This is a genomic window from Aliirhizobium smilacinae (assembly GCF_006335145.1).
Classification (GTDB): domain Bacteria; phylum Pseudomonadota; class Alphaproteobacteria; order Rhizobiales; family Rhizobiaceae; genus Neorhizobium; species Neorhizobium smilacinae.
On sequence record NZ_VDMN01000001.1, the window covers coordinates 1,134,775 to 1,244,458 of the forward strand.

Sequence of the window (109,684 nt, forward strand, 5' to 3'; positions counted from 1 at the left end):
CCATCAGCGCATTGCCGGCCAGCGCCGCACCGGTGAAAAAGACGGCGCGCGGATTGCCGGCCGCGAGCGCCGCATAGATTTCCTCCTTGGCGAGGAAACCGGCAAAAAGCGGCAGGCCGGCCATGGAGCAGGCGGCAAGAAGCGCTGCTGCGAAGGTGACCGGCATGGCGTGACGAAGACCGCCGAGCAGGGGCAATTCTCGCGTGCCGGTCTCGTGGTCGACAGCGCCTGCGACCATGAACAGCGCACCCTTGAACAGCGAATGGGCGACGAGATAGAGCACCGCCGCCTCGATGGCATGGGGGGAGCCGAAGCCGGTCAGCATCACCAGAAGGCCGAGCGAGGCCATGGTCGTATAGGCGAGCATCAGCTTGAGATCGGTCTGGCGGATACCTATCAGCGCGCCTGTGATCAGCGTCACTCCGCCGAAAAAGGGAAGCAGGATTTCCCAGGCGGGTGTGCCGCCGAGAACCGGGTTGAGCCGCATAAGAAGATAGACGCCGGCCTTCACCATTGTCGCAGAATGAAGATAGGCCGAGACGGGAGTGGGTGCCTCCATCGCATTCGGCAGCCAGAAATGAAACGGAAATTGCGCCGATTTGGTGAAGGCACCGCCAAGCACCAGAAACAGGGCCGGCAGGTAGAACGGGCTCATCTTCAGTGCATCACCGAGATGGACGAGCAGCGACAGCTGGGTGACACCGGTGACGTTCCAGAGGAAAACCAGACCGGCCAGCAGCGACAGTCCCCCTGCCCCCGTCACGACCAGCGCCTGCAGCGCGGCCCGGCGTGCGGCCTCCCGCTCATGGTCGAAGCCGATCAGCAGGAAGGAGGCGATCGAGGTGAGTTCCCAATAAACGAACAGCATCAGAAAGCTGTCGGACACGACGAGGCCGAGCATGGCGCCCATGAACAGCAGGATGAAGGACAGGAACCGCCCGAGATGGCGGTGGCCCTTCATATAACCGCCGGAATAGATGACGATCAGGGTGCCGATGCCGGTAATCAGCAGCGCGAAAGTGAGCGACAGGCCGTCGATGAACCAGGAGAAGGACAGGTTGAGGCTGGGCGCCCAGGCATATCCGCCGGTGACCACTTCGCCGGCCGAAATCTCGCCCAGGAACCGGCAGAAATGAAGGAAGGACAGTGCCGGTGCGAGCGCGATGATCCAGGCAGCCTTGTCGCCAAGGCGCGAGACAAGGAAGGGAGCCAGCAAGGCGGCCACAAACGGCAGGAAGAGCGCAATAAACGTCCATGCCGGCGCGCTGGCGGCCATAGTCTCTCCTCACCCCTCGCACGGCCGATCATCGAACGCGTATGGTTCTCTTAAGTGAAACGGACGGGTGCCTCAAGCACAACCGGACGGGACGATGCGACAGGCATCTTTATTCACAGCGTTGCGATGCCTATCTATGGTGCAAACGAAAGGAACCGTCATGTCCTCGACTGCGACACCCAAGATTTCCAAAACCGATGCCGAATGGCGCGAAGAACTGACGCCCGAGCAATTTTACATCCTGCGCCAGGCAGGTACGGAGCGCGCCTTTAGCGGCCCTTACTGGAACGCCAAGGAAAAAGGCATCTACAGCTGCGCCGGATGTGGCGAAGACCTGTTCGTCTCCGACACCAAGTTCGATTCCGGCTGCGGCTGGCCGAGCTATTTCGAGGCGGTGAAACCGGATGTGATCACCGAAATCCGTGACACGTCGCATGGAATGGTGCGCACAGAAGTGCGCTGCGCCAATTGCGGCGGCCATCTCGGCCACGTTTTCCCCGACGGCCCGCCGCCGACCGGCCTTCGCTACTGCATCAACGGCCATTCGATGAATTTCACCCCGGTGGAATGAAACACGATCCTATCACCGGCAGGCCACGGTGAACTCAGTCAATAGAGAGTTCAGGTCTGCCGGCTGTTCAAGCGGCACATAGTGGCCGCTCCCTTTTATCACATGCAACTTTCCATTCGACGCCATTTCGGCCTGGGCAGCGCTGGTTTTCAAACCTGGCGCGGGATCCTGGTCGCCGCTTACGATTGCAACCGGACAGGACAGTCGGCTGAGGAGATCGGCCCGACCGGGACGCGTATGGAAAACATCGGTGCCTCTGGCGAGATCTTCGCGAGATTGCCGCATCATCATCCCGTAGGCTGAAGCAAGCACAGTTTCGGGGGTATCTGGATGGAAAAATGGCCGCCAGTAGCGTTTCCATGCCGCATCCCGCCCCTCCTCGCGGATCACGCGAAGAGCTTGCGCGTGGAACAGTGGATCTGCGCGACGGTCAGCCTTGGTACCGATAAGCACCATGCCGGCAACACGTTCGGGCGCCAGGTTTGCGATTTCCAGAGCACAGGATCCGCCCACGGAGCAGCCGACGAGAACAAGCCTGCTACTCTGCGTCAGCGATAGTGCCGCCTCGGCCCATTCCGTCACGGTCTCACCAGATCTGTAAAGCGTGGGCGCAATGCTTTTGGCACCGAGTGCTTCTCGTTGCCCATCCCACATGTAGCCGTCGAGCGGCAGCGCGTGGAGAAAAAGAATTTCAGGTTCATCCACGGCGCAGCTTCCCGAAACGCGCTAGCCGATCACTTCGACCGAAAACGCGAACCTCGCCTTTTCACCGGCTGGCAGGATTTTGGTGTAGGGGCGCTTTGCCATTTCCGCCGAACCTCCCGCCTCAGCCGCCGTGCCGTGCCAAGGCTCGACGCAAAGGAAAGGTGCGCCGAGTTTCTGCCAGAGCGCCAGAGTGGGCAGGTTGTCAAAGGCGAATTTCAGGCTCGGGCCGCCTTCGGCTGCATAGGTCAGCCCCTCGCCGGCACCTTCGGCGAAGATCATCGCATCGGCCTCGAACAGTTCGTGTGCGAGCGTCAACTCGCCCTTCGAGAAAGGCGATGGCAGCTTGTCCCGGGTGACGAGCCCATCCTCCAGCCGGGTCAGCAGCGGTTCAGCGCCGTTATCGAGCGCTATCGTATGCGGCTTGCCTTCGGCGCCCGGCAGCGGCCAGAGGAAGGCCGGGTGAAAGCCGAGGCCGAAGGGCATCGGGCAACTGTCGGGGTTTTCCACTTCGGCCGTCACCACCAGTTTTCCGCCATCCAGCGAGTGCGTGAGCGAGAGGAGAAAATCGAAAGGATAGATTTTTCGGGTTGCGTCGGTGCTTTCGAGCTCGAAACGGCAGGCGGTGGTGCTGGCATCGGCCAGCACCCACTCGGCCCTGCGGGCAAAACCGTGTTGGCCCATCTCGTAGGAGGCGCCATCGACGGCGATATGATTGTCCGGCGCCTTGCCGACGATCGGGAACAGGATCGGCGAACGGCCGGTCCAGAAGGCCGCATCGCCGTTCCACAGCCAGTCCCGGCCATCGGTCGTCTGCAGCGACTGCATCTCGGCGCCGAGCGAGGAAACTTCGACGACAAGTTCATCGCTGGTGATGCGGACGATATCGGGCATGCGGCGTTCCTCCAGATGGAATCAATGCGACATATTTGCCCGACATGCGTTGAGGTTCAATGACGACCGGAACGTCTCAAGCGGATCAGTCGTCGAAATCCATGGCAAGCGTGGTTGCCTTATGCGCCTCCAGTTCCGCCAGACGGCCTTCAAGTGCCGCCTTGATCGACGGATAGGTGGAGCCCCCAAGCGCCAGACGCAGAGGCGGATTATCCCGGTCGGCATATTCGATCATCGCATCCGCCATTTTGTCCGGGTCTCCCTTGATGTCGAAGCCGCCGCTGAAGATCGCGTCACGGACCTGGCCTGCGGGTGTATCGGCGTAGATATCCATCGGCTCTGCAATGGAGAGACCCTTGCCGAAATCCGTGCGTGTCGGGCCGGGTTCGACGATGGTGAACCTGATGCCGAAAGGCGCTACTTCCTTGGCGACGGCATCGACGAAACCTTCGATACCCCATTTGGTGGCGTGATAGAGCGAGAAGCTGGGATAGGTGATCTGGCCGCCTTCCGACGCCACCTGCTGGATCAGACCGCCGCCCTGGGCCCGCAGATGCGGCAGCGCCGCGCGGATGATCTGGATAGAGCCGATCAGGTTGGTATCGACCTGCCGGCGGATTTCCTCGTCGCTTAACTCTTCCGCCGCGCCGAACAGGCCGTAACCGGCGTTGTTGACGACGACATCGATGCGGCCGAGTTCGGCGAAGGCGCGGTCGACCGTGGCGCGGATCGCGTCCTGATCGGTGAGGTCGAACCCGGCGATCCACAACCGGTTGCCATAGGTCTCGCGAAGATCGTCCAGCGCATCCATGCGTCGCAGGGTGGCGGCGACGCGGTCGCCACGGGCCAGAAGCTTTTCGGTCAAAAGGCGGCCGAAACCGGAAGATGTGCCGGTAATGAACCAGGTCTTGGACATGGGTATTCTCCTTTGCTGCGCGGTCGGGAATTCGGTTTTGGCCACGCTTTCTGCAACAGAAGATAAACTCTGCTCACTCATGCTATAAGTCGTTCAATTACGCATAACCCGGTGAATTTTTTCCATGAATGAAAAACCGACGCTCAGCGATCTTTCTGCCTTCACCACGATCATCGCGCATCGCAGCTTTCGAAAGGCGGCCGAGGAACTCGGGCTTTCACCCTCTACGCTCAGCCATATGATGCGCGGGCTGGAAACGCGGATGGGCGTCAGGCTTCTGAACCGCACGACCCGCAGCGTTTCCCCCACAGAGGCCGGCGAGCGATTGGCGGCAAAGCTCGGACCGGCCCTGCGCGAGCTTGATGCGGCGCTGGAAGCGGTCGACGATTTTCGCGGCGGGCCGAGCGGGACGATCAGGATCAACACCAGCAGCATCGTTATCCGCAGGCTGCTTGAAAACGCGGTTCCGACGTTTCTTGCCCGCTACCCGGATGTGGCGCTGGATCTGGTCAGCGACGGGCGGCTGATCGACATCGTCGCCGACGGGTTCGATGCCGGGATCCGGCTGCGCGAATCCGTGCCGCAGGACATGATCGCCATCGCTTTCGGTGGCCCTGCCCGTTTCGTCACCGTCGCTTCGCCGGATTATATCGCATCCCGCGGAGAACCCTCGACACCACAGGAGCTTTCGCAGCACGCCTGCATAAGGTTAAGAATGCCAAGCGGAAAGCTTTACCGCTGGGAATTCGAGCGGCGCGGAGAAGAGACGGTGGTGGATGTCTCCGGCCCGCTGACGCTCGACGATACCGAGCTGATGGTCGAGGCTGCGGCCTCCGACCTCGGCATTGCCTATGTGCCGCAGCATCTGGCGCAAGACTATCTGCGGCAGGGAAGACTGGTAGCTGTGCTTTCCGACTGGTGCCCCGAGATCGACGGCCTGTGCCTCTATTATCCGGGGCACCGGCACGTACCTGCCGGATTGCGCGCCTTCATCGACATATTGAAGGAGATCGACGGGAAGCTCAGTTCTTCTCTGCCGGCACCGAATATTGCGCATCCGTCACCGGCTCCAGCCAGTCGGCGGTGACGCCGCCCTCGGCTTCCTGAATGGCAATATGGGTCATGGCCGTCTGCGGACCCGCGCCGTGCCAGTGTTTTTCACCCGGCGCGAACCAGACGACATCGCCCGAGCGCAACTCGCGCACCGGCCCGCCTTCGGTCTGGGCACGGCCGAAACCGGCGGTGACGATCAGCGTCTGGCCGAGCGGATGGGTGTGCCAGTTGGTGCGGGCACCGGGTTCGAAGGTGACGCTTGCTGCGCGCACCCGTGCCGGTTCGGGTGCTTCCATCAGCGGATCAAGCCGCACCGTGCCGGTAAAATAGTCCGCCGGCTGCTGTTTCGAAGCTTGCGAGCCGTTGCGCCTGATATCCATGTCGGGTGTCCCTCTGTGCCAAGTGTCGAAGGGGATATAGGGCGAACCCGCGGAAGCACAGCGCGAAAATACGCAGATTTCCAGCTCGGCTAAGGATCCTTGGGAAACAAGACTTTCTCGTGATCCTGGGCGGCGTTGAGGATATGCAGGATATAAACCGTGTCTTCGATGACGTGATAAAAGATGGCGTAGTTTTTAAACGACAGACGGCGAATTCTAGAATCTTCATGTCCCGGAATAAGCTGATAGCGGAAGGGCATATCCTTGAGGCGCAGGCAGCGTTGGCCAATCTCGCGGACGAAAGTTATAGCACGCGTCGGGTTGTCCTGCTCGATATAGGACCAGATCCTATCGAGCTCCCGGTAAGCCTGCGGCGTGAAAACCACCTCCACGCTTGCTGCCCTCTATGCAGACCGCTTTTTCATGCGTTCAGCATAACGCGCCTCGAATTCGGCCATGACCTCTTCGATCGGCGTGCCCAGGCCGGCTTCGGACTCGGCGAGGCCACGAGCCAGCGCCGCGTTGAGTTCGGCAAGCCGCTGCTCCTTGAATGCCAGAAGCCGGACAGCTTCCTTCAGCGCGGCGTCGCGGTTTTCATAACGGCCGGACTTCACCAGCTCTTCGATATAGTCTTCCGGGTCTTTTCCGAGATTTGTAGCGTCGCTCATGTCGGTTGCTCCAGCTAACAGAAAGATATCAGCGGGCACGCGGGTTATCAATGTGGCGTATCAGACCTTGGAAAGCTTCAGTTCCATGCAGGTCAGGTCCAGCCAGCGGCCGAACTTGGTGCCGACTTCGGAGAATTTTCCGGCGATGCGGAAGCCCAGCGCGTTATGAAGCGCGATCGACGCCTCGTTCTCCGCTTCGATCGCGGCGATCATCACATGCACGCCGTTCGATGCGGCGCGGGCGATCAGTTCTTCCATGAGCTTGCGGCCGAGCCCATGGCCGCGGAAGGACTTGTGGACATAGACCGAGTGTTCGACGGTAAAACGATAGCCGTCAAAGGCACGCCATTCGCCATAGGATGCATAACCGGCAACCTCGCCATTCAACTGCGCCACAAGCACGGGAAAGCCCTTCGCCTTGCGGGCATCGAACCAGGCGCGACGGTTTTCGATATCGACCAGCGTCTCGTTCCAGATCGCCGTCGTATTGGCGACGGCGTCGTTGTAGATCTCCATGATACCGTGCAGATCGGCCTGGGCGGCATCGCGGATAATAGGCGTGTTGCTCATTATATCGTCCATTATAGTAGCTTTCTGTCCACTTTATCAGACGACGGAATTCTGTCGAGGGTAATCGCTGAGGCGTTGCGGACGGTAGGTCAAGGAATTCAGAGGCTGCCAGTCAGGCTGAAACAGGTCATTACAGCGCCATAGTGAACGGCAGCGGCTGCGACGACAAAACCATGCCAGATGGCATTCTGAAAACGCAGCTTTTCCCAGATGTGAAAGATGACGCCGAGCGAATAGATCAGCCCGCCGATGACGATCAGCGCAACGGTCACGGGCGGAAGATATTGCGACACCTCGTCCATCACCACGACACCGCTCCATCCCATGCCGAGATAAAGAAGGATGGCCAGCTTGTCGTAACGACCGGGGAAGAGGCATTTCAGCGACACGCCGACGATGGCGGTGATCCAGATGGCGGCCAGCATTGCGGCGATCCAGGGATCATGCGCCGCGCCGCGCTGCAGAAAGGGCGTGTAGGTGGCAGCGATCAGGATGAAGATCGCCGAATGATCGAGCCGGCGCAGCAGCCATTTGGTGCGGGAATGCGGCCAGATATTGTAGGTGAAGGAGACCGACAGGCAGAGGATCAGCCCGAGCCCGTAAATCCAGGCAGCGGCGATCTCGCCATAGCTCGACCAGACGGTGGCGTAGAAGATCAGCGCGGTGGCACCGACCAGGGCAAAAACGATGCCTATCCCGTGGACGATACCGTCCGCGATGATCTCATGCAGATCGTAACACCGTCCGAAATTGAAGAAATCGCTCATGCCAAAGGTCGTCTCCGTCTATCGACAGAATGCTTGGCACCGTTCAGGAACGCAAGACGTGCGCATCCCAAACGGCGTCACATTCGGTTTCGGCATGTAAATCCGAAGTGTTCGCTTTTCAGAAGAACGGAAGTGCCTCAGCGGTCGATCAGCACCGAGCACTTGGCGTGGCGCACGATGCGGTCGGCGGTGGCGCCGATGATGTAGTTCGTCAGATCCGGAACGTGCGAGGCGATGATGATGAGGTCGGCCTTGGATTCTTCGGCGGCGGCCAAAATTTCCCGCGCCGGTGCGCCCTGGCGGATCTCGATATCGGCCTTGATGCCGACCTTGTCGCGAAGCTCGGTCAACTCGGTCTCGGCCGTCTTGCGCGCATCGACGAGCATGTCCACCGAAAGATCCGAGACGACATAGGCCGGCAGTTCCTCGACGATGTTGACCATCAGGATACGGCCACCGGCGGCAGACAATTGCTTGGCCTGATTCAAAATCCGTTCGGCTTTTTCCGCCTGTGCAATATCGACCGCGACTAGGATTGTCTTATACATCTGTATCTCCCTTCAACAGTTAAGCATTTTTGCCCAGCTTACACCCGGCGCCTTGATTCGCATCAAGCTTCACTGTCCACATTTTCTGAACGAAGCTTCTCCTATTTTTCGACTTTCGTGAACGATAAGGATCGGCGATATTTCGTCATCGCGGCTTTGCCGCCGCAGACGATTGCGGCCTCCAAACCCGCCCGGAGATTATCTATGAGCAACTCTTCTGAAGCAGCATTCGCCCTGACACGTCCGGCCCATGTCGGCCGCGCGCATCTCGTTGTCACCGATCTCGATACAGCCTCGAAATTCTATCAGGAGATCATCGGTCTTTCGGTGATGGAAAAAAGCGCCAGCGGCGTGCTGCTCGGCGCCCACGGGCGCCCGCTTTTGCAGCTCACCACCGGCAACGGCGTTACCCGCGCATCACGGCAGGCGGCCGGATTGTTTCATACCGCCTTCCTGATGCCGAACCGCTCGGAACTGGCCCATTGGCTGGCCAATGCCGCCCACAAGGGTGTGCAGCTCGACGGCGCGTCGGATCATCTGGTCTCGGAAGCGCTCTACCTGTCCGACCCGGAAGGCAACGGCATCGAAATCTACCGGGACCGCACGCCGGATGAATGGACCTATTTCCCGGATGGCACGGTGCAGATGTCCACCGACCGGCTGAACCTGCAGGCGCTTTACGATTCGGCACCACAGACGGCGTGGAACGGCATGGCGCCGGGCACATCGGTCGGCCATATCCATCTGCAGGTCGGCGATATTCCGCAGGCGGACGCCTTTTATCGCGACGTGCTGGGACTGAAGATCATGGCGCGTTATCCCGGTGCAAGCTTCTTTGCCAGCGGCGGTTACCACCACCATATCGCGGCCAATATCTGGAATAGCCGCGGAGCCCAGGCCCGCCAGGACAACATGACCGGTCTTTCCGATTACACAGTGCGCTTCAATGACGGTGAGGCGCTGACCAAGGCCCTTGCAGCGCTGGAAACGCAGGAGATCGCCACCACCAAGACGGGTGAAGGTTATGCGCTGAAAGATCCCTGGGGCATCGGCCTGACGCTCGCGGCCTGACCTGACATTTCAGGTCTGCCCGGCAGAATTAGCAAAAAGCTAATAAACACTCGGCGTTCCGGAACCGGAGCGCCGTTTTTGCGTTCTGTGGCAGGTTCGGGGCTATCAGGGAAAAACATGACAACGATCAGCGCGCGCGGCAGTGCCAAGCCGAAGAAGCATTTCGTGGACTTCTCATCTCGCCGGCGCGAGGCATTCGCGCTCGTCGAGGAAGAGGATGCGGATGCGGTAGACACTGCGACGCTCGGCCGCGACGCTCTCGAAGTGGCCATGGCCTGGGCCGTGATCGGCATTTTCGCGATCGTCTTTTTCGCCATCCTTCACTACATGGCATTGATCCTCATTCCGGTGACTTTGGCGGTCGTCGTGGGCCTGATCCTTGGGCTTTTAGCAGACAAGCTGGGGCGTGCCGGCGTGCCGCGCTTCGGTATCGCCGTGATCCTCTCGTCGGCTGTTTTCCTCGTGCTGTTTCTGATCGCCAATGCTCTTGCGGAGCCGGTTGCGACGCTTCTGCGGGAAGGCCCCAATTTCGCCGAGCGCTCCTATGACCGTCTGATGCCTTTCCTCCAAAGCCAGCATTGGCTGAACATCTCGCCGGCCACGTTCCAGACCGGTACGATGTCGATGGACAAACTGCTCGAAAACTCCACCAATATCCTGGGTGTCGTCACCTCAAGTCTGACCCCCGCGATTATTCAGGGCATGATCTTCTTCGCCGCACTGCTGCTGTTTCTTTATGGACGGCTGAGGCTGCGCAAGACGATCATCATGGCGTTTCCGCGTCGCCGCCAACGGCTGATCGCAATCCGCCTGCTGAACTCGGTCGACCAGGTGCTCGGTTATTATTTCGCGACCGCCAGCGTGGTCTATTTCTGCCTCGGCATCGTGATGACGCTGATCGCATATCTCTGCGGGCTCAGCATGCCGGTGCTGTGGGGCATGTTTGCGTTTCTGTCGAGCTTCATTCCCTTCCTCGGCATTACGCTGATGACCATCTCGGTGGCGATCGCAGGCATCCTCACCCATGACGCGATCCTGCTGGCGCTGCTGCCCGCCTTCCTGTTCTTCACGGTGCATCTGGCCATGGAGAACCTGATCTTCCCGGCGATCATGGGCCGGCAGTGGGAGATTAACCCGTTCGTCGTTTTTCTCGCTATCCTGTTCTGGACCTGGATGTGGGGAGCCGTCGGCGCGATGCTGGCCCTGCCGCTGTCGCTGATATTGATGACGGTGCTGACGGAACTGTTTCCCGAGCGAAAGGCGACGCCTAACCTGCCGGGCTGAAACTCCCCCAATTGCCCGTCCTCCAGACACTCGAAAGAAGCCGTATTGAGCTCTTCAGACCTGAGTTTTCACGACACCGATCATGACGACCTGACGACCGGGAGAGCGCCATGGGGTTATCGTCAGGTGCCGCCGGACCGTCAGGCGCTGACAGAAAGCATCAAGACCGATGTCGCCATCATCGGCGGCGGCATTACCGGATCGCTGATGGCGGAGCATCTGTCGCGCCTTGGCCGCCGGGTGGTCGTCATCGACCGCGAACAGCCGGGCTTCGGCAGCACGCGGGCCAGCACCGCCATGCTACAATGGGAAACGGATTCTTCGCTCACGGAGCTTACCAATCTCTACGGCTTCGAGACGGCGGCGAATGTCTATCGCCGGAGCTATGCAGCGGTTGCCGGGCTGATGGAACTTGTGGCGGCGCACCGTATATCCTGCGCATTCCAGCCGCGCCCGACGCTCTATATCGCCGCCGGGGATATCGGCGAAAAGGAACTGCGCGAGGAGCTGGCCTTGCGCCACCACGCGGAGCTTCCGGGCGAGCTGTTGTCCTATACGTCGCTTCGCCGGGAGTTCGGTTTCGATCGCGAGGCGGCAATCCTGTCTCCCGGCTCGGCCGAGGCCGATCCACTGTTGCTGAGTTGGGCGCTACTGCAGGCCGCCAGAGGTTTTGGCGCGCAGATTATCGATGCAGATGCCGTCAAGTTCCATGACGAAGGCGGGCGTGTTCTGGTCGAGACGTCCGGTCCGCATGTCATCGACGCAGCCCATGTCGTGCTTGCGACCGGGTATATAATGCCGCATTTCGTCATGCCGGCGTGCCACAGGATCTCGTCCAGCTTCGCGATATCGACGCTACCGCAACAGCCGGATCATCTATGGCCGCGGCGCGCACTCGTCTGGGAAGCGAGCGAGCCTTATCTCTACATGCGAACGACGGCGGACAACCGCATCGTCATCGGCGGTGAGGATGAGGAGATCGCCGATCCGCAGGTTCGCGATGCGATGCTTGCGGACAAGGTGCTGCGCCTGCGGGAAAAACTCACCCGGATATGGCCTGAGGCGAATGCGGAGATTTCGCATGCATGGTGCGGGGCCTTCGGCGAGACGTCGGACGGCCTGCCATTGATCGGGCCGGTTTCCGGCGCTTCGAACATCTATGCCGCCTACGGATATGGCGGCAATGGCATCACCTTTTCCTATCTCGCCTCCCGCATGATCGCGGCGATGATATCGGGCGAGAAGCAAGCCTGGTTCGAGAGCTTCGCGCTCGACCGGAATGTCAGCGCTCAGTCGTAGAGATAATACTTGTCCCACAGATCGCGCGTGACCTTCGAGCCGATCGTGTAGTCGAATGACATCACCGTCAGGCCGGCCTCTCCGGTTTCGCACTTGAACTTGAGACGGTACCAGTCCCCGGCACTGCGGAACACGGCGCCCGGCGCCTTCAGCTTGTTTCCATCCTCGACCGGATCGGAGAACGTGTAGGCGATCACCTTGTCGGGGCGGAATTCGCCGGTCTTGCGGATCTGGTCCATCGCCTCCATGTCGCAACGCTGTTCGCGCCGCTCATCCGGGTCCAGGGCGTTCAATTGCCTGGTGACGCGCGCATCCAGCGCGTGGGCCGCAGACGCGGAAAACAGGGCGAGAGCCATCACCGACAGCTGTTTCTTCATGTGATCCCTACTCATATCGACTTGGATGCGCGGAAACTAGGAGACGTGCATCCGATTGACCACCAACCAAAAGGCGAAATACCATGATGTGAACAGACGAGGTGGCGAGCGGGACGGCAGATGGAAGAGCAGGCGCTTTCGGATGCGAAGAAGGAACAGATCAAGCTTCGCGCGACGTTTTTGAACAATATCGGGGTCGGTATCATGTTGATCGGGGTGTTCACGCCGATCATCCGCGTCGCCTATGGTGACATAAACCCGCAGATCGGTGCGCTCTGGCTTGCCGCAGCGCCTACCGGTTGTTTTCTATTAGGCACTGCATTACATTTATCTGGAGGTTGGATCCTCAGAGGGCTCCGCAAATGACGACCGCACAGATCATCGCACTTGTAATGCCCGTTGTCGGCGTCGGCATGGCGATCAGCGTAGTTTATTGGCAAAGCTGGCGCGACGGCGTGTTGCCCAACCAGAAGCCACGCGACAAGAAATAACACTTCCTTCCAGGCTCGAAGGCCCGTACCGGCTTGCCTCATTGCGCACCGCAACCTATCTCTGGCACTCCTTCCTTTCATACCGGAGTGCTTCCTTGGCCCCCTCCCCCAAATCGCCTTTCGCCAATCTTCCCGCAGCTCCCGTCGCGCCCAAGAAGCCGGTCAGCGACACGCGCCACGGCATTACCCGCTCGGACGATTACGCCTGGCTGCGCGCCGACAACTGGCAGGCGATGTTCAAGGATCCGTCGATCCTCGACCCGGAAATCCGCAAACATCTGGAAGCCGAAAACGCCTATATGGAAGCCGCACTTGGCGACACGGCCGAGCTGCAGAAGGTGCTGTTTGCCGAGATGCGCGGCCGCATCAAGGAAGACGATTCATCCGTTCCGGTACAAGATGGACCGTTTGCTTACGGTTCGCTGTTCGTGACCGGCGGCGAGCAGCCGCATTATTTCCGCACGCCGCGCGATGGCGGAGAAAAACAGACGCTGCTGAACGGCGACCGGGAGGCGGCAGGCAAGGATTATTTCCGCCTCGCCGGCATCGACCATTCGACCGACCATTCGCGCGGCATCTGGGGTTATGACGACAAGGGGTCGGAATATTTCACCCTGCGCATCCGCAATCTCGCCACCGGCGAAGACCTGGAAGATGTGATCGAAAATACCGCCGGCGACGGCGTCTGGGCGCCCGACGGCAAGAGCTTTTTCTATACGCTGCAGGACGAAAACCATCGGCCTTCCAAGGTATTTCATCACATCGTCGGCCAGCCGCAGTCGAAAGACCGATTGGTGTTCGAGGAGCAGGATCCCGGCTTCTTCATGGGCGTCGGCGGGTCCTTGCTGGACGACTTCATCTATATCGACATCCACGATCACGAGACCTCGGAATACCGGCTACTGTCCACCTCGGACCTGACGGCCGAGCCGAAGCTGGTGGCAGAGCGCGAAGAGGGTATCGAGTATTCGATGACCGAAGGCGGGGACGTCTTCTACATCCTAACGAACGATGGCGACGCCAAGGATTTCAAGATCGTCGAGGCCCCGGCTTCGGCCCCTGGCAAGGAGAACTGGAAGGAAGTCGTGCCGCATGAGCCCGGCCGGCTGATCATTTCCCACATGGCCTATGCGCGGCACCTGATCTGGCTGCAGCGCAAGGACGGGTTGCCACAGATCGTTATCCGCGACCGCCAATCCGGCGAGGAACATGCGATCGCCTTCGACGAGGAAGCTTATTCGCTCGGCCTTTCCGGCTCGGCCGAATACGGCACGGACATGATCCGCTTCTCCTATTCATCGATGACGACGCCGACACAGCTTTATGACTACGACATGGTGACGCGCGAGCGCGTGCTGCTGAAGACCCAGGAAGTGCCGTCCGGCCACAACCCGGAGGACTATGTGACCCGCCGCGTCATGGCGACGGCGCATGATGGCGAACTGGTGCCGGTCACCCTTCTCTACAGGAAGGACACGCCGCTCGACGGTTCGTCGCCCTGCCTGCTCTACGGGTATGGCGCCTATGGCATCACCATTCCGGCCTCGTTCTCGACCAATGCGCTGTCGCTGGCCGACCGCGGCATCGTCTATGCCATCGCCCACATCCGCGGCGGCAAGGACAAGGGTTTTGCCTGGTACGAAAACGGCAAGATGGAGAACAAGCAGAACACCTTTAAAGACTTCATCGCCGCGGCCGATCATCTGGTTTCGGCCGGCTTCACCTCCTATGACCGGATCATTGCCGAGGGCGGCTCCGCGGGCGGCATGCTGATGGGGGCGGTTGCCAACATGGCGCCGGAAAAGTTTGCCGGCCTTATCGCCGCCGTGCCCTTCGTCGACGTGTTGAACACAATGCTCGACGACACGCTGCCTCTCACCCCACCGGAATGGCCGGAATGGGGTAACCCGATCGAGTCGGAAGAGGAATACCGCTGGATCGCGGCCTATTCGCCTTACGACAACGTCACCGGCCGCGCCTATCCGCCGATCCTTGCGATTTCCGGCCTCACTGATCCGCGGGTCACCTATTGGGAACCGACCAAGTGGGTGGCGAAGCTTCGCGAGCATACGACCGGGACCGCGCCGATCCTGCTTAAGACCAATATGGCAGCCGGCCATGGCGGCAAGTCGGGCCGCTTCCAGAGACTGGAAGAGATCGCCTTCGAATATGCATTTGCGATCAAGGTTGCGGGCAAGATGTAGGCTCGCGCCAGCACCAGCCTTATATCTATAGAGGTGATAGACGGGCCAGCGTCTCGGCTGGCCCGCACCAGGCGGGAGATTTCTCCTCTGCGCGATTCTCCTGAACATGCCGTTTCCGGCTGATCGAGACGAGGAAGCGCAGCCGGAAACGTGATGTTTCCGCGCCGCGCATCCGGTTCCAGATATGATTTCGGGTTCATTCAACACCGGCAAAGCCTGCCTGTGGCAGCGCAAGCTTGCGCTTTCACAGGCTTTTTCGCAACTTCGAATAAGCGCTTTGCCGACTGTCAAGCCCTCCAGCGCGCCCACGCAACGGCGACGCAAGCTTCGCGCAAGGTTCCAGCATTAACCAATCGTTAACCAACCTGTACGTGGACCAAAGCGATGAAGATCGATAGCGGCCTGAGTGGCTATCAATATCCGAACCGGACCGTTGAAGTGGAGCGCACCTCCGAGGAAGCGCCTCAGGTCGCGGCGACGTCGACAGCGCGTTTTGCGGATGCGCTGACAGGCAGCAGCACGCAGCTTTCGAACTCACTGGCGAGCGCCTTGTGGGTCATGGGGGCAGAAGATGCGGCGCCCGGCATGGGCGCAACAGCTGCGCAGCAGCGCTGGGTCCAGAACCTCTATCAAGAATTCGCCTGATCGGCATTGCATCGCTATCAACAAGAAGGCCCGAGACCGCATCCGGTTTCGGGCCTTCTTCATTGAGACAAAGCCAGTTCCTGGAAACGGTCAGCCGAGCGAGATCACCTCGACCGTCACATGCGACAGACCGGGAATGGCTTTGAGCTTTTCCTTGTAGGAGGCAGGCGCCTTCGGAGCCGTGGTCGCAACAGAAACGATCGCCGCATTATGCCCCGGCCCAAGCTGCCAGACGTGCAGATCCATGACGGTATCGTCAGACGTTTCCATCACCTTGCGGATCTTGCCGGCCAGATTGCCATCGTCCGGCTGCGCATCAAGCAGCACGCGCGAGGTGGAACGGACCAGCCCGAAGGACCAGCGCGCGATAACGACACCACCAACGATGCCCATGATCGGATCGAGCGCATTCCAGCCGTAAAGCCGACCAAGGATCAGCGCGGCGATCGCAAGCACGGAGGTGAGTGCGTCTGCGAGAACGTGAAGATAGGCGGCGCGGAGGTTATGGTCTTCGGCACCGCCATGGGCGTGGTCGCCGGAATGGGCGTGATCGCCGTGATGGCCGGCGTGGGCGTGGCTTCCATGATGGCCGTGATGACCGCCATGATGATGATCGTGATCATCGCGAAGCAGCCAGGCGCTGATGAGGTTCACGGCCAGACCGATGACAGCAACGAAGATCGCCTGATCGAAATCGATCGCGACCGGATTTGCCAGGCGCAGAAAACTTTCCCAGGCGATGAAGAGTGCCACGAGCGCCAGAACCACGGCGCTGGCGAAACCGGCAAGATCGCCCAGCTTGCCGGTACCGAACGTATAAAGCGGATTCTTCGCATTGCGCCTTGCATACATGTAGGCAAGCGCCGAGATCAGCATTGCACCGGCATGGGTGGACATGTGCCAGCCGTCCGCCGTCAACGCCATGGAACCGAAGATCGAGCCGGCAACGATTTCCGCCACCATCATCGACGCGGTGAGCGCGATGACCAGCCACACTCTTCTCTCGTTGCGATCGTGATCCCGGCCGAGGAACACGTGGTCATGCTTCAGACTATCGATACCGCTTGCCATGCCAGGCTCCATTTCCAACCATCAACCGGCCGAAGCCGTTTTCGAATAATAAGCGACCGTTCTCAGCGGATGTAGGTCCGCAGAACGTCGGCGAGCTCTGCCGCCGCCTTTTCGCGCTCGGCATCGCCCTCAGCATGGACGACATGCTCGTGCAGATGCCCCTCGATGACCTCGCCGGTCAGCCCGGCCAGCGCACCTCGAATGGATGCAAGCAATTGAAGAACGTCACCGCAGGCTGCCTCTGCCTCCAGCGAGCGCTCGACCGCCTCCATCTGACCTTTCATGCGACGCACCCGCGCCAGAAGTTTCGCCTTGTCCCGAACGGTATGCGACACATCTTGCTCCAATATAATATAGGGGGGTATACTATCTTAAAATCGAACCGGCGCAATCCCTGCACTGCCTTTCCATCCCGCGTCCCTCTAGCTCCGAGCAAGTTCCGTTTTCTAATTGTGTATCGGAAAAAATGGAGAGGCCGCCATGATCGTCACTTCGAGCTCAAGTTCTAATTCCTATACAGGCCTGACGCAAAGATTTGCGAACCGTAGCGCAGACATGTTCGTGCTGGATGAAAATCAGCAGCAGGAACGCGACAGCAGCGAACAGGGAAACGCGCTTGCAGGTGGAGAAACCTCATTCAGCGCCAAGCTGGCAAGTATGTTCCTGGTTCCGGAGCGCCCTGACGCAGACAGCAGCGAAAGCACTCTGGATGCGAGCCTCGAGAACGACGCGTACAGCCAGTACGAAAAAGAGTTCATGGATCTTGCCGACAAAACTCTCGCCGAACGTATTCGTGATCAGTACCTGAAAGATCACGACCTGACCGAGGACGAGGTCGATGCGATGTCGCCCGAAGACCGGCAGGCGGTGGAAGACGAAATCCGCAATGCCATTCTCGAAGCCATGGGCGTCAACGAGGAAAAGCAGAATATCGCGCTCAATATCAATATCCCGACTGCCGCGGACATGGTCGCCACCCGTGCGGATGACGAGACGGCCCTGCTCTAATCACGAGCCAATGGCCTTGAACGACAAAGACTCGCCGATTAGATATCTCCAGAGACTATAGATTTGGAGCACATCTCATGCTGTCGATCGGCGATCTTTCGAAGCGGACGGGCGTCAAGGTCCCGACCATACGCTATTACGAACAGATGGGCCTACTGGCTGCCGCTGAACGCTCGGAGGGAAACCAGCGGCGTTACGAGCGGCATGATCTGGAGCGGCTTGCCTTCATCCGTCACGCGCGCGACCTGGGGCTCGACATTTCCGCCATCCGCGAACTGATCGCGCTCAGCGAGCATCCGCACCAGCCCTGCGGCAATGCAGACCGGATCGCTGCCGATCATTTGAGAAGCGTGCGCGACAAGATCGGAAAACTGAAAAAGCTCGAACAGGAGCTGGAGCGCATCGTCTCCCACTGCGACGGCGACCACGCGATCGAGGACTGCTACGTCATCCGCTCGCTCTCAGACCACGGACTTTGCGACCACGAACATTGAGGATGATTCCGCGTGACCGTGCGCTTGACAACATCTGCGGACAGGCGCATGAGGATTGCCATGATCAATACGCGCACGACCACCGCCGCAACGTATTTTTGGGCCTACCTGTAAAGGGCGGCTCGACAGATCATCATGTCAACAAGCCGCCGTCAGGCGGCTTTGTTGTTTCAGACGGCACCTGACGGCACCATAAAATCAAAGGATGCCGAAATGCCCCAAGCGCTTCTCGAAGACAGCGAAATATCCCTTCCCCGCCCGGCGGTGCTGACCATCCGCCATGCCAAGCGCCATGACCTGCCCGAACTCAACGCGATGATCGCGGCATTGGCGGCGCATCACCACGACGCCTCTGCCATGACGCCCGATATCCTCGAACGCGACCTGTTCGGCGACAGGCCATGGATCACCGCGCTGGTCGCCGATACCGGCTCAGAACTGATCGGCTACGCCATTCTCGTGCCGCTCTACCGCGCCCAGGAAGGTGCGCGCGGCATGGATCTGCACCATCTCTTCGTGCGCGACGGCCAGCGCGGCCACGGCATCGGCCAGCATCTCGTCGCCCGCGCCCGCGATATCGCCAAAAATGCCGGATGCGGTTATCTTTCGGTCAGCGCAACCACCGGCAATTCGGCCGCCCATCGGTTCTACGAACATATGGAATTCAAGCCGCGGCCGGTTACCGGCATGCGCTATACACAGGCGCTCACCTGAGCGCGCAATTTCGCCTGGTAAGACTCGGAGGAGGACGGAAGAATGACAGCAATCCTCGTGGCACTCACACCGGAATTCGCCGATTGGGAATGCGCGCTGATGATGGCCGTGGCGCGCAGCTATCTCGGTGTCACGGTGAAGACCGCCACGGAAGATGGCCGCCCCGTGACGTCGATGGGCGGGCTCAACGTCACGCCTGATCTCTCCTATGCGCAGGTCAGCCCTGACGATTTCGACGCGATCGTCGTGCCCGGCGGCCTTGCGTGGGAAAAGAAACTCGTGCCGGAAGGATTGCACGATCTCGTCCGGTCGTTTCGCGAAGAGAAAAAGATGGCGGCAGGCATTTGCGCTGCGGCCAGCATGCTGGCCGGCGCCGGCGTGTTGAACGACGTCAAGCATACCGGCAACCGGCTTGGCTCACATCAGAAATATCCGGATTATGCCGGCTCGGACCTTTATATCGACGGACCGAAAGCAGTCCTTTCCGACGGCGTGGTGACAGCGGCCGGCACGGCGCCCTTCACGTTTACCGTCGAAGTGCTGAAAGGTCTCGGGTTGTGGAATGCAACGGCCGAAGAAGAGCTTCTGCCGTTCTCCGCCGAGCATCGGTAATTTCCAAGGCGCCCTACAACGCCGGTACTGCCTTGAGATACGCGGCGATCGCTTCCAGGTCGCCTTTCGGCAGGTGGGCCATGTTCTTCTGGACCTCGACCATCGAGCCGCCGGCGGAATCGTAATCCGGGGTGAAACCGGTTTCCAGATAGTTGACGATGTCGCCTTCGCTCCAGGAACCGATCGGGCCGGCGGGCGTGATGTCGGGTATCGTGCCCTTGCCTTCCGGGTTGGGACCGCCTGCCAGCCATTTTCCGGTTTCAAAACCGCCGAGCGCATTGCGCGGCGTGTGGCATTCGCCGCAATGGCCCGGACCTTCGACAAGATACTGGCCGCGCTTGACCTTGTCGTCGGCAGAGGCCAGTTCCACCCGCGGGGCGTCGGTGAAATAGAGGAGTTTCCAGCCACCTACCGCCATGCGGATATTGAACGGGAAGCCCAATTCGTGCGGCGGCGCGACATTGGAATTTGCCGGCAGCGTCTTCAGGTAGGCGAAGAGATCGCCGATATCTTTCGGCGACATGCGGGCATAGGAACCGTAGGGAAAAGACGGATAAAGATGTTCGCCACCCGGCCCGACGCCACGGGTCATGGCGTTGCCGAACTGCGCCAGCGTCCAAGTGCCTATGCCGGCATTCGGATCGGGTGAGATGTTCGGGATATGGAAGGTGCCGAACGGGCTCGGCAATGCGCGGCCGCCGGACATGATTTTCAGCGCATCACCTTCGGCGCCGGTCGCGGCGTGGCAGCTGGCGCATCCGCCAGCCCAGAACAGCTGTTCGCCATGGGCGAGATCGGCTTCGCCAACATTCGCCCAGTAGTTTTCCGGATGCGGATCAGGCCTGGTCAGCGCCCATGCGGTGGCGGCACCCAGTGCTACCACCGCAACGCCAGCCGCCGTTATCTTCGACCAGGTCGAGGCCATGGCATGTCTCCGGAAATCTATCCTGCGGGTTTGTCGAAGGAGGCCGCGCAGATGAGGCGCGCGACCCCAATGCCGGCTGTTAACGCTTCAGGCGATAGGTCTGGTGGCAGGTGCCGCAGTTGGCGCCTAGCGTCTTGATCGATTCCTGTACGCCGGCCTGATCCGCAGGCATGGAGGCGAGAACGGTGTCGGCATCGCCGGCCAACTTCAAGGCCTTGGCCTTGAAGTCATCCATATTGTCCCAGATTGCCGGGGCTGCCGCGGAATTGACTTCGGAACCAGCAGGGAAATGGTCCGGGAAGCCCTTCATATCCGTGCTGATTGTCGTCAGTGCGGCCTTGACCGCCTCGGCATCATAAGGCTTTTCGCCTTTTGCGATCGCGCCGAGCGCGCCCATGGAGGCGCCGACCTGCTTCATCATCTGCTCGCGCGTGGCGACCGGATTGTCCTGAGCGACGGCTGCAGCCGCCAAGCCAAGACAGAGTGCGGAGGCGGTGATGGCGGTCATCCTGATCTTCATGCGAAGTCTCCTCGTTATGCGGCCAGCCCAGCCAGCGATTTACATGGCGGATATTGGCCCGGCTTATCCGTTTGAAAGAAATCACGTTCCTGTCAGGATTGAAGAATATCGTCGCCGATTGATGAACACATCGTTCACAAATTGCAAACAGCCGACCCGGCACCTGATTTACCTGCGGAAAGCTTCCCACAGTGTCACTGCAGCGATCGCCATCAGCACCATTCCGCAGGAGCGTCCGATCCAGACAATGGCGTAAGGATTGCCGACAAGCATGCCTCTCGCCCGGCCTGCCGCCATGGCAATCGCACCATAAACGGCAAACTGGGTGCCTGCCGTCATCACCGCCATGATGGCAGCCTGTGGCACAAGTGGCCCGAATTCGGGCCTCAGGAACTGCGGATAGACGGCCAGCATGAACATGTAGGCCTTAGGGTTGATCAGGCAGGTGATCGCGCCGCGGCGAAAGGCTTCCCAGTTGCTTGCCGTACCCGCATGGCCGACATCATCGACAACGATCGCGCTCCTGATCAGGGTGACCCCAATCCAAGCCATGTAGAGCGCGCCAGCCGCCATCAGCGGCGTGAACAGGACGGGCAGGAGTTTTGCCAGCAGGCCAACACCCAAAGCACCATAAAGCGAATGAACCAGACCGCCCGACATCATGCCCGCAGTGGCGGCAAGCCCCGCCGCCCGGCCACGGGTCAGCGCGTTCGCCAGAACAAACATCATGTCCATGCCCGGCAGGATGATGATGCCGAAAAGAAGAGTGAAGAAGAGCCAGAGGTTTTCGCTATAGGTCATGTCAGTTGCTGCACCACCCCTTTGTCAGCCGGTTACCGGTTTTCCTTGTTTTCCAGGCCGGCACATGGCGCTATAAAACAAGTCAACTGACAGCGGTCTGTCAGTAGTCTCGGGGATGATCGGGGAAATGTCATGCGCAAGGCGTCGCGCCTGTTCGAGATCATCCAGATCCTGAGACTGGCCAGAAAACCGGTGACGGCGGCAGAAATCGCAGCACAGCTGGAAGTGACGACGCGATCGATCTACCGGGATATTGCGGCGCTGCAGGCGATGCGCGTGCCGATCGAGGGCGAACGCGGTATCGGCTATATCCTGAGGCCCGGCTTCACGCTGCCGCCGCTGATGCTGTCGATCGAGGAGACGGAGGCGATCGTGCTGGCGCTGGCGCTTCTCGAGCGGACCGGCGACACGGAACTGAGGCGGGCTGCCAAGCAGGTCAGTCGCAAGATCGCCGCCGTCGTTCCCGAGCCGCTCAGGGAGAGCTTTTCGACCGGAACCCTGCATGCCTGGGGAACACCTGCGCCCACACCGGACTCAGTCGACCTGGCACTTGTGCGGCGTGCGATCCGCGACGAGCAGAAGCTGCTCATCGACTATCGCGATGAAAAGAGTAATGCGACGGAGCGGGCGATCCGGCCGATTGCGCTCATCTACTATTCGCAGACGGCCAACATCGTCGCGTGGTGCGAATTGCGTGACTCGATCCGCAATTTTCGTGCGGACCGCGTGAAGCATTGCGAGGCAGCGCCAGAATTCTTTCCGGGGCAAGGCGACCGGTTGCGCCAGGTCTGGATCGACGGGTGGCAGCAACCGATCGCCTGATGTCCGGATGCGCGGGGCTTGCGCCCGTCACGCTTCCGGTGCCGCAATTGTCGGCTCAGTCCTTTTTCGGCAGCATGGCCGTCAGCGTCTCATCCTTGTCGATGAAGTGATGCTTCAGCGCAAAGGCTGCGTGACCGGCTACGACCAGGGCCAGCGCCCATGACAGATAGAAATGCGCAAGGACGAGATAGGGCGTCAGTTCCGGGTTCTTTCCTCCGAGGCCGGGAATGGTGAACAGGCCGGCCACCGGAATGGCGTAACCAGCCGACGAACTGTTCCACCAGCCCGAAAGCGGCACGGCGACCATCAGGAAATAAAGGAGGAAATGGCCAAGATGGGTGGCTGTTTTCATGATCGCCGGCATGTCGGTCAGTTCCGGCGGGCGGTTATAGGCGCGCCAGATGATGCGACCGACGATCAGGAAAAGCGTCGTGGTGGCGATCGACTTGTGGAGCGTGATGGCCCAGATCTTCTGCGCCGTCTCGCCATCGCTGACACCGTAATGCAGCATAGCGCCACCGTAATATCCTACGCCCCATGCGACAACAATGATGGCAGCCATAAGCCAGTGAAGACACTTCGAGGTTGCGTTGAAATTCCGCGATCCCTGCCGCGCCAAGGTTCCCGTGTCTGTCGTGCTGGCCATCGTGATGTCCCGTTCCCTTTTGCAAAATGTCTATGACATCGAGGGAACAGACAGAGAGCCGAGATGCCAAGGGCGCAGAAGGTCGCAGCGCATCCGCAAAAGTTGTATAATATCAGTTTATCGGCACTGGAAAACGCCGCAACAAAACGGCAATAAATATTTGATTATGCTAAACTTTAGACATTTTTATCGGCAGTCTCGCCGCAAGCAGGGGGAAGAACAAAGCGTCGCTTTGCCTCACCCTGAGTTGCGACCCGACTTACTCAGAGGGGAAGGCTGCGGCTTTCCTCGCGACCGTAACCGATCACCTCGATACGATCGCCATAGATCTCGACGACGGCAAAGGTGTTTTCCGTCTCGGTATCGACCATGCCCTTGAAATTGACATACCAGGTGAAGCCGGTGCGGCCAAGATTACCGACATGGTTGTGGCCGTTCAGATAGGCGATGACATTGCCCGATCGCTCGAACAGTTCAACGAGGCGTTCGCCGTTCAAGAGATTGTGCGGGTTCTCGGGATAGAGCGGATAGTGCCCCATGACGACGACCGTTTCGCCGCGCTCGCGTGCGTCGGCAAGCGTCTGTTCCAGCCATAAGAACTGCCCCTCCCCGATGCCGCCATTCCAAGGCATGGCATTGATGGCGCCGACTGCTTCCAGCGCTTCGAGACGATTACAGGCTTCGGTATGTCGGGCATGCCCTTGCGGGGTCGAGAACAGGCTGACCTCATTGCCGTCAATGATCACGAAACGGATGCCGCCGCGGGAAAAATCATGCCAGGGCGCCGGCATTCCAAGACGCGCGTGAACGTCGGCCAACCGCTCCGGCGCGACGGAAAAATCGTGATTGCCTGGCAGCAGCACGCTTTCGTGGCGCATATCGTCATAGACGGACAGAATGCGGTCAAAACTCTGCCAGTCCCGATCGATGAGATCGCCCAGCGTCACGACGAATGAAAGATCCTCACCGTTCAGCGTTTCGATCGCATCAGCCAGCTTTTTCGGGCTGTTGCGGTAGAACCGGTTATATTCCAGCCTCGGTTCAACATCGGCATATTGGGGATCGGCGATGACGCCGAAGCGGAGGAGAGGTTTTTCAGAAGACATGGCGCGGACGTAGTTGGCTGATGTGACAGCGGTGTGACGGATGTTGTGCGCATCGCTCTACCATCGCGATAAAGACGACGTGAACATAATCCCCCGCATTGTGATCCGCGCTACAGGTCATTGGCGTTAAGAGGAAAACGCGCTCGCATCAGTTGAGGCCGCACCTTTTCCTGACAACATGCCGGAATACCATTTTGCCAGACATTACCCGCCGAAGCTTTCTAATCGCAACGCCTTTGCTGGCAACAGGATGTGCAACATCTGCGGTACAGCCCATAGCCTTGAAGTCCGCCATCGATCCTCATTATTTGGCCATGTACGCGGCGATCGAGGGAGAACCCTTCCCGATCAAGGCGGCCGACCTCAAACGCGTCGATCCCCAATATTATCGCCGGGAGGTCGCATATCCGACCAACGAGCGGCCCGGAACGATCGTTGTCGATACCAGGAACCGTTTCCTCTATCTCGTTCAGGAAAACGGCCGTGCCTTGCGCTATGGCATCGGCGTGGGCAAAGCCGGACTGGAGTTCGAGGGCGTGGGCAGGGTTCAGTACAAGCGCCAGTGGCCCCGCTGGACGCCGACACAGGACATGATTGCGCGCGAGCCCGAGCGTTACGGCCCGCTGGCGGCCGGGATGGAACCGGGCGTGCTCAACCCGCTCGGTCCGCGTGCACTTTACCTGTTCAAGGACGGTCGCGACACGCTTTACCGGATTCACGGCACGACCGAGGACTGGACAATCGGCAAGGCGGTTTCGAGCGGCTGCATACGGCTTCTCAACCCAGGATATCATCGACCTTCACAGACGCGTTCCCGACGGCAGCCGCGTCGTCGTTCTGCAGGACAATTCGGGTGACGCCCTGATGCCACGAACCGTCTAGCACTGCTACGGCGAGCTTTCCGCGGACAAAAAAACACCCGACGTCGCGAGACGCCGGGTGTTTTCATAATCGATGAAGACGGCTTACTTGGAAGCGGCTTCGTAGCGTTCGAGGACGTAGTCCCAGTTGATCAGGCTATCGACGAAGGCTTCGAGATACTTCGGACGGGCATTGCGGTAGTCGATGTAATAGGAGTGTTCCCATACGTCGACGCCGAGGATCGGGGATGCGCCGTGAACCAGCGGGTTTTCGCCGTTCGGGGTTTTCGAGATGGCAAGCTTGCCGTCCTTGACCGAGAGCCAGGCCCAGCCGGAGCCGAACTGCGTCGTGCCGGCCGCGATGAAATCAGCCTTGAACTTGTCGTAGCCGCCCAGATCGCTGTCGATGGCAGCCTGAAGCTTGCCCGGAAGCTTGTTGCCGCCGCCGTCCTTCTTCATCCACTTCCAGAAATGGACGTGGTTGTAGTGCTGGGCAGCGTTGTTGAAGAGACCCTGGTTGGTACCGAAGGACTTCTTGACGACTTCCTCAACCGACAGATCCGCCAGGCCGGCTTCGGCTGCGAGCTTGTTGCCGTTGTCGACATAGGCCTTGTGGTGCTTGTCGTGGTGATACTCAAGCGTCTCCTTCGACATGAAGGGGGCGAGAGCTTCGTAATCGTAAGGTAGCTCGGGAAGTTCGAAGGCCATTGGTCTACTCCTTTTCGGCAAAAACCTTGGGTAATCGTTGAGCGGGAACATAGGAGGGGACCCGGCAAGAGGCAACGCCCCCAAGGCCAAAATTATGGCAAAAATCAAAGATGAAGTGCAGCACCTTTGCTTGTTAACGCCGCTTCGTGGAACATCGTTCCTGCATCCTCCAGAACTCTACCAAATGCATCAAATTCTTACGCTGCCACAGGACGGCCTCCATGCCGTGGGATGAGGCAAATCCCCATGGAGGATCTGATTCGATGAAAGTCACGACCACCCTGTTTGCTGCCTTTGGCACCCTTCTGCTCGCCGGCAGCGCCGCCCAGGCATCCTCCGACGATGCCTGGGGGAAATTCCAGACCGATGTTTCCAAAGCCTGCGTGAAAGCAGCCAAGGGGCTTGTCGAAAAGGGCAAGACTTTCGTTGATCCCTATGGCAGCGAACATTACGGCATGGCCGTGGTGACCGGAAAGGCTGTCGGGGCAAAGACCAGGATCAGCGCGATCTGCGTTTACGACAAGCAGAAAAAGACGGCGGAAATCGGCGGTGAGATCAGCGCCGAAAAGTTGGCGGTAAAGCCATGAGGCACGGATTGTCGAAAACACGAGCATAAATCAGGTTCGCGCAGGATTGCGTGCCTACGGTGAGTCATTGTTTGCGTATCCGTTTGCGATTTTGACATTTGACCGATGAGAGCAATGTGATCACCAATGATATTCCAGCAGTCCCGCAATTCCTGATGCGGGAAACCGATCGCCATGCCCTGCAGGCTATGGCGACACATAAGGCAGACAGGCAGGCGAACAACCGTGCCTGTCCCGAAGAAAAACGCAGTGTGCAAGCACCCTCGCCAGCTCCCGACATCGCCTCTACCGATCTTCTTGCGCCCCTGAGCGTGGAGGCGCCCATTGAAACGAATGAAGGTGCAGCGCCTCGCATCGCCCTGAGTTCCATGGCGCGCGCCGTATCGCCGGCAAGTGGCTATTCCGTCGAAGATCTCAGACTTTTCCGCGCGTTGACCGGCTACAGGCTGGATACGCATACGCCGATATGGCGGGCCGTGGATGACAATGGAAACCGCGCCTCGATCGCCGACCGGCTTTTCACCACGCTGGCGGAAGAAGCGTTCCGGTTTGCCGACAGGCAGCGGAATCTTGGCGATCGAGAGCGTAAGGACCTGACGGTCGACGATCTCGCCATGACGCTTCCGTCGATCCGGCGCGCTGCCACCTCGATCGGATCGCGGGGCTTGAGCGCTTTCGCGCGGCTGGAACAGGTCATAACGCGGTTCAAAGAAGAAACCGGAGCCGAAACATCGACGTCCCTCCGATAATCGCAGCATTCCCCATCATCATCGGGATTGCGGTCAATCCGTCCTACCGGATTTGATATATTTACATTATCTAATATTTAAGCCGTGAAGCCTACAAATTTCCGCACCACGGGAGCAAGGCATGACCACGGCAAAGACGCACAGGTTTGCGAACGAAACGGCGATGCTGCAGGCGGTGATGGCGGCGATGGACAATCTGCCCGTCGCCGTCGGCATATTCGAGCTGGAGGGCCGGCCTATTTATGCCAATCGCAGTTTTCATGAACTGCACGATCTCGACAGGCGATGGCAGAACAAGGACGCGACCTTTGCCGAGGTTGTTGCCGACGGCAGGATGGACGACTGGAAAGAAGATCCGATCGCCTATTTCGAGCGTCTGAAGCGCAAGCTTCTCGAAGAGGGTTTTTCCGAAACACAGGTGGAAATCGGCGACAAGATCATCGATGTGCAGGACGTCTTGCTCGACGGGAAATATCTCCTGAGCACCCAGCAGGATATTACGGCGCGGGTGAAGGCGGAGCAGCGGGTCTCCTATCTTGCCCATCACGATCCGCTGACCGACCTGCCGAACCGGATGCGGTTTGCCACCGAACTTGCCAATCTGATCGCCGAAAGCCGGGTTCTGCGCCGGCAGTTCGGGGTAATGAGTTTCGATGTCGACCGGTTCAAGGACATCAATGACGTGTTCGGCCATGCGGCCGGCGATATCGTGCTGGCGGAACTGGCTCGCCGGCTGAAAAGCGTGCTGGACGCCGACGATGTCGCGGCACGGCTTGGCGGGGACGAGTTCACCGTGATCAGCGTCGGAGAAGACCAACCGGAAACGATGACGCGGCTTGCCGAACGGCTGACGCGGGCGATGGAAGAAGAGATCGAAGTGGACGGGCGCTCGCTTCGGGTGAGCCTCAGCATCGGCATCGCAATGTTTCCGCAGGATGGCCCGGATGCGGCCACGCTGCTCGCCAATTCGGATGCAGCGCTTTACCGCGCCAAGGCGGAAGGGCGTGGCCGCTTCTGTGCATTCAATGCCCGCATGGACCGCCGCATGCATGACCGGCGCGTGCTGCAGCAGGACCTGCGCCATGCGATCAAGCGCGGCGAGCTGATGCTGCACTACCAGCCACAGGCGGCGGTTACCGGCGAAATCTTCGGGTTCGAGGCATTGCTGCGCTGGCACCACCCGACCCGCGGGCTGATCACGCCGGATGAATTCGTGCCGCTGGCGGAAGAAAGCGGCCAGATCGTCGAGATCGGCCGCTGGGTCCTCAATGAGGCGGGACGCGAGGCTGCAAGCTGGCCGAACCGGCTCAATATCGCCATCAACATCTCGCCGATCCAGTTCCGCCAGGACAATCTCGTCAGCGACGTACATACGATGCTGCTTGAAACCGGGCTTGCCGCCGACAGGCTGGAACTGGAAGTGACCGAGGGCGTGCTGGTGCAGGATTTCGCCCGCGCACTACAGATCCTGCGCGGCCTCAAAGCCCTTGGCCTGCGCATCGCCATGGATGATTTCGGCACCGGGTATTCCTCGCTCTCCTACCTCCAGTCTTTTCCCTTCGATACGATCAAGATCGACAAATCCTTCACATCCAAGCTGGTTTCCGACAGCAGCGCTGACGAGATCGTGCGCGCGGTGATCGGGCTCGGCCGAGGACTGAACATCCCGATCGTCGCGGAAGGCGTGGAAACGGAAGAACAGCGCGCCTTTCTGGAAGAGGCGCAGTGCCAGAACCTGCAAGGCCACCTGATCGGCCGGGCCGGACCGATCGGACAATATTCCGGCCTGACGGGGGCGGAGGATACACCTTCCCTTCCGCAGATCGATACGGATGGATTTCATGCGACGCAGACATCAAGACGGCGTTGAAATACAGCGTGGCCGCTGTGCGGTATCGGATGACATGCGTCGGATCATCCAATCATCGCGAACCGATCGACTTATAGATGCGTTATCGGTGAACGGAGCGATCACAGGCCGTGGCCTAGCTCCGTCCCGGTTCCTGTCGTAGACGGAAGATCCGTAGATGCGGACAATCCGCCTCCATCGCGCATAAGGTATTGTCATGACGGTCTTGCAGAACTCCCTCCTCGTCATCCTGCTTCACGGTGTCGGCTCCAACGGCGCGGATCTCGCACCGCTCGGCGAAAGCTGGAAGGCGCGCCTGCCGAATGCCGTCTTCGTCTCGCCGAACGCCCCGGAGCGGTCCAGTTTCGGCGCCGGTTATCAGTGGTTCAGCGTTGCCGGTGTGACCGAGGAAAATCGCCCCGCCCGCATCACTGCCGCACGCCCGGCCTTCGATACGGTGATTTCAGATATCATCGAGGAAAACGGATTCGACGGCCATCTGGACCGGGTGGTGCTTGTCGGATTTTCGCAAGGCACGATCATGTCGCTCGATGCCATCGCCAGCGGTCGCTGGCCGGTTGCAGCCGTGGTCGGCTTCTCCGGCCGGCTGGCAACTGAACACCCGATCAAGCCCTCGGCCGAAACCAGGGTACTGCTCGTGCACGGCACGTCCGATCCAGTGATCCCCTCGTGGGAAACGGAAAAGGCGGAAACGGAATTGAAGGCCGCCGGCGTGTCGGTCGAAACGGTTATCGAACCGGGCCTTGGCCATACGATTTCGATCGGCGGCGCAGATCGGGCCGCCGATTTCCTGGAAACGATCGCCGGGAAACAAGCTCGACCTACCGCCTAATGACCGGCTCGCCGTGGAAACGACGGCGGGACGGTTTTGAGACGCCGAAGCCGACCTCCATCATCAGCCGTGGTTTCGTTACCGGCACGGTGCCCATGTGGAAACCGAACGGGTCTTCGACGAAACCCGAGCCGGCAGGACCGGTCAGCGTCACCGCCTGATCCGCACCGTAATAATCCAGCACCTCATCCGCCGGGTGGCCGACGAGCAGCGTGTACTGGTGCTTTGTCTTGCGCTTGTTGTGGCTGCCCTTGACGAAGACATGCGGGCCTGTGCCCTCGTCCACATCGACGAGGTTGAAGAAGAATTTCAGCATCCGCCAGTCGTCAAGGTCGAAATGGAACTTGTCGAGCGAGGCGAGACTGCGGTCGGCCTCCGTGGAGGCGCTGGTCGGAAAGCTCCACCAGACGCGGGTGGTGATAAGCTGTGCGTTGCTGCCGAGATAATGCTTGGCAACGTCTGCCAGCAGCGGATCGGCCTGAATGGCGCGGACACCCGGACTGTTCAGCGACCGCTCGAAAAAATGGCCGCTCAGCAGGGAACGGCCAAACACCTGTTCGGCTTGATCATGCCGGGGCGCGACGAATTCGAGAGCCCGGTCGAAATTGCCGAAGCAAGGTGTTGTCAGAGCGAATCTGGTGATTTCCTGCTGGATTTCGGCCGGCATCTGGAAACCGGTAAAGATCCCGTCGCTGCGCAGCGCATCCGCCACGGCGGCAGCGTCCAGTTCGCCGAACAGGGATGATTGCGGCGGTGCCGAAGGTTTATACTTGGCCGACATCGCCCAATGCGCCCGGCGGCCGGGCATGGTCCGCGCCAGCATGAACATCGGCAACCAGGCCGGGTTTTCCTTGACGTCCGCGAGATAGGTCGGAATCCGAACCGCCATCCGCTTCAACCGGCTGCCGCTACGGGCAACGGCTTCAAGATCGGCGGGCTGAGATGCAGAAGATGATGACGCGTTCACTGACATTGCCACTCCTTATCGGGTAAATTCCCAGGGGGAGAGAGAGGATGCAGATATTACTTGATTGCCCTTGGCATATTTTTGCTGCAATGCGGCAAAAATGAGATGAACGCAGAATATACTTTCTTCTGCGAGACACAAATAATCAAAATTGATGAGAACTACGATGTAATACTTTGTCTTATTTGCCGACTTGACACAATAAATAAGGGCAACGCTCGGATATTCTGCTCCCGAGCGTTGCCGGTACCTGACTTAAATCACGTGTCGTTGCGGCCGCCGGAACGGGCCCAGTCCATGTAAAGTTCCAGGGCCTTGCGGGCGACCGGACCTTCCTGTAGCTCACGCTCCTCGAACTTCGTCACCGGCACGATCTTGGAATAGTTGCCGGAGGTGAAGATCTCGTCGGCATTGGCGAAATCCTTCGGCGTCAGCGTCACTTCGCGGACATCGAAACCGGCTTCGCGCAGCAGGCCGATGATGCGGGCACGGGTGATGCCGGCAAGGAAGGTGCCGTTGGCGATCGGCGTCATGACCACGCCGTCCTTGACCATAAAGATGTTCGAGGATGCGGTTTCGGCAACATTGCCGTTCACGTCCAGCGCCAGCGCATTGTCGAAGCCGCGCGAATGGGCTTCGATGATCATACGGCCACTATTGGGATAAAGGCTGCCAGCCTTGGCGATGGTCATGGCGACTTCCGGGCTCGGGCGACGGAAGGGCGACAGGGTCAGCGATGACGGCTTTGCGGTTCCCATCGGGGCTTCGAACAGGCAAAGCGCAAACCGGGTCGATTCCGCATCGGGTGCCACGACGCTGTAGGACGTGCCATGTTCGGCCCAGTACATCGGCTTGATGTAGATCGCCGTCTTGCCGTCGAACTTCTTGACGCCTTCGAGCGCGAGCGCCTCGATTTCTTCCGGCGTCATCGTCGGCTTCATGCCCATGTTGACGGCCGAACGGTTGACGCGCTGGCAATGCTGATCAAGGTCGGGCGAGATGCCATCGAACCAGCGGGCGCCGTCGAACACGGTCGAGGCCAGCCACATGGCATGCGAGGTCGGTCCGATGAGCTTCGGATTGCCTTCCACCCACTCCCCGTCAACGAAAGTCCAGGTGGTTGAACGGGGGGATGTATCAACGGCCATGATTAATCTCCTTCAAAGCAGGCACGAAAAGTGCGGCGAATGAAGTCTCACGGCGCGGGAAGGTCAAGCGATAATCTGAGATGAAACATCACAATAATTGATATTTCATCGTCTCAGGTGATCAGGGATTGGCGTCGGGCCGGCTTGGTGTCGGCGGTTGTCCCGTCAAAGGGTTCTGCTCTCCGATCTGCCCCCCCTGCAATTGCCCGCCCTCCGGCCAGCGTCGGGCATCATTCATCCAGATGATGCTCAGCACGCAGGCGACCAAAAGGCCGAGAACAAGGATAAACAGCCAACGCAACGGGACACCTCTTTATTTTCGTTCACGGCTTCATGTCGAACAGATACGATCCGTGATCTTTCACCAGAACAATCGGGCGTCTATGCGGCAAGATGAATAATCATAAGGCGTCGATGCGTTGACAGCCCGGTAAAGGGGGCGCAATTTCGGACTTCGCTCGCTGTAAAATTTGCCTCAACATCCACAAAAGCCATGCCCAAATCGTCTCCCATGTCCCTGACCCAGCAGATGGTCGACCTTTGTTTTCGCGAGGAAACCGATCCGGGGCCGCCGGCGGCTTGGACGCCGCTCACCGACGATGACTATGTCGCGCTGACGGAGCGGCTGATGGAAGAGATCGGCGACGAGCCGCTATGGATCTTCGCCTATGGCTCGCTGATCTGGAAACCCGGCTTCGATTCCGTCGCCTGCCAAAGGGCAACCGCTTATGGCTGGCACCGGTCGTTTTCGCTGCGCATCGAACGCGGGCGCGGCTCTCCCGACCAGCCGGGACTGATGATGATGCTGTCACGCGGCGGACGCTGCGACGGGGTGATCTACCGGGTGGCAGATCACGACAAGCGTGAGCAGATCGAAAAGGCGCTTCGGCGCGAACTCAGCAACAAGGACAGCCTGACGACCTTCCGGTTTCTGCCGGTGAGGACGGAGGACGGCGACACGATCCCGGCGCTGACATTCTGGGCCGGCGGGGACAGCCCGCGGATCATCCGCCCGCTCATGCCGCTCGAACAGGTTGCGCCGATCCTCGCGCGCGCCTGCGGACATCGCGGCTCCTGCGCCGAATATCTCTATAATACCGTGGTGCATCTGGCCGAATTCGGCATTCGCGACCGTAATCTCTGGCGCCTGCAGGAGCTGGTCGCCAAAGAGGTGGAGACGATGCATGGTCGCGAAACAAATCAACCTGCGATTGTCGACACATCTCCCTCAAATGGGTGAAGACTGCACGCGTCGGACATGATTGAAAACGCTTGAGGCAACTGTCAGCCTCGATCTGCTGAATGGCTGGCCCTCTCGCCAAATCCTTGTCCAGGCACTCTACGAGAGGGCCAGCCATGCAGGAAAACTTAAAAACTGCGAGATCTATGACCACCACAGCCGTCGTGCTTTATCTGATCGTGGCGAAAGCCTTTCTCATCCTGACGCTGATCGAAGGGGCATTCCGCAACCTGCCCTGGACGACCGCACGTTTCTCCGGGCTGATGCTGTCGGCCGCATGGCCTGTGGTGATGCTAGCGGTCGCTTTTTCCAGCCGGCGGGCGAACCCGCGGGGCTGAAGACCGCTTCGAAACCGTAGCAGGACAAAAACCGCGCCCTATATCGCACTGCGAAAGCAATCAGCGGCGGGCGACAGCATAATGCAGAGCATATTGAAGGAAGGCGAAACCTGCTGGCGGATCGCCAAGGCGGACAGGCTTTCGATCATCATCGACGCGGCCGATTTCTTCCGTTTCGCCAAGAGCGCGATGAGCAAGGCGAAACGCTCGATCTATCTGATCGGCTGGGATTTCGACACGCGCATCGACCTCGTCCCCGGCAATGGCGACGACAGCAACAAGAAAGGCGAGTTGCCGGACCAGCTCGGCAAGTTTCTCAATGCGCTGGCCGAACGCAATGAAGAGCTCGATATCCGCATCCTCAAATGGGATATCGGGATGATCAATTCGATCACCCGCGGCGAGACGCCGTTCTACATTCTCAAATGGATGTTCGACAAACGCATCCACCTGAAACTCGACGGCGCGCATCCGACGATTTCCGCCCACCATATGAAGCTGCTGGTGATCGACGACACGGTAGCCTTCTGCGGCGGGATCGACATGACGGTCGGCCGCTGGGACACGCGCGACCATACCGAGAAGGAGCCCTTGAGAAAATCGCCGATGGGCTTTGCGCAGGGACCATGGCACGACGCGACCAGCTGCCTTTCCGGCGAGGCGGCGAAGGCTCTGGGGCAAGTCGCCCGCAATCGCTGGAAGCTTGCGACCGACGAGGAGCTTGAGCCGGAGGCCGGGTCTGGCGACGACACGCCATGGCCGGAGGGGCTCGAGGTCGGGTTCCGCGACATCTCGATCGGCATTGCCCGCACGGCCCCGGAATATGACGAGCGCAAACAGATCGTCGAGATCGAGACAGCCAAGCTTGCCATCATCGCGGCGGTGAAAAAGACGCTTTACGTGGAGAGCCAGTATTTCGCCTCCCGCCGGATCGCCATGGCGATGGCGGAACGGCTGAAGGAGCCGGACGGGCCGGAGATCGTGCTGATCAATCCGGAAGGCTGCGAGGGATATCTGGAAGCCAAGGCGATGGATTCGGCGCGCATCCGGCTGATGAAACTGGTGCAGGATGCCGACATCCATCACCGTTTCCGGCTTTATTATCCCGTCAACGCGGCACGCACGCCGATCTATGTGCATGCCAAGATGATGTATGCCGACGACCGGATCGTGAAGATCGGTTCGGCCAATCTCAACAACCGCTCGATGGGCTACGACACCGAATGCGACCTCATTCTGGAGGCGGAAGACGGACAGGAGGCGTTGCGCCAAAAAATCCTAGCGACTCGCGACGATCTGATCGCCGAGCATCTGGGACGAGACATCCAGGAGGTGAGCGAGGCGATTGCGGCGCATGGCGGCTCGATCATCTCCGCAATCGAGGCGCTCAACGGCGAGACCGGGCGCGGTCTCATCGCCGTGCCGATGCGCGAGCTGACAGCCGACGAAGAGATGTTCGCGGAGTCGGACATTGCCGATCCCGAGCGGCCAACCGGGGTGCGCTATCGGGCGTCGCATTTCCTGCGGCAACGCTTCGGCCGGCGCGGCAGAGCGATCGAACAGGCTGCGGCAACGGCAAAGCAGCCTTGACGGACGGCCGCTAATATCCCGCGCTGCCTCATGCTCGCCACGGAAAACCGTCACATCTTCTGTTGCAAGCCAATCGCCAGCAAGGAGAGGTCATGAACCAAACTTCTGGAACAAAACCCCGGATCGAGTGGCTGGACATTGCCAAAGGCGGCTCGATCGTGTGTGTCGCGGTGTTTCATTCGACGCTTTACATGAAGGCGAACGGGTTCGATCCCAAACTCGCCGCAGCCCTGAACGAGCTGCTGACGCCGATCCGGATGCCGATGTTCTTCACGATCTCAGGCATTCTAGGGGCCGGCGTTCTGAAGCGAGAATGGCGTTCGCTATTTGCCAGGCAGATCTGGACATTCGCCTATCTCTTCGCGCTCTGGAGCCTCATCCGGTGGTTTTATTTCCGGAATGTGCAGGACAATGTCATCGTCAAGACCGAAGGCGATACACTGAGCGAACTCGCAACCATGTGGATCATGCCGGAAAGCGGCCTGTGGTTCATATGGGCGCTGGCGATCTTCTTTGTCATCGGGCGTCTTTTCGCTAACGCGCGATTGCTTGCCATCGGCATTTCACTGACGTTGGCGGCCATGACATGGGCCGGGGTAATACAGCCGGGCAATTTCGTGCACCGCAATGTTTTGGTCTATCTGCCGTTCTTTTTGTGCGGGCTCTATTTCGGCAAACCGATCGTCAGCAGGCTTGCGGAGCGGCCGGTCGTGATCGGGATCGCGGCCGCTATCGCCTTCGTGCTGCTGAAATTGGGCCTGATGCCGCTCTTGGGTGGCGGACTGGACTACGCGGCCGCCGCCATTCTTCTGTCCGTGTCCGGGCTGATGCTCGGCTGCACGGTCGCAATCGGCCTCGGCCAGCTGTGGCCGAGATACAATCCGATCGCCTATATCGGGCGCAATACGCTGCCGATCTATGTCACTCATGTGTTGCTGATCTCGGCTCTTTCGGCATTTCTTGCGCGTTCGCTGCCGCATAATGCCGGTTTCGCCCATGCCGGCGTCCTGTTTCTAATCGCCATTTCGCTGAGCGTTCCTCTTATGCTTCGCGCCGGCGCGGACAAGATGCAGGCGTGGTGGATCTATCAGGCACCGAAAATGGCGGTCCAGCCGCAAGCACGGCGGGTGGGCTCATAACCGTTCGGCAAGGAAATCGATAAACGCACGAATGCGTACGGCCAGATGATCGTGGCCGGCGTAAACGGCGTGAATTTCCTCGATGTCCTCGGGATTAAAATCCTCCAGGATCGGAACAAGGCGGCCGGCCTCGATATCCGGCTCGACGTGGAAACGGCCGACCCGGCCGATGCCGAGGCCATCGATGCAGAACTGGCGGATGATCGAGCCGGAGCTGGCCTTCAGACTGCCCGAGACGGGGCGTGCATCGATTTGGCCGGTCTTCGGATCGCGAAACGGCCAGCCCTCCACGGCGCGGCGGAAATTGAAGTTGATGCAATTGTGACCGTCGAGCTCTGCCGGCGTCTTCGGCAGTCCGTGTTCGGCGAGATAGGCCGGCGATGCCATCACCACCTGCCGAGTCTGGCCGAGCTTGCGTGCCATCAGCGACGAGTCGCGCAACGCGCCGTGGCGGATGGCGATATCGACGCGCTCGCGAATGAGATCGACCATATCGTCGGTCAGCGTGATGTCGAGCTGGACATCCGGGAAGAGTTTTTGGAATTCTCGCGTCATCGGCAGGATGTAGCGTTCGCCGAAACCGACCGAGGCATTGACCGATAGCGGGCCGCGCGGCAGCGCCCGCCCGCCGCCGGAGACGATCTCCTCCGTATCGGCAATCTCGGCCAGAATGCGCGAGGCACGCGCCAGATAGGTCTCGCCCTCCGGCGTCAGTTGCAACGTGCGGGTGGAGCGCACGACAAGCCGCGTGCCGAGCCTGTCTTCCAGCCGCGTAACCAGCTTGCTGACCGCCGATGGCGACAGCTGTAACTTCCGCCCGGCCGCCGAAAAGCTCTTCAGCTCGGCAGCGAGGACGAAAACTTCCATTTCTCCGGCTCGGTTGTCCATTTCGCTGTCCTGTTTCAGTTTCTTATCATAACCGGCGTGCCGCAACGCCCCCCGCTGCCCTTCCTGTGACTTGAATTCACAAATGATTATCCACCTATGCCGCTACACAGACAAGTGGCTGGCGACGATATTGCGGCGCATCGAACAACACCTCTCCTCCCAAGGGATCAGGACAAGGATACCCCAATGCCTCTCGCTCTTTACGCGTTGACGGCCGTAGCCTTCGGCATCGGCGTCACGGAATTCGTCATCATGGGTTTGCTGATCGATGTCAGCAAGGATCTTGGCGTCTCGATCTCCGCTGCCGGGCTGCTGATTTCCGGTTATGCGCTCGGAGTCGTCATCGGCGCGCCGATCCTCGGCGCCATTTCCGGCAAGTGGTCGAAGAAGACCCTGCTGATGGCGCTGATGGTGGTGTTCACCGTCGGTAATCTCGCCTGTGCCATTGCGCCCGACTACTGGACGCTGATGGGCGCACGGGTGCTGACCGCATTCGCGCATGCCTCCTTCTTCGGCGTCGGTTCGGTGGTCGCCACCGGTCTCGTTGCGCCGAACAAGAAGGCTTCCGCCATCGCCATCATGTTTACCGGCCTGACCGTCGCCAACATTCTCGGCGTACCTTTCGGAACATGGCTGGGCCAGGCTTATGGCTGGCGCTCGACCTTCTTTGCCGTGACGCTGATCGGTATTGCAGCGCTTGCCGTCATCGCGCTGCTGGTGCCAAAGGACAAGCCGTCGGATGTGCAGGAGGAAAGCTCGCAGGGTATTGCTGCCGTGCTCGGTCGTCGTGCGGTTCTTCTCGGCCTGTTGACAACCGTGCTTTCGTGGGTGGGCGTATTTGCCGGCTTCACCTATATAGCGCCTATTCTGACCGAGATCACCGGCTTTTCCGAAGCTGCGGTTTCGCCGATCCTGCTCGTCTTCGGTGGTGGCCTCGTCGTCGGCAACCTTGCAGGCGGTTGGCTGGCTGACCGGCATCTGATGCCGACGATCATTGGCAGCCTTATTGCTCTCGCCGTCGTTCTGCTCGCCATGACCGCCGCGATCCACCAGCCGGTGCTTGCCGTGATCGCCATCGGGCTTTTCGGGGCCGCAGCCTTCGCCACCGTCGCACCGCTGCAGATGTGGGTGCTGCAAAAGGCCGAAGGTGCGGGCCAGGGACTGGCATCCTCCTTCAACATCGCCGCCTTCAATCTCGGCAATGCGATCGGTGCCTGGCTTGGTGGCGCCGTCATCGACCATGGCCCCGGTCTCGGCGCGGTGACTTTCGTCGCCGGTCTCGTTCCGATCGCAGCCCTTGCCGTGGCGCTTGTCGCCATCCGCCTGGACAAGCCCGCCGTTCAGCTTTCGCCCGCCGAATAACCGTCCAAAAAGGATAATGGTCATGGACTATCGTACACTTGGAAAATCCGGCCTGAAAGTGCCGGTCCTCTCCTTCGGCGCCGGCACTTTCGGCGGGTCAGGCCCGCTGTTCAGCGCCTGGGGCACGACCGATGTCACGGAGGCCCGCCGGCTGGTCGACATCTGCCTCGAAGCGGGCGTCAACCTGTTCGACACGGCCGACGTCTATTCCAGCGGCGCTTCCGAAGAGGTGCTCGGACAGGCGATCAAAGGGCGACGTGACGAGGTGCTGATCTCCACCAAGGCCAGCCTGCCGACGGGAGACGGGCCGAACGACTGGGGTTCGTCGCGCTCGCGCCTGATCGGTGCCATCGAAAAGTCGCTGAAGCGGCTCGGTACCGACCATATCGACATCTTTCAGCTGCATGCCTTCGATGCCTCGACACCGGTGGAGGAAGTGGTCTCGACGCTCGACCGGCTGGTGAGCGACGGCAAGCTGCGTTATATCGGCGTTTCCAATTTCTCCGGCTGGCAGATCATGAAATCGCTGGCGGCGGCGGAAAAGAACGGCTGGACACGGTATGTCGCCAATCAGGTCTATTATTCGCTGATCGGCCGCGATTACGAATGGGACCTGATGCCTTTGGGTGAAGATCAGGGGCTCGGCGCGCTGGTGTGGAGCCCGCTCGGCTGGGGCAGGCTCACCGGCAAGATCAGCCGTTCCAAGCCGATCCCGGCAGGAAGCCGACTGCACGAGACGGCAAGTTTCGGTCCACCGGTGAAGGACGAGTATTTCTACCGGGTCATCGATGCACTGGAAGAGGTTGCCGCGGAAGCGGGAAAGACCGTGCCGCAGGTGGCGATCAACTGGCTGATTTCGCGGCCGACCGTTTCCTCCGTCATCATCGGCGCCCGCAACGAGGAACAGCTGCGGCAAAACCTCGGCTCGGTCGGCTGGTCGCTGACGCAGGAGCAGATTGCTAAGCTGGACGCGGCAAGCGCCGTCACCGCGCCTTATCCGCATTTCCCCTATTACCGGCAGGAAGGGTTTTCCCGCCTCAATCCGCCGCTCGCCGGCTGATCACGATCAAAAGAATAGGTTGCGAGATAACCAAAGTGTCACAAGATCTTGCAGTTGATCCCGCCGCCAAACGGCCCATGTAAAAGAAGTCCAATTCTGCCCGGCATATCCGCTGGGCATTTTCCCCTCAAAAGGAGCATTTCATGTTCGACGTCAGCGCAAACGGCGCAAATATTCCCGCTCTCGGTTTCGGTACGTTCCGCATGCCGGATACCGATGTTCATCGCATCCTGCCGGAAGCCCTGAAGCTCGGTTTCCGCCATGTCGATACGGCGCAGATCTACAAGAACGAACAGGCCGTCGGTGACGTCCTCTCCTCGTCCGGCATCGCCCGCCCCGACATCTTTCTCACCACCAAAGTCTGGGTGGACCGCGTCGACCATGAGGCGTTCATCGCTTCGGTGGATGAAAGCCTTACCAAGCTGAAAACTGATTATGTCGACCTTCTGCTGCTACACTGGCCGCAGAGCGAGATGCCGCTGGCCGACCGGATCGGCGCTTTGAACGAGCTGAAAAAGTCCGGCAAAGTGAAGAATATCGGCGTTTCCAACTTCTCGACCGCTCTGATGGCCGAGGCGGTGAAGCTGTCCGACGCGCCGATCGTCAATAACCAGATCGAGTACCATCCTTATATCGACCAGACGAAGGTGCTCGCCGAAGCGGCGAAAACCGGCATGTCGGTGACTGCCTATTACCTGATGGCCGATGGTGCCGTGCCGAAGGACGAAGTGCTGAAGGATATCGGCGCCAAGCACGGCAAGACCGCCGCACAGGTGGTGCTGCGCTGGGCCGTGCAGCAGAAGGATGTGATCGCACTGTCGAAGACCGCCACCGAAAGCCGGTTGCCGGAAAACTTCGACATTTTCGACTTCGCGCTGTCGGAAGACGAGATGGCAGCCGTCCACAAGCTTGCCCGTCCGGACGGCCGTATCGTCAATCCGGGGCATCTGGCGCCGGAATGGGATAAATAAAACTGCTTTTCTGATCATTGTCGCGGGATGGGTGGAAAACCACCCGTCCCGTTTGGCATTTGGGAAAGAAACCACCCATGCGAGCCGTGATCGGCCATTATTGCGCCTGACTGTTTCGGTCAATCATTGCCTCCCCCGGCCATCGCCATAATTTTCGAGCGGGCTGGAGAAGGAGGAGTTTTCCATGCTTTTCAGGATCTTATTGATATCGGCGGCAGTGATCGCCACGACAACCCTGCCTGCTGCGGCACAAAAGCGGGGTGCCGAACCGGCGCCGAAGGATTGCCCGAAGGCTCTGCCATCAGGCACGGAATGTTTTGCCGGGCAGGACATGCGGGGCGCCTATTACTGGATCGCCAAGCCGAAGAACTGGAACGGCGTGCTGGTCGTGCATGCGCATGGCGGGCCGCGGACGGCTAAGCCGAAGGCCGACGATCCGGTGGAGGATCTGGAGCGTTTTGCCGTGACCGTTCAGGAAGGATATGCCTGGGCCGGCTCCAACTATCGCCGGCAGGGTTACGGCGTGCGCATGGCGGCGGCGGATACCGACAATGTGCGGCGCATTGCCGAACGATTGCTCGGGCAACCGAAGACGGTTCTGCTGCATGGTCAATCCTGGGGTGGCAATGTGGCGGCCAAGACGGCGGAACTTTATGCACTCGACTGGCGCGGCCATAAAAATTACGACGGCGTGGTGCTGACCAGCGGGCTGCTTGCCGGGGGAAGCCGCGGATATGATTTCCGTGCCGATCTGCGCGCCGTCTATCAATATTACTGCAAGAACCATCCGCGTGCCGACGAGGTGCAATACCCGGTCTGGCAGGGCCTGCCCAAAGGGGCGTCGATGAAGCGGGACGAGCTGGAAAAACGTGTCGACGAATGCACCGGACTTTCGCTCGCCAAGGACAAACGCTCACCGGAGCAGGCGAAAAACCTCGCCAATATTCTTGCCGTGACGAAAGTGCCGGAAAAGACGCTTGTTGCGCATCTCGCCTGGGCGACGGGGCTGTTTCAGGACATCGTCTGGAGACGGATGGACGGCAAGAATCCGTTCGACAATTCGCAGGTCCAGTACAAGGGTTCGGATGACGATGCGGCGCTGAACAAGGGCGTCGAACGGTTCAAGGCCGATCCGGGAGCGCGACGAGCAATGGCCTATGATGCAGATCTGACCGGCCAGATTGCCCTGCCGACGATCACGCTGCATGCCAAGGACGACCCAACGGTGTTCGTCAACCACGAGGCGATCTATCGCCAGACGGTGGAACGTGCCGGCAATGGCGACCTGCTGCAGCAGAACTTTTCCGACGAGGCGGAGCATTCGATACTCTCTACACCGCAATATGCGGCGCTTTTTTCCGCCATGCTGAGCTGGATCGACAAGGGGGACAAGCCCACGAAGCAGTCGGTTGCGGCGCTCTGCGAGGAGAAGCGCAAGAGTTATGACGACCCGTGCAAGCTGCTGCCGGATTTCGAGCCGACGGTGGAATAGAAGCGCTCTTCCGGGCGTTTAGAGGATTGCCCCTCTCCCCGCTCGCGGGGAGAGGGGACGTGCCCTACGCAAAGACTGCTGCACCTGGTAAAACGGTGCGGCGTATCCCTTCTCCCCGTCAGAACGGGGAGAAGGTGGCGGCAGCCGGATGAGGGGCGGCCAAGATTAGCCGACGCCATCGTCAATCCTTCGCAAATGTCGTTGCCGTCTGCGAAGTCGTCACCATCGTATTGTAATCAGAAACAATCCATTCGATGTCGTTGGCGCCGGCCTTGCGGGCGTCGCCCTTGGCCTTCAGCAACTGCTCGTCCAGCTCGCGCAGCTTCGACAGAAGCGAGGCGGGGCGCGTTTCGAAGACGTGGAAGGTATCAGGGTGCTCGAGCGAATAATCGTCGAATGCACGAACCGCGACGGCATAAGCGTCGAGCGATCTGTCGAAGGCGGCCATATTAACGACCGGCCGCTCGTTATCCGGCATCAGGTCCATCATCGCCTCGGCGTGGATCATCACGTTGCGGACATGCCAGCGGGATTTTTTACCCTCGACCTTTTCCAGCGCGGCCAGCGAGGCGAGATCGAGTTTCACCTTCTCCGTTCGCAGCGCAAGATCGGCCGCCTTGCGGCGCTCTGCGTAAGTCGGGGCGAGTGCTGCGATATCCTTGTGGAAAGCCCTGCCGCCTTCCATTTTGTCGGACTTGTAGTCCAGCCGCTCGTAATATTTGTTGGCCTTCTCTATGCCCGGCGCGAGCTTCTGGTAGGTGTCGACATAGGCAAGCATGGCGGCATCGAGTTCCGGCATCTTTGGGTCAACGATCGCCGCTTTTTCGACAGACGCGATCTCGTCGCGCACGTCATAAAGCGAATAGAGGCCGTAAATGACCTTTTCCCTGCCCGTCGGCCCCTTCTTCATATCGACCCAGCTTTCATAACGCTGGAGCGATTCGGACAAACGAAGCGATCGGTTGAGGAATTCGACATAGGCATTCATCTTGCCGATCACCTTGTCGGACACGTCCGGTTCCGCCTGAGGCGCTGCAGCAGACTGGGCGAGCGCGGGAGAGCCGGACAGAACCGGTGCAATGGTCGGAACCTGCAGCAAAAGCGAAACCGCGGCGACGGCCAAAGCCCTCGACGTGAAAAGACGCATTCTGATTACCCCCGAAATTCCCAGATTCTTAAATCTGTTTGAAGTTGGGCCCCGGATCAAAAAGGTCAACTGTGAAAAATTGCACTCAATGCTGACGGATGTTGGCGGCGATCGCCGCAGCGAAACCCTGATGCACCAATCTCTATTTGCATCAGCACGCCGGCTCAACTTGGTTTCGTGAGAAATGTTCCGCTCTGCAACAAATTTTAGGCTGCGGCAGGCCGCGATTAAGTTGCGATTAAGCAAGAAGGCCGTAGCGTGCGACCAAGCCTATGAGAGGCCTGCATGACAGCTCAGCCCGCGCCAAAAGCCGGCTGATCGACACGCCTTCATCTGCCCCTCACCCCACCCCACCCCGCCCCGTCCATTTTTTCCGAAGAGACCAGCGCCAACGCGGTCCGTTCTTACGGTGTATGTTATGAGCTTTCTTTCAAACGCGAAAATACGAACCAAGATATTGTCCCTGATCGTGCCGGTCTGTCTGATCGGCGTGGCCGGGATCGGTGTGGCTGCCTACAGCTTTAAGCAGGCGGATGGAGAATACACAGCCTTCATCGCGGAAGACAGCATCGCCGCGACCCAGGTTTCCCGCGCCTCGACCTCGATGAACTCGGTTGCCTACAGCGCCTATCAGCTGACGGTCTACCCGCAGAATTCCGCCTTCCGCGCCGTGGCGATGAAGAACTACGAAAGCGGAAAGAAAGTCATCGGCACGCTGCTCGGCTCCGCAAGGCAGCTTATCCCGGAACAGGCCAGCGATCTGTCGGCGTTCGAAACCCGCGCGCTTGCGATCACCGCGATGACCGACAAGGCCGTATCGCTGACCGAACAGGGCCAGATGCAGGAGGCCCAGGCCGTTCTCGCCCAGGTCGATCCCGACATCGCCAAGATTCGCGACGATTTCAAGGACTGGAATGTCGCCAACACCAAAACGGTTCTGGACAACAGCGCCGCGATCACCGCGCAGATCAATTCGACCCTCATCACTCTGATTACGACACTCGGCGCGCTGTTTGCCGCTGCCATTGCAGCGTCTCTGTTCGTCGCTGGCCGCGGCATTTCAGGCCCGATCGATACGCTGCGCCAGCGCATGGCCTCGCTTGCCGGCGGAGAAACGAAGCAGGAGGTTCCGGGTCTCGGCCGCAAGGACGAAGTGGGCCAGATGGCGGAAGCCGTTGCCGTATTCCGCACCAATGCCATCGAGCGCCTTCAGCTCGAGGAAGAGACACGCGCCAACCGCAGCCTGTCGGAAAAGGAACGTGCTGCCCGCGAAGAGCAGAAGGCGAAGGAAGCCGGCGACGTGAAGTTTGCCGTCGATAACCTGGCGAGCGGTCTTTCGCATCTTGCCGATGGCGATCTCGCCTACCGGATCGGCCAGCCCTTCACCGAAACGCTGGACGGCGTACGCCACAACTTCAACGCTTCGGCGGACAAGCTGCAGACCGCCATGCGCGGCGTGGCGCAGAACGCCCGCGGCATCGATGCCGGCGCCAACGAGATCAAGTCGGCTGCCGACGATCTGGCCAAGCGCACCGAACAGCAGGCCGCAGCACTGGAAGAAACAGCCGCAGCGCTCGAACAGATCACCACCACGGTGAAGGATGCCGCCAAGCGCGCATCGGAAGCCGGCACGCTTGTCGCTCGTACCCGCCAGGGAGCCGAAAAGTCCGGCGAGGTCGTGCAGAGCGCGGTCCAGGCGATGGAAGAGATCGAAAAGTCTTCCGGCGAGATCGGCAACATCATCGGTGTGATTGACGATATCGCCTTCCAGACAAACCTTCTGGCACTCAATGCCGGCGTCGAGGCAGCGCGTGCCGGTGAAGCCGGCAAGGGTTTTGCCGTCGTCGCACAGGAAGTACGCGAACTGGCGCAGCGCTCGGCAAATGCCGCCAAGGAGATCAAGGCACTGATCACCACTTCCAATGAGCAGGTGCGTAACGGCGTGGAACTGGTCGGCGAGACCGGCAAGGCGCTGAAGACGATCGTCGGCGAGGTGCAGGAGATCAACCGCAACGTCGCAGCGATCGTCGAATCCTCGCAGGAACAGTCGTCTGGTCTCCAGCAGATCAATACGGCCGTCAACCAGATGGACCAGGATACGCAGAAGAACGCGGCAATGGTGGAAGAATCCACTGCAGCCAGCCACAGCCTTGCCCGCGAAGTCGCTTCGCTGAATGCGCTGCTGGCCCAGTTCAAGCTGGCCGACGGCCATGCGCCGGCTGCGGTTCGCCCTGCCGCAAGGACGGATGCGCCGGCCGCATCGCCGGCACGGTCACTCGCCCGCAAGGTGGCGGGTGCATTCTCCGGCAACACTGCCGTGGCGCAGAACTGGGAAGAGTTCTGAGTCGATCCAAGGCCAATTAAACTGAAAAGGGCGGAGCAGCGATGCTTCACCCTTTTCTTTTATTCGTTAGAACAAAGGCTTACAGCCAGCCCTTGCGCTTGAAATAGAGGTAGGGCACGGCCATCGAGAAGATCATCAGGCCGATGGCCGAGTGATACCCGTATTGCCATTGCAGTTCCGGCATCGCGGCAAAGTTCATTCCGTAGACCGAAGCGACCAGCGTCGGCGGCAGGAACATGACCGAGGCGACGGAAAAGATCTTGATGATCTGGTTCTGCTCCAGATTGATCAGGCCGAGCGTCGCATCGAGCAGAAAGTTGATCTTGTTCGACATGAAAGCCGAGTGGTCACCCAGAGAGGTTGCGTCCCGCTGCAGCAGTTTCAGCCGCTGGCGGACTTCCTTCGAGAGCTTGCGGTCGACACCGTCCAGCGCCGCATAATAGGCAACGACGCGGGAGACGCTCACGAGGCTTTCGCGCACGACGGTGATGAACTCGCCCTTCTGGCCGATGGCACGGATCAGTTCCTGCAGGTCGCGCTGTTTCTTGTTGGCCTTCGAGGCCTTGGCTTCGAACACGTCGCGCGAGATCTGGTCGATATCGGCACCCAGCCGTTCCAGCGTATCGGCCATACGGTCGATGATCGCCTCGATCAGGCCGCTCATGATCAGTTCGCCGGAGGCCGAATGCGTGCCCAAACCGTTGGCCTTACGGGCACGGGCCATGAAGGCATCGAAGGGACGCGGTTCGGCGTGACGGACTGTGACGAGGATCGATCCCTTGATGATGAAGGTGACAGGAACCTTGAGAGGCGTACCTGCATCCGGCCGCGTCAGCACCGTCATGGTCATGAACTCGGCGCCATCCTCCTGGTAAAGCCGGGAAGAGAGCTCGATGTCTTCCATCTCGTCCATGGTGGGTACTGCGATGCCGAGGCACTGACCAACCTCGCGCTCCTCTTCCGCGGTCGGGCTGATCAGATCATACCAGATGACGGAAGGGGTACGGTCTGCGGACTGGATTTCGGTCTGCGCAACTGCATGTTCACCTTCGGACTTTTCGTCGAAGGTTGCGGGCACAAGGCGGTCAAGGTCATAGGCGTGGATGCGCAGCATGACGGCTCCTTTTCGGACCATCTGGTCCTCGGAGCGCATCACCGAGAGAACGGATCAGAGCCCCGAAGCGGCAGGTCTGTGTAATGACGTCGAACTTCGACTGTCGGGGTTCATCTCGATTTGTCCTTTGAAAGAGCGACGCCCGGACGGGCAGCCGCTTCGAGCGTCACATGGGCTTAGTCGCATCGAAAGTCAATGGGGATGATAAGCGTTGAAAACGTTGAAACACGCAGGTTTTCTGGCGTTACAATCAATGCTTGTAAATTAGATTAATCTAATATATATTCACCTCATCGCCATTTCCCAGATCACCCGGCGATGGTTCGAAGCGAAGTCTTCGGCCGGGCATACCCCTGCCCTTATAGACGTGGCATTTCCCCCGATTGGCCACGTGACTAAAAAAGCCGCCGGGCACAGGAACCGGCGGTTTTTTTTGTTTGATCCGGTCGTTCAGACGAACTGCGAAAGACCCGGCACCGAGGCGATCACTGTATCGACGACTTCATCACCGGCATATTCGCGGGCAACGGCCATGGTTTCCTTGGCCAGAGCCGTGATCTCGCCCATGCCCAGGCCTTGCGCCATCAACTGCTGGCCGAGCGCCATGACGCCGCCACCGCCGAAGCTTGCCATCAGCCCGCCGAGCAGACCGCCGCCACCGGAGCCTTCGCCATTGAACTGGGCAACCAGTTCCGGCGCGCCGGGGATCGCTTCGATCATCCGCGCAACTGCCCCGTCATCCGCCTCGCGCTGCAGGAAACCGAGCATCATTCCGATCGCCTTTTCGGCGACATCGGGCGCAAGGCCGACGCTATCGGCGACGCGGGAAACCAGTTCGTTCATCAGGAAAGCCTCCTCAAAATTTGACGTTGACGTCAAAGTAATACACATTCAACCGGCACAAGGCCAGCGTTGGGAACATTGTTATTCGCGGGCGGACGGGAACAAAGCAAGCCGATAATCTCGATTGCCGGTCAATCGCTCGGCTTGCCCACCGTATCGGCCATATAGGCGCCGCGCTCGCCCATCGGGCGTGGCCTGCCGGTGGTCGAATCGCGGGCCGTCTGGTGCTCCAGCTCGGCATTGATCTCGGCACCGACGATAACGATGATGGCGGATATCCACGTCCAGACCATGAAACCGATCAGTGCGCCGAGCGTGCCATAGGTGGCGTTGTAGTTGGCCACATTCGACAGATAGAACGAAACGCCCAGCGAGGCGGCGAACCAGAGAAGCGTCGAGAAAACAGCGCCCCAGGTAAGCCAGCGAACCTTTGCCGGCTCGCGGCTGGGACCAAACCGATAGAGCGCCATGATGCCGATGCCGACGAAAACCATCATGATCGGCCAGCGGGCGAAACGAATGATCAGTTCGGCCCAGCGGTCCAGCCAGAGATAGTTGAGCACTGCCGGCACCACGCCCATCGAAAACAGGATGACGATAGCGATGATGAAGGCGCCAAGGGTGAAAGCCAGCGAGACTAAGTTCAAGCCGAGAATGCTGCGTTTTTCCTCTTCCCCGTAAGCAACGTTCATCGCATCGAACAGCGCCTTGATGCCGTTGTTGGCACTCCACAGGGCAAGCGCTATACCGCCGATCAGGCCGGCGGACAGGGTGGCACCTCGTTCTGCCGACAGTGCCCGCACCTGATTGAGAAAGATGTCGAGCGCATCGACCGGCATGATGGAACCAAGCGAGGCGATCCGATCGGCGATCGCCGCGGGGTCGGCCAGCAGACCGTAAAGAGACACGAGCACGCTTGCGGCCGGAAACAGGGCGAGAAGCAGATAATAGGTGACACCTGCCGCAATCAGCGTCACCCGGTCTTCGGTGACGGCAGCAAATACACGCCAGAAAACATCCTTCAGTCCGCGAACAGGAATTTCGGCCGGCGTATCGGCCTCTCGTCCCCGTGCTTCCCCGCTCCGGTCGGCCTCATTTTCCGGCACCGTGCCGCTGATCGTCATATGGCCCTCGCTTTCCTATGCTCTCATCCAGCCAAGACTTCGGGAAACCGTTGCCGCCCGGAAAAGCCCGCCTTATAAGTATTTGAGAACAAACGCCGCGAGGGAGCGCATAGTTGCATGACGGACGAGACGGGTAAGCTCTTCATCGGTGGCAGCCGCAAGCCGGACGACACGCTGAACAAGGCCGAATATCTGGACCTGAAATTCGGCAATCGCCACGGTCTGGTGACCGGGGCTACCGGCACCGGCAAGACAGTGACGCTGCAGGTGCTGGCGGAAGGCTTTTCCAAGGCCGGCGTGCCGGTTTTCGCCGCCGACATCAAAGGCGATCTTTCCGGCGTTGCCGCCAAGGGCGAAGCCAAGGATTTCCTTCTGAAACGCGCCGAGCAGATCGGTTTCCAGGATTATGAGTTCGACCAGTTTCCGGTGATCTTCTGGGACATCTACGGCGAAAAAGGCCACCGGGTGCGCACCACGATCGCCGAGATGGGACCGCTTCTGCTGGCCCGTCTGATGAATGCGTCGGAACCGCAGGAAGGCGTGTTGAACATCGCCTTCAAGCTGGCCGACAAGGGTGGCCTGCCGCTTCTGGACCTGAAGGACCTGACATCGCTGCTCAACTACATGGCGGAGAATGCGAGCGAGCTTTCCAAGGAATTCGGCCTGATCTCCAAGGCATCCGTCGGCTCGATCCAGCGCGCGCTTCTGGTGCTGGAACAGCAGGGTGCTGAACATTTCTTCGGCGAACCGGCGCTGAAGATTTCCGACATCATGCGGGTGAACCCGAATAACGGTTACGGCCAGATCTCGATTCTGGCCGCCGACAAGCTGATGATGAACCCGCGGCTTTACGCGACTTTTCTTCTGTGGCTGCTGTCTGAACTGTTCGAGGAACTGCCGGAAGTGGGCGATCCGGACAAGCCGAAGCTCGTCTTCTTTTTCGACGAGGCGCATCTTTTGTTCGACGAAGCGCCGAAAATCCTGATCGACCGGGTGGAACAGGTGGTGCGCCTGATCCGCTCGAAGGGCGTCGGTGTCTATTTCGTCACCCAGAACCCGCTCGACGTACCGGAAACGGTGCTGGCGCAGCTCGGCAACCGAGTGCAGCACGCGCTTCGCGCCTATACTCCGCGCGAGCAGAAGGCGGTGAAGACGGCGGCCGACACGTTCCGCCCCAATCCGGATTTCGACTGCGCCACCGCGATTACCCAGCTTGGCACCGGCGAAGCGCTGGTCTCGACGCTGGAGACCAAGGGCGCACCGTCGATGGTGGAACGAACCCTCATTCGCCCGCCATCCGGCCGTATCGGACCGCTGACCGATGCCGAACGGCAGGGGATCATGGATCGCAGCCCGGTTCTCGGGCTTTATGACGAGGATATCGATCGCGAGAGCGCCTTCGAGATTCTTGGCCGCCGCGCCAAGCAGGCTGCCGATGCCGCCGCCGCGAAAAATGCACATGACGAACTCGACCCTGCCCCGCCTGCCGGTTCCGGCGAGACGACCGGCTGGACCCTGCCGGGCTTCGGCGGCGGGAACGACGATCAGGATCAGCGCGGCCGCAAGACGGTCGGCCGCTCGGGCTACCAGCGCGAAACGATGGTGGAAGCGGCGATGAAAAGCGTGACCCGCACCGTCGCGACGCAACTCGGCCGGGCGCTGGTGCGGGGGATCTTGGGGAGCTTGAAGCGTTAGGGCTCACGCCACACGGTAATTGATCGGGCGGGGAAAATCCCCCTCTGGCCTGCCGGCCATCTCCCCCACAATGGGGGAGAAAACTCGCAGCATCCGTCTGCCTCAATTGGGGTTCGACGGATCGGCCAGGTTAAGCCCTCCCCCTTGTGGGGAGGGTTGGGAGGGGCCTTTTGTTTTTCAATTGAACAATCTACCTCTTCGGCGCAACCAGGCAGAAAAATGCTCCCTGCGGATCGGTGGCCTGAACGATCCAGCTGCCGCCCGGCACTTCCTGCGGGCCGAAGACGACCGTGCCGCCATTGGCTGTTACCCGCTCGATCGCCGCATCGATCGCCTCGACGTTAAAGTAATAGCTCCAGCAGGGCATCGGCACCGTTTCGGGCCTCGTCATCATGCCGCCGATCGCCTTCCCGCCATGGGCGAAGATACGGTACGGCCCCATCGCGCCCATGTCGAAATCATGGTCCTTGGTCCAGCCGAAAACGTCTGAATAGAAATCGAAAGCCTCCTCGCAATCGCCAGCGTAAAGTTCGCGCCAGCCGACATTGCCGGGGTCTTCGGGCCCAAGTTCGGGCGGCGGGTTTTCCGGTGGGATCGGCGTCATGATGCAGAGGACCGCGCCGTGTGGATCGGCGACCACGGCAAAGCGGCCGATGCCCGGGATATCATCCGGCTGACGCTGCACGCGACCGCCGAGAGCGACATATTCTCTCGCCGTCTGATCGACATCATCGACCGCGACATAACCGGTCCAATTCGGCGGCAGCTTTCCTTCCAGTTCGGGCGGGAAATCCATCATGCCGCCGATGCCCGGGCAGTTTTCGCTCTCGCCCATTTCGAACAGGTAATAGGAGGGCATGGCATCTCCTCCCCCCGGCATCTGCATCTCGTTGACCTTCCAGCCGATCACGGCGGAATAGAATTCGCCGGCAGCGTTGGTGTCGGATGTCATCAACTCGCACCAGATGAATTTTCCATGGGTGTCGGATCTGGTTTGTGGATCGGTCTGCAGCATTGTGTTCTCCTCCAATCGATTGCGCCGATGGCCGATCAGCCCTTGCGGCGATAATGGGCTTCCATGAACTGTTTCCAGCTGCCGTCAGGCTGTCTGGCGCTGGAATTGAAGATGCGGTGATCGTCGGTGAGGAAGATGATCTGCTCGCGGTAGTCGGCCATGCCCTCGCCGCTCATCGAAGGGCCGATCGTATAAAGATTGAGCGTTTTTCCGTCCGGCTCGACGTCGCCTTCATAGACCCAGAGATTGTCCATCATCGAGCCAAGCCAGGTGCCGACATATTTTCCCTTGGCCGCATCGAAACCGAGGGTGAGCATGGTGGTTGCCGGCCCTCCTCCCTCGCCTCCGTCCCCCTTGGGCATATCTCCGGTGCCTTCTGCAATGAACCAGATGCCGTGAAGCGAGCGGACGGTCTCGACCCAAGGCGTCTCACCGCTCATCTCCGAGGTGACGTCCCAGGTGCCGACCAGTTTTTGCAGAAATCCATGCTCGGGGCGCGGTTTTGCCATGACCATCGTCATCGTGTCTTCCTCCCTGCTTTTCCGGTTTAAACTGCCTCAATGGCAGCAGGATGACCCCTTCTCTTTCGGTGCAGCCTCATATTCGTCATGACGCTTCAGAAAGCTCATGGTCGAGGTTTCGTTGCGGCCGAAAGGCGCTCGGTCAAGCAGCATCAACGTGCCGCAGACTTCTTCGCCACCGCGGGCATAGGTCGAATAGGTGTGAAAGATCTCGCCCGCCTCGTTGCGATAAAAAGAGGACATGCCGTGTTCCTCATCGGCGACCTCGTTGGTCGACACCTTGCGGTAATTGTATTCGACGGCGCCGGATGCCCGCTCCTCATCCGAGAAGGAGACGTTGTAATCGTAATTGAAATCATCGCCGAAGGACGAGATCCATGGGAAATTCCAGCCCATGCGCTTGCGATAGGCTTCGATCTTTTCGAGCGGCGCACGCGAGACGGCCACCCAGGTGACGTCGTGATTGTTGAGATGCGGCAGCGCGCCTTCGATATGATCGCAGAAAAAGGAACAGCCGATACAGCCCTCGTCCCAATCCGGACCAAGCATGAAGTGATAGACGAGCAACTGGCTACGCCCATCGAAAAGCTCTGCCAGCGTCTTCCTGCCGGCAGGCGTATCGAAAGCGTAATCCTTTTCCACCTTCACCCAGGGAAGCCTCTGACGCGCCGCGCGAACCTTGTCGCGCAACCGGGTTTCTTCCTTCTCCAATTCCAGAAGCTTCAGGCGCGCATCGCGCCATTCATTCCTGTCTACGACCGGGTTGTCGGGAGTGCTCTTTGCGGATGCAGTGATATCCATGTCTCGGACCTCCTCTTCCTTGACAGATAACGTTGATATCAACATGATTATCCGATGCTGTCAAATCTCGAATCAATTCCATTTTCCACGACGCTGCATGTGCGGGACACCTGCCTGTGTCTGCATGTGCAGCGGGCCGCACGAGCACTCGCACGGCGTTTCGACGTGGCGATGAAGCCGATCGGGCTGAATAACGGGCAGTTTTCGCTGATGATGTCGCTCAACCGTCCGGTCCCGGCAACGATGAAATCCGTCTGCGATCTGCTGGCCATGGACCGCACGACACTGACTGCAGCGCTCAAGGTTCTGGAGCGGCGCGGGCTGGTGAAGACCGAAACAGACCCGAAGGATCGGCGCGGGCGGCTTCTGACGCTGACAGACGCCGGCATGGCGATGCTTTCCGCCGCATTGCCGATCTGGACGCGGGTGCATGCGGAGATCGAGGTGGAATTGGGGGATGGCGGGTCGGATGTGGTGCGGCAGTCGCTGGCGGGGATCAAGTAAACCTGAACGCAAAAACGCCCGGCGTCTCACCGGGCGTTTTTAATCAGGACTGTTGCAATCCGTCAGGCCGCGTCAGCCTTGTCAAAATCCGTCGAGATCGAGATCGCCCTTACCCGCTCCAGAAGCGCCGTGTCGGAGGCGATCTTGGCTTCGATGGCGGCGACCGTATCGCTGCCCAGCGGCAGGCGGACCGGCGGGTTTTGCATGTCGACGAAATCGATCAGTACGGCGGCCAGCTTGTCCGGATTGCCCGGCTGGTTGCGGCTGATGTGTTTTGCCTTTTGACGCACCACGCCGGCTGTCTGCGCATAATCGGCGATCTCGAGCGGGCTGATGCTGAGCGAATTGCGTTCGAGGAAATCCGTGCGGAAGTAACCGGGCTCGATTGCGGTGGCAAAGATGCCGAGCGGGGCAAGTTCGTCAGCCAGAGCCTCCGTCAGGCCTTCGACGGCGAATTTTGCCGAGCAATAGACGCCGAAGCCGGCCGAACTACGATAACCGCCGATCGACGAGAAGTTGAGGATATGGCCGGAGCGCTGGCGGCGCATATGCGGCAGCACGGCGCGGGTGACTGAAAGAAGCCCGAAGACGTTGGTGCGGTAGATCGCCTCGACCTCCTGGGCGGTCGCCTCCTCGATCGCGCCGAGCAGACCGAAACCGGCATTATTGACCAGAACGTCGATGGTGCCGAAACGGGCAATGGCAGCCTTGGCCGCGTCATGTGCCTGGGTTTCGTCGTTCACATCGAGTGCCACGGCAAGAAGGTTAGGAAGGTCGCCGAAACGCTCCGTGACGGTCTTCGGGTTGCGGGCGGTGGCGACGACGTTATCACCTTTCGCCAGTGCCTTTTCGGTGATCAGGGCGCCAAAGCCGCGGGATGCACCAGTGATGAACCATGTACGCATTTTGAAATCTCCTCTTTTCGTGCCGTTCCGTTGATCGGCGGCTGGGGAGATTTCTACGCCAATGGGGCTGGTGAGATAATCGACTGGATTCTCCTCAAGCTGATGAGTAGAATTCAGCAATGGCAATACTGTCACCCACCGATCTGTCGCCGTTTCTAGCGCTCGCCCGGCACAAGAGTTTTCGGCGCGCCGCCGACGAGTTGGGCTGCACACCTTCAGCGCTCAGTCATTCGCTGAAGGCGCTGGAGGAGCGGCTCGATGTCAGGCTGTTCAACCGCACGACGCGCAGCGTGGCGCTGACGGAGGCCGGAGAGCGGTTACTTGCCCGTGTGGCACCCGCCTTCCGCGACATCGAGGATGCGCTGGACGACCTCAATAATTTTCGCGGCACGCCGGTCGGGCGGCTGCGGATCAATGCTTCGCGGCCTTCGGCGCGAATGGTGCTTTTGCCGCTTGTCGCGCGGTTTCTTGAGGCCTATCCGCGGGTCGGCATCGAGATCGTCATCAACAACGAACTCGTCGATATGGTCTCGGAAGGGTTCGATGCCGGCGTGCGTTTCGGCGAGATCATCGCACAGGACATGATCGCAGTATCGATCGGGCCGCGGCAGCGCACGGCGATCGTTGCAACACCTAACTTCTTCGAAAAACATCCGAGGCCGTCCCGGCCGGAACAGTTGAAATCGCTGCCCTGTATCGGTTTCCGCTTCGGCACCGGGCGGCTTTATGCCTGGGAATTCGAGCGTGGGGGGGTCGAGCTTTCCGTCGAAGTGGATGGCGCTCTGGTGCTCGACGACCAGGACATGATGGTGGATGCGGCACTGGCCGGCGCCGGAATAGCCTTCACTTTCGAGGATCAGGTCAAGGATCTCGTCGAGGCCGGAAAGCTGACGCGGGTGCTGGAAGACTGGTGCCCTTATTATTCCGGTTTTTATCTCTATTACCCGAGCCGGCGGCAGATGCCGGCAGCGCTGCGCGCCTTCGTCGATTTCGTCAGAGCGGACGGAGCCGGGCGATAATCCCGATACGCGGAAAACGGGAATCCTATCACAGATAGAAATTGAACTTGATTAGAACACAATTTTAGATTACATAAACTAAATCGGCATTGCTGATGAGCGCTGAAAACCTTCTACGCTCGCAAATGCCGCCGCTGCTTTTAACCTTTGACCATGGATGTACCGGCACTGGTGGACAAAGCGGCGATGAGAGAGGTCGGAGCAATATAGCCCCGGCCTTTTTTCGTCTCTCGGCTACCCCGAAAGAAATCCATGAACAAAAAAGATCCGCAGCAGCTGCTCAAGCGAGCAGTGCGGCAGCTTGCCAATACGAGTGGCGGCGGCCATCTCGGCGGCACCAACCACGGCCAGGGTTACGACGCCAAGACCACCTCGGGCGCCAAGACGCCCCGGCGCCAGCCCAGCAAGGCTTAAATTGCATCCTACCCCACGCCCCGCACACTCTGCGGGGCGTTTCTTTTTGAACCGGATAATTGCGGGCTTCCCTTTTTTGTTGGGAACGATCCTGTCCTTCAGACAATTGGCATAAAACAGGAGCGAACGCATGGACAAGAAAATGGTGGAAGCAACGGTCAAGGTCGAGGGCGAGCGCGTTCCGATCGGACTGATGAATGTTGGCCAGGCACTCGATCTGGCATCAGAGAGCGGTATGAAGTTCAGCCATCCCGATGGCGTTGCCGGCGAGACCGATCAGCTGCTGACGCGCCGCGAGCTGGCGTCTCTCGTCGCAAACGATTGACGGTCGCTTTGCCCTGCCAGGTGAAACAAATCTGACGGGCGATCGGCTTCATGGTATGATCGGCAACGCCCCGTGCGTCATGCAGGAAGCACAGTGGATCTGTCGCATTTTGGAGTCTGCGTATCGAATTTTCCGATAACCGATTTCGGTCCTCGGCCCGATATGCTGGTCGTGGAGATGTTCTCTCGGCTGAACCGCTAGGAGCATGCCGTGAATTCCATCATACCCGTCGGTTTTTCCATTGAATGGAGTTATCCGGTCATAGTCAGGGACCGTGAGATAAAGGACCGTTCGATCGCCGGGCCGAGGGCTGCGCTGAAATACCTTCACGAGGATTTCGCCATTCAATCCGGCCGGACCTACTGGCAGGCGATCGAGGCGTGCAACGACGCGTTGCGGTATCGCGGGGATATCGATCTGGCGCGCAATTCGTTTATTGCCGCCTATGCGGAATGCATGACCAAGCTCAGCATGCATTGATCCGACTGACATCTTCCCCAATGCCACTCATAACTTGATGGTCGCCACGATCAGCGGATCGGCGGCAAAACCCGTACTCGCACGCAGTCGTTTGAACTCAGACGAGCGCGCGGCGGGTATCCAGATAGGCAAGGACATCCGTCAGACCTGACACAGTGAGGATCTTGTCGGCGGGAATGGCGGCCAGGGCAGTGTTGTGGTTCTTGAGCCAGGCGCGTGCGACCCGCTCGTTGCCGCCGGTGATGGCGTCGAGCGCGCGGAAAAGACGAAGCAGCAGCAGCGCCAGTTCGAAGGGTTTCGTCCCTTTTTCGAGCAGATGATCCAGCCGTTTCATGCGCGACACCGACTCTTCTGAAACACCGACGATATCGGCCAGCGTGCGCGTGCTGAGACCAAGACGGTCAGCGGCCACCACGGTTGCTTTGGTTACCACCTGAGCTTCCGATATGACCAGATCAGGTTTTTTCGAAACGTGAGCCATCATCACCGCCTTTCCCAGGCAACAGGATAATCGATATCGGTCCAAAGACAAGAATTGGGGGAACGACACGCCGGGAAGGCGCGATGGTTTTTGCATGAAAGAGAGGTTATCGTTGTTCATCTCACTGCCAAAGGCTGCCCGATGCCCTCTTTCGAATTGCTGATCACCTTCTTCATCACGACCGCGGTGTTTGCCTATATACCCGGACCGGCAATGCTTTATGCCGCGGCGCAGACGATGGCACGCGGCAGGCGCGGTGGGCTGATGGCGACGCTCGGCATTCATCTGGGATGTTACATGCATGTGATTGCCGCCGCGGCCGGGCTGTCGGTGCTTTTCCATGCGGTGCCCACGCTTTATCTGGCGGTGAAGATGATCGGTGCGGCCTACCTGATCTGGCTGGGCATCTCGCTGTTCAGAACACGGACGAGCGGCGAGCCTTCGCTTCCCGCGATCGGCCGGAAATCTGCGCGGCGCGCTTTTCTGGAGAGCATTACCGTCGAGGTTTTGAACCCGAAGACGGCGATCTTCTTCATGGCTTTTCTGCCGCAGTTCGTCGATCCCTCGGCGGCGTTTCCCGTCTGGCTGCAGTTTCTTATCCTCGGTGCGGTGGTCAACCTGACCTTCTCGTCCGCCGATATCGTCTGCGTGTTTCTCGCCGGCGCCATCGTCAGGGGTTTGAAGAACTCGGCAAGGGCACAGCGGATGATGCAGCGTGCCGGTGGGGCGGTGCTGATCGGGCTCGGGACACATCTCGCGCTACAGCGCAGTTGAAAACGCAACAACGGCTGGAAGTCCGAAGACTTCCAGCCGTTGTCAAAAAACCTTCTGGATGCCGCCTGAAGACGGATCCGGCAAGGCCTATCTTGATCAGGCAACCGTGACCGGAACTTCAGTCGAGGTGCGCATGGCGTGGCTGTATGGGCAAACGATATGCGCCTTGGCAACCAGATCTTCGGCCTGCGCCTTGTCGAAACCGGGGATATCGACCGACAGCGAAACTTCGATGCCGAAACCGGTGCCGTCTTCACGCGGACCGATACCGACGGTTGCCGTCACCTTCGCATCTTCCGGGATCTTCACCTTTTCCTTGGCTGCAACGGCCTTCAGCGCGCCGAGGAAGCAGGCCGAATAACCGACCGCGAACAGCTGCTCGGGATTGGTGCCGGTAGCGCCATCGCCGCCGAGTTCCTTCGGAACGGTGAGCGTTACATTTAGAACGCCGTTTTCAGAAGCGCCATGGCCTGCGCGGCCACCGGTGGCGGAACCCTTGGTGGTGTAAAGAATGGGCATGTTCGTACTCCCTTCGGTTAAATAGTTCGCAATTCAATTGCGTGCAATAGATTTATGCGCATTGCATTCCTGCGTCAAGCCTGCGAGAATGGATTATGCAGAAGATAGAGCACGGTTTCGTGATGACAGGGGCAAAGCCGAATAAAAACGCGATGGCGGCAAATGCCGGCGATACCGCCACAGGGCTGGATGCGATGTTGTGTTTCGCCATCTATGGCGCCGCGCATGCTTTTACGCGTGCCTACAAGCCATTGCTCGAGCCACTCGGGCTGACCTATCCGCAATATCTCGTCATGATGGCACTGTGGACCGAGGACGGCCAGAAGGTGAAGACGCTCGGCGACCGGCTGGGGCTCGATTCCGGCACGCTCTCCCCTCTCCTCAAACGGCTGGAGCAATCCGGCCTCGTGAAGCGCAAGCGCGATGCCGAAGACGAACGGCAGGTGAAGATCACGCTGACGCCGCAGGGGCTGGACCTGAAGGAGCGCTCATCCGGCGTTATGGCGGAGATCGGCAAGGCGACGGGCTGCAATCTCGAAGAGGCGGTGGCGCTACGCGAAGCGCTGGTGGGGTTGAAGGATAGGCTGGAGGGGGCGGAAAGCGAATAGCTTTGCTCTTTCACGCCAGATTGCCGACGATCCGCTCTATCCATCGTCGGTGGATGTCACTCTTCACCTGATCCTTGTGCCGGTGTTCGGCAATCACGATCAGCGCCTTCCACATACACCAGCCGCGGGCGCGGTCCCAGGTTTCCCGATCCAGCCCCAACCTGCTTTCGAAGGCCTTGCGTGCCGGCGCGTCAAACAGCGTCCAGGATATCGCAAGATCCGCAGACGGATCGCCTACGCCGCAGGTTCCGAAGTCGATGACCGCCGAGAGCTTGCCATTCTTTACAAGCAAGTTGCCTTCCGTGACATCCCCATGCAGCCAACGCGGTGGCCCCTGCCATGAAGAAGAAAGCGCCCTCTCCCATATATCGGATAGAAGCGAGGCATCCACTTCATCGGTTAGTTCGACAAGAGCCGCACGCGTCTCTCGATCATAAACCGAGAGCGGTCCTCCGCGATGGAAATTATGGACCCCTGCGGGTGGCCCGCCGGTCGCATCGATTACCCACAATGCCTTCAGGAATTCGGCCAGATCATTGGCAAAGTCTTCGAGATCGCCGATCCGCTCGCGCTTTGCCGTTTCGCCATCGATCCATTGATAGATCGCCCATTGGCCCGGATAGCCGAATGCCGGCCTGCCCACGGCAAGCGGCACGGGTACTGGCAACGGAAGCTGCGGTGCAAGCACCGGTAGCCAACGCGCCTCTTTTGTTATCTGGGCGACATATCGTTCGGCACTCGGAAGCCTGACCGACATATCCGTGCCGAGGTGGAAGGTCCGATTGTCCCAACCGCTTTCCAAGACCGGCCTTATGGGCAGGGCCGCCCATTGCGGGAACTGATCTGCCACGAGACTGGCAACGAGTCCGGTGTCGATATCGAACAATGGCGAGCTCCTGCAATGATTGCACCAGCAGTTACTCGCCACTTATGACGTCTATTTGACGCTATTACTGCCACACCACGATGCGCGTCTTGGCTGGCACGCGCTCATAGAGGTCTATGATGTCCTGGTTCATCAGGCGTACGCAGCCGGATGAAACGGCCTTGCCGATCGAACTCCATTCCGGCGAACCGTGCAGGCGGTAAAGCGTGTCCTGGCCGTTCTGGAAGATGTAGAGTGCACGGGCGCCGAGCGGGTTGTTGAGGCCGGGCGCCATGCCGCCGTTCTTGGAAGAATATTTGACCAGTTCCGGCTGGCGGGCGACCATTTCGTCCGGCGGGGTCCATTTCGGCCATTTCTGCTTCCACTGGATGACGCCCTCGCCGCTCCAGGAGAAACCTTCGCGGCCGATGCCGACGCCGTAACGCATGGCGGAACCGCCCGGCTCGACCAGATAGAGAAAACGCGACGGCGTATCGACAACGATCGTGCCGGGACGTTCGCCGGTCGGATCGAGAACCCGCTGGCGATAATAACGCGGATTGATCTGCTGGTAGGGAATGGCCGGAATGACGAAACCGCCATCGGCGACGCTACCATACATCATGGCGGCTTCGGAATTGCCGCCGGCCATTTGCGGCGGCTGGGTGCTGATGCCATCACGATAGGTGATGACCTGCCCGCCATAAGGTGTGGTCGAGGCGCAACCGGCAAGCGTCGAGGCCGTGCCCGCACCGAGAAGAGTAAGAAAACTCCGGCGGGAGAAAGAAGTGTCGAATGTCATGTCAGGGAGAACCATCCAGAGGAACGCGATAAGGCAAAGCTTAATCGAACGCAGTCGAAGACGAAAGGTTCCGACTGCTTATGCCTGGTCTCTAAGACACAGGGCTGCGGCAAATCGGCAACGTTCACATGCCGACACGACGTATCACAGAAACGCGAGAAGCCGCCCAAAAGGCGGCTTCTGTGTATATTCTGGAGAAAACAGCTTTAGATGACGACGATCGGGGTGCCGCTCGGAACGCGGTCGAAGAGATCGACGACGTCCTGATTGAACATGCGCACGCAACCCGACGAGGTGGCCTTGCCGACGGACTGCCAGTCCGGCGTACCGTGAACGCGGTAGAGCGTATCCTTGCCGTCCTTGTAGATGTAAAGCGCGCGAGCGCCGAGCGGGTTGTTGAGACCGGGCGTGGCACCGCCTTCGGCGGCTGCGAACTGGCGCAGAGCGGGATCGCGGGACACCATTTCATCGGGCGGCGTCCAGCGCGGCCATTTCGCCTTGCGCTGGATCACGCCGCGGCCGGACCAGGCGAAACCCGCCTTGCCGAGACCGACGCCATAACGCATCGCCTTGCCACCCGGCTGGACGAGGTAGAGGTAATGGGCGCGGGTATCGACAACGATCGTACCCGGCGCTTCGTTGGTGCGGTAATCGACTTCCGATCGCAGGAACCGCTGATCGACGCGCGAATAGGGAATCGCCGGCAACGTGTGATCGGCGTCGCGCGTGACGTCATACATCGTTCGATAGACCGGGTTGGAGACCGGCAGGCCGTAGGTCGCGCCGAGATCGTATTTCTGGTGGAAATCGGACGGGTAAAGCTGGCGCTTGTGCGGAATAGCGCCCGGCATCGGCGGCGGCTGGTTGGACGGAGGGTCCTGATAGGGCGGAATATAGAAGACCGGCGCCGTTTCCTGAACGAAAACATTCGGGTTCACGCGGCTCGTATCGGTGACGAAAGGCACTTGGCAGCCAGCAAGCGAGGTCGTGGCGATAAGGGTGGCCGCAATACCAGTGGCGCGGCGAAGCGATGAAACTTTTTTCGGCATAAGGACCCGCTCGAGCAGATGACGTCTGGCGCACTCTTGCAGGTGGCGCTGGCGCGAAACTGGTGTGGGCGACGCGGGAGAGGCTGGGCATCCAGGCGACCGTGCGTTCCAAACATGTTTAATCAAATTTAAATGCGCGCAGGCTAATTTTGGCATGACGGGGTGGGATTCAGCTGCGATGCGAGCGGCGGTGTTCGTCATGTAATGTCTCAGACGGCATCCTGGCGCAGCGGCGGCATTTTCGCATGACCCGCGGGGGATCGCCTTTTCCCAATAGGAAGCGAAATGCAGTTCCTCGAAAACGCAAAAATCCGCACGAAGATCGTCGCGGTTATCGCCCTGATGGGGGCTATCGCCCTTATCGGGCTGTTCTATGTCAGCATGCAGTTCAAGAATGCCGACGAAAGATACTCCTATTTCATCTCGCATGAGAGCACGGCTGCGACGCTGAACGCGCGCGCAACAGCAGGACTTCTGCAGCTGGGCTTCCAGCTCGGCCTGATGCAGGTCAATGATCCCACTTCGCCGGAATTTGCCGCCGCCGTGAAGAAATACGAAGGCGATCGCGACCTGATGAAGCAACGCGTCAGCATGACCGTCGATCTCGTGCCCACACGCCGCGCTGCCGCCGACGGCATATTGAAGGCCGTCGATGAATTCGATCAGCTGGGGCAGAAGGTCATCACGCTTGCCAAGAACGGACAGGCGACAGAGGCACGCGCCGCCATGCGCGATGCCGGCGCCAAGCTCATGCAGGTCCTGCCGCTTTTCGCTTCCGGCAATGACGAACTGATGAAGTCAGTCGATGTCGGAACGGCCGAACTTCAGGCAGATACGAACGACACGATCATCACCGGCCTCGTTGCGCTCGGCGTTTCGCTTGCAGTCCTGATCCTGCTCGGCCTTTACGTTGCCTCGCGCGGCATCACCGGTCCGATCGCTCGACTGAGCGACCGCATGGCGGAACTCGCTTCCGGCGAAACCAACCGCGAAATTCCGGGTCTCGACCGCCGCGACGAAATCGGCACGATGGCGCAGGCCGTACAGGTGTTCAAGGACAATGCGCTGAAAACACAGGCGCTGGAACGCGAGGCGGAATCGCAGCGCAGCCTTACCGAAGACCAGCGCCGACGTAATGCCGAAGAAGCGCGCATCCGCGCCGAAGCCATGGCGGAAGCCACGAACGGTCTCGCCACCGGTCTCAAGCACCTGTCTTCCGGCGACCTGACCTTCCAGCTGGAACGTGCTTTCGCCCAGGAATTCGAAAGCCTACGTGCCGACTTCAACGCCGCCGTTTCACAGCTGCGCGGCACGCTCGGCTCGGTGGCCCAAGCAACGAGCTCGATCGATTCGGGTTCGCGCGAAGTCAGCCAGAGCGCCGACGATCTTTCCAAGCGGACCGAGCAGCAGGCCGCTTCGCTGGAAGAAACCGCCGCCGCACTGGACCAGATCACGGTCAACGTCACCAACTCCTCCAAGCGTGCTGAAGAGGCCCGCAAGGTGGCGATCCAGGCCAATGAAAGCGCCCGCCATTCCGGCGCCGTCGTTGCCAATGCCGTCAACGCCATGGGCCGTATCGAGGAATCGTCGGGCCAGATCTCCAACATCATCGGCGTGATCGACGACATCGCCTTCCAGACCAACCTGCTTGCGCTCAACGCCGGTGTCGAAGCCGCACGTGCGGGCGAAGCCGGCAAGGGTTTTGCCGTCGTCGCACAGGAAGTTCGCGAACTGGCGCAGCGTTCCGCCCAGGCCGCCAAGGAGATCAAGGATCTGATCGGAAAGTCCTCCGTCGAGGTCGGAACCGGCGTCAAACTGGTCAGCGATACCGGCACGGCACTGAAGACGATCGAGGACTATATCGTCACGATCAACCAGCACATGGATTCGATCGCGACCTCCTCGCGCGAGCAGTCGGTCGGCCTTGCGGAAGTCAACACTGCCGTCAACCAGATGGACCAGGTGACGCAGCAGAACGCGGCGATGGTGGAAGAAGCCAATGCCGCCGGCGCCACGCTTGCCACCGAAGCCGGTCGTCTGCGTGAAATCATCTCGCAGTTCCAGCTCGGTCAGGGTGGAGCTGCAAGCTTCTCGCAGCAGTCCACGGCCCTGCGCCACACCGCATCGACGATGGCGGCGCCCGTCAGAACCGCCTCGCGCGGCTCGGCACCGGTTGCATCACCGGCCCGCGGCATGGTCGGCAAGATCGCCCAGGCTTTCGGCGGCCGCAGCAGCGCTTCCGCAGCGCCGTCCACGGACAGCTGGGAAGAGTTTTGAGCCAAGGCGAAAGCCGGCCTTAAAACCGGTCGCCACGATAATCGAAAGGCGGGAGCGTTCAGGCGCTCCCGCCTTTTTCTTTCTGCTCTGCCGGGCAGCTCTCCCGCCGATCAGGCAAACTGATTGAAGAAATGAATGCTTTCGGCAACGGCGCCGGGAACGACACCGTTATGCGTGCCGGGCAGTATCTTCTTGTCGATCGAGACGCCGGCCGAGCGTGCCCGCTCCATCAGCAGCTCGTGATCCTTGTCGAAAGGGCGTTCTTCGGAACCGCGCAGCAGGAATGTCGGGCATTTGAGGCTGCCGCCGAAACAGGCGGACGATCGCATGACGAATTCCATCGGATCGGAGGCGTCAAAGGGCATTTCGTTGGAATAGCGGCCGAAATAACGCCAGGCGCTGACGCCAGCCGAGATCGGCGCGGCGGCGCGGAATTTTCGCGTCATGGAGGCAAGAAGCGCCAGCGTGCCGCCATTCGAGTGACCGGCGATGAAGAACCGGTTGCGGTCTATGCCGGGCAGATTTTCAAGATAGGTCGCGGCGGCAAGTGCATCGGCGGTCTCGTCGTAAAAGCCGGAATAATTGCCGGCCTGGCCGTTTTCCCCGCGGAAGGATGGCAGGAGGACAACGAAACCCGCTTCCCAATAGGCCTTCAGCAATTCCCAATGGCCATCACCGGTGGCATTGCCGCCGTGAAGGAAAAGCACTGCGGGTTTCAGCTTTTTCGATGGCTCGTAATGGGATAGCCAGGCGATCAGCTGGATCGAGCCGTCGGGACCACCCGGATAGGTGACTCGCTTGGCGCCGGGCGGGGTGCCGAGCGGCGAAGAGACTTCCGGTGATGGCCCCTTTCTCACGAGGCGCGTCGAGAAATGACGACGTGCCTCCCCATAATCACTGCTTTCAAGCGGCGGAACATCCGGCGTCGGAAAAGGCGTGGCGGCGACGGAGGTTCTGCAAACGGCACCGGCGGCGATGCCGGTCAGGATGATGCGGCGGGTGATCAGCATTGGCGAAGGATCCTGCGGCGGGGTTTCAGTATTACTGAAGTTGGAGAAAAGGCAATTCCAAGATGCATTCACGACGATCGCACCGGGCTCAGGGCGGCCCCTCCTTCATCTCGATCATCGCCGTCAGCGTTTCCAGCCGGTCGGCATCGCGCGGCAGCTTGTCCTGCCGCAGGCGCGCGATACGCGGAAAGCGCATCGCGACGCCGGATTTGTGGCGTGTCGAGCGGGCGATGCCCTCGAAAGCGACCTCCAGTACGAAGCCGAAATCAGGCGTCGCCTTCACTGCCCTCACCGGTCCGAAACGGTCTATCGTGTTGTCGCGGACGAATTTGTCGAGCACTTCGAGTTCCGCATCGGTGAATCCGAAATAGGCCTTGCCGACCGGCACGAGCTGGTCGCCCTCCTCCGTCCTTGTCCAGACGCCGAAGGTGAAGTCGGAATAGTAGCTGGAACGCTTGCCGTGGCCACGCTGGGCGTAAAGCATCACCGCATCGATATTGTAGGGCTCGCGCTTCCACTTGAACCACGGGCCTTTCAGGCGGCCCGCCTGATAGGGGCTGTCCTTGCGCTTGATCATCACGCCTTCTATGACCGGATCGGGCGGATCGATGCGCAACCGTTCGAGTTCGACCCAATCGGTGAAGGGCACGAGCTCGGAGAGATCGAAGCGATCATGCGGCGCCTTCTCGATCACTTCTAAAAGGCGGTCGCGGCGGGTGAGGAAACCATCGGCGCGGATATCCGCGTCGCCTTGGAACAGAAAATCGTAGGCGCGGACGAAGGCGGGATATTCGTCCATTATCTTGGGCGTGACGGTCTTGCGGTTGAGGCGTTGCTGCAGATCGGAAAAGGTTCGTGTCGGGGCGTTGGTCCGTTTCGTGCCGCCGACGAGCAGTTCGCCGTCGATGACGCCTTCGAAATTGATCGCCTCCACCACATCGGGAAAGGCGCCGGTAATGTCGTCGCCGGAGCGGGAATAGAGTTTTCTCGTGCCGCCATAACTCGACATCTGGACGCGGATACCGTCCCATTTCCATTCGGCGGCATAGTCCGCGGGATCGAGCTTTTCGAGATCGCCGGTTTCAACCGGATTGGCCAGCATGACGGAATGGAAGATCGCCGGCGTGGCGAGGACCGGTTTTTCTGCCCTGCCCTCCAGCCAGGCGAAAAGCGGCTCGTAAGGCGGAGTGAGACCATGCCAGAGCGTCTCGATCTCGATGATATCCCTTTTCGTGTCTCCCGGACCACTCATATCGGCCAGCGCCTGCTTGGCGAGACGGGCGGAGACACCGATGCGCAGCGAACCGGTGGCGAGTTTGAGGAAGGCGAAACGGCCGGACGGATCGAGATGATCGAGGAGATCCCGCACGGCACCGCGGACTTCGGTGCGGCCGAGCGAATTCATCCGTCTGACGACTTCGGAGAGGCGCGGCTGATGGTCGTCGTCGATGCGTTCTTTCGCACGACCATCCCAGACCAGCGAGATGGTCTCGGCGAGATCGCCGACATAGTCGTAGGAATACTGGAAGAGGATCGGGTCCATCTGCTCCAGCACGAGTTCGCGCAGGAGTGCCGGCTTGACGCTTTTCAGGTCCAGAGCGCCGGCAAGTGCTGCCAGGCCGTAACCGCGGTCGGGATCGGGAGTTGTGCGGAAATAATCGACGAGCAGGGTCAGCTTGCCGTTGCGCGACGGGGTGAGAACTAGGCGGTCGAGCAGGGTTGCGAAGGCTTTCATTGCGTGGCCTCGCCGGTAGCTGACATCGTGCCATGCCAGAGGGGGATGTCGCGATGCAGATAGCTCACCATCAATCCCCCTCATCTTCATAACCGACGAGATGCAGCGGTCGCGCGGGGATGCCTTTCAGCTCGCACCAGCGGACCAGGGCCTCTTCGCGGCCATGGGTGACCCAGACCTGTTGCGGGGCGATCTCCTCGATGGTCATCAGAAGTTCCGGCCAGTCGCAATGGTCGGAGACGACAAGCGGCAGTTCGACGCCGCCCTGTTTTGCCCGCTGGCGAACCATCATCCAGCCGGAGGCGAACGAGATCAGCGGTTCGTTGAAGCGCCGCGCCCAGCGGTCCTGAAAGGCGGATGGCGGACCAACGACGACGGCGCCGGCAAATTCCGCCGGCTTGCTCTTCTCGATCGTCGCAGGGCGGATGTCGCCAAGCTCGATCCCCTGGCTCTGGTAATAGTCACAGAGCCGTGCCAGCGCGCCATGGATGTAGATCGGTTCGGAGTAACCGCCATCGCGGATCAGGCGGATCACCCGCTGCGCCTTGCCCAGCGCATAGGCGCCGACCAGATGGCTGCGTTCGGGAAACTGTTCGAGCGAGGTGAACAGTTTTTCGATCTCGGTCTTCGGATCGGGATGATGGAAGACCGGCAGGCCGAAGGTCGCCTCTGTGATGAAGACATCGCAAGGAATCGGCTCGAAAGGAGCACAGGTGGGGTCGACGCCGCGTTTGTAGTCGCCCGAGACGACGATCCGCAGGCCGTCCTTCTCGATCAGGATCTGGGCCGAACCCAGTACATGCCCGGCAGGTTTGAACATCACCTTGACGCCGTCGATGACAATCTCCTCGCCCCATCCGGCCGCCTGTTCGGAGCCGGTGAAATCCTCACCATAGCGGATGCGCATGATGTCGAGGGTCTGGCGGGTGGCGAGCACGCTGCCATGGCCGGCACGGGCATGATCGGAATGGCCGTGGGTGATCAGCGCATGCCCGACCGGGCGCACGGGATCAACGTAGAAATTTCCGATGGGACAAAAAAGCCCGGCGGGGGTCGGATGAAGCAGAGCCTCTGGTTTCATGCCTATCAAGATAGGCGCGCGGCCCGGACTTTCGAGAGCTTACGCCGCTGCCTTTTTCTCTTCCTTCGGCGCGGCGGCAGCCTTCATCGAAGGAAGCTGGACCGGCTTGAGGCAAAGGGCTGCAACAAGACCGATCGCGGCGATGGCGGCGGCTGTCAGGAAAAGCGGCGAGAAAGCATCGTGATAAACGGCGGCAACCGCCTGTCGCGATGCTTCCGGAAGACTGGCGAGGATTTTCGGCGTCAGCGTCTCGATATCGGCAAGGCCCGGTATCGGGGTCGAAGAAGCCTTCAAACCGGTGCCGACGATCGCGCCGAATAGCGAGATTGCGATCGAGGCGCCGCCCATCCGCATCAGCGCCACGGCGCCGCTGGCTGCGCCGACATCGCCGCGGGGAACGGCATTCTGTACGCCGATGATCGGCGCCTGCTGGCCGAAGCCGACCGACAGTCCCTGCAGGAACATGATCACTGCGACAACCGTGAGCGAAACATCGTGGCCGATCCGCGAGAAGCAGAACAGCATGACGCAGCTCATCGCCAGCCCGATGACGGTGAAAGGCTTGTAGCGTCCGGTGATCGAAATCAGCCGGCCGGCCGAAATCGACCCTGCAACGATGCCGCCGGTCAGCGCGATGAAGAACAGGCCGGCGACCGAGGGCGACAGGCCCGTGGTGGTCTGCAGGAACAGGGCGTAATAGTTGACCAGACCGATACCGACCGAACCGGCGCAGAGCGAGATGATCAGATAGAGCGAAAAGGTGCTGTCGCGGAAGAGTTTCAGCGGCACGATCGGTTCCGGCACGCGGCTTTCGACGAAGACCCAGAGGCCGGCGCAAACGATACCGACGGCCAGCAGTGCGAGCGAGGCAGGAGCGACCAGCGAGCCGAAAATCTGGCGGCTGTCGGCAAAGGCGACGAGGCAGGTAATCGTTGCCGCCAGAACGACCGCGCCGACATAATCGATCTTCGGCTGACGCGTCGGGCGGCGATAGGGCAACATCATGACGAGGCCGGTAACGACGATGACGCCGAGCGGCAGATTGATGAGGAAGATCGAGCGCCAGCCGAAGAGATCGCTCATCGTGCCGCCGAGAACGGGGCCAAGGCTGCCCGACGCCATGATCATCAGGCTGGAATAACTCTGGTACTTTGCGCGTTCGCGCGGCTCGAAGAGATCCGCGTTGATCGAGAAGATCGACACCATGATGCCGCCGCCGCCAAGCCCCTGGAAAACGCGGGCGGCGATCAGGCTGTCCATTGACCAGGCGAAACCGCAGGCGAGCGAGCCGAACGTGAAGATGACGATCGCCGCCAGCATGACGTATTTGCGGCCGAAGAGATCGCCCAGCTTGCCATAGATCGGCATGACCGCGCTTGAGGCAAGAAGGAAGGCGGAGCTGACCCAGCCGAAGCGCTCCATCTGGCCGAACTCACCGACGATGGTGGGCAGTGCCGTCGAGACGATCTGGTTATCGAGCGTCGCCATGAACAAGGCCGCCATCAGGAAAGAAAAAACGACTATTTTCTGGCGATGGCTGTTGACGAGCGGAATGGCGGATTGGGCAACAGGGGTCATGGGATTTCCAATGTGAAGGCGGATTTATGTGCCTTTAGCATATAAATGTCAATCACACTTCCTTGTTAACCTCACATAATTGTTGCGGACCTGCTCCGCTCTGCTATTCTTGCCGGATGATGAACCGCGCGACCGAGACCCTTCCTGCTGCTTCAAAGACCGCCGATATTGCCCGTATCAGCGAGATCATGGGACGCATGCGCCTGATGATCGGCCGGCGCGTGATCAGCCGCACGGTCATCGACGACATCGCGCCAAGCCTGGAGATATCGCATCTCGATGTGCTCGATGCGATGCGGCGCATCGACGGCGAAGTGACGGTCGGTGCGATAGCCGACGCCATGCGGCTCGACCCGTCGCGCGGAAGCAGGCTGGTGACGGAACTGGTGACGCAAGGGATACTGAAGCGTGACGCCTCGCAGATGGATGGTCGCCGTTCCATCCTGGTGCGCACGGAGATGGGCGACCGGCTTCTCAAGGAAATCCACGCCACCAAACGTCGGCTGCTGGCATCGATGCTGGACGGATGGACGGAAGATGAACTCAGCGCCTTCGCCGTGCTGTTCGACAAATTCGTCAGCCGGTTCGAAAATACCTATAGCAACGACAAGGGCGGCCCACCGCTGCCGACACCGTTTCTGGCGAAAACACCCTCATAGAATATCTCAGGCCGATACGAACAGCCTGTCGCGACCAAGCGCCTTCGCCTCGTACATGGAATGGTCGGCGCTGGCGAGCAGGTCTTCGGCCGCCTCGCCATCTTCGGGAAAGAAAGCAACACCCATGCTGCAGGTGGCGTTGACCACTGCCCCATCGACGGTAACCGGCTCGGAAATCAAATTTCGCAGTGTATCAAGCCGGCGCAGCACGCCACTCTGGTCGTGATCCGGATTGCTGAAGACGATGGCGAATTCGTCACCGCCAAGCCGGACGATGAGGTCGCTCGCGCGAATACATCGGGACATGCGGCCGGCAAGCGTTTTCAAGACTTCATCACCCGCCCCATGGCCGAGCGTATCGTTGATCGATTTGAAGTTGTCGAGATCCAGATAGGCGACGGTCACCTTGCGGTTTTCTCGCCGCGCCTCGTGCAGGATGCGGCTGAACTGGGCCCAGAAGAGCGTTCGATTGGGCAGACCGGTGAGCGGATCGTGATGCGCCAGATGCCGGATGCGCCGCTCGCTTTCGGCCCGCTCTATGGCAATGCCAGCAAGATCCGTCGCCATCGCCATCAGTTCCAGTTCAAGCGGTGTCGGCTCGCGGGTTGTGGGGGAATAGAGCGCGAAGGTGCCCAGCACACGCGCCTCTGCCGCGATGATCGGCGTCGACCAGCAGGAGCGAAAGCCAAACAGGGTCCCAAGCTCGCGGTATTGCTCCCAGAGCGGATTTTCCTGCACGTCGGCTACCGTCACCGAGGTACCCAACCATGCCGCCGTACCGCAGGAGCCGCGACCGGGACCGATCTCCATACCCTCGATGAGCTGCACATAGGATGGTGACAGACCAGGCGCAGCACCTCCCGAAAGGTGCCTGCAGTCCTCATCGAGCAGCATCACCGCGCCCTTTACATCCTGCAGTTGGGACTCGACCAGCTGGACGAGAGCATTCAGCACGACGTCGAGCGGCTGGCCGCGCGCAATCATTTCAAGCAGCCGGGCGTGACCGTGGCGCAAATCCTCCTGCCGTTTTCGCTCGCTGATGTCGCGCGAAATGCTGACCAGTCCGACGATCTGTCCGGCGGAATTTCGCAGAGCGGTTTTCGAGATGGACAGCCAGAATGGCTTGCCGTCATGGCGGACGAGATATTCCTCGTGTTTATCGACGGCGGTACCGTTTTCCATCACCGCCTGCTCCATGGCGAAAAGCCGGTTTGCCGTCTCGCCGATGAAGACGTCGAAATCGGTCTTGCCGAGAAGGCTGGAATAATCGCTGATATCGGCCGCGCGGCAGACAGCCTCGTTGGCGAAAACAAAGCGGCTGCGGCGATCCTTGATTGAAATGAAATCCGGCAACTGATCCAGCAATCTGAGTCCTGTCAGCTCCTGCAACGCTTCCGCAAGGTCCAGCGCACAGCCGCTGTCCATCGCGGTGCGTCGCAGACGCTCGCACGCATCCTCAAATGCTTCCCTCGGCGTTTCTACCGTCATGTCATATGATGCGGGAATTACCATGTCCGTCTCCAAGCCCCCGAAACGTCCAGAAATTGCACAACCAATGCAATACACCTTAAAAAGCAATCCCTACCCCTTGCTTAAGATATTCCTGCAACGGCCAGTCTTGTTGAGATGATGGCAAAGTTTTTACCCGTAGGCGCAAATATTTATGACGCAGGTCGATCACACATACTGCAATAGACAATTCTTTATTGACGCGGCGAGGAAAGCTGGATGATTTCGAAACGACGGCTGCTTGCAGGATTGGCCGGAACAACTGGTGCAATGGCGCTTGCCCGGCCAACGGCTGCCCGATCACCGGTCATTTCCACTGGCGAACTACGCGGCTCGATCGACGCCGGCGCCCATGGCGTTTCGCCCAACGGCGGCGACGCCTCGCGGCGCAATCTCGAAAGGCTGCTTGCCGATGCCGCCGCCAAGAACATGCCTATCTTTCTACAGCCCGGCGATTATCCGATATCGGGTCTTAACCTGCCTGACGGCACTCGTCTCGTCGGGATTGCGGGGGCGACGCGCCTTGTCCATTCCGGCAGTGGGATATTGTTGCGCGCGGAAAATGCCCGACGCATAGAACTGTCCGGCCTCGTCATCGACGGTGCTGATCGCGTGCTTGCAGGCGACGCGCTGGCGATCGCGCATTTTCGCGGCGTGACGGAGCTTGTCGTCGAGAATTGCGATGTGATCAATTCCGACAAGACTGGTCTGCATCTGGAGGGTTGCGGCGGCAGGATCGGGCGCAACCGCATTTCACGCGCCGCCGAATACGGGCTTTATGCGGTCAACAGCGCCAGTCTTTCGGTAATGGACAATAGCATCTCCGACTGCGGCAATGGCGGCATCCTCATTCATCGCTGGGAGACGGGCACGGACGGGACGATGGTTTCCGGCAACCGCATCGCCCGCACCGGAGCGACCAATGGCGGCACCGGCCAATACGGCAATGCGATCAACCTTTATCGCGCCCATGACGTGATCGTTTCGGGCAACCATATTTCGGACTCGGCCTTTTCTGCCATTCGCGCCAACAGCGCCTCGAATGCGATGATATCGGGCAATCATTGCACCGCGTCGGGCGAAACCGCCATCTATGCGGAATTTTCCTTCGAGGGCGCGATGATTGCTGGCAATCTGGTGGATGGCGCGGCGAACGGCATTTCGGTCGTCAATTTCAACGAGGGCGGTCGGCTTGCGACCGTCGCGAACAATATCGTGCGCAATCTGCGGCTGACCGGCCCTTACACGGTCGAGGACCCGATCTTCGGCGTCGGCATCAGCGCCGAGGCGGATACGGCGGTGACGGGCAATGTGGTCGAGAACGCTCCGTTCTGCGGCCTTGCTTTCGGTTTCGGCCCTTACCTGCGCAATGTCGCGGCCACCGGCAATATCGTCCGCGAGGTCGCAGTGGGCTGCGCCGTAACTGTGGTGGAAGGTGCCGGTGGCGCGATCATCGCCAACAACATTTTTCAGGGAGCAAAGCGGGGCGCGATCGTCGGTTATCGGTGGAGAGAGGCGTCGACGGGTGATCTGGCGAAAAGCGGCAGTGAAGAGTTCGGCCACCTGACGATTGAGGGCAACCGGGTGAGTTAGCCATCCGTGTCTGGTGCGTAATCGTCGGCATCGATATCCCGACCGCGGTGGTAGATGCGAGCGATCCGCACCACATCCCCTCGGACCTGGAAGGCTATTGTCGCCCTGCGCCTGTACCCAACAAGACGAAGATTGGGCCAAAGATCATCGCGCAGCATTCCGCGCTGCGGAAAAGTCGAGAAACCAAGGCAATAGGCTTTGATTTTTCTGACATACTCCCGAGCCTCCCTGAGACCCATTTCGGGCGCGAGATAGATAAAAAGATCTTCCAGGTCATCACTTGCGGCAGGCGAGAAGACGACCGTGTAGCTCATCGCTTTTCCTGCTCCGCAAGCAGGGAAGCAAGCCTCGCATCAAGCCTTCGGTCTACCTCTTCAGCCGTCAGCAAGCGCTCGGGATGTTCCTCAATCTCTTTCATCGTCGGCACGACCTCTTCCACCAGCCACTTCTCGATCGCCGCATCGCGCGCGATCAGGGTGCGCAGGCCGTCGCGGATGACCTCGCTTTCGGAAGCATATTCTCCCGACGAAACCTTGGCCTTGACCATTTCCGCCATTTCGATCGGAAGCGTGATGCTGAGGGACTGGGTAGTGCGCATGATAATCTCCTGGCGTTATCCGACACGATTAAATCCTATCGAAAACTTTCATCGACGTCCAACACCGGATGATCTTCCGTTCGTCATCGAACCTCTTTAGGTTCGCCGCCAATTCATGAAGGAGACTTTGATGCTGAAGATATATGGGGTTTACCGTTCGCGGGCGACGCGGCCGCTCTGGCTCCTCGAGGAAATCGGCCTGCCGTTCGAGCATGTGCCGATCATCCAGGCCTATCGACTGCCGGATACGTCGGCTCCCGGCTGCCCGGTGCATACACAGTCGAGCGAGTTTCTCGCCGTCAACCCGATGGGATCGATCCCGTCGATCGACGACGACGGTTTCCTGCTGCACGAGTCGCTTGCCATCTCGCTTTATCTCGCCCGCAAGTACGGCGGCGATTTCGGCCCGAAGGATATCGGGGAAGAGGCGCTGATGGTGCAGTGGTCGCTGTTTGCGGCGACCAGCATCGAGACCCTTGCGCTGAAGATCCAGTCGACCAAGGGAGATACACCTGAAGGCATCGCGGCGATCGATGATGCGGCCGACGCGCTTGTGCGTCCTTTCGACGTGCTCGAAAAGCATCTTGCGACAACGCATTATCTCGTCGGTGACCGTTTTACCGCCGCGGATATCAATGTCGTCGAGATCCTGCGTTATGCGCGCGGTTATCATCCGCTGTTCGACGCCCGCCCGTCGCTGAAGGCCTGGTACGAGGCCTGTATCCACCGCCCGGGCTACCAGGCGATGTGGGCGAAGCGCAACGCCGAGCCGGCATGATCTGATCGCTTATACGGGCTGCAATTCCGCCAGCTCCTCCGTCAGCCACCGATGAAAGGCTTTGACCTTCTGTGGCTGGCGCATGCCGGCGGGTGTGACGAAATAATGCCCGAAACCGGTCGCAGCCCGGACCGAAAAGGGCTCGACCAGCTTTCCTTCCTTCAGCTGATAACCGGCTAGCGTCTGCCAGGCGAGCATCACGCCCTCGCCCCTTATCGTTGCGTCGAGGCAGAGTGACGCCTCGCTGAAGACGTGGCGGACCTGCATCTGCCGTCCTTCGAGCCCGACTTCCCGCAGCCAGACATCCCAGGAGAACATTGCCGGTCCGTCGATGATCGCCGGCAGTTTCAGAATATCGTCAGGCTTTTTCAATCGTGCCGCCAGAGCGGGCGCGCAGACGGGAAAGACCAGCTGGGGCAGAAGCAGTTGCGCATCGACACCCGGCCATTTGCCAGCGCCGACGCGGATGCCGAGATCCACTCCATCGGCGACAAAATCTGCCATAGCCACCGTCGCATCGATGCGCAGCCGGATTTCTGGATGCAATGCCGTGAAGCGGTCCAGCCGGTGTACGAGAAAACGGGCGGCAAAAACCGGTGCAACGGAGATCGTCAGCAGCTTCTCATCGCGCGGCCGGCCGATCGCCACCGCTTCCGACAGGCTGCGAAAACCTTCCGTCAGCCGCGCCAGCATCGGCCTTGCCGTATCCAGCGGCACCATACCCTTCGGCAGGCGCTGAAAGACGGGATGCCCGAGCTGCGCTTCCGCCTTTATAATCTGCTGGCTGACAGCGCCGATCGAGACGCCAAGCTCCGTTGCCGCCGCCTGCAGAGAGCCGAGGCGCGCCACGGCTTCCAGTGCCCGAAGACCGTTGAGATGCACGAGATTGAGGTTGCTCATATAGAAAACCTATAACGAGAACCTGAGAATGTCGATTGTAGTGGCGCCGGTCGCAAACCATATTCACCCTGCAAATGAAACCAGCATTTGCGAGGTGAAAGATGAACACCCTCAAGATTTTCTTGAACTCGATAATCCGCCTGAATAGGCGTTTCCAGGCAACAGAGCCTTTCGAACAGAACCCCTTCGACCATCCGGACATTTGCGCAATGGATCTGCGACAGCTCGCCGATCTGCCGATGCCTTACCTTCCTGCCGCGCCTATCGTGGAGGCCAAAACTCAGCCTGAAATCGTGCCGCTCGCGCGCTGCGCATAGGCTTCAGGCCGCGCGCTCTTCCGCCAGGGCCTTCTGCACGGCCGGGCGCTCCAGCATCAAACGGTAATGCGCGTGTACCCGCGGAAAATCCGCGATCTCCACACTGTCGCTCTTCAGCCAACCGGACATCAGGAAGAGATAGGGATCAGCGGTCGAATATTGCTCTCCCAGCACATAGGGGCCTTCGAGCATGCCGTCCTCGATCAGGCGAAAACAATCGCTCATCACCTGCGGCAGCTTGTTCTTCATATCCTCGAATGAGGTTTCCTGATCGGCCCAGCGATACCCGCGCCGGCCATGCGCGTGAGCGACATGCACTGTGGACGCCATATAGGCGTTGAAGGCCTGCATCTTCGCGAAAAGAAAGGGATCGGAAAGCGGCGCGAGATTGGCCTCAGGCGCTGCCTGGGCGATGTAGCCAAGAATGGCGACGGTTTCGGTGACGACGCCCTTTCCCGTCACCAGTGCGGGCACGCGACCCTTGGGATTGATTTCAAGATAAGCGTCCGATCGCTGCTCGCCCCCGGCGGTGTTCAGTTTTTTCAGCTCATAGGGCAAGCCGGATTCGGCGAGCGTTATATGGCTGGCAAGCGCGCAACTGCCGGGCGCGAAATAAAGCGTATTCATCGACATCCTCCTGATCTGCGACAGTCATAACACGACAACAGGCGCAGACCAGTGCGGAGCGATGCGGGCGCTCTCCTATCAGGCGAACATGGCGTCGGTGACCCGGACATCGCCCACATGGACCCCATTCCAGTTTTTCATCTGGCGGTTAGCCATGGCCAACAGCTTGGTCTCGATCTCGCCGCCCTTTTCGAAATAGCGGGCGATCAGCGCGAAGATCATCGCTTCGGCGGCACGCGTCGTGCCGTCTTCGCATTTGACCGCCATGGCGAGGCCCTGCTCGGGGAGCGCTGCAACGAAGACACCTTCGGCGCCGGTCTTAGCAAAAATCTTGCCGGGGGCCAGCTCCATAAGTTTCGTGCAGGCGCGGCCGGTGCCGGCGACATAAAAGGGTTCGGCCATGCAGGCGTCGATCAAACGACGGGATGCTTTTGCGCGCGATGCCGACAGTCCTTCACCGGTCAGCATTTTTGCAAAACCATGCGCCAGTCCCTTGAGCGGCACGGCGTAGGTCGGGATCGAGCAGCCGTCGGTGCCGCAATTGTCGGCACTAAGGACCGCGCCCGTCAAGCTCTGCATGACATCGCGAATTTCCCGCTGCAGCGGATGATCGTAACCGACATACCCTTCGACCGGCGTGCCGGAATGAACGCAAGCGCAGACGAAGCCGGAATGTTTTCCCGAGCAGTTGTTGTGCAGCGCGTTCGGCTGGTCGATGGTGCGTGCCTGATGGATGAGCGCTGCCTGATCGGACGACCAGTGCGAGCCGCATTCGAGCGCCGACATGTCGCGGCCCGCCTTTGCCAGCATGGACGCAGCCATTTCGACATGGCGGTCCTCGCCGGAATGCGAGGCGCAGGAGAAGGCAAGTTCGGCGTTACCGAAACCATAGGAATCCGCCGCACCGCTTTCGATCAGCGGCAGCGCCTGCATGGCCTTGCAGGAGGAGCGCGGAAAGATGCCGGCTTCCGCATCACCGAAGGAAAACACGGTCCTGCCGGCTCCATCGACGACCACACCCAATCCCCTGTGCCGGCTCTCGACAAGTTTGCCGCGGGTCACTTCGACGGTAACGGGATTTTGCATGGTCTGTCCTGATTTTGCTGGCTTCTATGGCAACAAGAGATGAGTGGCAGGCTCTTAGCCTGTTCGCGGAATTCTTGCACGGGAAATGCTTATGAAATCGGTAAAACGTCTGCTGATCGTGATCTTCGTCATCTATCTTCTGCCGACCTTTGCCTCGGCCGGTTTCTGGGCGATGCAGGACCACCCAACCGGGTGGAGTGCTGCGCGCTGGACCTCGGCCGGAATTCTGCCGAAGCCGGAAGAGAGCAATGATGCGGCGATCTACATTTTTTCCGCCATGACCGGAGGCCTGAAAGGCGCCGTTGCCAGCCACGCCTGGATCGTCACCAAGGAAAAGGGTGCATCGGCCTATACCCGCTACGACAAGGTGGGCTGGGGCGCGCCGATCCGGCGCAATCACCGCGCGGCGGACGCCTATTGGTATTCCAACATGCCGCAGTTGGTGGCGTCGGTCACAGGCTCCAAAGCCGAGCTGCTGATCCCGAAGATCGAGGGCGCGATCGCCGCTTACCCTTACGCCGAACCCGGCGGTTATACGATCTGGCCGGGTCCGAATTCCAATACATTCGTTGCCTATGTGTTGAGAACCCTGCCGGAACTGGGGGCCGTGCTGCCGCCGCATGCGGTCGGTCGCGACTACCTGCCGGATGGTGAATTCGTTCATCTGGACGAGGATTGGCGTGACCTGCATGTGACGATCCGCGGGCTTGCCGGTTTCTCGATCGGTGAGCGCAGCGGCGTCGAGATCCATTTCCTCGGACTGGTGGCCGGCCTCGATATCGCACGACCCGGGATCAAGATACCGGCGGTGGGCCGCATCGGCATCTGATCACGCAAGGCAATCACGCAACAGCAAAACGCCCGCGTCGTGGCGGGCGTTTTCATCAGAGACTATGCCTATTTTTCGATCATAAACCGTGAGCGGCTCGAGCGAAGCTGTGGATCTCAAACGGGCTGATCCCGAGATCCTGCAATTCGCGCTTCGTCATCCGCTCCAGTTCGGTAACCGTCCGACGATATTCGCGCCAGTTCTTGAGAGTGCGTGCAACGTTCATGATGGTCCCCCTTTCTTGGGCTTTCGAAGCGGCTGCCAGTTTCTGGCGCCCTCTTGCTTCGATGTGCCCGTTATACTCGGGGAGACCCGCTTATAGTAGCATTCGATCGGCAGTACACCCTTGCGGAATGAGCAGGGATTTTTCTGATCTCGATCAAAGCAGCAGCGCTAAAAATAGGCATTCTTAAAAGAATTACGCCGAAAAAACATGCAGGATTGTGGCCGAGCATTACGCCCGGCGTATTGGCATTTCCGGCTTGCTGCAGAAAAAGGAAAAGGGCCGCCGAGGCGACCCTTCCATGAAATCTGGTCCGGTTGAACGAACCCGGCCCGTCTCACGACGGTCCGAAGGAAGATGTGAGTCAGGTCGAGGGCTGCCCCGTCAAAACCGCCACCTTTCCATTGCCCGTTACGCAGACCGAAATCTCATTAGACATTGGATCACCTTCCTTTCACTACGTTGACGATGACTAGAAGGTAGGTGCCAAGCGCATGCCTTGCAAGGCAAGTTATGTAACGCTGCGCGAATATATGTGCTTTGCAAAATCACCGATCTGGGCTTAGCATTCGCCAGCCTGAACCGGATTTGTGATTCCGCAAGGCACTCCTCCCTAGCCGATCTTCAGCACGATCTTGCCGATATGGCTGCTGGCTCAGGCAGCTTCCGCAATCTCCAGACGGACAGAAAGTCCGGCTTCGGCTGCAAGAGCGATGAGGGCATCAAGGCTGAAGTTTCCAACACGGCCGCGCAAAAGATCGTTCAAACGCGGCTGCGAGATCTTGAGCCGGCGTGCGGCTTCCGACTGGGTCACTTTCCAGCTTTTGACCTTCTGCTCGATGGCGATGAGAAGCGACGCCCGCATAGACATGTTGGCAGCTTCCGCGGGGCTATCCTCCAGCGCCTGCCAGACATTCTCGAAAGTCTGTTTCTCCATCTTCTTCTCCGTCATATCTGTCTCAAACGAGCGGTGGCGAGATCCAGGTCGCGTTTCGCCGTCTGCTGAGACTTTTTCTGGAATGCGTGAAGGACGTAGACCGCATCCTCGATCCTGGTGATGTAAATCACTCGGAACGCGCCGCTATCATCCCTGATCCTGATCTCGCGCACACCGGAGCCGATCGTTGTCATCGGCTTCCAGTCGTGCGGATCGAGGCCCAGTTGAAGCTTGTGCAATTGCACCCCAGCCTCCTTCCGAACGGATTCGGGAAAGGCCCGCAATTGCTCCAAGGCATCACCTAGAAAAACCAACGGCTTCATTCACACGATTATATCAAAACTGATATAAATGACAACATCAACCGATCTTCAGCACGATCTTGCCGATATGGCTGCTGGTTTCCATCAGTCGGTGGGCGTCCGCGACATGCTCGACATCCAGCACGGAGTGGATCACCGGTGCGATCTCGCCCTGTTCCAGAAGCGGCCAGACCTCGGTGACGAGATCGTCGCGGATGGCGCGCTTCTCGTCGGCGGTGCGCGGCCGCATGGTCGAGCCTGTCACCGTCAGGCGCTTGACCATGATCGGTCTCAGATCGACGGCATCGGCCTTTGCACCGCCCAGGAATGCGATGATCGACAGGCAGCCATCCTTGGCCAGTACCGACAGATTTTTCTCGAAATAGGCGGCGCCGATCATGTCGAGCACGACATCGACGCCCTGCCCGTTCGTCTCGGCCTTGATGACCTCGGCAAAGTCCTCGGTCTTGTAGTCTATCGCTCTGACGGCGCCGAGCTTTTCGCAGGCGTCGCATTTCTCCTTCGATCCGGCCGTCGCATAGACCGTGGCGCCAAACGCCTTGGCCAGCTGGATCGCCGTCGTGCCGATACCGCTTGAGCCGCCATGGATCAGCACGCTCTCGCCCTCGGTCAGACCCGCCATCTGGAAGAGGTTCGCCCAGACGGTAAAGAAGGTTTCCGGCACGGCCGCCGCCTTCACCGCGTCGTAACCTCTTGGCCAGGGAAGCGCCTGACCGGCCGGGACCGCGCAATATTCGGCGTAACCGCCGCCATTGGCCAGCGCGCAGACCTTGTCGCCGATCGTGAATTCCGACACGCCTTCGCCGAGTGCCACCACCTCGCCGGCGATTTCCAGGCCGAGGATCGGGCTTGCATCCTTCGGCGCCGGATAGCTGCCCTGGCGCTGCGCCACATCCGGGCGGTTGACGCCTGATGCTTCGACCTTGACGAGGATTTCGCCGGGACGAACATTTGGCAGCGGCCCGCGGGCAATCACCATCACCTCGGGTGCGCCGAAGGATGGCAGGTCGATGAAACGCATCTCATTTGGAAGCGGCATGGGGAACTCCTGTCAGCATGAGAGCACTGACTTAGGACACGACCTCCACCTTAGAAAGGGACCGGTGGATGTAGCCGGTCACTTTGTCTCACCGAAGAAGGAGAAGACGAGCCCGTCTTCGCTCTCCTTGGCGGTTGCCTTGACCGATGCAATCTCGACGCTGATGCGGCCGATATCATCGAGCAGGAGACTTTTCGGCAATTCCACAACGCCGATGGAGCAGCGCAGCAGCGGGAAATCCCGTTCGCGGCCGGAGCGATCATGGCCGCGGATCTTGCCGGATGCCCGTTCCTCTTCGGAATAAAGTTCGATGACATCGCCATGGAAATCGGACAGCAGGCGTTCGAGGATTTCGTTCAGTTCCTCGCGGGTCCAGTCGCGGACGCCGATGAAGAAATCGTCGCCGCCGATGTGACCAAGGAAATCGTCCTCCGAGAAGAAGTAGCGTTTCATCAATGCGGCAAACAGCGAAATCGCATGATCGCCCTTCTGGAAGCCGTAGTGGTCGTTGAACGGCTTGAAGTTATCGAAGTCGCAGTAACAGAAGAAGCGGCTTTCCTCGTCGTCGCGGCCGGCTTCCTGCATGAAATCGCGGACCGCGCGGTTGCCCGGCAGGCTGGTCAGCGGGTTCTGGTCCTGGGCGATCTTCAGCTGCTTCTCGTTGACCACCTTGATGAGGGCTGCGGCCGAAACGACACCGGCATAACGCATGTTCTCTGTGAGAATGACGCAGGCGCTGTTTTCCATATTGGCGAACAGGCTCATCAGTTCCTCCGCCTCGGCATCCAGCCCGATGATCGGCGCTGGCTCGACGAAATGAGCTATCGAACGTTCATAGAGCTTGTTCTTCAACAGATCGCGGCCGAAAGGCTGATAGATGAATTCCTTCAGGTGATATTCGCTGATGACGCCGCGCGGCTCTCCATTGGCGTTCAAAACCGGAAAGAAGGCCTGGCGCGGATTGCGACGAAAGAGTTCGAACACGCTATCGATCGCATCGTTTTCAAAAACTGTCGGCAGTTTTTCGATCTGCTTGCGGATGAGGATTTCATCGAGCGACTGGCTTGAGCGGCGTGTCCGACCGATATCGGCAAGATGCGGAAAGGCAGGTTTCAGTTCAGTCAGGAAGGTCGTCGGCTTGGCGATGAAATAACCCTGAACGAGATCGACCCCGTATTCGCGGCAGGCGAGGAACTCGGTCTCCGTCTCTATGCCCTCGGCAATGACCCGGATACCCAGCGTGTGGGCAATGTTGACGATGTTCTTGACCAGATGGCGCTTGCGCGGGTTCTTGTCGATCTCGCAGATGAAATGCCGATCGATCTTCAGATAATCGACCGGGAAATCGCAGAGCAACTTCATTTCCCCGTGGCCGACGCCGAAATCATCGATGGCGAGCTTGAAACCCGCCTTGCGCATATCGGCGACCAGATCGGCAAATTCCGGCACGCTGGTATTGTCGAAACGCTCGGAGAACTCGAAACAGACAGACGACGGTGCGATGCCCGCGGCGCGAAGATGATGCAGCACTTTTTCGAGGAATTCGTGGCCCTGGCGGATCAGGCGCACATCGAGGTTCAGGAAAAGCGTTGTCGACGAATATTCGGGAAGCGTTGCGAACTTGGCGAGCGCCCGGGCGGACATCATCTGTTCGAGCGCCAGAAGCTGGCCTGTCTGATGGGCCTCGTCGAGCAATTCCGGCGGAGAGGAAAACCCGATCCGTTCATGACCGCGCAGAAGCGACTCGTAACCGAAGACTGATCCGGTCGCGACCTCGACAATCGGCTGGAAAGCGTTCTCCAGCACCAGCTTTCCAAGCGTCACGAGCTGATCGCCTGCATATCGCCGGATCACACCCGGTTCGAGAACAGCCGCAGACGACATACGCAATACTCCATTGCACGAGCTCTTTTCGAAAGGCTCGAATAAGGCCTAAAATGATGTGGCGCAGGTTGCCGTGCGACCCGTCAACAATCCGTTGCCCGTCTATGAAAATCGCATGAAAGTTTTGTGACAGCCGTCCGGTATTTGCTTAAAATTCAATGAATTACGGCGACAACATGAGACTCAGACAGATCGTGCGGCAAGCGCCAGGGCAACGATCGCCCATCCCTGGATCATCAGGTCCAGGCTGAGGAAAATACCAAGCACAAGCAAGCTGTTAACCGGCCAGCCTAAAGCGATGACGAGACCGGCCAGCGCCGTGATGACGCCCGCGGCGATGATCCAGCCCGCACCGCGCACCGGGCGAAGCTTGAAACCGACCCATATGCGGAAAATGCCTGCGACCATTAGTGCCACCGCCATCAGCAGTGTGAGCACGACGGCCGTGAGCGCCGGGTTCCAGAAAGCGAGCAGGCCGGCGATTGTATAGAGCGCGCCGCTCAGACCCCAGAAGAGGCCGTGTTCCCAGCCCTTCACCTGAAAGGCATGGATGAGATAGCCGATACCGCCGATCAACATCAGCATGCCGATGTAGAAGACGGAGGCGATGGTGGCGGCAAAAAGATTGGCAAAGGCGATAAAGCCGAAAACGATCAGCAGAATACCGAGAGCGAAGAACCAGCCCCATCTTTCACGCAGTTTCGAGACCGACGGTGTATCCAGACCAAGACCATGACCAACTCCTTTGATTTCGCTTGAGGCCAAACCTTGGGCGATGAAAGCTCCCGCGGCTTGGATGTTTTTACGACGATCAATCACATTTGGCGCGGTGACCGATGGCGTCAATGGCGCGCTTTTGGGATAGCCCGGTTCGCAATCGACGCTTGATCGGAGGCGCGATCGAAAATAACTCCTTATGTTGCCCTTCCTGCACCCACGAGGCCTGCCGCGATCATGTCCCGCCCGAACATTCTCATCATCATGGTCGACCAGTTGAATGGGACGCTGTTTCCTAACGGCCCGGCCGACTGGCTGCATGCGCCGCATCTGAAGGCACTGGCCGCCCGCTCGGCGCGGTTTGCCAACAATTACACGTCCTCGCCGCTCTGTGCCCCCGCCCGCGCCTCGTTCATGGCCGGGCAATTGCCGAGCCGGACGCGGGTTTATGACAATGCCGCTGAATATGTTTCGTCGATCCCGACCTATGCGCATCACCTGCGCCGTGCCGGGTATTACACCGCACTTTCGGGCAAGATGCATTTCGTCGGGCCGGACCAGCTGCACGGGTTTGAGGAGCGGCTGACGACGGATATCTATCCGGCAGATTTCGGCTGGACGCCGGATTACCGCAAGCCGGGCGAGCGGATCGACTGGTGGTATCACAATATGGGTTCGGTCACCGGCGCCGGTGTGGCCGAGATTTCCAACCAGATGGAATATGACGACGAGGTGGCGTTTCTCGCCAACCAGAAGCTCTACCACCTGTCGCGCGAAAACGACGATGCGGATCGGCGGCCCTGGGCGCTGACGGTGTCGTTCACGCATCCGCACGACCCTTACGTGGCGCGGAAAAAATTCTGGGATCTTTATAACGATTGCGAATATCTGATGCCGGACGTCGGCATGTTGCCGGAACAGGATCCGCATTCGGCCCGCATCCTCAAATCCTGCGATTATGCGAGCTTTGACATCACCGAGGACAATGTGCGCCGCTCGCGCCAGGCCTATTTCGCCAATATCTCCTATGTGGACGAAAAGGTCGGCGAGTTGATCGACACTTTGACCCGCACACGGATGCTGGACGATACGGTCATCCTATTCTGTTCCGACCATGGCGACATGCTGGGCGAGCGCGGATTGTGGTTCAAGATGAACTTCTTCGAAGGGTCTGCGCGGGTGCCTTTAATGGTGGCCGGCCCCGACATAACCCCTGCCCTGCATTCGGCCCCCGTCTCCAATCTCGACGTGACGCCGACGCTGTGCGATCTCGCCGGCATCTCTATGGCCGAGATCGAGCCCTGGACGGATGGCGAAAGCCTGAAACCGGTGATCGACGGCGGCACCCGCGTCTCGCCGGTGCTGATTGAATATGCCGCCGAAGCGTCCTATGCGCCGTTGGTCGGCATTCGCGAGGGGCGCTGGAAATACATCCATTGCGAACTCGACCCGGAACAGCTTTACGACCTCGAGGCCGACCCGAAGGAACTGGCAAACCTTGCCGGTGACCCCGCCTATGCGGATGTACTGGAGGGCTTTCGGGCCAAACGCGACGCCAAATGGGACATGGCGGAATTCGATTCCTCGGTGCGCGAAAGCCAGGCCCGCCGCTGGGTGGTCTATGAGGCACTGCGGAACGGCGCCTATTATCCATGGGACCACCAGCCCTTGCAGAAAGCCTCAGAGCGCTACATGCGCAACCACATGAACCTCGACAATCTGGAAGAGTCCAAGCGCTACCCCCGTGGGGAATAAGAGCGGATTGGGCGGAGAGTAAGAATGAAAGCACAGCCGAAAGCCAGCCACTTCATCGATGGCGACTATGTGGAAGATGAAGCAGGCAGCGTCATCGAAAGCCTTTACCCCGCCACCGGCGAGGTGATTGCAAGGCTGCATGCGGCAACGCCTGCAATCGTTGAACGCGCGATTGCGGCCGCCAAACGTGCCCAGCCGGAATGGGCGGCGATGAGCCCGACGGCGCGCGGCCGCATTCTCAAACGTGCAGCCGAGATCATGCGGACAAGGAACCGCGAGCTTTCCGAACTCGAAACACTCGATACCGGCAAGCCGATCCAGGAGACGATCGTTGCCGACCCGACTTCGGGCGCCGACAGTTTCGAATTTTTCGGCGGCGTGATCGCGGCCGGAATGAACGGCCAGTATATCCCGCTTGGCGGCGACTTTGCCTATACGAAGCGGGTGCCGCTCGGCGTCTGCGTCGGCATCGGCGCGTGGAACTATCCGCAGCAGATCGCCTGCTGGAAGGGCGCACCGGCGCTGGCCGCCGGCAATGCCATGGTATTCAAGCCATCGGAAAACACGCCGCTGGGTGCCTTGAAGATTGCCGAAATCCTGATCGAGGCCGGGCTGCCGAAGGGGCTCTACAACGTTATCCAGGGCGACCGGACCACCGGGCCGCTTCTGGTCAATCACCCGGATGTCGCCAAGGTGTCGCTCACCGGCTCGGTGCCGACCGGCCGCAAGGTGGCGGCAGCCGCTGCCGGACAACTCAAGCATGTGACGATGGAGCTTGGCGGCAAGTCGCCGCTGATCGTGTTCGACGATGCGGATATCGACTCGGCCGTCGGCGGAGCGATGCTCGGCAATTTCTATTCGACCGGCCAGGTCTGCTCCAACGGCACCCGCGTCTTCGTGCAGCGCAAGGTGAAGGACCAGTTCCTGTCGCGGCTGAAAGAGCGCACCGAACGGATGATTATCGGCGATCCGATGAATGAGGCGACGCAGGTGGGGCCGATGGTCTCCTTCGACCAGCGCCAGAAGGTGATGTCCTATATCGACAAGGGCAAGACGGAGGGCGCCACGCTCGTCACCGGCGGCGGCATTCCCAACAATGTGTCCGGCGAAGGGTATTACGTGCAGCCGACCGTGTTTGCGGACGTGACCGACGAGATGACGATCGCTCGCGAAGAGATTTTCGGGCCGGTCATGTGCGTGCTCGATTTCGACGACGAGGCGGAAGTGATCGCACGGGCGAATGCCACCGAATTCGGGCTTTCGGCGGGGGTGTTCACCGCGGATCTGACACGCGGGCACCGAGTGGTGGATCAGCTGGAGGCCGGGACCCTGTGGATCAATACCTACAATCTCTGCCCGGTGGAAATTCCCTTCGGCGGATCGAAACAGTCCGGTTTCGGCCGGGAAAATTCGCTGGCCGCGCTGGAGCATTATTCCGAACTGAAGACGGTTTATGTCGGCATGGGAAAGGTCGAGGCGCCGTATTGAGACGAATGGGTGGGGCTACCCCTCACCAACTTCGGGCAAGGGTTCGCTCCGCTCACCCGGCCTTCGTATCCTCTCCCACGAGGGGAGAGGAAGGGTGCCTCACGCGCCGCCTCGACTTCGGGCAGGAGAGTGCCGCGAGTTTTTCCTCTCCCCTTGTGGGAGAGGATAGCAAGTCCGCGAGAGGCGAAGCCGATCGCTGGACGCGCTTGGTGAGGGGTCAACAACCTCCGCCGTGAATGCCGAATGCCGTAATCAGGGGACAAATTATAATGCAGGCAGATTTCGTCATCATCGGTTCCGGTTCAGCAGGGTCTGCCATGGCTTACCGCCTGTCGGAGGACGGCCGCCATTCGGTGATCGTCATCGAAGCGGGGGGCACCGATTACGGCCCGTTCATCCAGATGCCGGCAGCCCTTGCCTGGCCGATGAGCATGAAGCGTTACAACTGGGGTTATCTCTCCGAGCCGGAACCCGCGCTCAACAATCGCCGCATCACCGCGCCGCGCGGCAAGGTTCTCGGCGGTTCGTCGTCGATCAACGGGCTCGTGTATGTGCGTGGCCATGCGGAAGACTATAATCGCTGGGAGGAACTCGGTGCGCAGGGCTGGGCGTATGCGGACGTGCTGCCCTATTTCAAGCGGATGGAACATAGCCATGGCGGCGAAGATGGCTGGCGGGGCACGGACGGGCCGCTGCATGTGCAGCGCGGGCCGGTGACCAATCCGCTGTTCCACGCCTTCATCCAGGCCGGCGCGCAGGCGGGTTTCGAGACGACGCAGGATTATAACGGCTCGAAACAGGAAGGTTTTGGGCTGATGGAGCAGACGATCTTCGAGGGTCGCCGCTGGTCCGCTTCGAACGCCTATCTGCGGCCGGCGATGAAGCGGAAAAATGTCGAGATCGTTTATGGCCTCGCCCAGACGGTCGTCATCGAGAACGGCCGGGCGGTCGGCGTCGAGATTTTGCGCCGCGGTGTGCCGGAAGTGGTGACGGCGAACCGCGAGGTGATCGTCGCCGCCTCGTCGTTCAACTCGCCGAAACTGCTGATGCTGTCGGGGATCGGGCCGGCCGAACACCTGAAATCGCTGGGCATCGAGGTGAAGGTTGACCGGCCGGGCGTCGGCGCCAATCTGCAGGACCATATGGAGTTTTATTTCCAGCAGGTCTCGACCAAGCCGGTATCGCTCTATTCCTGGCTGCCGTGGTTCTGGCAGGGGGTTGCGGGGGCGCAATGGCTGATGACCAAGGGGGGGCTTGGCGCCTCCAACCAGTTCGAGGCCTGTGCCTTCCTGCGCTCGGAACCGGGGCTGAAACAGCCGGATATCCAGTATCACTTCCTTCCCGTCGCGATTTCCTATGACGGCAAGGCGGCGGCGAAAAGCCATGGTTTCCAGGTGCATGTGGGCTACAACCTGTCGAAATCGCGCGGGGCCGTGACGCTGCGTTCAGCCGATCCGAAGGATGATCCCCTCATCCGCTTTAACTACATGAGCCACGAGGAAGACTGGATCAAGTTCCGCCATTGCGTGCGGCTGACCCGCGAGATCTTTAACCAAAAAGCCTTCGACGACTATCGCGGGCCGGAAATCCAGCCGGGCGAAAAGGTGCAGAGCGACGACGAGATCGACGCCTTCCTGCGCGAGCATCTGGAAAGCGCCTATCACCCCTGCGGCACCTGTCGAATGGGAGCCAAGGATGACCGACAAGCGGTGGTCGATCCGGAATGCCGGGTGATCGGTGTCGAGGGGGTTCGCGTGGCGGATTCATCGATCTTCCCGCATGTCACCTATGGCAATCTCAACGGGCCTTCGATCATGACGGGAGAAAAGGCGGCCGATCATATTCTCGGTAAAACGCCTCTGCCGCGCTCCAATCAGGAGCCCTGGGTCAACCCGCGAGCGGCGCTGAGCGACCGTTGATACAACTTTCAGTTACTTTTGGTTGCAAAACTAATTTTTGCAATCTTAAATAGCGAAGATATTTTCGCCTCAGTTCAAAGTTGGGGGCGAATCATGATGGGCAATGTGCTGGCGCTAGCGCCGGAAGAGTTTGTGCGTGTGCTTGCAAAACAGTCATCCATCTGGCGCAGAAGCGGCGGGTTTGCGGGAAAACGCCACCGGCGAAATCTCAGGCGGCGGTGGATCCGCCTCTACAAGAGCAAACGCGGCATCCAATCGCTTGCCCAGTACGGTCGCCCGGAGATTGGGATCCTTGCCTCGGATATTGAGGTGTCGCCGGAATCGTCGATCATTCTTCTTTTGCCCGACAATCGGTACCTCAGCGAGCAAAGTGGCGAGCCGGACTCCGATATCGGCAGAAAAACCCTCCCGCTTCAAGGCACATCGGTGAACTCACGCCGGGAGTTGCGACGCCTGATACACTCTGCGATGGCATCACGATCGAAGACAACGCTGGATCTCATCAACGCATCGCATACTTACCGTCAGTCATTGCCGTCGGTGGCGCGTGTCAGACATGGCAAACGCCTTGCCCTGCGCGGCGTATATCTGGAAGCGCTGGGCATAGCGATCCTGCCGCGCCTGGAACAGCCGATGATCGAGATCCTGCAAAAGCAAGGCGCCGAAGTTCTGACGAACTCTGAAATTCTGGTGAGTGCACCGGATACCGTCAGGTTGGAAACGCCGCCGGATTTCTGGCATCGCCGAATTCTGCCGAATGCCGGCGCAGAACCCCAAGACTATCGCGGAAAAGGTATTTCGATCGGCATTCTCGATACGGGCATAGATCCCGACCATCCGGAATTCTCTCACAAGGATATCGTCTACAGCGAGTTCGATGAAAACGGCATTCTGGTCGAGAATGCTCCGAAGCGCGATTTCGGTACGCACGGAACCCACGTCGCCGGCATCTGTGTCGGTCATACGGCCGGGATAGCGCCCGACGCTCACCTTTCAGTCGCCGGCCGCCTTGACGAGCACAAGAGACGGCCAGCTGCGTGGTTCCTTCGCCCAGATGCTCGGTGCGCTCAACTGGCTCATCGACCAGGCGGGGCCCGATGCCAACGGCGTGGAGATCATCAACGCGTCTCTGGGCACGCCGCATATGAACCCAGGAGACATCAAAAGCCTTCACGAAACCATCAACAATGCCTCGAAACTGGGTGTCGTTGTGGTTGCCGCGATCGGCAATAACGGCCATCTGGGCGGCGGCAATCACAGTTTTCCCGGAAAGCTCGATAATGTGATCGGCGTCGGTGCCATAGACCGAAACGATAGAGTCGCGGTCTTCAGCGACTGGGGACGCTCCTATGGAGAAGCGGGTCGGCGAGGCCGCAGAAAGCCCAATATCGTTGCGCCCGGCGTCGATATCCACAGCGCACTTGCAGGCGGCGGTTACGCCTCCATGAACGGAAGTTCGATGGCGACTCCATGCGTTAGCGGCGCGCTGGCGCTTATTCTGGAGGAGGCCCGAAGCCGGAAAACGAGCGCACCGCAGCATTTTGTGGATGCGTTGATGACGTTAACGAGATATAGTGATATCTGGGCGTATAATGACCCGCGAGTGGGTAAAGGCTGCGTCCATCTTGACGGTCTGGTACCGGGACCCTAGCTCTTCCTTCAAAGGATTCACCATGCTGAATGCCAGAGTCAGGAAGATCGTGTCGAACTCCGCCCCTCAGGACTCGATCGTTTTCATCGTCGAAGTCAATGCCGATCAGGAATTGTCGCATGTCTGGGATATTCCGGACCTGAGCGCGCGGAAAGCTGCCCTGCGGGAGGTATCGTCGCGGATAAAAGCCCCGGTCATCGATACGTTGAACGCCTACGAGCCGCTCGGCCTGAAGGTCGTCAACACGATGAACGGCTCGATGCAGCTGATCGCCAAGGGGCCTGCGGCCGCCTGGAAACAGGCGATTGGCGAACATTCGGACCTTTTCGATGGACGACAGGTCGATCTCGTACCCAATGAAGCAAGTTTCGCGGCGATATAACATACCGCGTTATCGTCTCACATCATAGGTGACAGCCGGTCCAGTCGATCGACGATCAGGCGGGTCAGCGCCTCGTAGTCGCCATCGAAATGATGACCGCCTTTGCGTGACTGGACATCGGTGCCGGCGATCTCTTCGACTGCCGGACAAGCGCTGTCTTCTTCTTCCACACCATGGATGCACTGGATCTTGTTAGGCTCGACACCGCTCAGGTCGTCGACCGGATCACCATGTTTGCCGGCGCCGGTATAACCAAGCCAGCCGGTGACGGCGATTTCGAAATCGGCCTGATGCGACAGCGCCAGAAGCGACACGAGACGAACGGCTTGCCGGTCGCTTTCGGGAAGCCGGCGATAGGTGGCGGGCAGGATGTTGGCGCCGAAGGAATAACCGATCAGCACGACGTTTTCGACCTTCCAGCGTTCGCGGTAGGTGGCGATGATGCGGGAGAGGTCTGCCGCCGTCTGTTCCGGCGTCTTTTCATTCCAGAAGTAGCGCAGCGCATCGACACCAACAACAGGGATGCCCTCGTCCTGCAGATGTGCCCCGAGCTTCTGGTCGATATCGCGCCAGCCGCCGTCGCCGGAATAGATGATCGCCATCGTGTTGCGGGTCGGTGCGGACTCGATCGGCACGATCGGAAGGTCGAGCGGGGAACCGTTCGTGGCGGCGGCGGTCAGCATGCTGCGCGAGACCGTGAGCAGGGCATCTTCCGAGACCTCGTCTTGCGCCGTTACCTCGATGCCGGGGTGGGAGCGTTTGAGATCATCGACATGATCTCGCCCACCCTCGCCGGCTTCAGGGGTGAACACGACATCGACCGCGTTCGGCAAGGCGCCTTCCGTCAGGCCGTAGCTCATACCGCCGTCAACGCTGATTTTCGGCGCAGGCGTGCAGAGGATTTTCGACAGCGGAATAGACGGCTCCGGGTCGACAGCCAGCGTTGCACCGATGGTGGAGAATGGTGTCTGGGCGGCAATTGCCAGAGCCAGCGATCCGCCCGCACCGATACCGGCGACCATGGGTGGGCGATAGGTCGTCATCTCGCGGTTGCGGTGGATCTGACGGCTGAGTTCCTCGATATCCGAGACAAGATAGAGGCAGTCCCGCTTTTCTTCGCCGAGTTCGGCATAGTAATCCGGCAGATCGACGCCCACGACCACAGCGCCGTCGGCAGTCAGTGCATCCGACATACTGTCTTCCTGAGCGCCCCAGCCATCGCCATCCGACAACAGGACGATGATGCCTTTTTCCTTCACCTGCGGATCGCTGATGCGGGAGGTTGGCAGACTGACGATCTCGTTTTGGGCGAAATACGAGCGGTAGAGTTCAGCGATACCAGCGACCAGGGTAATCGCTGCAACGATAACCGGCAGTGCCCTCATCTGCGCAATATTCCGCGCAAGCCGCCACCGATCAGCATGGTGACATCGAAGATGGAGGCGAACGGAAGGCCACGGCCGGAGACCACGAGATAACGCGGTTGCCAGACCGGATCGAACTTGGACTTGAAAGCCTGCACACCACGGAAATTGTAGAAGCGCTCGCCGAATTCGAAGATCTCGCGGCCAAGGCGGTTCCAAAGCGGGGCGTAATGGTGGTCTGCCAGGCCCGCAAGCGGCGCCATGCCGAGATTGAGGGTGCGGAATCCACGCGCCTTCATATGCTCCATGATACGCACGAAGAGCAGATCCATCATGCCGCGATGGACATCCGGAATGTGGCGCATGAGGTCGATGAAGGCATCGCCATGCTGCCCGGCTTCGAGAATATTGGCGAAAGCGACGATACGCCCTTCCATGCGGATGACCGCCACCGGGCATGCCTTGACATAGGCAAGATCGAACGTGCCAAGCGAAAAACCCTTTTCCGACGCGTTATGCGAAGCCAGCCATGTGCGTGAGACCGAAAGAAGCTCATCGATGACTTCCGGCACCTCGTCTGCCGGAAGCATGGAAAATTCCAGCCCGTCGCGTTCGGCGCGATTGATCGAGCGACGCAGTTTCAGCCAGGCGCCACCCTTGAGGTCGAAACGCGTCAGATCCACCACCGCCTGCTCCCCGAGCTTGTAGGGGCGCAGGCCGCTATCGAAGGCATGTGGCAGGAAAGCCTTTGAAACCTGATAGAAAACTGGCCGACAGCCCTCGCCGCGCGCCGTCACCATGAATTTTTCCAGCAGCTCCGGCCAGAGGTGCTGCGGGCCGACCGGGTCGAACAGTGCGACCAGCGAATGGCCGTGTTTGGCATACATGACGAATGCCTGCTCGCAGTCGGAAAACAGGATGCTTTTGTCGCCAAGTCGGACAAGGCCCGCGCTGGCATTGGGCTGGGTTGCGAGGATTGCAAGCGCCTTTTCCATTTCTTCCGGCAAGGGGCCTTTCCGGACACGTCTGTCCTGGCTGGCTGCGCGGAGAAAACGGGCAAACAGTGGCTGACGCGATGGTGAAATGGTATCGACTACAGTCGATGGTAGCAGAACATTCTGCTCAGATTGGCAGGTTTCATCGACTTGAGCCGACATTGGAAGCCTATAGAGACGTTGAACCGCAATTGCCTTAGCGTATTTCCATTTACCGAGTCTTACGCCTCAAAGATGTAGCGGCTGCGACACATAGGCCGGACATGTGCGCCTATGCACGCAAAACGGGTTTTAGCCAGAAACCCGACCGCCTGACGATGCGCTAGTCTTTTGCGACCTTCTCCGTCTTGTCCCATTGGCCATCGATAAAGCGCACCGCATCGATGATCGTCAGTTTCCACACCGACCACACATGATCGCCATCGGTGATCCGCAGTTCGGACGGACGGCCGCCGGCCTGCAGCGTCTCGTGCAATGCCACTGCACCGCGCCAGAGAAAGAAGCCGTCATCATCGCCGCAGGTGATGAAGGTTGCCGGCAGGTCGGTCTGTTCGGCAATATGCTGGGCGACGAGAGTGAAGATGTTCTTTTCGTTGAACAGCCGCGCATCGAAGGGCGTGCCGAACGCGCCGGAAAAATGATCGCCGGTCGAAGGAAGCACGACGCCACTGGTGACTGTGGTCCGATCGATGCGATGGAAGAAGGCGCTGTCTTCGATGAGTTTCAGGTCGGCCGGGGTCTTGTCGAGATCGGAAGCCGGTACATTCTGCCAGATAGCCCCGGACAGGCTGGCCACCGCGCCATAAAGATCCTCATGGCCGTAAGCCAGATGCAGCGCGCCGAAGCCGCCCATCGACAGGCCGGCAATCGCCCTGCCCTCACGGTCCTTGCGCACAGTCATGGTGTTTTCGATTTCGTGGCGGAGATCGGAGGTGATGGCTGTCTCGTAGTCGCCCGGCCCTGCTACGGCGGCGGAATCCACGTACCAGCTGTTCTCAACGCCCGGCATGACGACGACCAGCGGACGGATCGTCTTTTCCGCAATTAGCCTGTCGAGCGTCGCGTGTATCTCGCCAAGGTCGCGCCAGCTGTTCTGGTCGCCGTCATGGCCGTGCAACAAATACAGAACCGGCCAGCCGCCTTCCGGCACCTCGCCATCCGGCTTGTAGACGTTGATGGGGAATTCGGCATCGAGTGCATTGCTGTGAAAGCTGGCATCCGCGATCGACCCTGCATGTGCAGAAGCAGCAAGGCCGACGCTGACAATGGCGGATAGAACAAGCTTCGACAAAAACGGCATTCCAGCCCTCGCTCTTCATTCCTGGACAGGGCTGGAACGTAGGCAAGGTCGAGGGGTTCCGGCACGACGCCGGCCATCCGTTACTTGGTAAAGATTTTCCAGCGGGTCGGGCGGAAGCGGGCTTCGGAGCCGAGCTCGATCGGCGCGTGCAACGGAACCTCGACCTCGACATGGAAAGGCGCATGGCCATTGTTGGCGATGTCGATCTCGGCGATGCGGGTGCCGGCCAGACGCCGAGAGGCGGTAACCTTGCCGGACAGCGCCTCGCGCTCATCCGTCAACACCACGTCTTCCGGGCGGAAAAACAGGTCGCCGGCACTGTCGGAACCTTGCGAAATACCGATCGGCTCTCCTTGGAACAGAACTGCACCATCCTTCACCTCGACCGGTAGATGCGAGGATTCGCCGATGAAGGAGAAAACGAAGGGAGATTGCGGGCGGTCGTAGACGTCATCCGCCGAGCCAACCTGCTCGATCTTGCCCTGGCTCATGACGACGACGCGGTCGGCGAGTTCCAGCGCTTCTTCCTGGTCATGGGTGACGAAGACCGTCGTGTGGCCGGTGCGATCGTGGAATTCACGCAGCCAGCGGCGCAGTTCCTTCCTGACTTTCGCATCGAGCGCGCCAAAAGGTTCGTCGAGAAGCAGGATGCGTGGTTCGATCGCCATGGCGCGGGCAAGCGCCACGCGCTGGCGCTGACCGCCGGAAAGCTGGTTCGGATAACGGTTTTCCAGTCCCGACAGTTGCACCATGTCCAAAAGGTCGGAGACGCGCTTCTTGATCTCGCTTTTCGGCGGGCGGCTGGCTGACGGGCGCACCTTCAGGCCGAAGCCGATGTTCTGCGCCACCGTCATGTGGCGGAACAGCGCGTAATGCTGGAAAACGAAGCCGACATTGCGATCCTGCACCGAGTGATGCGAGGCATCTTCCTCACCGAAGAAAATCTGGCCGGCCGTCGGGAAATCCAGACCTGCGATCAGGCGCAAAAGCGTCGTCTTGCCGGAGCCGGAAGGCCCGAGCAGTGCGATCAGTTCACCGGATGCGATGTTCAGCGACACATCGTGCAGCGCGGCGAAGCGGTCGAATTCCTTGCGGATATTGTTGATTTTGACTTCCATGCGCGATGTATCCTAGTGCCGGCCGCCGGCTGCGCCGGCACCGAACCGAAGTTCGAGAAAGGTTTTCAATGCGAGCGTGACGAGTGCCAGAAGCGCCAACAGCGAGGCCACAGCGAAGGCAGCGACCATGTTGTACTCATTATAGAGTATCTCGACATGCAGCGGCATGGTGTTGGTGAGGCCGCGGATACGGCCGGAAACAACCGACACGGCGCCGAACTCACCCATGGCGCGGGCGTTGCAGAGCAGTACGCCGTAAAGCAGGCCCCATTTGATATTGGGCAGCGTCACATACCAGAAGGTCTGCCAGCCCGAGGCGCCGAGCGACAGCGCCGCCTCCTCGTCGCCGGTGCCCTGATCCTGCATCAGCGGGATCAGTTCGCGTGCGACGAAGGGAAAGGTGACGAACACGGTGGCGAGCACGATGCCGGGCACGGCGAACAACACCTCAATGCCGTAGCTTTTCAGCCATGGCCCGAGCAGGCTTCCGGTGCCGAACAGGAGCACATAAACGAGGCCCGATATGACCGGCGAGATCGAAAACGGAAGGTCGATCAGGGTGGTCAGAAACGCCTTGCCCTTGAACTCGAACTTGGCGATGGCCCAGGAGGCTGCGAGACCGAAAACAAGGTTGAGCGGCACGGCGATGGCGGCCACCGTCAGTGTCAACCGGATAGCGGCCCAGGCGTCGGGTTCGGCCAAAGCTTCGTAATAGGCCTCCCCGCCCTTGCGGAATGCTTCGACAAAAACCACCACGAGCGGCAGGAAAAGGAAGAAGCCGAGGAAGACAAGCGACAGACAGACGAGGACGAGCTTGGTTGTGAAGCTTTCATCGGCCGGGTTACGGAAGAGGATGCGGCGGTTCTCAGACATTGCCATACCTCTTTCGGCTCCAGGCCTGGATGAGATTGATCACCAGCAGCATGGCAAAGGAGATCAGCAGCATGATCGTGGCGATTGCGGTCGCACCTGCATAGTTGAACTCTTCCAGCCGGATGACGATCAGCAGCGGCGCGATTTCCGAAACATAGGGGATGTTGCCGGCAATGAAGATGACCGAGCCGTATTCACCGACGCCGCGGGCAAAAGCGAGTGCGAAGCCGGTCAGCAGCGCCGGCGTCAGGCCGGGCAAAAGCACGTTGAAGATCGTCTGGAAACGGTTGGCGCCAAGCGTGGCGGCCGCCTCCTCCACTTCGCGGTCGATCTCTTCCATGATCGGCTGCACGGTGCGCACTACGAAGGGCAAACCGATGAAGATCAGCGCGATAACGATACCGATCGGCGTGAACGCGATGCGGAACGGCATGAAAAGCGAGCCGATCCAGCCATTCGGTGCATAAAGCGAGGCAAAGGCGATACCGGCGACCGCCGTCGGCAGGGCGAAGGGAAGATCGACCATCGCATCGATCAACCGGCGGCCGGGAAAACGATAACGGGTGAGCACCCAAGCGAGCAGCGTGCCGAAGACGACATTGACCAGTGCTGCGATAAAGGCAGTGCCGAACGAGATGTAGAGGGCTCTGATCGTTCGCTCGTCGGACAGTATGGCGAGGAAGCCGGACCAACCGAGATCCGCCGTGCGCCAAAGCAGGCCGGCGATAGGAATGAGTATGATCAGCGACAGGTAGGCGAGCGAAAAGCCGAGCGTCAACCCGAAGCCCGGGATGATACTCGGCTGTTTCAATCTCCAGCCCGCTTTTGAAGCGGTAGCGGATGCGGTCATGCTTGGTTCCGAATTCTTCTGACAGGCCCAACATGGCGACGATGCGGCATGAAACTACCGCACCGTGCGCCGAGTGTCACTTGAAGCCTTTTACTTGGCGCCGGGCTTGTAGATCTGGTCGAAGACGCCGCCGTCACCGAAATGCTCCGGCTGGGCCTTCTTCCAACCGCCGAAGATCGGGTCGTCGATGGTGACGAGCTTGATCGGCGGCAGCTGCTTCAGAAGTTCAGGCTTGACCACTTCAGGCTTGGACGGGCGGTAGAAGTGCTTGGCCGCAATGTTCTGGCCTTCATCCGAATAGAGATATTGCAGATAGGCTTCCGCCACCTTGCGGGTGCCCTTGGCATCGACCGTCGAATCGACGACCGCAACCGGCGGTTCGGCGAGGATCGAGATCGGCGGGACGACGATATCGAAAGCGTCCTTGCCGAATTCCTCACCGGCCAGATAGGCCTCGTTTTCCCAGGCGAGCAGGACGTCGCCGATCTGGCGCTGGGCGAAGGTCACCGTAGAGCCGCGAGCGCCGGTGTCGAGAACCGGAGCGCGCTTGTAGAGATCGCCGATATAGGCCTTGATCTTGTCCTGATCGCCCTTGAATTCTTCATTGGCCCAGGCCCAGGCTGCAAGATAGTTCCAGCGGGCGCCGCCCGAGGTCTTCGGGTTCGGGGTGACGATGGAGACATCGCCTTTCACCAGATCGCCCCAGTTCTTGATGCCCTTTGGATTGCCTTTGCGCACGAGAAAGACGATCGTCGAGGTGTAAGGCGAGGCATTGTTGGGCAGACGGGTGCGCCAATCTTCCTTGATTTTGCCGGTCTTCTGGATGGCGTTGATGTCGCTTTCCAGCGCCAGCGTCACGACATCGGCTTCAAGACCGTCGATTACGGAGCGTGCCTGCGCGCCGGAACCACCATGCGACTGGCGGATGGTGACATCATCGCCGCCCTCAGCCTTCCAGTGCTTGGCGAAGGCTGCGTTGAAATCCTTGTAGAGCTCGCGTGTCGGATCGTAGGACACGTTGAGAAGCTGGGTCTCGGCAAAGGCCGGCGCAATGCTTCCGGCGGCGAGAGTCACGCCGAGCGCGAGCACTGCAAGCCGCTTTCCAATCCCATCGGTGAAGTTCAGCATAGGGTCTCTCCTGTGAAGCCTTGGCCTGTAAATTTGGGCCCGTACCTGCGGCCTGTAATCTGGGCTAAACTCTATCGGTCAGGTCGTCTTAGTCAATTCACGGCGAAAAGAAGGCAAAACTGTTTCCCTTGAAGGGGTTCACGCGACAAAGAATGCGTCCCGCGAACCTAGAGTGGCAGAACGGCAGCGCTGGGAAAACACCGATCCGCAAAAACACAATCCGGCAGGAATTGGTTCCGGGAGGTCATTTTCGGCATCACTCCGCCTCCCTTTTCAGGAAAACCTCCGTATGGCCGACCGCCTCCGGCACGTCACGGAAGGGCGGGCAGAAGTCGAAACCGTAGGCGCGATAGATGGCGATCGCATCGATCATGTAGATGGTGGTGTGGGCCAGCAACCACTTTTTCCGGCGGGTTTCTACGGCGTTGATCACCGCTCGCATCAGGCTGCCGCCGATGCCTTTTCGGCGGAAGCCGGGATCGACATAAAACCTGTGAAGCTCGTCCGCCGTATCGTCGAAAACGGAAAAGGCCAAACATCCCGCCGGCCGGCCATCCCAGGATGCCAGCAGCATTCCTGTCCCCGGTTGCGCGTAACGCCGGGCAAGGCTTGCCGCAGTCTCACCGTGATAGAGATCCATCACCAGTTGCGCATCAACGCCATGGGTCGCAGCCATGGCGACGTCCCATTCCGCCAGTTCACGGCAGAGTGCCGCGGCGATCTCGAAATCATCCGGCGATTTTGCGATGGACAAGGAAAACATGCCACGCCCCTCGATTGCAGGAGCACATTAGCATGACCTGTTGCTACTCAATAGACAGCAGCATGTTTGACAGAGAGAGACTTACGCCGTCAGCAGTTCGCGCACCTGAGCGGGCTTTTGCGTGCCCTCGCCTGCCCCTTCGATGGCATCGGCGATCGTGGTGTTGAACAGGACGTCGCGAGTTGCATCGGCCACACGGGCGAAGACGTGGCGGATCTCACAGAGGTGTTCGCCGTCACAGTCGTCGCATTTGCGATAGGCGGTCTGCGACAGGCAGGGAAGCGGTGCGATGGGCCCATCCATCAAGCGCAGGACTTCGCCAAAAGAGATGGCATCGGCGGATTTGAGCAGCAGATATCCGCCCTGCTTGCCGCGGCGGCTGACAACGATGCCGGAGCGCTTCAGGTCAAGCAAGATCTGTTCCAGAAACTTCTTCGGGATAGACTGCTGGACCGCTATCTCCGAGATGAGCATGGGCTCATCCGGATCGGCCTGCGCCAGCGCCGCAAGGGCTCTCAGCGCGTATTTCGCTTTCTGGGATATCATCACGCAACCATCAACAGCAACGCCGCCGCGAGGCCGATTTGAACCTCACGTCGCCGCTTCACATTTCGCATTCCATGGCTCTGCGAATGGCTTGAAAGCGACATCCGCAGTCGCCTTTGTGCAAACGTCGATGCCGCATTGCACACTGGCTTATGAACTAGCGCAAACATGCAAAAATTACAAACCTATGCGGGCATTTGCTGCCGTAAAAACAGTCACATTTGGTTAAGGCGGCAGGTTTTCTGTGTAGGCAGAGCTTTGGAGAGATATTTGCTCCGCAGAACCGGCTGAAGAAACGGCTTTTCCTGTCATCTCCTTGTGCAACCCGCGATAATGCAAGCACTTGCTGATGAAAGAAGAACCATGACGTCGCATGATGTGATTGAGCGTATCGCGTATGGAGAGGATGCAGAGATCCTCGCTGCCGAACTGAACGCCAGACTTGCAAGCCTTGATCTTCCCGGCCGTCTTTCCGCTGCCGCCGAACTTGGCCATGCCGTTTTCACAACCTCGCTTGGAATAGAAGATCAGGTGATTACCGCCGCGATCGGCACGCACCGCCTCCCGGTCGAGGTTTCGACGCTGGAAACCGGACGCCTGTTCAAGGAAACGGTCGAGCTGATTTCCGAAACGGAAGATCGCTACGACATTGCCATCCGACGGTTCCGGCCGGAACAGGACGATATCGATGCCTATGCCGAAAAATATGGCCTCAACGGTTTTTACGACAGCATCGAAGCGCGTCACGCCTGCTGTCACGTGAGAAAGCTGATTCCGCTCGCCAAGGCACTTGCAGGAGCGCAGGTGTGGGTGACGGGCCTGCGCCGTGGCCAGTCCGGCAACCGTGCGTCCACGCCGTTTGCCGAATACGACGCCGAGCGCGATCTCATCAAGGTCAACCCCCTGGCCGACTGGGATATCGAAACGATCAACGCCCATGTGACGTCGCAGGATATCCCGATCAACCCGCTGCATGCCCGCGGTTATCCCTCCATCGGCTGCGAGCCCTGTACCCGCGCCATCAAGCCCGGCGAGCCTGAACGCGCTGGACGATGGTGGTGGGAAGGTGACGAGAAACGCGAATGCGGACTGCATGTCCCGGAAAACGCGTCTCAGCCGATACCGGCTTCGGCTCCGCTGGCGAGTTCCATCGCCCGCTGACGCTCAAGTCCCCACTCTTTGTGTGAAACATTCAAGACCTACCGGAGACCGAAATGTCCCTGTCTGCACAGGAAACGGAAATCAAGAACCCACCCGTTTCCCGCCCACCGCTCGATCCGCACCTTAAGGCCCTGGAAAACGAAGCGATCCACATCTTCCGCGAGGTCGCGGCGGAATTCGAAAATCCGGTCATGCTCTATTCGATCGGCAAGGATTCATCTGTCCTGCTGCACCTGGCGCGCAAGGCTTTTTATCCCGGCCGCGTCCCCTTCCCGCTTCTGCATGTCGATACGACATGGAAGTTCAAGGAGATGATCGAGTTCCGCGACCAGATCGCCGAGAAATACGATCTCGATCTGGTGGTCCACACCAACAAGCGCGGCGCGCAAGAGAATATCACGCCGTTCACCCACGGATCTGCGTTCTATACCGATGTGATGAAGACCGAAGCGCTCCGCCAGGCGCTGGATGCCGGCAATTACGACGCGGCCTTCGGTGGCGCACGGCGCGACGAGGAAGCCTCCCGCGCCAAGGAACGCATCTATTCCTTCCGAACCCCGGACCACAAATGGGACCCGCGCAACCAGCGTCCGGAACTTTGGAATATCTATAACGGAATGATCAAAAAGGGGGAGAGCGTTCGCGCCTTCCCGCTGTCGAACTGGACCGAAGTCGATATCTGGCGCTACATCCAGGCGGAAGATATTCCGCTCGTACCGCTCTATTACGCAGCCGAGCGCCCCTATGTGGAACGCGACGGGATGATGATCCTCGCGGAAGACCCGAGGCTTCAACTGCTCCCCGGCGAAGAAATCCAGCACGGCATGATCCGCTTCCGCACGCTCGGTTGCTTCCCGCTGACCGGCGCGATCCGCTCGACGGCATCCAACCTCGATGAAGTCATCGCCGAACTCGAGATCGCCACCGTCTCCGAACGCCAGGGCCGCGCCATCGACCGCGACCAGTCCGGATCCATGGAAAAGAAGAAGCGCGAGGGATATTTCTGAGATGAGCGCCACAGCAACAGCCAATAGTGCTTCGGCAAACGTCATACCCTTCGCCGAATCCGCCGCCCGCGTGACACGCGACACGCGCCCGCTTCGCATGATTACCTGCGGCTCGGTCGACGACGGCAAGTCGACCCTGATCGGCCGGCTGCTCTGGGACACCAAGGCGGTAAAGGAAGATCAGGCGGCGACGCTTGCTCGCGACAGCGGACAACAGAACGATCTCGGCCTGCCCGATTTCGCGCTGCTGCTGGACGGCCTTCAGGCGGAACGCGAACAGGGGATCACGATCGACGTCGCCTATCGCTATTTCTCCACCGACCGGCGCTCGTTCATCGTCGCCGATACGCCCGGCCATGAGCAATATACCCGCAACATGGTGACCGGCGCCTCGACCGCCGATCTCGCCATCCTGCTGGCCGACGCCCGCGCCGGCCTGCTCGAACAGACCCGCCGGCACGCAACGATCGCGGCGCTGATGGGCATTCGACAGTTCGTGCTGGCGGTCAACAAGATCGACCTGATCGGTTACGACAAGGCCGTGTTCGAAAAGATCTCGCATGAATTCCGCGAATTCGCACTGGCGCTCGGCGTGCGCCAGATCACGGCGATCCCGATGTCGGCGCTGAAGGGCGAAAACGTCGTCACGTCAGGTGCTTCGGCCATGCCATGGTATGAAGGCCCGACGCTGATCGAGGCGCTCGAGCTTGCCACCAGCCGTTCGACCCAGGCCGGCGGTTTTCGCCTGCCGATCCAGCGTGTCGTACGCCCCGGAGAGAGTTTTCGCGGGTATCAGGGAACGGTGTCGGGCGGTGCGATCAAGCCGGGCGACTCTGTGGCGATCCTGCCTTCGGGTACGGTCGCGAATGTAAAGCAGATCGTTACCTTCGATCTGGTGCGCAATGCCGCCGTTGCCGGCGACGCGGTGACGCTCGTTCTCGACCGCCAGGTGGATGTGGCGCGCGGCGACCTGATCGTCTCGATCGACAACCAGCCGATGACCGGCACGTCCTTCGACGCGCAGCTCGTGGCGTTGCAGCCAGGCGGTATCGAACCGGGCAAACGCTACTGGCTGAAGAGCGGCTCGCGCCGCCAGCGCGTCACCATCGAACCGCTTTCGCAACTCGACCTGCAGACCGGCCACTGGAAATCGCATGCATCGGTGCTTTCGATGAACGCGATCGGCAAGGTGCGCCTGTCCTTCGATGAACCGGCGGTGTTCGACGCCTATGAGCAGAACCGTTCGACGGGCGCTTTCATCCTGATCGATCCCGATACGCTGAACACGGTTGCCGGCGGAATGGTGACGGCCAAGCGTGGTGGTGTTGATGGCATTCATCGCGGCCGTGATGGCGAACAGCGCGTCGTTCTATCCTTGCCGGCGGATCTCGCGGAACAACTGATGGCGAGCGAGCTTTTCGCCAGCCGTCGCGACGAGGCCGAAATCAGGCGCATGACATCATCTGAGGCGGCAGAGATATTCTCCAATGCCGGCAGCGATATCTGATCAGGGTTCCAGTTGGAGGCGGCTTTGCCGCCTCCAAGCTCTGCCTCCACCCGTGGAATGCGCAGTTGTGCTATAGTATTTACCCTTTGCGCTAAGCATAGTTTCAACTAATCCGCTCAAATCGTGCGCGAGTATCGCCGCACCATTTACAACCTGACCGCTATTCATATTCTGCCTTTCGATTCGACATGACTTTATCGTTGATCGGGAGACTGACATATGAATCCCCTTTTCAAGAGAATTCTGCAGAAAGATAAATTGTCGCGCGTTTTCGTCGAGCGCCTGACAGAACCGCTTCACATCAATATGGCCTCTGCATTCGTTGCCCTGTTCGGCAGTTTTCGACGCAAGGTCGATTTCGACCTCGTGGTGCGACCGCAATATGCGTTTCCCATCCTGCGGGCAGCCGACCTTGCCCATGAGTGGGGTTACAAGCGCCTCACGCTGCTCGAGTTCGGCGTGGCGGCCGGGGCCGGCCTTATCAATATCTGCCATATCGCAGCCGAAGTGACGAAGGTTACCGGGATCGAATTCCGCATTGTCGGCTTTGATACCGGCACCGGCATGCCCGAGCCGATCGACTATCGAGACCTGCCCGAAGCCTATGCGGCCGGTGATTTCCCGATGGATCATGAAAAGCTGAGGGCCAGCCTTCCCGCCAATTGCGAACTGATCATCGGGCCGATTACCGAGACCCTGCCCGATTTCTTGAAAACGGTGGACGCGTCCGCACCGATCGGCTTCGCATCGGTGGACGTCGACTATTATTCGTCTGCCAAGGACGCTCTCGCCGTATTCACCGACATGCCGGAAAAATACCTCCCGCTGGTGCCGGTCTACCTCGATGACATCGGCGACATCACGGTCAATCCCTGGGTCGGCGAATGGCTGGCGGTCAACGAATTCAACGACGAGAACAAGATGCGCAAGATCGCGCCCTGGAACATGCTCAGAGCAAGGCGCATCTGCAAGAATGCCAAGTGGATCGAACATATCCACGGGTTACATGTGCACGATCATCCGGTCCGTACGCCCGGCACCAACCAAAGGGCACGGCGCACTGCAGACAACGAATTCATCGGTGTCAACTTCGCGGAGCGTGCAGCGTAAAGCGACCGGCTGACGTCTTTCAAAGATCGGATCCAGAAAAGAAAAAAGCCCGCGATGCGGGCTTTTTCGACTGGTCGGAGTGAGAGGATTCGAACCTCCGACCCCCACGTCCCGAACGTGGTGCGCTACCAGACTGCGCTACACTCCGTGACCAGTTGGGCCTCTATAGAACAGCATTTTTCCTTCGACAAGCACCGTGCTCGAAAAAAATGTGACAAGGCTTATTTCGTTTGTCGCACCCGGTTCAACGGTCACGAATGCGTTGCAAAAAAGCGGCGCTTCAAGAATTTGATGTCAAAGCCGTAGTCTGATCTCGCGATGAGGCAAGAAAATCTGCTAGCTGGAATATGACACAGGTTTCCGGAAGCAGTGCTCCGGGACAAGCCCTATCACACAAGGATTTTCACGGATCATGAGCCGCCGTCTCATCGCATCGACCGCCCTTCTTGCGCTCACGCTTTCAAGCTGCACGACTGTCACCATAACCGACAGCCCGATATCCAAGCGCTGGGTCGGCCACTCCGCCGGCGAGTTCTTTGCCAAGTACAATCCGCCGCTCGACGACGTCTCATCCGGCTCCAGCACCGTCTACAGCTGGCGCGGCGGCTACAAGCGCATCAAGCTGGAGAACGGCAAGAGCGCCAGCGTCAGCTGCTCGGCAAAGATCATCGTTTCTTCCGACTACACGATCCGCAATATCGAGATCACCGCCGACCGCCCCGGCGCGACCGGACCGAGCTATTGCCAGGAACTTCTGGCCGGCGCGTAACCCGCGGCATGACTTGCGGAGCAGCGGGTTTTTAGCCCGCGCTCCGTCCAATACCCCACGTATTGGTAGTAAAATCGGCCAGCTCTCTGGAAGTGCTGTCATTTCCGATAGCATAAAGCGCCGATTTGACATAATTTAGCGTCAGTTTCCGGCCGTTCACCAACCAGGGTCCTCAGACGCGTTTGTCCCATCTAGCAACTCACGCTCGTGTCGTCAGCGCCTTGGTGATGCGCGAAATGTCGACGCGTTTCGGAGCAAAGCCGGGTGGATATCTCTGGGCCTTCCTCGATCCGGTCAGCCATATTGCCTTCCTGTCCGTCATCTTCATGGCGATCGCCCATATGCCGCCGCTCGGCACCAGCTTTCCGCTGTTTTTCGCCACCGGCTATATAGGCTTCCAGTTCTATCAGGCGCTGGCCGGCTACCTGAACAGCGCCGTCAGCGGCAACAAGGCCCTGCTCAGCTATCCGAGCGTCGCGCCGATCGACACGGTTGCCGCACGCTATGTGCTGCAGATCGTGACCACGACGATCGTCGCGATCGGCGTGCTCGGCTATATCGTGCTGACGCTGCGCCATCCCGTTGCCATCCATCTTCCGCCGCTTCTGGAAGCCATGGCGGCAGCGAGCCTTATCGCGCTCGGCGGCGGGCTTGCCAACACGGTACTGTTCACCATGTACCCGATCTATGAAAAGCTGTTCGCCATTGTCACGCGACCGCTTTTCCTCGTGTCGGGGATCTTTTATCTGCCGGACTCGTTGCCGGGTTTTGCCAAGGATGTGATACTTTTTAACCCTTTGGCACATATCGTCATGCAATTCAGAACCGGATTCTACCCGCAATACCGGGCCGTCGGATATGACGGATTTTACGTCTGGAGTGTCGCGGCCGGTTTCATGTTCATAGGGCTTCTGCTGTTCACGACCTGCAGAGCGAGGCTGAGAGACCGATGATCCGATTGGAACGCGCAACCAAAGAGGTGCGCATGAAGGGTGTGCGGAAGATGATCATCGACAACGTGTCGGTGACTTTTCCACGCGGCAAGAGCATTGGGCTTTTAGGACGAAACGGCGCAGGAAAATCGACGCTGCTTCAGATTATCGCAGGCACGCTCGAACTCGACCGCGGCCGCATTATCCGACAGGGTAAAATCTCCTGGCCGCTCGGCTTTCAGGGCAGTTTTCAGGGCAATCTTTCCGGCGAACAGAATGTCCGCTTCGTTGCCCGCATCTATGGTGTCAATACCGACGAACTGGTGGCTTATGTCGCCGAATTCGCCGAACTCGGACAATTCTACCATGCTCCGGTGCGGACCTATTCGTCAGGCATGAAGGCGAGGCTGGCGTTCGGCGTGAGCATGGGGATCAATTTCGACTATTATCTGGTCGACGAGATCACCGCGGTGGGCGATACCAACTTCAAGCGGAAATCCCAGCTGACCTTCAAGGAAAAGCTGAGCAATTCTGACGTGATCATGGTATCCCACAGCACGGGGACGTTGCGGGACTATTGCCAGACCGGCATCGTTCTGGAAAATGGGCAGATGACCTACTACGATGACATCAACGAGGCCATCGACGTGCATGAAAGCAATATGAAGAGGCACTGAAATTGAACCAGACGGCTCCGAACACCGTATCGGGCAATCAAGTTGCTCAGCCCTCCTCGGAAGGCTCCATCGCCCAGCCGAGCAGAAACCTGCGCCTGCTGGAATCGTTGCTTGAGCGTCCGGCATCCGTACCAGCCCAGCCGGTACAGCCAGTTCAACCTGCATCCCCTGAAATCACACTGGATCCCGAATCGCCGGAACCCAAGCGCGGCTGGCTTGCGACGCTGAAAACGCGGCATATGGCGATCATCGGCGGTTTTCTTGCGCTGGTCGCGGTCCCTTCGGTCGTCAGCACAGGCTACATGGCCTTTGTTGCCGCAGACCAGTATCACAGCTTCTCGTCCTTCTCCGTGCGCAGCATCGAAGCCGCTCCGTCGAACGACCTGCTCGGCATGTTCACGCAAAGCTCGGCCGGCAGCACGCTTTCGGACTCCTATGTTCTCGTCGATTTCATCCTCAGCGAGCGCATGGTGCAGATGGTCGACGAGGCTTTCGGTCTCGATGCCGTATTTGAACGCCAGGGCATGGATTTCTTCTATGGAATAGCGCCAGACATGCCGATTGAGGACAGGCTCGCCTATTGGCGCGGCATGGTGACGGTGAATTTCGACCAGACCTCGGGGATCATGGATCTTCAGGTCAAGGCATTCACCCCCGAAATGTCGCAGAAGGTTGCCGCTTTCGTCATCGCCCAGAGCGAGAAGCTGATCAACGACCTGTCGCTGACCGCCCGCAACGAAGTGCTGAGGACTGCGCGGGACGAGGTACAGACTGCGGAAGATCGCCTGACCCAGACACGCGCATCGTTGAGAAGCTATCGCGACGCGTCGCAGGAAGCCGATCCCGTCGAAGGCGCCAAGCTTGCGGCGCAGCTGGTCGGCTCGCTCGAAGAGCAACTGGTCAAACTGAAAACCGAACTTTCGACTGCACTCACGCAGATGGGCGGGAATACGCCGCGCGTGCGGGTGATCCGCTCGCAGATCTCTAGCCTGGAAAACCAGCTGACGCTGGAGCGCCAGCGTTTCGGCAGCGGCGCTTCAGGAAAGGGCGGACGTTCAACCGGCCAGGCAACCGATGTGGCCGGTCGTATCGCGCTTTATGAATCGATCCAGACGCAGAACGAGTTTGCCGAGCGCGCCTATACCGCCTCCCTCGCCTCTCTCGAAAAGGCCCGTGTCGAGGCAGGCGCAAAACAGCGGTATCTCGCGGTGTTCATCAAGCCGACCCTGTCGCAGATGGCGCAATATCCGCATCGCCTGCTGAACCCGATCCTTGTAACACTGGCAGGACTGCTCCTGTGGGGCGTCGCCGTAATGATCTTCTACAATATTCGCGACCGACACTGACGGCAGATGCCGGCGGTTTGGCAACGAAATCCGAACCACCGGCACCGCGCTTCGTCATCCAGAGACGAGACACGTCCTTGAACTACCTGACCACCCACGCACGCATCGTCACCGCTTTCGTGATCCGTGAAATCGCCACCCGATACGGGCGAAGCCCGGGCGGATACGTGTGGGCTCTGCTGGAGCCGGTCGCCTTCATCGGGCTCATGTCGCTGCTGCTGGGGTCGCTTGGAAGACTGCCGGCCCTGGGAACCAGCTTCACCCTGTTTTATGCCACGGGTTACCTCGCCTTCAGCATGTACAAGGGTATGGAAGGTTATCTCGTCTCGGCGATCAGCAGCAATAAAAGCCTGATGAGCTACCCGAAAGTATCGCCATTCGATGCCGTCGTGGGGCGGCTCATCCTGCAGGGAATGACATCCTGTGTGGTAACCTGGGTTATCATCTACGCGGCGATGTGGACGACCAACCAGCCGATCACCCTTCAGTGGTCATGTATCGTCGAAGCGATCGCCTTTGCGTGGATCATGGCGCTTGGGGTCGCACTCGGAAACACGGTGCTGTTCTTCAAATTTCCGCTCTACCAGAAGATCTTCGACATCGTCATGCGACCGCTGTTCCTGCTGTCCGGCGTGTTCTACGTGCCCTCCCACATGCCGCATCCATTCTCGGACGTGCTTCTGGCCAACCCCGTGACGCAGGTTGTCGTGCTGTTTCGCGAGGGGTTCTACGTACAGCACGGAGATACGGGGCTGGACATGCCCTTCCTCATAGCCACATCGACAGGCCTTCTGTTTGTCGGAATGCTTCTTTTCACGATTTTCCCGGTCGCTCGGGCGCGCGACTGACCAAGTCTACAGCCTGTTCAACGCCGAAAGAGCGCCTTGATCAGGCCCAGAGCGGATCGACTGTGAGCCTGCAAGCGATAGTGGACGAGACGTTTCGCCCGCTCCGAGGAAAGCACGAAGGTCAGGAGAAAAAAGACCGTCATCGACAGTTTGACCTTGGCGGAATACGGGTAGGTCCACAAAAGCGACAGAAGAAAAAGAAACTGCCGCAGCCCGACGCGCGCACTTTTGGCGATCGCCAGATAGAAGCTGCGTTCCTGATGAAAATAGGCGCGATCGGCAGTCACCAGTCCGGATCCCAGGCCTTTTTCATTGAGTAGCCTGCGCAGATGCTCAAGCCTGTCCACGAACCGTTCCGCCTCACGCTGGAGAGGTACGGGGTTTAATTCTTCACCGAAACCGGAATCATTGCGGTCATGCACGCGGTAAAGGCCGAGCGGCTTGGAGAGACTGATGACATCACCCATGAAAGGCGCCACGAAGAGGATGACGCCATCGACCGCGCGCTCGTAATCGGCGCCTTCTATCAATTGACAGACATCCCGACGGAACACGTTGCCGGATGTCGGGGGGCTTGTGTAGGAGCCCGTTTTCAGCACTTCTTCGACCAGTTCCCTTCCACGGAAGTCCGCAAGCGGCGGGATCGGACCGCTGATAACCGTCCGTTGCGCATCCATTCTGAGCAGAGGAAATTGAAGCTTCGCCACGCCTTCATCGAGACGGGAGAGGATTTCGTTGAAAGCGCCAGGCAATAGCTCGTCGTCGGCATCGAGAAACAGAATGAAAGGGGCCGTCGTCTCCTGCAGCCCACGGAGACAGGCGAGCCTTTGTCCCGCGTTGTCGATGCGATACGCCCTGACGCCGGTTCGGGAAATTTCGACCCAGGAATTATCCGTCGAGCCGTCGTCGA

117 protein-coding genes, 1 tRNA gene and 2 pseudogenes (2 of these 120 running past the window's edge) are annotated in these 109,684 nt (G+C 59.7%); 58 read left to right on the forward strand and 62 right to left on the reverse strand.

The features are described 5' to 3' along the window. Positions 1-1,276: the 5' portion of a putative monovalent cation/H+ antiporter subunit A gene (locus FHP24_RS05575; RefSeq protein ID WP_139673993.1), read on the reverse strand. 1,058 nt of this gene lie to the left of the window's left edge; only the first 1,276 of its 2,334 coding nucleotides appear in the window; the start codon lies at positions 1,274-1,276; the stop codon falls past the left edge of the window. A 160-nt stretch (positions 1,277-1,436) separates the two neighbouring features. Between FHP24_RS05575 and msrB the strand changes: the two genes are divergently transcribed. Next, positions 1,437-1,847: a peptide-methionine (R)-S-oxide reductase MsrB gene (gene msrB, locus FHP24_RS05580; protein WP_139673996.1), complete on the forward strand. Its 411-nt coding sequence runs from the start codon at positions 1,437-1,439 to the stop codon at positions 1,845-1,847. A 12-nt stretch (positions 1,848-1,859) separates the two neighbouring features. Here msrB and FHP24_RS05585 read toward each other — a convergent pair whose 3' ends face one another. The 3 genes from FHP24_RS05585 to FHP24_RS05595 all read right to left on the reverse strand — a co-directional run bounded on the left by FHP24_RS05585 (position 1,860) and on the right by FHP24_RS05595 (position 4,359). After that, complete coding sequence (locus tag FHP24_RS05585) at positions 1,860-2,552, reverse strand: alpha/beta fold hydrolase (protein WP_139673999.1); 693 nt, start codon at positions 2,550-2,552, stop codon at positions 1,860-1,862. 21 nt (positions 2,553-2,573) lie between these two features. Beyond that, entirely contained in the window at positions 2,574-3,443 is an 870-nt protein-coding gene (locus FHP24_RS05590) for an aldose 1-epimerase family protein (protein WP_139674002.1), read from the reverse strand. An 85-nt stretch (positions 3,444-3,528) separates the two neighbouring features. Further along, positions 3,529-4,359, reverse strand: coding sequence for an SDR family oxidoreductase (locus FHP24_RS05595; protein WP_139674005.1), 831 nt, complete (start codon positions 4,357-4,359; stop codon positions 3,529-3,531). Positions 4,360-4,483: 124 nt separating this feature from the next. Between FHP24_RS05595 and FHP24_RS05600 the strand changes: the two genes are divergently transcribed. Further along, positions 4,484-5,446 (forward strand): LysR family transcriptional regulator, encoded by a 963-nt coding sequence (locus tag FHP24_RS05600; RefSeq protein ID WP_139674008.1) that lies wholly within the window; start codon positions 4,484-4,486, stop codon positions 5,444-5,446. On the opposite strand, the gene FHP24_RS05605 is transcribed toward FHP24_RS05600, so the two are convergent. The 6 genes from FHP24_RS05605 to FHP24_RS05630 all read right to left on the reverse strand — a co-directional run bounded on the left by FHP24_RS05605 (position 5,382) and on the right by FHP24_RS05630 (position 8,345). Then, positions 5,382-5,792 (reverse strand): (R)-mandelonitrile lyase, encoded by a 411-nt coding sequence (locus FHP24_RS05605; RefSeq protein ID WP_139674011.1) that lies wholly within the window; start codon positions 5,790-5,792, stop codon positions 5,382-5,384. The two genes, FHP24_RS05600 and FHP24_RS05605, sit on opposite strands and share 65 nt — an antisense overlap. Before the next feature lie 89 nt (positions 5,793-5,881). Further along, positions 5,882-6,184: a type II toxin-antitoxin system RelE/ParE family toxin gene (locus tag FHP24_RS05610; protein ID WP_139674014.1), complete on the reverse strand. Its 303-nt coding sequence runs from the start codon at positions 6,182-6,184 to the stop codon at positions 5,882-5,884. 12 nt (positions 6,185-6,196) lie between these two features. Next, positions 6,197-6,460, reverse strand: coding sequence for a type II toxin-antitoxin system ParD family antitoxin (locus FHP24_RS05615; RefSeq protein ID WP_139674018.1), 264 nt, complete (start codon positions 6,458-6,460; stop codon positions 6,197-6,199). 60 nt (positions 6,461-6,520) lie between these two features. Continuing rightward, positions 6,521-7,030 (reverse strand): GNAT family N-acetyltransferase, encoded by a 510-nt coding sequence (locus FHP24_RS05620; RefSeq protein ID WP_139674021.1) that lies wholly within the window; start codon positions 7,028-7,030, stop codon positions 6,521-6,523. Positions 7,031-7,128: 98 nt separating this feature from the next. Next, on the reverse strand, positions 7,129-7,797 hold the full coding sequence (trhA, locus tag FHP24_RS05625; RefSeq protein WP_139674024.1) for a PAQR family membrane homeostasis protein TrhA: 669 nt from the start codon (positions 7,795-7,797) through the stop codon (positions 7,129-7,131). Between the two features lie 137 nt (positions 7,798-7,934). Continuing rightward, positions 7,935-8,345: a universal stress protein gene (locus tag FHP24_RS05630; protein WP_139674027.1), complete on the reverse strand. Its 411-nt coding sequence runs from the start codon at positions 8,343-8,345 to the stop codon at positions 7,935-7,937. 204 nt (positions 8,346-8,549) lie between these two features. On the opposite strand from FHP24_RS05630, the gene FHP24_RS05635 reads away from it, so the two are divergent. The 3 genes from FHP24_RS05635 to FHP24_RS05645 all read left to right on the forward strand — a co-directional run bounded on the left by FHP24_RS05635 (position 8,550) and on the right by FHP24_RS05645 (position 11,999). Further along, a complete protein-coding gene (locus tag FHP24_RS05635) occupies positions 8,550-9,416 on the forward strand; it encodes a VOC family protein (RefSeq protein ID WP_139674030.1) in 867 nt (288 codons plus the stop codon). Positions 9,417-9,533: 117 nt separating this feature from the next. Then, positions 9,534-10,700, forward strand: coding sequence for an AI-2E family transporter (locus tag FHP24_RS05640; protein WP_139674034.1), 1,167 nt, complete (start codon positions 9,534-9,536; stop codon positions 10,698-10,700). 45 nt (positions 10,701-10,745) lie between these two features. Beyond that, entirely contained in the window at positions 10,746-11,999 is a 1,254-nt protein-coding gene (locus FHP24_RS05645) for an NAD(P)/FAD-dependent oxidoreductase (protein ID WP_139674038.1), read from the forward strand. Here the strand turns inward: FHP24_RS05645 and FHP24_RS05650 are convergent. After that, on the reverse strand, positions 11,990-12,376 hold the full coding sequence (locus FHP24_RS05650; RefSeq protein ID WP_139674041.1) for a DUF930 domain-containing protein: 387 nt from the start codon (positions 12,374-12,376) through the stop codon (positions 11,990-11,992). The two genes, FHP24_RS05645 and FHP24_RS05650, sit on opposite strands and share 10 nt — an antisense overlap. Before the next feature lie 120 nt (positions 12,377-12,496). Here FHP24_RS05650 and FHP24_RS05655 point away from each other — a divergent pair, with 120 nt between their 5' ends. The 4 genes from FHP24_RS05655 (at position 12,497) to FHP24_RS05665 (ending at position 15,716) form a co-directional block, all read left to right on the forward strand. Continuing rightward, positions 12,497-12,742, forward strand: coding sequence for a hypothetical protein (locus FHP24_RS05655; protein WP_139674043.1), 246 nt, complete (start codon positions 12,497-12,499; stop codon positions 12,740-12,742). Further along, the gene (locus FHP24_RS29200; protein ID WP_281287396.1) at positions 12,739-12,867 is read left to right on the forward strand and encodes a hypothetical protein; all 129 of its coding nucleotides are present in this window, start codon (positions 12,739-12,741) and stop codon (positions 12,865-12,867) included. The genes FHP24_RS05655 and FHP24_RS29200 overlap by 4 nt, the downstream gene beginning before the upstream one ends. Before the next feature lie 95 nt (positions 12,868-12,962). Continuing rightward, complete coding sequence (locus FHP24_RS05660; protein WP_139674046.1) at positions 12,963-15,071, forward strand: S9 family peptidase; 2,109 nt, start codon at positions 12,963-12,965, stop codon at positions 15,069-15,071. A gap of 384 nt (positions 15,072-15,455) precedes the next feature. After that, positions 15,456-15,716, forward strand: a complete 261-nt coding sequence (locus FHP24_RS05665) for a hypothetical protein (RefSeq protein WP_139674049.1) — start codon at positions 15,456-15,458, stop codon at positions 15,714-15,716. 90 nt (positions 15,717-15,806) lie between these two features. Here FHP24_RS05665 and dmeF read toward each other — a convergent pair whose 3' ends face one another. Then, a complete protein-coding gene (gene dmeF, locus FHP24_RS05670) occupies positions 15,807-16,787 on the reverse strand; it encodes a CDF family Co(II)/Ni(II) efflux transporter DmeF (protein WP_139674052.1) in 981 nt (326 codons plus the stop codon). Positions 16,788-16,849: 62 nt separating this feature from the next. Further along, a complete protein-coding gene (gene dmeR, locus FHP24_RS05675; RefSeq protein WP_139674055.1) occupies positions 16,850-17,122 on the reverse strand; it encodes a Ni(II)/Co(II)-sensing transcriptional repressor DmeR in 273 nt (90 codons plus the stop codon). Positions 17,123-17,348: 226 nt separating this feature from the next. On the opposite strand from dmeR, the gene FHP24_RS05680 reads away from it, so the two are divergent. From FHP24_RS05680 to FHP24_RS05695, 5 genes are all read left to right on the forward strand, one after another. Beyond that, on the forward strand, positions 17,349-17,795 hold the full coding sequence (locus tag FHP24_RS05680; protein WP_180355905.1) for a hypothetical protein: 447 nt from the start codon (positions 17,349-17,351) through the stop codon (positions 17,793-17,795). A gap of 77 nt (positions 17,796-17,872) precedes the next feature. Beyond that, positions 17,873-18,289, forward strand: coding sequence for a MerR family transcriptional regulator (locus FHP24_RS05685; RefSeq protein WP_139674061.1), 417 nt, complete (start codon positions 17,873-17,875; stop codon positions 18,287-18,289). A gap of 2 nt (positions 18,290-18,291) precedes the next feature. Beyond that, complete coding sequence (locus tag FHP24_RS28660) at positions 18,292-18,474, forward strand: hypothetical protein (protein WP_180355837.1); 183 nt, start codon at positions 18,292-18,294, stop codon at positions 18,472-18,474. Further along, positions 18,425-19,003 carry a GNAT family N-acetyltransferase gene (locus FHP24_RS05690; protein WP_139674065.1) on the forward strand — a complete coding sequence of 193 codons (579 nt, stop codon included), beginning with the start codon at positions 18,425-18,427 and terminating at the stop codon, positions 19,001-19,003. Before FHP24_RS28660 ends, FHP24_RS05690 begins: the two co-directional genes overlap by 50 nt. 42 nt (positions 19,004-19,045) lie before the next feature. Further along, on the forward strand, positions 19,046-19,615 hold the full coding sequence (locus FHP24_RS05695) for a DJ-1/PfpI family protein (RefSeq protein WP_139674068.1): 570 nt from the start codon (positions 19,046-19,048) through the stop codon (positions 19,613-19,615). A gap of 13 nt (positions 19,616-19,628) precedes the next feature. Here the strand turns inward: FHP24_RS05695 and FHP24_RS05700 are convergent, their stop codons facing one another. The 3 genes from FHP24_RS05700 to FHP24_RS05710 form a co-directional block, all read right to left on the reverse strand. After that, positions 19,629-20,540, reverse strand: a complete 912-nt coding sequence (locus tag FHP24_RS05700; RefSeq protein WP_139674071.1) for a cytochrome c — start codon at positions 20,538-20,540, stop codon at positions 19,629-19,631. Between the two features lie 79 nt (positions 20,541-20,619). After that, positions 20,620-21,060 (reverse strand): c-type cytochrome, encoded by a 441-nt coding sequence (locus FHP24_RS05705; protein WP_139674074.1) that lies wholly within the window; start codon positions 21,058-21,060, stop codon positions 20,620-20,622. Between the two features lie 168 nt (positions 21,061-21,228). Continuing rightward, positions 21,229-21,861, reverse strand: a complete 633-nt coding sequence (locus FHP24_RS05710) for a LysE family translocator (RefSeq protein ID WP_139674077.1) — start codon at positions 21,859-21,861, stop codon at positions 21,229-21,231. A gap of 132 nt (positions 21,862-21,993) precedes the next feature. On the opposite strand from FHP24_RS05710, the gene FHP24_RS05715 reads away from it, so the two are divergent. Further along, positions 21,994-22,683 (forward strand): helix-turn-helix transcriptional regulator, encoded by a 690-nt coding sequence (locus FHP24_RS05715; RefSeq protein WP_139674079.1) that lies wholly within the window; start codon positions 21,994-21,996, stop codon positions 22,681-22,683. A gap of 55 nt (positions 22,684-22,738) precedes the next feature. Here the strand turns inward: FHP24_RS05715 and FHP24_RS05720 are convergent, their stop codons facing one another. Next, the gene (locus tag FHP24_RS05720; RefSeq protein ID WP_139674082.1) at positions 22,739-23,329 is read right to left on the reverse strand and encodes a cytochrome b; all 591 of its coding nucleotides are present in this window, start codon (positions 23,327-23,329) and stop codon (positions 22,739-22,741) included. A 263-nt stretch (positions 23,330-23,592) separates the two neighbouring features. Beyond that, positions 23,593-24,435: a metallophosphoesterase gene (locus FHP24_RS05725; RefSeq protein ID WP_139674085.1), complete on the reverse strand. Its 843-nt coding sequence runs from the start codon at positions 24,433-24,435 to the stop codon at positions 23,593-23,595. Between the two features lie 194 nt (positions 24,436-24,629). On the opposite strand from FHP24_RS05725, the pseudogene FHP24_RS05730 reads away from it, so the two are divergent. Then, positions 24,630-25,317: pseudogene (locus FHP24_RS05730) on the forward strand (L,D-transpeptidase). Positions 25,318-25,400: 83 nt separating this feature from the next. On the opposite strand, the gene FHP24_RS05735 reads toward FHP24_RS05730, so the two are convergent. Continuing rightward, positions 25,401-26,003 (reverse strand): superoxide dismutase, encoded by a 603-nt coding sequence (locus FHP24_RS05735; protein WP_139674088.1) that lies wholly within the window; start codon positions 26,001-26,003, stop codon positions 25,401-25,403. 263 nt (positions 26,004-26,266) lie between these two features. On the opposite strand from FHP24_RS05735, the gene FHP24_RS05740 reads away from it, so the two are divergent. The 4 genes from FHP24_RS05740 (at position 26,267) to FHP24_RS05755 (ending at position 30,041) form a co-directional block, all read left to right on the forward strand. Next, positions 26,267-26,590, forward strand: coding sequence for a hypothetical protein (locus tag FHP24_RS05740; RefSeq protein ID WP_139674091.1), 324 nt, complete (start codon positions 26,267-26,269; stop codon positions 26,588-26,590). 116 nt (positions 26,591-26,706) lie between these two features. After that, complete coding sequence (locus tag FHP24_RS05745; RefSeq protein ID WP_139674096.1) at positions 26,707-27,339, forward strand: hypothetical protein; 633 nt, start codon at positions 26,707-26,709, stop codon at positions 27,337-27,339. A gap of 121 nt (positions 27,340-27,460) precedes the next feature. Beyond that, positions 27,461-29,209, forward strand: a complete 1,749-nt coding sequence (locus tag FHP24_RS05750; protein WP_210237808.1) for a putative bifunctional diguanylate cyclase/phosphodiesterase — start codon at positions 27,461-27,463, stop codon at positions 29,207-29,209. 196 nt (positions 29,210-29,405) lie between these two features. Beyond that, positions 29,406-30,041 (forward strand): alpha/beta hydrolase, encoded by a 636-nt coding sequence (locus FHP24_RS05755; RefSeq protein ID WP_139674099.1) that lies wholly within the window; start codon positions 29,406-29,408, stop codon positions 30,039-30,041. Here FHP24_RS05755 and FHP24_RS05760 read toward each other — a convergent pair. Both FHP24_RS05760 and FHP24_RS05765 read right to left on the reverse strand, forming a co-directional pair. Continuing rightward, positions 30,031-31,014, reverse strand: a complete 984-nt coding sequence (locus FHP24_RS05760) for a hypothetical protein (RefSeq protein WP_139674102.1) — start codon at positions 31,012-31,014, stop codon at positions 30,031-30,033. The genes FHP24_RS05755 and FHP24_RS05760 overlap by 11 nt on opposite strands. A 254-nt stretch (positions 31,015-31,268) precedes the next feature. Beyond that, positions 31,269-32,156, reverse strand: a complete 888-nt coding sequence (locus FHP24_RS05765; RefSeq protein WP_139674104.1) for a branched-chain amino acid aminotransferase — start codon at positions 32,154-32,156, stop codon at positions 31,269-31,271. A gap of 511 nt (positions 32,157-32,667) precedes the next feature. On the opposite strand from FHP24_RS05765, the gene FHP24_RS05770 reads away from it, so the two are divergent. The 4 genes from FHP24_RS05770 to FHP24_RS05785 all read left to right on the forward strand — a co-directional run bounded on the left by FHP24_RS05770 (position 32,668) and on the right by FHP24_RS05785 (position 36,463). Then, a complete protein-coding gene (locus tag FHP24_RS05770; protein WP_246091612.1) occupies positions 32,668-33,396 on the forward strand; it encodes a gamma-glutamylcyclotransferase in 729 nt (242 codons plus the stop codon). 146 nt (positions 33,397-33,542) lie between these two features. Continuing rightward, on the forward strand, positions 33,543-33,734 hold the full coding sequence (locus tag FHP24_RS05775) for a hypothetical protein (RefSeq protein ID WP_139674112.1): 192 nt from the start codon (positions 33,543-33,545) through the stop codon (positions 33,732-33,734). An 81-nt stretch (positions 33,735-33,815) separates the two neighbouring features. Next, positions 33,816-35,324: a phospholipase D-like domain-containing protein gene (locus FHP24_RS05780; RefSeq protein WP_180355906.1), complete on the forward strand. Its 1,509-nt coding sequence runs from the start codon at positions 33,816-33,818 to the stop codon at positions 35,322-35,324. A 92-nt stretch (positions 35,325-35,416) separates the two neighbouring features. Beyond that, complete coding sequence (locus FHP24_RS05785; protein ID WP_139674117.1) at positions 35,417-36,463, forward strand: acyltransferase family protein; 1,047 nt, start codon at positions 35,417-35,419, stop codon at positions 36,461-36,463. On the opposite strand, the gene FHP24_RS05790 is transcribed toward FHP24_RS05785, so the two are convergent. Then, positions 36,458-37,351 carry a LysR family transcriptional regulator gene (locus FHP24_RS05790; protein ID WP_139674120.1) on the reverse strand — a complete coding sequence of 298 codons (894 nt, stop codon included), beginning with the start codon at positions 37,349-37,351 and terminating at the stop codon, positions 36,458-36,460. The genes FHP24_RS05785 and FHP24_RS05790 overlap by 6 nt on opposite strands. 186 nt (positions 37,352-37,537) lie before the next feature. On the opposite strand from FHP24_RS05790, the gene FHP24_RS05795 reads away from it, so the two are divergent. The 4 genes from FHP24_RS05795 to FHP24_RS05810 all read left to right on the forward strand — a co-directional run bounded on the left by FHP24_RS05795 (position 37,538) and on the right by FHP24_RS05810 (position 42,236). Then, positions 37,538-38,713 carry an MFS transporter gene (locus tag FHP24_RS05795; RefSeq protein WP_139674123.1) on the forward strand — a complete coding sequence of 392 codons (1,176 nt, stop codon included), beginning with the start codon at positions 37,538-37,540 and terminating at the stop codon, positions 38,711-38,713. A gap of 22 nt (positions 38,714-38,735) precedes the next feature. After that, positions 38,736-39,773 (forward strand): aldo/keto reductase, encoded by a 1,038-nt coding sequence (locus tag FHP24_RS05800; protein ID WP_139674128.1) that lies wholly within the window; start codon positions 38,736-38,738, stop codon positions 39,771-39,773. 143 nt (positions 39,774-39,916) lie between these two features. After that, entirely contained in the window at positions 39,917-40,744 is an 828-nt protein-coding gene (locus FHP24_RS05805; protein ID WP_139674131.1) for an aldo/keto reductase, read from the forward strand. A gap of 184 nt (positions 40,745-40,928) precedes the next feature. Beyond that, the gene (locus tag FHP24_RS05810) at positions 40,929-42,236 is read left to right on the forward strand and encodes an alpha/beta hydrolase family protein (RefSeq protein WP_139674134.1); all 1,308 of its coding nucleotides are present in this window, start codon (positions 40,929-40,931) and stop codon (positions 42,234-42,236) included. Positions 42,237-42,417: 181 nt separating this feature from the next. Here the strand turns inward: FHP24_RS05810 and FHP24_RS05815 are convergent, their stop codons facing one another. Then, a complete protein-coding gene (locus tag FHP24_RS05815; RefSeq protein WP_139674137.1) occupies positions 42,418-43,383 on the reverse strand; it encodes a YiiG family protein in 966 nt (321 codons plus the stop codon). Between the two features lie 418 nt (positions 43,384-43,801). Here FHP24_RS05815 and FHP24_RS05820 point away from each other — a divergent pair, with 418 nt between their 5' ends. Then, the gene (locus FHP24_RS05820; RefSeq protein ID WP_139674139.1) at positions 43,802-45,727 is read left to right on the forward strand and encodes a HAMP domain-containing methyl-accepting chemotaxis protein; all 1,926 of its coding nucleotides are present in this window, start codon (positions 43,802-43,804) and stop codon (positions 45,725-45,727) included. A 79-nt stretch (positions 45,728-45,806) separates the two neighbouring features. On the opposite strand, the gene corA is transcribed toward FHP24_RS05820, so the two are convergent. The 3 genes from corA to FHP24_RS05835 all read right to left on the reverse strand — a co-directional run bounded on the left by corA (position 45,807) and on the right by FHP24_RS05835 (position 48,808). Continuing rightward, entirely contained in the window at positions 45,807-46,841 is a 1,035-nt protein-coding gene (gene corA, locus FHP24_RS05825; RefSeq protein ID WP_139674141.1) for a magnesium/cobalt transporter CorA, read from the reverse strand. 450 nt (positions 46,842-47,291) lie between these two features. Further along, the gene (locus FHP24_RS05830) at positions 47,292-47,684 is read right to left on the reverse strand and encodes a hypothetical protein (RefSeq protein WP_139674143.1); all 393 of its coding nucleotides are present in this window, start codon (positions 47,682-47,684) and stop codon (positions 47,292-47,294) included. 131 nt (positions 47,685-47,815) lie between these two features. Beyond that, positions 47,816-48,808, reverse strand: a complete 993-nt coding sequence (locus FHP24_RS05835; protein WP_139674145.1) for a YihY/virulence factor BrkB family protein — start codon at positions 48,806-48,808, stop codon at positions 47,816-47,818. A gap of 117 nt (positions 48,809-48,925) precedes the next feature. On the opposite strand from FHP24_RS05835, the gene FHP24_RS05840 reads away from it, so the two are divergent. After that, on the forward strand, positions 48,926-50,503 hold the full coding sequence (locus FHP24_RS05840) for a helicase HerA-like C-terminal domain-containing protein (protein ID WP_139674147.1): 1,578 nt from the start codon (positions 48,926-48,928) through the stop codon (positions 50,501-50,503). A 190-nt stretch (positions 50,504-50,693) separates the two neighbouring features. Here FHP24_RS05840 and FHP24_RS05845 read toward each other — a convergent pair whose 3' ends face one another. Genes FHP24_RS05845 through FHP24_RS05855 form a run of 3 tightly spaced genes read right to left on the reverse strand, consistent with a single transcriptional unit; the run spans position 50,694 to position 52,840 of the window. Beyond that, on the reverse strand, positions 50,694-51,518 hold the full coding sequence (locus FHP24_RS05845; RefSeq protein WP_139674149.1) for a VOC family protein: 825 nt from the start codon (positions 51,516-51,518) through the stop codon (positions 50,694-50,696). 35 nt (positions 51,519-51,553) lie between these two features. After that, positions 51,554-52,033 carry a DUF1579 domain-containing protein gene (locus FHP24_RS05850; protein ID WP_139676152.1) on the reverse strand — a complete coding sequence of 160 codons (480 nt, stop codon included), beginning with the start codon at positions 52,031-52,033 and terminating at the stop codon, positions 51,554-51,556. Between the two features lie 42 nt (positions 52,034-52,075). After that, on the reverse strand, positions 52,076-52,840 hold the full coding sequence (locus FHP24_RS05855; protein WP_139674151.1) for a DUF899 domain-containing protein: 765 nt from the start codon (positions 52,838-52,840) through the stop codon (positions 52,076-52,078). Between the two features lie 57 nt (positions 52,841-52,897). Between FHP24_RS05855 and FHP24_RS05860 the strand changes: the two genes are divergently transcribed. Next, on the forward strand, positions 52,898-53,344 hold the full coding sequence (locus FHP24_RS05860) for a MarR family winged helix-turn-helix transcriptional regulator (RefSeq protein WP_139676153.1): 447 nt from the start codon (positions 52,898-52,900) through the stop codon (positions 53,342-53,344). Positions 53,345-53,406: 62 nt separating this feature from the next. On the opposite strand, the gene FHP24_RS05865 is transcribed toward FHP24_RS05860, so the two are convergent. After that, positions 53,407-54,249: an SDR family NAD(P)-dependent oxidoreductase gene (locus FHP24_RS05865; RefSeq protein WP_139674155.1), complete on the reverse strand. Its 843-nt coding sequence runs from the start codon at positions 54,247-54,249 to the stop codon at positions 53,407-53,409. A gap of 119 nt (positions 54,250-54,368) precedes the next feature. On the opposite strand from FHP24_RS05865, the gene FHP24_RS05870 reads away from it, so the two are divergent. From FHP24_RS05870 to FHP24_RS05880, 4 genes are all read left to right on the forward strand, one after another. Beyond that, positions 54,369-55,268, forward strand: coding sequence for a LysR family transcriptional regulator (locus FHP24_RS05870; protein WP_139674157.1), 900 nt, complete (start codon positions 54,369-54,371; stop codon positions 55,266-55,268). 252 nt (positions 55,269-55,520) lie between these two features. Further along, on the forward strand, positions 55,521-55,682 hold the full coding sequence (locus tag FHP24_RS28665) for a hypothetical protein (protein WP_180355907.1): 162 nt from the start codon (positions 55,521-55,523) through the stop codon (positions 55,680-55,682). A 130-nt stretch (positions 55,683-55,812) separates the two neighbouring features. Further along, positions 55,813-56,007, forward strand: coding sequence for a hypothetical protein (locus tag FHP24_RS05875; RefSeq protein ID WP_139674160.1), 195 nt, complete (start codon positions 55,813-55,815; stop codon positions 56,005-56,007). Between the two features lie 210 nt (positions 56,008-56,217). Further along, positions 56,218-56,487, forward strand: a complete 270-nt coding sequence (locus FHP24_RS05880; protein WP_139674162.1) for a DUF982 domain-containing protein — start codon at positions 56,218-56,220, stop codon at positions 56,485-56,487. A 97-nt stretch (positions 56,488-56,584) separates the two neighbouring features. On the opposite strand, the gene FHP24_RS05885 is transcribed toward FHP24_RS05880, so the two are convergent. After that, positions 56,585-56,968, reverse strand: a complete 384-nt coding sequence (locus FHP24_RS05885) for an MbcA/ParS/Xre antitoxin family protein (RefSeq protein ID WP_246091673.1) — start codon at positions 56,966-56,968, stop codon at positions 56,585-56,587. Positions 56,969-57,109: 141 nt separating this feature from the next. Between FHP24_RS05885 and FHP24_RS05890 the strand changes: the two genes are divergently transcribed. Further along, positions 57,110-57,742 (forward strand): LysE family translocator, encoded by a 633-nt coding sequence (locus FHP24_RS05890; RefSeq protein ID WP_139674167.1) that lies wholly within the window; start codon positions 57,110-57,112, stop codon positions 57,740-57,742. Between the two features lie 96 nt (positions 57,743-57,838). Here FHP24_RS05890 and FHP24_RS05895 read toward each other — a convergent pair whose 3' ends face one another. Next, positions 57,839-58,261, reverse strand: coding sequence for an organic hydroperoxide resistance protein (locus tag FHP24_RS05895; RefSeq protein WP_139674170.1), 423 nt, complete (start codon positions 58,259-58,261; stop codon positions 57,839-57,841). Between the two features lie 152 nt (positions 58,262-58,413). Here FHP24_RS05895 and FHP24_RS05900 point away from each other — a divergent pair, with 152 nt between their 5' ends. Beyond that, on the forward strand, positions 58,414-58,869 hold the full coding sequence (locus tag FHP24_RS05900) for a MarR family winged helix-turn-helix transcriptional regulator (protein WP_139676154.1): 456 nt from the start codon (positions 58,414-58,416) through the stop codon (positions 58,867-58,869). Positions 58,870-58,879: 10 nt separating this feature from the next. Here the strand turns inward: FHP24_RS05900 and FHP24_RS05905 are convergent, their stop codons facing one another. From FHP24_RS05905 to FHP24_RS05915, 3 genes are all read right to left on the reverse strand, one after another. Further along, complete coding sequence (locus FHP24_RS05905; RefSeq protein WP_139674173.1) at positions 58,880-59,755, reverse strand: aminoglycoside phosphotransferase family protein; 876 nt, start codon at positions 59,753-59,755, stop codon at positions 58,880-58,882. Positions 59,756-59,819: 64 nt separating this feature from the next. Next, positions 59,820-60,536: a L,D-transpeptidase gene (locus FHP24_RS05910; RefSeq protein WP_139674176.1), complete on the reverse strand. Its 717-nt coding sequence runs from the start codon at positions 60,534-60,536 to the stop codon at positions 59,820-59,822. A gap of 206 nt (positions 60,537-60,742) precedes the next feature. Further along, positions 60,743-61,585, reverse strand: a complete 843-nt coding sequence (locus FHP24_RS05915) for a L,D-transpeptidase (RefSeq protein ID WP_139674182.1) — start codon at positions 61,583-61,585, stop codon at positions 60,743-60,745. Between the two features lie 285 nt (positions 61,586-61,870). Here FHP24_RS05915 and FHP24_RS05920 point away from each other — a divergent pair, with 285 nt between their 5' ends. Next, the gene (locus tag FHP24_RS05920; RefSeq protein ID WP_139674185.1) at positions 61,871-63,862 is read left to right on the forward strand and encodes a methyl-accepting chemotaxis protein; all 1,992 of its coding nucleotides are present in this window, start codon (positions 61,871-61,873) and stop codon (positions 63,860-63,862) included. 110 nt (positions 63,863-63,972) lie between these two features. On the opposite strand, the gene FHP24_RS05925 is transcribed toward FHP24_RS05920, so the two are convergent. From FHP24_RS05925 to FHP24_RS05940, 4 genes are all read right to left on the reverse strand, one after another. Then, positions 63,973-64,872, reverse strand: coding sequence for an alpha/beta hydrolase family protein (locus tag FHP24_RS05925; protein ID WP_139674189.1), 900 nt, complete (start codon positions 64,870-64,872; stop codon positions 63,973-63,975). 88 nt (positions 64,873-64,960) lie between these two features. Next, positions 64,961-66,607, reverse strand: a complete 1,647-nt coding sequence (locus tag FHP24_RS05930; protein ID WP_139674192.1) for a cisplatin damage response ATP-dependent DNA ligase — start codon at positions 66,605-66,607, stop codon at positions 64,961-64,963. A 70-nt stretch (positions 66,608-66,677) separates the two neighbouring features. Further along, positions 66,678-67,688: a ligase-associated DNA damage response exonuclease gene (locus tag FHP24_RS05935; protein WP_180355908.1), complete on the reverse strand. Its 1,011-nt coding sequence runs from the start codon at positions 67,686-67,688 to the stop codon at positions 66,678-66,680. A 39-nt stretch (positions 67,689-67,727) separates the two neighbouring features. Continuing rightward, the gene (locus FHP24_RS05940; protein WP_139674195.1) at positions 67,728-69,266 is read right to left on the reverse strand and encodes an MDR family MFS transporter; all 1,539 of its coding nucleotides are present in this window, start codon (positions 69,264-69,266) and stop codon (positions 67,728-67,730) included. 119 nt (positions 69,267-69,385) lie between these two features. On the opposite strand from FHP24_RS05940, the gene FHP24_RS05945 reads away from it, so the two are divergent. Beyond that, positions 69,386-69,925 carry a MarR family winged helix-turn-helix transcriptional regulator gene (locus FHP24_RS05945; protein WP_180355909.1) on the forward strand — a complete coding sequence of 180 codons (540 nt, stop codon included), beginning with the start codon at positions 69,386-69,388 and terminating at the stop codon, positions 69,923-69,925. Between the two features lie 6 nt (positions 69,926-69,931). Here FHP24_RS05945 and FHP24_RS05950 read toward each other — a convergent pair whose 3' ends face one another. Further along, a complete protein-coding gene (locus FHP24_RS05950; RefSeq protein ID WP_139674200.1) occupies positions 69,932-71,437 on the reverse strand; it encodes a sensor domain-containing protein in 1,506 nt (501 codons plus the stop codon). Between the two features lie 216 nt (positions 71,438-71,653). Between FHP24_RS05950 and FHP24_RS05955 the strand changes: the two genes are divergently transcribed. Continuing rightward, the gene (locus tag FHP24_RS05955; protein WP_139674203.1) at positions 71,654-73,027 is read left to right on the forward strand and encodes a TIGR03808 family TAT-translocated repetitive protein; all 1,374 of its coding nucleotides are present in this window, start codon (positions 71,654-71,656) and stop codon (positions 73,025-73,027) included. On the opposite strand, the gene FHP24_RS05960 is transcribed toward FHP24_RS05955, so the two are convergent. Both FHP24_RS05960 and FHP24_RS05965 read right to left on the reverse strand, forming a co-directional pair. Continuing rightward, positions 73,024-73,341, reverse strand: coding sequence for a type II toxin-antitoxin system RelE/ParE family toxin (locus tag FHP24_RS05960; RefSeq protein WP_139674229.1), 318 nt, complete (start codon positions 73,339-73,341; stop codon positions 73,024-73,026). The two genes, FHP24_RS05955 and FHP24_RS05960, sit on opposite strands and share 4 nt — an antisense overlap. Then, a complete protein-coding gene (locus tag FHP24_RS05965) occupies positions 73,338-73,625 on the reverse strand; it encodes a ribbon-helix-helix domain-containing protein (protein ID WP_139674232.1) in 288 nt (95 codons plus the stop codon). Before FHP24_RS05965 ends, FHP24_RS05960 begins: the two co-directional genes overlap by 4 nt. 130 nt (positions 73,626-73,755) lie before the next feature. On the opposite strand from FHP24_RS05965, the gene FHP24_RS05970 reads away from it, so the two are divergent. Then, complete coding sequence (locus FHP24_RS05970; RefSeq protein ID WP_139674235.1) at positions 73,756-74,403, forward strand: glutathione S-transferase family protein; 648 nt, start codon at positions 73,756-73,758, stop codon at positions 74,401-74,403. A gap of 9 nt (positions 74,404-74,412) precedes the next feature. Here the strand turns inward: FHP24_RS05970 and FHP24_RS05975 are convergent, their stop codons facing one another. Further along, positions 74,413-75,303 carry a LysR substrate-binding domain-containing protein gene (locus FHP24_RS05975; protein ID WP_139674238.1) on the reverse strand — a complete coding sequence of 297 codons (891 nt, stop codon included), beginning with the start codon at positions 75,301-75,303 and terminating at the stop codon, positions 74,413-74,415. Between the two features lie 101 nt (positions 75,304-75,404). On the opposite strand from FHP24_RS05975, the gene FHP24_RS05980 reads away from it, so the two are divergent. Next, positions 75,405-75,620: a hypothetical protein gene (locus FHP24_RS05980; RefSeq protein ID WP_139674241.1), complete on the forward strand. Its 216-nt coding sequence runs from the start codon at positions 75,405-75,407 to the stop codon at positions 75,618-75,620. Between the two features lie 3 nt (positions 75,621-75,623). Here the strand turns inward: FHP24_RS05980 and FHP24_RS05985 are convergent, their stop codons facing one another. Together FHP24_RS05985 and FHP24_RS05990 are read right to left on the reverse strand one after the other, a co-directional pair. Beyond that, positions 75,624-76,247, reverse strand: coding sequence for a glutathione S-transferase family protein (locus FHP24_RS05985; RefSeq protein ID WP_139674244.1), 624 nt, complete (start codon positions 76,245-76,247; stop codon positions 75,624-75,626). A gap of 78 nt (positions 76,248-76,325) precedes the next feature. Beyond that, positions 76,326-77,333 (reverse strand): asparaginase, encoded by a 1,008-nt coding sequence (locus FHP24_RS05990; RefSeq protein WP_139674247.1) that lies wholly within the window; start codon positions 77,331-77,333, stop codon positions 76,326-76,328. Positions 77,334-77,424: 91 nt separating this feature from the next. Between FHP24_RS05990 and FHP24_RS05995 the strand changes: the two genes are divergently transcribed. Then, positions 77,425-78,162 carry a DUF3750 domain-containing protein gene (locus tag FHP24_RS05995; RefSeq protein WP_139674250.1) on the forward strand — a complete coding sequence of 246 codons (738 nt, stop codon included), beginning with the start codon at positions 77,425-77,427 and terminating at the stop codon, positions 78,160-78,162. A gap of 79 nt (positions 78,163-78,241) precedes the next feature. Here the strand turns inward: FHP24_RS05995 and FHP24_RS06000 are convergent, their stop codons facing one another. From FHP24_RS06000 to FHP24_RS06025, 6 genes are all read right to left on the reverse strand, one after another. After that, positions 78,242-78,388 carry a DUF1127 domain-containing protein gene (locus tag FHP24_RS06000; RefSeq protein ID WP_139674253.1) on the reverse strand — a complete coding sequence of 49 codons (147 nt, stop codon included), beginning with the start codon at positions 78,386-78,388 and terminating at the stop codon, positions 78,242-78,244. A gap of 652 nt (positions 78,389-79,040) precedes the next feature. Next, on the reverse strand, positions 79,041-79,322 hold the full coding sequence (locus tag FHP24_RS06005) for a helix-turn-helix domain-containing protein (protein ID WP_139676156.1): 282 nt from the start codon (positions 79,320-79,322) through the stop codon (positions 79,041-79,043). An 11-nt stretch (positions 79,323-79,333) separates the two neighbouring features. Next, entirely contained in the window at positions 79,334-79,645 is a 312-nt protein-coding gene (locus FHP24_RS06010) for a type II toxin-antitoxin system RelE/ParE family toxin (protein WP_139674256.1), read from the reverse strand. A gap of 37 nt (positions 79,646-79,682) precedes the next feature. Next, positions 79,683-80,684: an NAD(P)H-quinone oxidoreductase gene (locus tag FHP24_RS06015; RefSeq protein WP_180355910.1), complete on the reverse strand. Its 1,002-nt coding sequence runs from the start codon at positions 80,682-80,684 to the stop codon at positions 79,683-79,685. A 78-nt stretch (positions 80,685-80,762) separates the two neighbouring features. Next, positions 80,763-82,568, reverse strand: a complete 1,806-nt coding sequence (locus FHP24_RS06020) for a bifunctional diguanylate cyclase/phosphodiesterase (protein ID WP_139674259.1) — start codon at positions 82,566-82,568, stop codon at positions 80,763-80,765. Between the two features lie 183 nt (positions 82,569-82,751). Continuing rightward, complete coding sequence (locus tag FHP24_RS06025; RefSeq protein ID WP_246091613.1) at positions 82,752-83,333, reverse strand: HdeD family acid-resistance protein; 582 nt, start codon at positions 83,331-83,333, stop codon at positions 82,752-82,754. A gap of 189 nt (positions 83,334-83,522) precedes the next feature. Here FHP24_RS06025 and betC point away from each other — a divergent pair, with 189 nt between their 5' ends. The 6 genes and pseudogenes from betC (at position 83,523) to FHP24_RS06055 (ending at position 90,480) form a co-directional block, all read left to right on the forward strand. Beyond that, positions 83,523-85,040, forward strand: a complete 1,518-nt coding sequence (gene betC, locus FHP24_RS06030; RefSeq protein WP_139674267.1) for a choline-sulfatase — start codon at positions 83,523-83,525, stop codon at positions 85,038-85,040. Between the two features lie 24 nt (positions 85,041-85,064). Further along, complete coding sequence (gene betB / locus FHP24_RS06035) at positions 85,065-86,528, forward strand: betaine-aldehyde dehydrogenase (RefSeq protein ID WP_139674270.1); 1,464 nt, start codon at positions 85,065-85,067, stop codon at positions 86,526-86,528. Between the two features lie 269 nt (positions 86,529-86,797). Next, complete coding sequence (gene betA, locus FHP24_RS06040; protein WP_139674273.1) at positions 86,798-88,447, forward strand: choline dehydrogenase; 1,650 nt, start codon at positions 86,798-86,800, stop codon at positions 88,445-88,447. Positions 88,448-89,080: 633 nt separating this feature from the next. Next, positions 89,081-89,434 (forward strand): annotated as a pseudogene (locus tag FHP24_RS29390) (S8 family serine peptidase); the annotation flags it as partial. A 67-nt stretch (positions 89,435-89,501) separates the two neighbouring features. Further along, on the forward strand, positions 89,502-90,098 hold the full coding sequence (locus FHP24_RS29395; RefSeq protein WP_139674279.1) for a S8 family peptidase: 597 nt from the start codon (positions 89,502-89,504) through the stop codon (positions 90,096-90,098). Between the two features lie 22 nt (positions 90,099-90,120). Next, the gene (locus tag FHP24_RS06055) at positions 90,121-90,480 is read left to right on the forward strand and encodes a hypothetical protein (protein ID WP_139674282.1); all 360 of its coding nucleotides are present in this window, start codon (positions 90,121-90,123) and stop codon (positions 90,478-90,480) included. A 17-nt stretch (positions 90,481-90,497) separates the two neighbouring features. On the opposite strand, the gene FHP24_RS06060 is transcribed toward FHP24_RS06055, so the two are convergent. From FHP24_RS06060 to FHP24_RS06100, 9 genes are all read right to left on the reverse strand, one after another. Then, positions 90,498-91,865, reverse strand: a complete 1,368-nt coding sequence (locus FHP24_RS06060) for a virulence factor family protein (RefSeq protein WP_139674284.1) — start codon at positions 91,863-91,865, stop codon at positions 90,498-90,500. After that, positions 91,862-92,851, reverse strand: a complete 990-nt coding sequence (locus tag FHP24_RS06065; RefSeq protein ID WP_246091614.1) for a GNAT family N-acetyltransferase — start codon at positions 92,849-92,851, stop codon at positions 91,862-91,864. The genes FHP24_RS06060 and FHP24_RS06065 overlap by 4 nt, the downstream gene beginning before the upstream one ends. Positions 92,852-93,161: 310 nt before the next feature. Beyond that, positions 93,162-94,139 (reverse strand): alpha/beta hydrolase, encoded by a 978-nt coding sequence (locus FHP24_RS06070; protein WP_139674290.1) that lies wholly within the window; start codon positions 94,137-94,139, stop codon positions 93,162-93,164. 80 nt (positions 94,140-94,219) lie between these two features. Then, positions 94,220-95,257 (reverse strand): sulfate/molybdate ABC transporter ATP-binding protein, encoded by a 1,038-nt coding sequence (locus FHP24_RS06075; protein WP_139674293.1) that lies wholly within the window; start codon positions 95,255-95,257, stop codon positions 94,220-94,222. A gap of 12 nt (positions 95,258-95,269) precedes the next feature. Then, a complete protein-coding gene (cysW, locus tag FHP24_RS06080) occupies positions 95,270-96,130 on the reverse strand; it encodes a sulfate ABC transporter permease subunit CysW (RefSeq protein WP_180355911.1) in 861 nt (286 codons plus the stop codon). Beyond that, positions 96,123-96,980, reverse strand: a complete 858-nt coding sequence (gene cysT, locus FHP24_RS06085) for a sulfate ABC transporter permease subunit CysT (RefSeq protein ID WP_139674299.1) — start codon at positions 96,978-96,980, stop codon at positions 96,123-96,125. The genes cysW and cysT overlap by 8 nt, the downstream gene beginning before the upstream one ends. A 90-nt stretch (positions 96,981-97,070) precedes the next feature. After that, positions 97,071-98,108, reverse strand: a complete 1,038-nt coding sequence (locus FHP24_RS06090) for a sulfate ABC transporter substrate-binding protein (protein WP_139674301.1) — start codon at positions 98,106-98,108, stop codon at positions 97,071-97,073. 256 nt (positions 98,109-98,364) lie between these two features. Beyond that, complete coding sequence (locus FHP24_RS06095) at positions 98,365-98,871, reverse strand: GNAT family N-acetyltransferase (protein ID WP_246091615.1); 507 nt, start codon at positions 98,869-98,871, stop codon at positions 98,365-98,367. An 81-nt stretch (positions 98,872-98,952) separates the two neighbouring features. Beyond that, complete coding sequence (locus tag FHP24_RS06100) at positions 98,953-99,417, reverse strand: RrF2 family transcriptional regulator (RefSeq protein WP_139674304.1); 465 nt, start codon at positions 99,415-99,417, stop codon at positions 98,953-98,955. Positions 99,418-99,780: 363 nt separating this feature from the next. On the opposite strand from FHP24_RS06100, the gene FHP24_RS06105 reads away from it, so the two are divergent. The 4 genes from FHP24_RS06105 (at position 99,781) to FHP24_RS06120 (ending at position 104,202) form a co-directional block, all read left to right on the forward strand. Next, positions 99,781-100,578, forward strand: a complete 798-nt coding sequence (locus FHP24_RS06105) for a phosphoadenylyl-sulfate reductase (protein WP_139674307.1) — start codon at positions 99,781-99,783, stop codon at positions 100,576-100,578. 53 nt (positions 100,579-100,631) lie between these two features. Continuing rightward, positions 100,632-101,585 carry a sulfate adenylyltransferase subunit CysD gene (cysD, locus tag FHP24_RS06110; protein WP_139674310.1) on the forward strand — a complete coding sequence of 318 codons (954 nt, stop codon included), beginning with the start codon at positions 100,632-100,634 and terminating at the stop codon, positions 101,583-101,585. 1 nt (position 101,586) lies between these two features. Then, positions 101,587-103,092, forward strand: coding sequence for a sulfate adenylyltransferase subunit CysN (cysN, locus tag FHP24_RS06115; protein WP_139674314.1), 1,506 nt, complete (start codon positions 101,587-101,589; stop codon positions 103,090-103,092). Positions 103,093-103,311: 219 nt separating this feature from the next. Further along, complete coding sequence (locus FHP24_RS06120; RefSeq protein WP_180355912.1) at positions 103,312-104,202, forward strand: hypothetical protein; 891 nt, start codon at positions 103,312-103,314, stop codon at positions 104,200-104,202. 71 nt (positions 104,203-104,273) lie between these two features. Here the strand turns inward: FHP24_RS06120 and FHP24_RS06125 are convergent. Then, positions 104,274-104,350: transfer RNA gene (locus tag FHP24_RS06125), tRNA-Pro, on the reverse strand. Positions 104,351-104,614: 264 nt separating this feature from the next. On the opposite strand from FHP24_RS06125, the gene FHP24_RS06130 reads away from it, so the two are divergent. From FHP24_RS06130 to FHP24_RS06150, 5 genes are all read left to right on the forward strand, one after another. Then, a complete protein-coding gene (locus FHP24_RS06130; protein WP_139674317.1) occupies positions 104,615-104,971 on the forward strand; it encodes a hypothetical protein in 357 nt (118 codons plus the stop codon). Positions 104,972-105,153: 182 nt separating this feature from the next. Then, a complete protein-coding gene (locus FHP24_RS06135; RefSeq protein ID WP_139674320.1) occupies positions 105,154-105,924 on the forward strand; it encodes an ABC transporter permease in 771 nt (256 codons plus the stop codon). After that, positions 105,921-106,580, forward strand: coding sequence for an ABC transporter ATP-binding protein (locus tag FHP24_RS06140; RefSeq protein WP_139674323.1), 660 nt, complete (start codon positions 105,921-105,923; stop codon positions 106,578-106,580). The genes FHP24_RS06135 and FHP24_RS06140 overlap by 4 nt, the downstream gene beginning before the upstream one ends. Positions 106,581-106,582: 2 nt before the next feature. After that, complete coding sequence (locus tag FHP24_RS06145; protein ID WP_139674326.1) at positions 106,583-107,926, forward strand: RkpR, polysaccharide export protein; 1,344 nt, start codon at positions 106,583-106,585, stop codon at positions 107,924-107,926. Positions 107,927-107,943: 17 nt separating this feature from the next. Beyond that, positions 107,944-108,774 carry an ABC transporter permease gene (locus FHP24_RS06150; RefSeq protein ID WP_180355913.1) on the forward strand — a complete coding sequence of 277 codons (831 nt, stop codon included), beginning with the start codon at positions 107,944-107,946 and terminating at the stop codon, positions 108,772-108,774. Positions 108,775-108,791: 17 nt separating this feature from the next. Here FHP24_RS06150 and FHP24_RS06155 read toward each other — a convergent pair whose 3' ends face one another. After that, positions 108,792-109,684, reverse strand: the 3' portion of a protein-coding gene (locus tag FHP24_RS06155) for a glycosyltransferase family 2 protein (RefSeq protein ID WP_139674333.1). 196 nt of this gene lie beyond the right edge of the window; only the last 893 of its 1,089 coding nucleotides appear in the window; its start codon lies beyond the right edge, outside the window; the stop codon is at positions 108,792-108,794.

What these genes read in the sequence shown, in the direction of transcription:
- msrB (WP_139673996.1), top strand. Translation starts at nt 1,437, where the DNA reads ATGTCCTCGACTGCGACACCCAAGATTTCCAAAACCGATGCCGAATGG.
- FHP24_RS05590 (WP_139674002.1), bottom strand. Translation starts at nt 3,443, where the DNA reads ATGCCCGATATCGTCCGCATCACCAGCGATGAACTTGTCGTCGAAGTT.
- FHP24_RS05595 (WP_139674005.1), bottom strand. Translation starts at nt 4,359, where the DNA reads ATGTCCAAGACCTGGTTCATTACCGGCACATCTTCCGGTTTCGGCCGC.
- FHP24_RS05600 (WP_139674008.1), top strand. Translation starts at nt 4,484, where the DNA reads ATGAATGAAAAACCGACGCTCAGCGATCTTTCTGCCTTCACCACGATC.
- FHP24_RS05605 (WP_139674011.1), bottom strand. Translation starts at nt 5,792, where the DNA reads ATGGATATCAGGCGCAACGGCTCGCAAGCTTCGAAACAGCAGCCGGCG.
- FHP24_RS05615 (WP_139674018.1), bottom strand. Translation starts at nt 6,460, where the DNA reads ATGAGCGACGCTACAAATCTCGGAAAAGACCCGGAAGACTATATCGAA.
- FHP24_RS05620 (WP_139674021.1), bottom strand. Translation starts at nt 7,030, where the DNA reads ATGAGCAACACGCCTATTATCCGCGATGCCGCCCAGGCCGATCTGCAC.
- trhA (WP_139674024.1), bottom strand. Translation starts at nt 7,797, where the DNA reads ATGAGCGATTTCTTCAATTTCGGACGGTGTTACGATCTGCATGAGATC.
- FHP24_RS05630 (WP_139674027.1), bottom strand. Translation starts at nt 8,345, where the DNA reads ATGTATAAGACAATCCTAGTCGCGGTCGATATTGCACAGGCGGAAAAA.
- FHP24_RS05635 (WP_139674030.1), top strand. Translation starts at nt 8,550, where the DNA reads ATGAGCAACTCTTCTGAAGCAGCATTCGCCCTGACACGTCCGGCCCAT.
- FHP24_RS05640 (WP_139674034.1), top strand. Translation starts at nt 9,534, where the DNA reads ATGACAACGATCAGCGCGCGCGGCAGTGCCAAGCCGAAGAAGCATTTC.
- FHP24_RS05650 (WP_139674041.1), bottom strand. Translation starts at nt 12,376, where the DNA reads ATGAAGAAACAGCTGTCGGTGATGGCTCTCGCCCTGTTTTCCGCGTCT.
- FHP24_RS05655 (WP_139674043.1), top strand. Translation starts at nt 12,497, where the DNA reads ATGGAAGAGCAGGCGCTTTCGGATGCGAAGAAGGAACAGATCAAGCTT.
- FHP24_RS29200 (WP_281287396.1), top strand. Translation starts at nt 12,739, where the DNA reads ATGACGACCGCACAGATCATCGCACTTGTAATGCCCGTTGTCGGCGTC.
- FHP24_RS05665 (WP_139674049.1), top strand. Translation starts at nt 15,456, where the DNA reads ATGAAGATCGATAGCGGCCTGAGTGGCTATCAATATCCGAACCGGACC.
- dmeF (WP_139674052.1), bottom strand. Translation starts at nt 16,787, where the DNA reads ATGGCAAGCGGTATCGATAGTCTGAAGCATGACCACGTGTTCCTCGGC.
- FHP24_RS05685 (WP_139674061.1), top strand. Translation starts at nt 17,873, where the DNA reads ATGCTGTCGATCGGCGATCTTTCGAAGCGGACGGGCGTCAAGGTCCCG.
- FHP24_RS28660 (WP_180355837.1), top strand. Translation starts at nt 18,292, where the DNA reads ATGATTCCGCGTGACCGTGCGCTTGACAACATCTGCGGACAGGCGCAT.
- FHP24_RS05690 (WP_139674065.1), top strand. Translation starts at nt 18,425, where the DNA reads ATGTCAACAAGCCGCCGTCAGGCGGCTTTGTTGTTTCAGACGGCACCT.
- FHP24_RS05695 (WP_139674068.1), top strand. Translation starts at nt 19,046, where the DNA reads ATGACAGCAATCCTCGTGGCACTCACACCGGAATTCGCCGATTGGGAA.
- FHP24_RS05700 (WP_139674071.1), bottom strand. Translation starts at nt 20,540, where the DNA reads ATGGCCTCGACCTGGTCGAAGATAACGGCGGCTGGCGTTGCGGTGGTA.
- FHP24_RS05705 (WP_139674074.1), bottom strand. Translation starts at nt 21,060, where the DNA reads ATGAAGATCAGGATGACCGCCATCACCGCCTCCGCACTCTGTCTTGGC.
- FHP24_RS05710 (WP_139674077.1), bottom strand. Translation starts at nt 21,861, where the DNA reads ATGACCTATAGCGAAAACCTCTGGCTCTTCTTCACTCTTCTTTTCGGC.
- FHP24_RS05715 (WP_139674079.1), top strand. Translation starts at nt 21,994, where the DNA reads ATGCGCAAGGCGTCGCGCCTGTTCGAGATCATCCAGATCCTGAGACTG.
- FHP24_RS05720 (WP_139674082.1), bottom strand. Translation starts at nt 23,329, where the DNA reads ATGGCCAGCACGACAGACACGGGAACCTTGGCGCGGCAGGGATCGCGG.
- FHP24_RS05725 (WP_139674085.1), bottom strand. Translation starts at nt 24,435, where the DNA reads ATGTCTTCTGAAAAACCTCTCCTCCGCTTCGGCGTCATCGCCGATCCC.
- FHP24_RS05735 (WP_139674088.1), bottom strand. Translation starts at nt 26,003, where the DNA reads ATGGCCTTCGAACTTCCCGAGCTACCTTACGATTACGAAGCTCTCGCC.
- FHP24_RS05740 (WP_139674091.1), top strand. Translation starts at nt 26,267, where the DNA reads ATGAAAGTCACGACCACCCTGTTTGCTGCCTTTGGCACCCTTCTGCTC.
- FHP24_RS05750 (WP_210237808.1), top strand. Translation starts at nt 27,461, where the DNA reads ATGACCACGGCAAAGACGCACAGGTTTGCGAACGAAACGGCGATGCTG.
- FHP24_RS05755 (WP_139674099.1), top strand. Translation starts at nt 29,406, where the DNA reads ATGACGGTCTTGCAGAACTCCCTCCTCGTCATCCTGCTTCACGGTGTC.
- FHP24_RS05760 (WP_139674102.1), bottom strand. Translation starts at nt 31,014, where the DNA reads ATGTCAGTGAACGCGTCATCATCTTCTGCATCTCAGCCCGCCGATCTT.
- FHP24_RS05765 (WP_139674104.1), bottom strand. Translation starts at nt 32,156, where the DNA reads ATGGCCGTTGATACATCCCCCCGTTCAACCACCTGGACTTTCGTTGAC.
- FHP24_RS05770 (WP_246091612.1), top strand. Translation starts at nt 32,668, where the DNA reads ATGTCCCTGACCCAGCAGATGGTCGACCTTTGTTTTCGCGAGGAAACC.
- FHP24_RS05775 (WP_139674112.1), top strand. Translation starts at nt 33,543, where the DNA reads ATGACCACCACAGCCGTCGTGCTTTATCTGATCGTGGCGAAAGCCTTT.
- FHP24_RS05780 (WP_180355906.1), top strand. Translation starts at nt 33,816, where the DNA reads ATGCAGAGCATATTGAAGGAAGGCGAAACCTGCTGGCGGATCGCCAAG.
- FHP24_RS05785 (WP_139674117.1), top strand. Translation starts at nt 35,417, where the DNA reads ATGAACCAAACTTCTGGAACAAAACCCCGGATCGAGTGGCTGGACATT.
- FHP24_RS05790 (WP_139674120.1), bottom strand. Translation starts at nt 37,351, where the DNA reads ATGGACAACCGAGCCGGAGAAATGGAAGTTTTCGTCCTCGCTGCCGAG.
- FHP24_RS05795 (WP_139674123.1), top strand. Translation starts at nt 37,538, where the DNA reads ATGCCTCTCGCTCTTTACGCGTTGACGGCCGTAGCCTTCGGCATCGGC.
- FHP24_RS05800 (WP_139674128.1), top strand. Translation starts at nt 38,736, where the DNA reads ATGGACTATCGTACACTTGGAAAATCCGGCCTGAAAGTGCCGGTCCTC.
- FHP24_RS05805 (WP_139674131.1), top strand. Translation starts at nt 39,917, where the DNA reads ATGTTCGACGTCAGCGCAAACGGCGCAAATATTCCCGCTCTCGGTTTC.
- FHP24_RS05810 (WP_139674134.1), top strand. Translation starts at nt 40,929, where the DNA reads ATGCTTTTCAGGATCTTATTGATATCGGCGGCAGTGATCGCCACGACA.
- FHP24_RS05815 (WP_139674137.1), bottom strand. Translation starts at nt 43,383, where the DNA reads ATGCGTCTTTTCACGTCGAGGGCTTTGGCCGTCGCCGCGGTTTCGCTT.
- FHP24_RS05820 (WP_139674139.1), top strand. Translation starts at nt 43,802, where the DNA reads ATGAGCTTTCTTTCAAACGCGAAAATACGAACCAAGATATTGTCCCTG.
- corA (WP_139674141.1), bottom strand. Translation starts at nt 46,841, where the DNA reads ATGCTGCGCATCCACGCCTATGACCTTGACCGCCTTGTGCCCGCAACC.
- FHP24_RS05830 (WP_139674143.1), bottom strand. Translation starts at nt 47,684, where the DNA reads ATGAACGAACTGGTTTCCCGCGTCGCCGATAGCGTCGGCCTTGCGCCC.
- FHP24_RS05835 (WP_139674145.1), bottom strand. Translation starts at nt 48,808, where the DNA reads ATGACGATCAGCGGCACGGTGCCGGAAAATGAGGCCGACCGGAGCGGG.
- FHP24_RS05840 (WP_139674147.1), top strand. Translation starts at nt 48,926, where the DNA reads ATGACGGACGAGACGGGTAAGCTCTTCATCGGTGGCAGCCGCAAGCCG.
- FHP24_RS05845 (WP_139674149.1), bottom strand. Translation starts at nt 51,518, where the DNA reads ATGCTGCAGACCGATCCACAAACCAGATCCGACACCCATGGAAAATTC.
- FHP24_RS05850 (WP_139676152.1), bottom strand. Translation starts at nt 52,033, where the DNA reads ATGGTCATGGCAAAACCGCGCCCCGAGCATGGATTTCTGCAAAAACTG.
- FHP24_RS05855 (WP_139674151.1), bottom strand. Translation starts at nt 52,840, where the DNA reads ATGGATATCACTGCATCCGCAAAGAGCACTCCCGACAACCCGGTCGTA.
- FHP24_RS05865 (WP_139674155.1), bottom strand. Translation starts at nt 54,249, where the DNA reads ATGCGTACATGGTTCATCACTGGTGCATCCCGCGGCTTTGGCGCCCTG.
- FHP24_RS05870 (WP_139674157.1), top strand. Translation starts at nt 54,369, where the DNA reads ATGGCAATACTGTCACCCACCGATCTGTCGCCGTTTCTAGCGCTCGCC.
- FHP24_RS28665 (WP_180355907.1), top strand. Translation starts at nt 55,521, where the DNA reads ATGAACAAAAAAGATCCGCAGCAGCTGCTCAAGCGAGCAGTGCGGCAG.
- FHP24_RS05875 (WP_139674160.1), top strand. Translation starts at nt 55,813, where the DNA reads ATGGACAAGAAAATGGTGGAAGCAACGGTCAAGGTCGAGGGCGAGCGC.
- FHP24_RS05885 (WP_246091673.1), bottom strand. Translation starts at nt 56,968, where the DNA reads ATGGCTCACGTTTCGAAAAAACCTGATCTGGTCATATCGGAAGCTCAG.
- FHP24_RS05890 (WP_139674167.1), top strand. Translation starts at nt 57,110, where the DNA reads ATGCCCTCTTTCGAATTGCTGATCACCTTCTTCATCACGACCGCGGTG.
- FHP24_RS05895 (WP_139674170.1), bottom strand. Translation starts at nt 58,261, where the DNA reads ATGCCCATTCTTTACACCACCAAGGGTTCCGCCACCGGTGGCCGCGCA.
- FHP24_RS05900 (WP_139676154.1), top strand. Translation starts at nt 58,414, where the DNA reads ATGGCGGCAAATGCCGGCGATACCGCCACAGGGCTGGATGCGATGTTG.
- FHP24_RS05910 (WP_139674176.1), bottom strand. Translation starts at nt 60,536, where the DNA reads ATGACATTCGACACTTCTTTCTCCCGCCGGAGTTTTCTTACTCTTCTC.
- FHP24_RS05915 (WP_139674182.1), bottom strand. Translation starts at nt 61,585, where the DNA reads ATGCCGAAAAAAGTTTCATCGCTTCGCCGCGCCACTGGTATTGCGGCC.
- FHP24_RS05920 (WP_139674185.1), top strand. Translation starts at nt 61,871, where the DNA reads ATGCAGTTCCTCGAAAACGCAAAAATCCGCACGAAGATCGTCGCGGTT.
- FHP24_RS05925 (WP_139674189.1), bottom strand. Translation starts at nt 64,872, where the DNA reads ATGCTGATCACCCGCCGCATCATCCTGACCGGCATCGCCGCCGGTGCC.
- FHP24_RS05930 (WP_139674192.1), bottom strand. Translation starts at nt 66,607, where the DNA reads ATGAAAGCCTTCGCAACCCTGCTCGACCGCCTAGTTCTCACCCCGTCG.
- FHP24_RS05935 (WP_180355908.1), bottom strand. Translation starts at nt 67,688, where the DNA reads ATGAAACCAGAGGCTCTGCTTCATCCGACCCCCGCCGGGCTTTTTTGT.
- FHP24_RS05940 (WP_139674195.1), bottom strand. Translation starts at nt 69,266, where the DNA reads ATGACCCCTGTTGCCCAATCCGCCATTCCGCTCGTCAACAGCCATCGC.
- FHP24_RS05945 (WP_180355909.1), top strand. Translation starts at nt 69,386, where the DNA reads ATGAACCGCGCGACCGAGACCCTTCCTGCTGCTTCAAAGACCGCCGAT.
- FHP24_RS05950 (WP_139674200.1), bottom strand. Translation starts at nt 71,437, where the DNA reads ATGGTAATTCCCGCATCATATGACATGACGGTAGAAACGCCGAGGGAA.
- FHP24_RS05955 (WP_139674203.1), top strand. Translation starts at nt 71,654, where the DNA reads ATGATTTCGAAACGACGGCTGCTTGCAGGATTGGCCGGAACAACTGGT.
- FHP24_RS05960 (WP_139674229.1), bottom strand. Translation starts at nt 73,341, where the DNA reads ATGAGCTACACGGTCGTCTTCTCGCCTGCCGCAAGTGATGACCTGGAA.
- FHP24_RS05965 (WP_139674232.1), bottom strand. Translation starts at nt 73,625, where the DNA reads ATGCGCACTACCCAGTCCCTCAGCATCACGCTTCCGATCGAAATGGCG.
- FHP24_RS05970 (WP_139674235.1), top strand. Translation starts at nt 73,756, where the DNA reads ATGCTGAAGATATATGGGGTTTACCGTTCGCGGGCGACGCGGCCGCTC.
- FHP24_RS05975 (WP_139674238.1), bottom strand. Translation starts at nt 75,303, where the DNA reads ATGAGCAACCTCAATCTCGTGCATCTCAACGGTCTTCGGGCACTGGAA.
- FHP24_RS05980 (WP_139674241.1), top strand. Translation starts at nt 75,405, where the DNA reads ATGAACACCCTCAAGATTTTCTTGAACTCGATAATCCGCCTGAATAGG.
- FHP24_RS05985 (WP_139674244.1), bottom strand. Translation starts at nt 76,247, where the DNA reads ATGAATACGCTTTATTTCGCGCCCGGCAGTTGCGCGCTTGCCAGCCAT.
- FHP24_RS05990 (WP_139674247.1), bottom strand. Translation starts at nt 77,333, where the DNA reads ATGCAAAATCCCGTTACCGTCGAAGTGACCCGCGGCAAACTTGTCGAG.
- FHP24_RS05995 (WP_139674250.1), top strand. Translation starts at nt 77,425, where the DNA reads ATGAAATCGGTAAAACGTCTGCTGATCGTGATCTTCGTCATCTATCTT.
- FHP24_RS06000 (WP_139674253.1), bottom strand. Translation starts at nt 78,388, where the DNA reads ATGAACGTTGCACGCACTCTCAAGAACTGGCGCGAATATCGTCGGACG.
- FHP24_RS06005 (WP_139676156.1), bottom strand. Translation starts at nt 79,322, where the DNA reads ATGGAGAAACAGACTTTCGAGAATGTCTGGCAGGCGCTGGAGGATAGC.
- FHP24_RS06010 (WP_139674256.1), bottom strand. Translation starts at nt 79,645, where the DNA reads ATGAAGCCGTTGGTTTTTCTAGGTGATGCCTTGGAGCAATTGCGGGCC.
- FHP24_RS06015 (WP_180355910.1), bottom strand. Translation starts at nt 80,684, where the DNA reads ATGCCGCTTCCAAATGAGATGCGTTTCATCGACCTGCCATCCTTCGGC.
- FHP24_RS06020 (WP_139674259.1), bottom strand. Translation starts at nt 82,568, where the DNA reads ATGTCGTCTGCGGCTGTTCTCGAACCGGGTGTGATCCGGCGATATGCA.
- betC (WP_139674267.1), top strand. Translation starts at nt 83,523, where the DNA reads ATGTCCCGCCCGAACATTCTCATCATCATGGTCGACCAGTTGAATGGG.
- betB (WP_139674270.1), top strand. Translation starts at nt 85,065, where the DNA reads ATGAAAGCACAGCCGAAAGCCAGCCACTTCATCGATGGCGACTATGTG.
- betA (WP_139674273.1), top strand. Translation starts at nt 86,798, where the DNA reads ATGCAGGCAGATTTCGTCATCATCGGTTCCGGTTCAGCAGGGTCTGCC.
- FHP24_RS29395 (WP_139674279.1), top strand. Translation starts at nt 89,502, where the DNA reads ATGCTCGGTGCGCTCAACTGGCTCATCGACCAGGCGGGGCCCGATGCC.
- FHP24_RS06055 (WP_139674282.1), top strand. Translation starts at nt 90,121, where the DNA reads ATGCTGAATGCCAGAGTCAGGAAGATCGTGTCGAACTCCGCCCCTCAG.
- FHP24_RS06060 (WP_139674284.1), bottom strand. Translation starts at nt 91,865, where the DNA reads ATGAGGGCACTGCCGGTTATCGTTGCAGCGATTACCCTGGTCGCTGGT.
- FHP24_RS06070 (WP_139674290.1), bottom strand. Translation starts at nt 94,139, where the DNA reads ATGCCGTTTTTGTCGAAGCTTGTTCTATCCGCCATTGTCAGCGTCGGC.
- FHP24_RS06075 (WP_139674293.1), bottom strand. Translation starts at nt 95,257, where the DNA reads ATGGAAGTCAAAATCAACAATATCCGCAAGGAATTCGACCGCTTCGCC.
- cysW (WP_180355911.1), bottom strand. Translation starts at nt 96,130, where the DNA reads ATGTCTGAGAACCGCCGCATCCTCTTCCGTAACCCGGCCGATGAAAGC.
- cysT (WP_139674299.1), bottom strand. Translation starts at nt 96,980, where the DNA reads ATGACCGCATCCGCTACCGCTTCAAAAGCGGGCTGGAGATTGAAACAG.
- FHP24_RS06090 (WP_139674301.1), bottom strand. Translation starts at nt 98,108, where the DNA reads ATGCTGAACTTCACCGATGGGATTGGAAAGCGGCTTGCAGTGCTCGCG.
- FHP24_RS06095 (WP_246091615.1), bottom strand. Translation starts at nt 98,871, where the DNA reads ATGTTTTCCTTGTCCATCGCAAAATCGCCGGATGATTTCGAGATCGCC.
- FHP24_RS06100 (WP_139674304.1), bottom strand. Translation starts at nt 99,417, where the DNA reads ATGATATCCCAGAAAGCGAAATACGCGCTGAGAGCCCTTGCGGCGCTG.
- FHP24_RS06105 (WP_139674307.1), top strand. Translation starts at nt 99,781, where the DNA reads ATGACGTCGCATGATGTGATTGAGCGTATCGCGTATGGAGAGGATGCA.
- cysD (WP_139674310.1), top strand. Translation starts at nt 100,632, where the DNA reads ATGTCCCTGTCTGCACAGGAAACGGAAATCAAGAACCCACCCGTTTCC.
- cysN (WP_139674314.1), top strand. Translation starts at nt 101,587, where the DNA reads ATGAGCGCCACAGCAACAGCCAATAGTGCTTCGGCAAACGTCATACCC.
- FHP24_RS06120 (WP_180355912.1), top strand. Translation starts at nt 103,312, where the DNA reads ATGAATCCCCTTTTCAAGAGAATTCTGCAGAAAGATAAATTGTCGCGC.
- FHP24_RS06130 (WP_139674317.1), top strand. Translation starts at nt 104,615, where the DNA reads ATGAGCCGCCGTCTCATCGCATCGACCGCCCTTCTTGCGCTCACGCTT.
- FHP24_RS06140 (WP_139674323.1), top strand. Translation starts at nt 105,921, where the DNA reads ATGATCCGATTGGAACGCGCAACCAAAGAGGTGCGCATGAAGGGTGTG.